This is a genomic window from Syntrophotalea acetylenica (genome assembly GCF_001888165.1).
GTDB lineage: Bacteria > Desulfobacterota > Desulfuromonadia > Desulfuromonadales > Syntrophotaleaceae > Syntrophotalea > Syntrophotalea acetylenica.
This window is the reverse complement of record NZ_CP015455.1, coordinates 2,864,721-2,980,063: the sequence shown is the minus strand read 5'-3', so window position 1 is coordinate 2,980,063 and position 115,343 is coordinate 2,864,721. Positions and strand designations below refer to the sequence as shown.

General features: G+C 59.7%; 97 protein-coding genes, 1 pseudogene and 4 riboswitches (2 of these 102 cut by a window edge). Of the genes and pseudogenes, 48 read left to right on the top strand and 50 right to left on the bottom strand.

Going from position 1 to position 115,343, the window contains the following annotated elements; all coding sequences use genetic code 11:
• Positions 1–758 carry the 3' portion of an ATP-grasp domain-containing protein gene (locus tag A6070_RS13940; RefSeq protein WP_072286333.1) on the top strand. It extends 460 nt beyond the left edge of the window, so the window shows 758 of its 1,218 coding nt (coding positions 461–1,218); the start codon falls outside the window, past its left edge; the stop codon is at positions 756–758.
• Positions 758–955, top strand: coding sequence for a hypothetical protein (locus A6070_RS13935; protein WP_072286332.1), 198 nt, complete (start codon positions 758–760; stop codon positions 953–955). Before A6070_RS13940 ends, A6070_RS13935 begins: the two co-directional genes overlap by 1 nt.
• A 215-nt stretch (positions 956–1,170) precedes the next feature.
• On the opposite strand, the gene A6070_RS13930 is transcribed toward A6070_RS13935, so the two are convergent.
• Positions 1,171–3,597, bottom strand: coding sequence for an autotransporter family protein (locus A6070_RS13930; RefSeq protein ID WP_072286331.1), 2,427 nt, complete (start codon positions 3,595–3,597; stop codon positions 1,171–1,173).
• Positions 3,598–4,318: 721 nt separating this feature from the next.
• Here A6070_RS13930 and A6070_RS13925 point away from each other — a divergent pair.
• Positions 4,319–6,256, top strand: coding sequence for a hypothetical protein (locus A6070_RS13925; protein WP_072286330.1), 1,938 nt, complete (start codon positions 4,319–4,321; stop codon positions 6,254–6,256).
• 499 nt (positions 6,257–6,755) lie between these two features.
• Here the strand turns inward: A6070_RS13925 and A6070_RS13920 are convergent, their stop codons facing one another.
• On the bottom strand, positions 6,756–8,243 hold the full coding sequence (locus A6070_RS13920; RefSeq protein WP_072286329.1) for an autotransporter outer membrane beta-barrel domain-containing protein: 1,488 nt from the start codon (positions 8,241–8,243) through the stop codon (positions 6,756–6,758).
• A gap of 624 nt (positions 8,244–8,867) precedes the next feature.
• Between A6070_RS13920 and A6070_RS15200 the strand changes: the two genes are divergently transcribed.
• The 6 genes from A6070_RS15200 to A6070_RS13890 all read left to right on the top strand — a co-directional run bounded on the left by A6070_RS15200 (position 8,868) and on the right by A6070_RS13890 (position 18,469).
• Positions 8,868–9,443 carry a hypothetical protein gene (locus tag A6070_RS15200; protein WP_145926373.1) on the top strand — a complete coding sequence of 192 codons (576 nt, stop codon included), beginning with the start codon at positions 8,868–8,870 and terminating at the stop codon, positions 9,441–9,443.
• Positions 9,444–9,684: 241 nt separating this feature from the next.
• Positions 9,685–10,491 carry a sulfotransferase domain-containing protein gene (locus A6070_RS13910; RefSeq protein WP_083558522.1) on the top strand — a complete coding sequence of 269 codons (807 nt, stop codon included), beginning with the start codon at positions 9,685–9,687 and terminating at the stop codon, positions 10,489–10,491.
• A gap of 61 nt (positions 10,492–10,552) precedes the next feature.
• On the top strand, positions 10,553–11,929 hold the full coding sequence (locus A6070_RS13905; protein WP_072286328.1) for an MATE family efflux transporter: 1,377 nt from the start codon (positions 10,553–10,555) through the stop codon (positions 11,927–11,929).
• A gap of 361 nt (positions 11,930–12,290) precedes the next feature.
• Positions 12,291–14,516: a methyl-accepting chemotaxis protein gene (locus A6070_RS13900; RefSeq protein WP_072502106.1), complete on the top strand. Its 2,226-nt coding sequence runs from the start codon at positions 12,291–12,293 to the stop codon at positions 14,514–14,516.
• A 433-nt stretch (positions 14,517–14,949) separates the two neighbouring features.
• Positions 14,950–18,159 carry a carbamoyl-phosphate synthase large subunit gene (carB, locus tag A6070_RS13895; RefSeq protein ID WP_072286326.1) on the top strand — a complete coding sequence of 1,070 codons (3,210 nt, stop codon included), beginning with the start codon at positions 14,950–14,952 and terminating at the stop codon, positions 18,157–18,159.
• A gap of 127 nt (positions 18,160–18,286) precedes the next feature.
• Complete coding sequence (locus A6070_RS13890; RefSeq protein ID WP_072286325.1) at positions 18,287–18,469, top strand: hypothetical protein; 183 nt, start codon at positions 18,287–18,289, stop codon at positions 18,467–18,469.
• Positions 18,470–18,494: 25 nt separating this feature from the next.
• Here A6070_RS13890 and metX read toward each other — a convergent pair whose 3' ends face one another.
• Positions 18,495–19,616 (bottom strand): homoserine O-acetyltransferase MetX, encoded by a 1,122-nt coding sequence (gene metX / locus A6070_RS13885; protein ID WP_072288027.1) that lies wholly within the window; start codon positions 19,614–19,616, stop codon positions 18,495–18,497.
• Positions 19,617–19,709: 93 nt separating this feature from the next.
• A riboswitch (SAM riboswitch) is annotated at positions 19,710–19,819 on the bottom strand.
• A gap of 44 nt (positions 19,820–19,863) precedes the next feature.
• Positions 19,864–20,376 (bottom strand): RrF2 family transcriptional regulator, encoded by a 513-nt coding sequence (locus tag A6070_RS13880; protein ID WP_083558519.1) that lies wholly within the window; start codon positions 20,374–20,376, stop codon positions 19,864–19,866.
• A 219-nt stretch (positions 20,377–20,595) separates the two neighbouring features.
• Between A6070_RS13880 and A6070_RS13875 the strand changes: the two genes are divergently transcribed.
• From A6070_RS13875 to A6070_RS13865, 3 genes are all read left to right on the top strand, one after another.
• The gene (locus tag A6070_RS13875; protein ID WP_072286324.1) at positions 20,596–21,864 is read left to right on the top strand and encodes a B12-binding domain-containing radical SAM protein; all 1,269 of its coding nucleotides are present in this window, start codon (positions 20,596–20,598) and stop codon (positions 21,862–21,864) included.
• Between the two features lie 52 nt (positions 21,865–21,916).
• Positions 21,917–22,975, top strand: coding sequence for an HAD family hydrolase (locus A6070_RS13870; RefSeq protein ID WP_072286323.1), 1,059 nt, complete (start codon positions 21,917–21,919; stop codon positions 22,973–22,975).
• Positions 22,976–23,109: 134 nt separating this feature from the next.
• On the top strand, positions 23,110–23,769 hold the full coding sequence (locus tag A6070_RS13865; RefSeq protein ID WP_072286322.1) for a 4Fe-4S binding protein: 660 nt from the start codon (positions 23,110–23,112) through the stop codon (positions 23,767–23,769).
• Positions 23,770–23,870: 101 nt separating this feature from the next.
• Here the strand turns inward: A6070_RS13865 and A6070_RS13860 are convergent, their stop codons facing one another.
• On the bottom strand, positions 23,871–24,404 hold the full coding sequence (locus tag A6070_RS13860; protein ID WP_201787905.1) for a GDSL-type esterase/lipase family protein: 534 nt from the start codon (positions 24,402–24,404) through the stop codon (positions 23,871–23,873).
• 209 nt (positions 24,405–24,613) lie between these two features.
• Here A6070_RS13860 and A6070_RS13855 point away from each other — a divergent pair, with 209 nt between their 5' ends.
• The 5 genes from A6070_RS13855 to A6070_RS13835 all read left to right on the top strand — a co-directional run bounded on the left by A6070_RS13855 (position 24,614) and on the right by A6070_RS13835 (position 31,870).
• Positions 24,614–26,491: an ATP-binding cassette domain-containing protein gene (locus A6070_RS13855; protein ID WP_072286320.1), complete on the top strand. Its 1,878-nt coding sequence runs from the start codon at positions 24,614–24,616 to the stop codon at positions 26,489–26,491.
• 59 nt (positions 26,492–26,550) lie between these two features.
• Positions 26,551–27,171, top strand: coding sequence for a DUF2238 domain-containing protein (locus A6070_RS13850; protein WP_072286319.1), 621 nt, complete (start codon positions 26,551–26,553; stop codon positions 27,169–27,171).
• Between the two features lie 102 nt (positions 27,172–27,273).
• Positions 27,274–28,116, top strand: coding sequence for an AAA family ATPase (locus A6070_RS13845; RefSeq protein WP_072286318.1), 843 nt, complete (start codon positions 27,274–27,276; stop codon positions 28,114–28,116).
• Between the two features lie 11 nt (positions 28,117–28,127).
• A complete protein-coding gene (locus A6070_RS13840) occupies positions 28,128–29,318 on the top strand; it encodes a hypothetical protein (RefSeq protein WP_072286317.1) in 1,191 nt (396 codons plus the stop codon).
• A 329-nt stretch (positions 29,319–29,647) separates the two neighbouring features.
• Complete coding sequence (locus tag A6070_RS13835) at positions 29,648–31,870, top strand: methyl-accepting chemotaxis protein (protein WP_072286316.1); 2,223 nt, start codon at positions 29,648–29,650, stop codon at positions 31,868–31,870.
• 187 nt (positions 31,871–32,057) lie between these two features.
• Here the strand turns inward: A6070_RS13835 and A6070_RS13830 are convergent, their stop codons facing one another.
• From A6070_RS13830 to A6070_RS13820, 3 genes are read right to left on the bottom strand one after another with little or no spacing between them, the layout of a single operon-like run.
• Positions 32,058–32,816 carry a succinate dehydrogenase/fumarate reductase iron-sulfur subunit gene (locus A6070_RS13830; protein ID WP_072286315.1) on the bottom strand — a complete coding sequence of 253 codons (759 nt, stop codon included), beginning with the start codon at positions 32,814–32,816 and terminating at the stop codon, positions 32,058–32,060.
• Positions 32,816–34,729: a fumarate reductase/succinate dehydrogenase flavoprotein subunit gene (locus A6070_RS13825; protein WP_072286314.1), complete on the bottom strand. Its 1,914-nt coding sequence runs from the start codon at positions 34,727–34,729 to the stop codon at positions 32,816–32,818. Before A6070_RS13825 ends, A6070_RS13830 begins: the two co-directional genes overlap by 1 nt.
• 10 nt (positions 34,730–34,739) lie before the next feature.
• A complete protein-coding gene (locus A6070_RS13820; RefSeq protein WP_083558516.1) occupies positions 34,740–35,411 on the bottom strand; it encodes a succinate dehydrogenase cytochrome b subunit in 672 nt (223 codons plus the stop codon).
• A 412-nt stretch (positions 35,412–35,823) separates the two neighbouring features.
• On the opposite strand from A6070_RS13820, the gene A6070_RS13815 reads away from it, so the two are divergent.
• From A6070_RS13815 to A6070_RS13790, 6 genes are all read left to right on the top strand, one after another.
• Complete coding sequence (locus A6070_RS13815; RefSeq protein ID WP_201257968.1) at positions 35,824–36,633, top strand: MlaE family ABC transporter permease; 810 nt, start codon at positions 35,824–35,826, stop codon at positions 36,631–36,633.
• An 84-nt stretch (positions 36,634–36,717) separates the two neighbouring features.
• A complete protein-coding gene (locus tag A6070_RS13810; RefSeq protein ID WP_072286313.1) occupies positions 36,718–37,518 on the top strand; it encodes an ABC transporter ATP-binding protein in 801 nt (266 codons plus the stop codon).
• Positions 37,505–37,951, top strand: coding sequence for an outer membrane lipid asymmetry maintenance protein MlaD (gene mlaD / locus A6070_RS13805; protein WP_072286312.1), 447 nt, complete (start codon positions 37,505–37,507; stop codon positions 37,949–37,951). Before A6070_RS13810 ends, mlaD begins: the two co-directional genes overlap by 14 nt.
• A gap of 17 nt (positions 37,952–37,968) precedes the next feature.
• Positions 37,969–38,826 (top strand): MlaA family lipoprotein, encoded by an 858-nt coding sequence (locus A6070_RS13800; RefSeq protein WP_072286311.1) that lies wholly within the window; start codon positions 37,969–37,971, stop codon positions 38,824–38,826.
• 26 nt (positions 38,827–38,852) lie between these two features.
• Positions 38,853–39,491, top strand: a complete 639-nt coding sequence (locus A6070_RS13795; protein WP_072286310.1) for an MlaC/ttg2D family ABC transporter substrate-binding protein — start codon at positions 38,853–38,855, stop codon at positions 39,489–39,491.
• A 5-nt stretch (positions 39,492–39,496) separates the two neighbouring features.
• Positions 39,497–39,979 carry a Crp/Fnr family transcriptional regulator gene (locus A6070_RS13790; RefSeq protein ID WP_072286309.1) on the top strand — a complete coding sequence of 161 codons (483 nt, stop codon included), beginning with the start codon at positions 39,497–39,499 and terminating at the stop codon, positions 39,977–39,979.
• A gap of 59 nt (positions 39,980–40,038) precedes the next feature.
• On the opposite strand, the gene A6070_RS13785 is transcribed toward A6070_RS13790, so the two are convergent.
• The 24 genes and pseudogenes from A6070_RS13785 to A6070_RS13675 form a co-directional block, all read right to left on the bottom strand.
• Positions 40,039–40,860 (bottom strand): energy transducer TonB, encoded by an 822-nt coding sequence (locus tag A6070_RS13785; RefSeq protein ID WP_072286308.1) that lies wholly within the window; start codon positions 40,858–40,860, stop codon positions 40,039–40,041.
• 135 nt (positions 40,861–40,995) lie between these two features.
• A complete protein-coding gene (locus tag A6070_RS13780; protein ID WP_072286307.1) occupies positions 40,996–42,930 on the bottom strand; it encodes a TonB-dependent receptor plug domain-containing protein in 1,935 nt (644 codons plus the stop codon).
• Positions 42,931–43,066: 136 nt separating this feature from the next.
• Positions 43,067–43,243: riboswitch (cobalamin riboswitch) on the bottom strand.
• 58 nt (positions 43,244–43,301) lie between these two features.
• Entirely contained in the window at positions 43,302–43,526 is a 225-nt protein-coding gene (locus tag A6070_RS13775; protein ID WP_072286306.1) for a MoaD/ThiS family protein, read from the bottom strand.
• A gap of 109 nt (positions 43,527–43,635) precedes the next feature.
• A pseudogene (locus tag A6070_RS13770) lies at positions 43,636–45,341 on the bottom strand (aldehyde ferredoxin oxidoreductase C-terminal domain-containing protein).
• Between the two features lie 59 nt (positions 45,342–45,400).
• Positions 45,401–45,520: riboswitch (molybdenum cofactor riboswitch) on the bottom strand.
• A 224-nt stretch (positions 45,521–45,744) separates the two neighbouring features.
• Positions 45,745–46,770 carry a vWA domain-containing protein gene (locus A6070_RS13765; protein WP_072286304.1) on the bottom strand — a complete coding sequence of 342 codons (1,026 nt, stop codon included), beginning with the start codon at positions 46,768–46,770 and terminating at the stop codon, positions 45,745–45,747.
• Between the two features lie 9 nt (positions 46,771–46,779).
• Positions 46,780–47,580, bottom strand: a complete 801-nt coding sequence (locus A6070_RS13760) for a hypothetical protein (RefSeq protein WP_072286303.1) — start codon at positions 47,578–47,580, stop codon at positions 46,780–46,782.
• 86 nt (positions 47,581–47,666) lie between these two features.
• Positions 47,667–48,779 carry a vWA domain-containing protein gene (locus A6070_RS13755; protein ID WP_072286302.1) on the bottom strand — a complete coding sequence of 371 codons (1,113 nt, stop codon included), beginning with the start codon at positions 48,777–48,779 and terminating at the stop codon, positions 47,667–47,669.
• Positions 48,772–50,649 (bottom strand): hypothetical protein, encoded by a 1,878-nt coding sequence (locus A6070_RS13750; RefSeq protein ID WP_072286301.1) that lies wholly within the window; start codon positions 50,647–50,649, stop codon positions 48,772–48,774. The genes A6070_RS13755 and A6070_RS13750 overlap by 8 nt, the downstream gene beginning before the upstream one ends.
• Positions 50,650–50,677: 28 nt before the next feature.
• A complete protein-coding gene (locus A6070_RS13745; RefSeq protein WP_072286300.1) occupies positions 50,678–51,541 on the bottom strand; it encodes a DUF58 domain-containing protein in 864 nt (287 codons plus the stop codon).
• Between the two features lie 15 nt (positions 51,542–51,556).
• Positions 51,557–51,913 (bottom strand): AAA family ATPase, encoded by a 357-nt coding sequence (locus A6070_RS15195; RefSeq protein WP_083568969.1) that lies wholly within the window; start codon positions 51,911–51,913, stop codon positions 51,557–51,559.
• A 5-nt stretch (positions 51,914–51,918) separates the two neighbouring features.
• Positions 51,919–52,584: an AAA family ATPase gene (locus A6070_RS15190; protein WP_083568968.1), complete on the bottom strand. Its 666-nt coding sequence runs from the start codon at positions 52,582–52,584 to the stop codon at positions 51,919–51,921.
• A gap of 58 nt (positions 52,585–52,642) precedes the next feature.
• Positions 52,643–53,698: a FecCD family ABC transporter permease gene (locus A6070_RS13735; protein ID WP_072286298.1), complete on the bottom strand. Its 1,056-nt coding sequence runs from the start codon at positions 53,696–53,698 to the stop codon at positions 52,643–52,645.
• Entirely contained in the window at positions 53,682–54,788 is a 1,107-nt protein-coding gene (locus tag A6070_RS13730; protein WP_083558514.1) for an ABC transporter substrate-binding protein, read from the bottom strand. Before A6070_RS13730 ends, A6070_RS13735 begins: the two co-directional genes overlap by 17 nt.
• Positions 54,730–55,506, bottom strand: coding sequence for an ABC transporter ATP-binding protein (locus A6070_RS13725; protein WP_072286296.1), 777 nt, complete (start codon positions 55,504–55,506; stop codon positions 54,730–54,732). Before A6070_RS13725 ends, A6070_RS13730 begins: the two co-directional genes overlap by 59 nt.
• Positions 55,503–56,324: a hypothetical protein gene (locus A6070_RS13720; RefSeq protein ID WP_235605471.1), complete on the bottom strand. Its 822-nt coding sequence runs from the start codon at positions 56,322–56,324 to the stop codon at positions 55,503–55,505. Before A6070_RS13720 ends, A6070_RS13725 begins: the two co-directional genes overlap by 4 nt.
• 172 nt (positions 56,325–56,496) lie before the next feature.
• On the bottom strand, positions 56,497–58,764 hold the full coding sequence (locus A6070_RS13715; RefSeq protein WP_072286294.1) for an ethanolamine ammonia-lyase: 2,268 nt from the start codon (positions 58,762–58,764) through the stop codon (positions 56,497–56,499).
• Between the two features lie 105 nt (positions 58,765–58,869).
• Entirely contained in the window at positions 58,870–59,994 is a 1,125-nt protein-coding gene (locus tag A6070_RS13710; RefSeq protein WP_072286293.1) for an ABC transporter substrate-binding protein, read from the bottom strand.
• Between the two features lie 160 nt (positions 59,995–60,154).
• The gene (locus A6070_RS13705) at positions 60,155–60,892 is read right to left on the bottom strand and encodes a TorF family putative porin (RefSeq protein ID WP_072286292.1); all 738 of its coding nucleotides are present in this window, start codon (positions 60,890–60,892) and stop codon (positions 60,155–60,157) included.
• A gap of 410 nt (positions 60,893–61,302) precedes the next feature.
• Positions 61,303–63,903 carry a cobyric acid synthase gene (locus A6070_RS13700; RefSeq protein WP_072286291.1) on the bottom strand — a complete coding sequence of 867 codons (2,601 nt, stop codon included), beginning with the start codon at positions 63,901–63,903 and terminating at the stop codon, positions 61,303–61,305.
• A 121-nt stretch (positions 63,904–64,024) separates the two neighbouring features.
• A riboswitch (cobalamin riboswitch) is annotated at positions 64,025–64,207 on the bottom strand.
• A gap of 114 nt (positions 64,208–64,321) precedes the next feature.
• Complete coding sequence (locus tag A6070_RS13695; RefSeq protein ID WP_072286290.1) at positions 64,322–65,161, bottom strand: hypothetical protein; 840 nt, start codon at positions 65,159–65,161, stop codon at positions 64,322–64,324.
• A 163-nt stretch (positions 65,162–65,324) separates the two neighbouring features.
• Positions 65,325–67,586, bottom strand: a complete 2,262-nt coding sequence (locus A6070_RS13690; protein WP_072286289.1) for an ethanolamine ammonia-lyase — start codon at positions 67,584–67,586, stop codon at positions 65,325–65,327.
• Between the two features lie 111 nt (positions 67,587–67,697).
• The gene (locus A6070_RS13685; protein WP_072286288.1) at positions 67,698–68,807 is read right to left on the bottom strand and encodes an ABC transporter substrate-binding protein; all 1,110 of its coding nucleotides are present in this window, start codon (positions 68,805–68,807) and stop codon (positions 67,698–67,700) included.
• A gap of 148 nt (positions 68,808–68,955) precedes the next feature.
• Positions 68,956–69,693: a TorF family putative porin gene (locus A6070_RS13680; RefSeq protein WP_072288024.1), complete on the bottom strand. Its 738-nt coding sequence runs from the start codon at positions 69,691–69,693 to the stop codon at positions 68,956–68,958.
• Positions 69,694–70,056: 363 nt separating this feature from the next.
• A complete protein-coding gene (locus A6070_RS13675; protein ID WP_235605470.1) occupies positions 70,057–71,778 on the bottom strand; it encodes a B12-binding domain-containing radical SAM protein in 1,722 nt (573 codons plus the stop codon).
• Positions 71,779–71,923: 145 nt separating this feature from the next.
• Here A6070_RS13675 and A6070_RS13670 point away from each other — a divergent pair, with 145 nt between their 5' ends.
• The 5 genes from A6070_RS13670 to A6070_RS13650 all read left to right on the top strand — a co-directional run bounded on the left by A6070_RS13670 (position 71,924) and on the right by A6070_RS13650 (position 77,835).
• Complete coding sequence (locus A6070_RS13670; RefSeq protein ID WP_072286287.1) at positions 71,924–73,252, top strand: radical SAM protein; 1,329 nt, start codon at positions 71,924–71,926, stop codon at positions 73,250–73,252.
• 32 nt (positions 73,253–73,284) lie between these two features.
• Complete coding sequence (locus A6070_RS13665) at positions 73,285–74,730, top strand: HAMP domain-containing sensor histidine kinase (RefSeq protein WP_072286286.1); 1,446 nt, start codon at positions 73,285–73,287, stop codon at positions 74,728–74,730.
• Positions 74,727–75,281 (top strand): hypothetical protein, encoded by a 555-nt coding sequence (locus tag A6070_RS15475; protein ID WP_072286285.1) that lies wholly within the window; start codon positions 74,727–74,729, stop codon positions 75,279–75,281. Before A6070_RS13665 ends, A6070_RS15475 begins: the two co-directional genes overlap by 4 nt.
• Before the next feature lie 29 nt (positions 75,282–75,310).
• The gene (locus A6070_RS13655; RefSeq protein ID WP_072286284.1) at positions 75,311–76,666 is read left to right on the top strand and encodes a sigma 54-interacting transcriptional regulator; all 1,356 of its coding nucleotides are present in this window, start codon (positions 75,311–75,313) and stop codon (positions 76,664–76,666) included.
• A gap of 332 nt (positions 76,667–76,998) precedes the next feature.
• Positions 76,999–77,835, top strand: coding sequence for a nitroreductase family protein (locus tag A6070_RS13650; protein ID WP_072288022.1), 837 nt, complete (start codon positions 76,999–77,001; stop codon positions 77,833–77,835).
• A 61-nt stretch (positions 77,836–77,896) separates the two neighbouring features.
• On the opposite strand, the gene A6070_RS13645 is transcribed toward A6070_RS13650, so the two are convergent.
• From A6070_RS13645 to A6070_RS13620, 5 genes are all read right to left on the bottom strand, one after another.
• Complete coding sequence (locus tag A6070_RS13645; RefSeq protein WP_072286283.1) at positions 77,897–78,346, bottom strand: hypothetical protein; 450 nt, start codon at positions 78,344–78,346, stop codon at positions 77,897–77,899.
• 20 nt (positions 78,347–78,366) lie between these two features.
• A complete protein-coding gene (locus A6070_RS13640) occupies positions 78,367–79,410 on the bottom strand; it encodes a type IV pilus twitching motility protein PilT (RefSeq protein WP_072286282.1) in 1,044 nt (347 codons plus the stop codon).
• Between the two features lie 450 nt (positions 79,411–79,860).
• The gene (gloA, locus tag A6070_RS13630) at positions 79,861–80,241 is read right to left on the bottom strand and encodes a lactoylglutathione lyase (RefSeq protein WP_072286280.1); all 381 of its coding nucleotides are present in this window, start codon (positions 80,239–80,241) and stop codon (positions 79,861–79,863) included.
• Between the two features lie 323 nt (positions 80,242–80,564).
• Complete coding sequence (locus tag A6070_RS13625; protein WP_072286279.1) at positions 80,565–81,110, bottom strand: nitroreductase family protein; 546 nt, start codon at positions 81,108–81,110, stop codon at positions 80,565–80,567.
• A 25-nt stretch (positions 81,111–81,135) separates the two neighbouring features.
• Positions 81,136–81,435 carry a J domain-containing protein gene (locus tag A6070_RS13620; RefSeq protein ID WP_072286278.1) on the bottom strand — a complete coding sequence of 100 codons (300 nt, stop codon included), beginning with the start codon at positions 81,433–81,435 and terminating at the stop codon, positions 81,136–81,138.
• 211 nt (positions 81,436–81,646) lie between these two features.
• On the opposite strand from A6070_RS13620, the gene A6070_RS13615 reads away from it, so the two are divergent.
• The 4 genes from A6070_RS13615 to A6070_RS13600 all read left to right on the top strand — a co-directional run bounded on the left by A6070_RS13615 (position 81,647) and on the right by A6070_RS13600 (position 86,406).
• A complete protein-coding gene (locus A6070_RS13615) occupies positions 81,647–82,888 on the top strand; it encodes an FprA family A-type flavoprotein (RefSeq protein ID WP_072286277.1) in 1,242 nt (413 codons plus the stop codon).
• 166 nt (positions 82,889–83,054) lie between these two features.
• Positions 83,055–84,251: a phosphoserine phosphatase SerB gene (gene serB / locus A6070_RS13610; protein WP_072286276.1), complete on the top strand. Its 1,197-nt coding sequence runs from the start codon at positions 83,055–83,057 to the stop codon at positions 84,249–84,251.
• On the top strand, positions 84,248–84,943 hold the full coding sequence (gene sfsA / locus A6070_RS13605; protein ID WP_072286275.1) for a DNA/RNA nuclease SfsA: 696 nt from the start codon (positions 84,248–84,250) through the stop codon (positions 84,941–84,943). Before serB ends, sfsA begins: the two co-directional genes overlap by 4 nt.
• A 200-nt stretch (positions 84,944–85,143) precedes the next feature.
• Complete coding sequence (locus A6070_RS13600) at positions 85,144–86,406, top strand: nucleotidyltransferase (protein WP_072286274.1); 1,263 nt, start codon at positions 85,144–85,146, stop codon at positions 86,404–86,406.
• A 3-nt stretch (positions 86,407–86,409) separates the two neighbouring features.
• On the opposite strand, the gene A6070_RS13595 is transcribed toward A6070_RS13600, so the two are convergent.
• The 3 genes from A6070_RS13595 to A6070_RS13585 are packed head-to-tail and all read right to left on the bottom strand — an operon-like array spanning position 86,410 to position 88,341.
• Positions 86,410–87,042, bottom strand: coding sequence for a TPM domain-containing protein (locus A6070_RS13595; RefSeq protein WP_072286273.1), 633 nt, complete (start codon positions 87,040–87,042; stop codon positions 86,410–86,412).
• A gap of 8 nt (positions 87,043–87,050) precedes the next feature.
• Positions 87,051–87,755 carry a TPM domain-containing protein gene (locus A6070_RS13590; protein WP_072286272.1) on the bottom strand — a complete coding sequence of 235 codons (705 nt, stop codon included), beginning with the start codon at positions 87,753–87,755 and terminating at the stop codon, positions 87,051–87,053.
• A gap of 1 nt (position 87,756) precedes the next feature.
• On the bottom strand, positions 87,757–88,341 hold the full coding sequence (locus A6070_RS13585) for a LemA family protein (RefSeq protein WP_072286271.1): 585 nt from the start codon (positions 88,339–88,341) through the stop codon (positions 87,757–87,759).
• A gap of 171 nt (positions 88,342–88,512) precedes the next feature.
• Here A6070_RS13585 and A6070_RS13580 point away from each other — a divergent pair, with 171 nt between their 5' ends.
• From A6070_RS13580 to A6070_RS13555, 6 genes are all read left to right on the top strand, one after another.
• Positions 88,513–89,658 carry an NAD(P)/FAD-dependent oxidoreductase gene (locus A6070_RS13580; protein WP_072286270.1) on the top strand — a complete coding sequence of 382 codons (1,146 nt, stop codon included), beginning with the start codon at positions 88,513–88,515 and terminating at the stop codon, positions 89,656–89,658.
• A gap of 341 nt (positions 89,659–89,999) precedes the next feature.
• Positions 90,000–90,398, top strand: coding sequence for a hypothetical protein (locus A6070_RS13575; RefSeq protein WP_072286269.1), 399 nt, complete (start codon positions 90,000–90,002; stop codon positions 90,396–90,398).
• A gap of 248 nt (positions 90,399–90,646) precedes the next feature.
• Positions 90,647–92,086, top strand: coding sequence for a radical SAM/SPASM domain-containing protein (locus A6070_RS13570; protein ID WP_072286268.1), 1,440 nt, complete (start codon positions 90,647–90,649; stop codon positions 92,084–92,086).
• Between the two features lie 11 nt (positions 92,087–92,097).
• Positions 92,098–93,111, top strand: coding sequence for a radical SAM protein (locus A6070_RS13565; protein WP_072286267.1), 1,014 nt, complete (start codon positions 92,098–92,100; stop codon positions 93,109–93,111).
• A 30-nt stretch (positions 93,112–93,141) separates the two neighbouring features.
• Entirely contained in the window at positions 93,142–93,573 is a 432-nt protein-coding gene (locus A6070_RS13560) for a radical SAM protein (protein ID WP_072286266.1), read from the top strand.
• A gap of 60 nt (positions 93,574–93,633) precedes the next feature.
• The gene (locus A6070_RS13555) at positions 93,634–94,161 is read left to right on the top strand and encodes a hypothetical protein (RefSeq protein ID WP_072286265.1); all 528 of its coding nucleotides are present in this window, start codon (positions 93,634–93,636) and stop codon (positions 94,159–94,161) included.
• Between the two features lie 168 nt (positions 94,162–94,329).
• On the opposite strand, the gene A6070_RS13550 is transcribed toward A6070_RS13555, so the two are convergent.
• The 4 genes from A6070_RS13550 to A6070_RS13535 form a co-directional block, all read right to left on the bottom strand.
• Complete coding sequence (locus A6070_RS13550) at positions 94,330–95,541, bottom strand: hypothetical protein (protein WP_072286264.1); 1,212 nt, start codon at positions 95,539–95,541, stop codon at positions 94,330–94,332.
• Between the two features lie 55 nt (positions 95,542–95,596).
• Complete coding sequence (locus tag A6070_RS13545) at positions 95,597–96,145, bottom strand: hypothetical protein (protein ID WP_145926371.1); 549 nt, start codon at positions 96,143–96,145, stop codon at positions 95,597–95,599.
• Positions 96,146–96,216: 71 nt separating this feature from the next.
• Complete coding sequence (locus tag A6070_RS13540) at positions 96,217–97,611, bottom strand: helicase HerA-like domain-containing protein (RefSeq protein ID WP_201257981.1); 1,395 nt, start codon at positions 97,609–97,611, stop codon at positions 96,217–96,219.
• Between the two features lie 333 nt (positions 97,612–97,944).
• The gene (locus A6070_RS13535) at positions 97,945–98,364 is read right to left on the bottom strand and encodes a hypothetical protein (RefSeq protein ID WP_072286262.1); all 420 of its coding nucleotides are present in this window, start codon (positions 98,362–98,364) and stop codon (positions 97,945–97,947) included.
• A gap of 245 nt (positions 98,365–98,609) precedes the next feature.
• On the opposite strand from A6070_RS13535, the gene A6070_RS13530 reads away from it, so the two are divergent.
• From A6070_RS13530 to A6070_RS13520, 3 genes are all read left to right on the top strand, one after another.
• Positions 98,610–99,821: a multidrug effflux MFS transporter gene (locus A6070_RS13530; RefSeq protein WP_083558849.1), complete on the top strand. Its 1,212-nt coding sequence runs from the start codon at positions 98,610–98,612 to the stop codon at positions 99,819–99,821.
• 95 nt (positions 99,822–99,916) lie between these two features.
• Complete coding sequence (gap, locus tag A6070_RS13525; protein ID WP_072286261.1) at positions 99,917–100,984, top strand: type I glyceraldehyde-3-phosphate dehydrogenase; 1,068 nt, start codon at positions 99,917–99,919, stop codon at positions 100,982–100,984.
• A 241-nt stretch (positions 100,985–101,225) separates the two neighbouring features.
• Positions 101,226–102,077, top strand: a complete 852-nt coding sequence (locus tag A6070_RS13520) for an MYG1 family protein (protein ID WP_072288019.1) — start codon at positions 101,226–101,228, stop codon at positions 102,075–102,077.
• A 44-nt stretch (positions 102,078–102,121) separates the two neighbouring features.
• On the opposite strand, the gene A6070_RS13515 is transcribed toward A6070_RS13520, so the two are convergent.
• The 3 genes from A6070_RS13515 to A6070_RS13505 are packed head-to-tail and all read right to left on the bottom strand — an operon-like array spanning position 102,122 to position 104,233.
• On the bottom strand, positions 102,122–102,898 hold the full coding sequence (locus tag A6070_RS13515) for an acyl-CoA dehydratase activase (protein ID WP_072286260.1): 777 nt from the start codon (positions 102,896–102,898) through the stop codon (positions 102,122–102,124).
• Positions 102,895–103,878, bottom strand: a complete 984-nt coding sequence (locus A6070_RS13510) for a 2-hydroxyacyl-CoA dehydratase family protein (RefSeq protein WP_072286259.1) — start codon at positions 103,876–103,878, stop codon at positions 102,895–102,897. The genes A6070_RS13515 and A6070_RS13510 overlap by 4 nt, the downstream gene beginning before the upstream one ends.
• 22 nt (positions 103,879–103,900) lie before the next feature.
• The gene (locus A6070_RS13505) at positions 103,901–104,233 is read right to left on the bottom strand and encodes a hypothetical protein (RefSeq protein ID WP_072286258.1); all 333 of its coding nucleotides are present in this window, start codon (positions 104,231–104,233) and stop codon (positions 103,901–103,903) included.
• Between the two features lie 179 nt (positions 104,234–104,412).
• On the opposite strand from A6070_RS13505, the gene murI reads away from it, so the two are divergent.
• The 7 genes from murI (at position 104,413) to A6070_RS13470 (ending at position 112,119) form a co-directional block, all read left to right on the top strand.
• Positions 104,413–105,213, top strand: coding sequence for a glutamate racemase (murI, locus tag A6070_RS13500; protein ID WP_072286257.1), 801 nt, complete (start codon positions 104,413–104,415; stop codon positions 105,211–105,213).
• A gap of 47 nt (positions 105,214–105,260) precedes the next feature.
• Complete coding sequence (locus A6070_RS13495; protein ID WP_072286256.1) at positions 105,261–105,854, top strand: GerMN domain-containing protein; 594 nt, start codon at positions 105,261–105,263, stop codon at positions 105,852–105,854.
• Position 105,855: 1 nt separating this feature from the next.
• A complete protein-coding gene (locus A6070_RS13490; RefSeq protein ID WP_072286255.1) occupies positions 105,856–108,261 on the top strand; it encodes a homocysteine S-methyltransferase family protein in 2,406 nt (801 codons plus the stop codon).
• A 44-nt stretch (positions 108,262–108,305) separates the two neighbouring features.
• A complete protein-coding gene (locus tag A6070_RS13485; protein ID WP_235605469.1) occupies positions 108,306–108,788 on the top strand; it encodes a hypothetical protein in 483 nt (160 codons plus the stop codon).
• An 88-nt stretch (positions 108,789–108,876) separates the two neighbouring features.
• Positions 108,877–109,704 (top strand): transketolase, encoded by an 828-nt coding sequence (locus A6070_RS13480; protein ID WP_072286254.1) that lies wholly within the window; start codon positions 108,877–108,879, stop codon positions 109,702–109,704.
• Between the two features lie 82 nt (positions 109,705–109,786).
• Positions 109,787–110,728 (top strand): transketolase family protein, encoded by a 942-nt coding sequence (locus tag A6070_RS13475; RefSeq protein WP_072286253.1) that lies wholly within the window; start codon positions 109,787–109,789, stop codon positions 110,726–110,728.
• A gap of 17 nt (positions 110,729–110,745) precedes the next feature.
• Entirely contained in the window at positions 110,746–112,119 is a 1,374-nt protein-coding gene (locus tag A6070_RS13470; protein WP_072286252.1) for a sigma-54-dependent transcriptional regulator, read from the top strand.
• Positions 112,120–112,273: 154 nt separating this feature from the next.
• Here the strand turns inward: A6070_RS13470 and A6070_RS13465 are convergent, their stop codons facing one another.
• The 3 genes from A6070_RS13465 to A6070_RS13455 all read right to left on the bottom strand — a co-directional run.
• Entirely contained in the window at positions 112,274–113,743 is a 1,470-nt protein-coding gene (locus A6070_RS13465; protein ID WP_072286251.1) for a cryptochrome/DNA photolyase family protein, read from the bottom strand.
• Positions 113,744–113,920: 177 nt separating this feature from the next.
• The gene (locus A6070_RS13460) at positions 113,921–114,781 is read right to left on the bottom strand and encodes a mechanosensitive ion channel family protein (RefSeq protein ID WP_072286250.1); all 861 of its coding nucleotides are present in this window, start codon (positions 114,779–114,781) and stop codon (positions 113,921–113,923) included.
• 16 nt (positions 114,782–114,797) lie between these two features.
• Positions 114,798–115,343, bottom strand: partial view of an ATP-binding protein gene (locus A6070_RS13455; RefSeq protein WP_072286249.1) — the 3' portion only. It continues 1,803 nt past the right edge of the window; the window shows 546 of its 2,349 coding nt (coding positions 1,804–2,349); its start codon lies off the right edge, out of view; the stop codon is at positions 114,798–114,800.

Sequence of the window (115,343 nt, the reverse complement as noted above, 5' to 3'; positions counted from 1 at the left end):
TCCGGTCCGAGATCGACCGCACCCGCGGCCTGTATCCCGAGGAGGTGCTGGACAGTCGCGCGTTTATCGTCGAAGAGTGCATCGACGGCGAGGAATTCGCCGTGGACGCTTATTTCGATGCTGCCGGGGCGCCCGTGGTGCTGGGGATTTTTCAGCATGTCTTTGCTTCGGGATATGACGTGAGCGACCGGGTCTACATCACGTCGAAGGCCATTATCGAAGAAAACCTTGCCGCGTTCAGCGAGCTTCTGGGGCAAATCGGTAAGGTGGCCGGGGTGAGGAATTTCCCTGTGCATGCCGAACTCCGACGCACCGCGGCCGGCCGGGTGGTGCCCATCGAAGTGAATCCCATGCGGTTCGGCGGCTGGTGTACCACCGCGGATCTGACCTTTCGCGCCTACGGTCTCAATCCCTATCTGTGTTATTTCTCCCGGCAAAGGCCGGATTGGCCGCGTCTTCTGGAAGGGAAGGCCGGCAAGCTGTTTGCCATTGTCGTGTTGGACAATGGCTCCGGCATCGAGGCGAAGCATATCCGGAGCTTCGATTACGACATGCTGCTTGCCCGGTTTGAGAAGCCTCTTGAATTGCGCAAGGTCGATTATCACGAGTACCCGGTGTTCGGCTTCCTGTTCACGGAAACCGCGGCGGACAATTTCGCCGAACTGGAATGGATTCTGCGATCGGATTTGCGACCGTTCATAAAAACAGGCCCGACCGATGCCCACAGCAACCTGAAAGGAAACGAGGAGCCAACATAATGGAGAAAAAATTCAAGGCTACGGATATCCAGATCGGTTTTCATCCCGACGGCTATCGTATAGACAAGACCGCCTCGCCCATGGATTTTTATACAAAATGGCAGATTACCGCGGAAGGCAAATGGATAAACCCGAAGCCGACATGCTTTGATTCCATGCCGCAGGAAGGTTGGTACAAAGAGACCGGGAACCCCTGACTTGTTTCCACCCGGAAACGGCCCTTTTTCGCCGTGGCAGCGTCAATCCGCAGTCTTGCTTGTGCGGTCTCGGGTTTGATTTGCTGCCATTTCAACCGCTTGGTGCAAGTCCCTGATGCGTCAGCGTTTTCCCCGGCCCGGGCAAGGACAGCTGCGAAGCTTGGTGGGATGGATGCTAAGCACAAAAAGTCAGGACACCAAGGTTCAGAAAAAATTTACCACAGGAGGTGAAGGGTTGCGGCAATCTTCTGGTGCTGGTCGCTATTGGCGGCATCCAGGCGGTAACCGAGGGACATGGCGAAACGCGTGTTGAAGCGTGCATCGAGGCCCACGCCGATCTGGAGCCTGTCGCGGTCGAGCTTTGGTCCTTCGATATCGAAGCTGACTGTTGCGCTGCCGGCAAACCTGGCGTCGATGCGTGCGAGTTCATCGGCAAATTCGTGAACCCAGGCGGATTCAAGGGATGGCGCGATTACCATGCCGCGGATAACGTACTCTTTGTCCAACCGAACTCCCAGCCGTGAGCGCAGAGACATCTGCTTTTCGGTTTTCACGTCCAGAGCGGCGGTATCGGTGCCACTTTCGATGAAGGATTCGCGTCGGAGATGGGCGTATTCGAGGCCGGCGAAAGGCGCTATGTTCAGCCCCAGGTCAAAGGCACGTCCTCCTTCAATATCGGCTCCCCAGGTGACGCTGTCGTAGCTGGCCGATGCGGTCTGGTCGAAGGAGCCGAAGGCTACCTGGCGCTTGGCTCCGATCCGGTGCAGTCCGGCACTGGCCATGCCACGAAGATAGTATGGGCCGGGTATCCACCCTGAGTAGAGCGCAAGCTGCCAGGAGTCGATATCAAGCCCGCCGTCGGCGGTATCTGCATCGGTGTTGACGTAGCCGAAGGCCGCGCCGAGGGTGAGATCGTTGGCCAACATGCGATCGACGCCCAGAGCAGCCCCGGACGTATGATAATCCGCACCGGAAGCTTCGGAGGATCGGTCGATATCGCCGTAGCCACCCAACCCCCGCACCCACAGATGACTCCCCTTGTCCGTTCCCTCAGGGCCGGCAGATACGGATTGGCTGCGGCTCGTCGTTGTGGCCAGCAGCCCCCGGTCGCTGCTGGCATCAGCCAGAAGAACCTGCCGGGTATCGGCATTGACAGCCCCGCCGGCAGACAGTCGCTCGTTCAAAAGGTTTCGGAACTGCCGGCCCGCTTCCAGGGCAAGAGTCTGGGCGTGGGCATGCTGGATGCCGGAAAGAGCATCGTAGGCGAACAATGCGCCGGTCTCGGATTCCAGGGCGAGCAAAGCTGCGAACAGTCCGTCCATACCTGATGCGCCGGTTGTTTCCAGCGAGTTCAGTGCCGCACCCACAGCCCGCTGGTTCGGGGTTCCGCCAATGGCGTCGAAGGGCCGGCGCATCAGGGAGAGGGTGGCTTCGGTGGCGGTGTATGCCAGGGCAAAATCGCAAAAGGCCAAACTCGGCGAGGCGAGAGCCAAGGTGCCATCAATGCTGTCTGCTGTCAAAATCGTGTATTCGGTATTGCCGGAATAAACTCCCGGCAAAGGCATCACGCGCAGGGTGCCGCCGTCAAGCGTCGCCGCGCCTGTGGCTGAGATCCGGTCCGCGTCGCCGGCGGCATCAACCTCCACCGCATAGGTGCCGCCGCCGGAGAAATCCACGCTACCGGAGACGTTAAGCGTGCCGATGGAGCTTCCGGGCGCGACCGTGCCACCATTGACGAGGACGCTTCCAACCCAGCCGCTGCCCGCCAGAGTGCCGCCGGTGTTGACGTAGGTGGTGAAGTTTCTGAAGACCCCGTCGATTCGCAGGACCCCGGAGCTGATGGTGGTATCGACGGCATACCAATCGTCGTAATTGCCATCAAGAATCGTGGTGCCGGGTCCAAGGTGATTGATCTCCGTGACATAAAAGGGTACGACATCTCCCCACATTGACCATCTGTCGTCTTGCGCGAAATAAAACGCCTCTTCGTTGTGATTGAAGTTGATTGCAATATTTGTATTGCTGTCCCTGTTTGACGATATCATTGAATTTATCTGGAGGGTTCCCGCGGGACCGCCATTGCCGATATTCAGCGTAACATTGCCGTACCCAAAGAGAAACTCGTCGACAACAACGCTGGCGCCATTGGCCACGGTGAGCGTGCCGGTGCCCAGGTAGCCGAGTTCCAGGCGGTGGGTTTGCAATTGCGACCCTGGGCCATCCACGATAAGGGTGCCGTCTCCTGAATTAACACCGACTTGAACCAGGGAAGTGGCCGTCAGGGTGCCACCGTTCAGAATTTCGACCTGTCCCTGTCCGTTTGTGCCGACATGGACCGTTTCGTGAGCCACCACGGCATCAGGTCCCATCAACCTGGCAATGCCGGCATTGTTCACATTCGCCTGGTCGGCGGGGTCTGATGAAATTGTCCAGTTGTCCGGATCGAGCCAGTCTCCCTCCAGCGCGTTCCAATCCCGGATATCCGCAAATGCCGGTGTCGCGGCAAGAAAAAGAGCTAACGTGAAAAGGACTATCAGGTTCCGCGTCTCAAGGCAGTAGATAAAGACGTTGATGCCGGAGGGGTTTTTTACACGGGGGCGGGGAGATGGGGATGTGCCCTTGTGTCCGCATTTGCTAGGCATGGTGTTTCTCCCGGGAAACGTGTTCGAGGTCGTAGTCATGGTGCCGATAAGCATGAAAGCAAGGTTTTGCCGCCGGTTGCCTTTCGGTCAAGGAAATAAGTTAATCGGTATCCATTCGGAAACTTGACACTACCTATATGGGAAGCCAATAAGCTTATTTTAAATAATATATACCATGAAAAACGTCGATATTGAGTCCTTTTTTCCGAATACGAGCGATAGATTCAGCCCGGAGGGTATTTTCGTCAACCAGTAAGCATCGCATCAAATGCGCATTGGTGTAAAATCAAAGCATAGGGAATCTCTCATTTGGCTGTGCTCGGTTTTTGCACTGCCAGCGTGGCCTAAGGTAGTGTCCACATGGGAAACGAGACATTTTCCGTTGTGGCAAGGGAACCCTGGGGGTGCGCGAAGGTGTTTAGCGGTACGCCACATAACGCGAAGGCTGGCAAAGTGGAAAGTCTTCGGCTGCCTGAAGGGCAAGGGCCAGGGCCTGGCCCGAGACACAAGAAGGCCTGCACATTGACGCCGCCACAGCGCAGAAGCGCCGTTCCCGGATGAAAACAGGATGCGGCAACGTAATTTTTTAGTGCTATGCTGCAGAAACAGAGGAAAACTGTGGCAGCCCCGGCAGGTGGCATCCGTGGCAGGCAGGGCTCGTCGGCTTGGCAAGGATCAGGGTTATCGATGGATCAGGATCGGTTTAGAGAAGGAGACAGCCGTGGAACGAAAAAGCTGGATACGCCTATCCGTTGGCTTGCTGGCCGTTGTAGCGTTGGCAGGGCTGTTTTTCGCGCGCGCTTCGTTCAACAGGCCTGAAAGAAGCATGTATCAGGAAGATTTCGCCGATGGCAAGGATCCTGCCGCCATGCTCGGCGGCCATCTGTTGCTGGGGAAAGATGACGGATGGTCCGGCACGGTTTCACAGGGGCGCTATGTTCTCGAGAACCGCGGCGATCCTCGGGCTATTCGTTATTGTTATCTGATTCCGAAAGAAGTCAATTGTTTTACCGAAGGCGCTCGTGCCATGGTTGCCGTGGCCCTGGATTCCCCGGGAAAAGAGGAACTCTCCGGTGCCGGCCTTCTGTTCGGGTTCGATCCGCGAACACAGCATTATATCGGCTTGATACTCACCGGCCGTCAGGGCTATGCGGTTTTGCAACGTGACGCGGAGGGTGCGCGGATCAGCATGAGCGGTACGCATGATGCGATCCGCACCGAGGGCTTCAACCGGTTGGAAATCCTCGTCGCTGAATCCATGCTGATTCTGCGCGCCAATGGCTATGACATCGGCAGCATCGGTCGCGGTGCGGTTACCGGCGAAGGGGTGGGTTTGCTGGCTGTGGGCAGCGGGCGCTTCCAATTTGACGCGCTGCATCTGGAAGGGGCGGGCAGGGATTACTCCGAGATCGAGGCGCAGCGTGATTTTCTGGTCCGGGATGACGACACTCCTGCCGACTCCGCGTTTCTGCAGCCCCCGCCGGGATACAGCAGGGTTCGGCACGGGGCTGACAGCGGTGAACTGTGGCTGTGCGACGAGGTGGGTAAGCGATCCTCGCGTCAGGCGCTGATGGACGCCGTCGAGCGTCTAGAGCCGGCATTTGGGGAACGCCCGATATTGGCGGCGGTCATTGGCGATGACCAGGACCGGGAAACGCGGGCCTTGTTCAGGGTTCACACTGTCGCCGGTGAAAAGCGTGGATTGCTGGTTGCCGTCAGAAAGGATGACGCTATGGCAGCGGCCTGCCTGTTCGATGCGCCAGCCAATCTGTCAGTAAGTTTCCCCTCCATGATTCGGACGATCGCACGGCATCTGCCTGCCTCCGTGCCAGCGAATCAGCCAGCGTCGCGGCCGGTTGATTGGCGGCAGGTGCCCTTGCCCGATGGCAGTGGCAGCATGATGCTGCCGACGGATTGGCGAATAGCTGCGGCCAGTCAAGGCATGGTGGACGCTTTGGGCATCGACGGCAGTCATGTCGCTCTGGGCATTCACGGCCCGGTGCTGACACCGGAAATGGGGGCGGCTTATCAGCAGATGCCGGGCGCCACGGTACCCGTGCCGGTGGCTCCCTACAGTGATCCGGTCACGGCACTGCAAAATCTGTTTCCCCAGTTTGGGTTGCAGTCACCGCAACGGATTTTGCGCATCCACGACAGCGCGCCAACGCCCTGGCCTCACGGTGGTCAGGCAGCTTTCGTGCATTTCGACTGGCAGCAGGGGACGGGTGCACAGGCCCGGGAGTTCACCAGCCTGGCATTGTTCGGAGTCATGCCGGGATACAACCAGTGGACCTTTTACCTGTCCATCGTTTCTGCTCCGACCCAGGTTTTCGCCCGCAATCTGCCCATGCTAATGGAAATCTGGAACAACTGGAAGGTGGCCGATCATGTGCACCGGCAGAGGCTCGACAAAGCGGCCAGCGACATGCGGGAGATCGGCGCCATTATCGAGCAGACTCATGACCGTCGGCAGCAGGCCCAGGATCGTATGGCCGCAGATTGGACGGAGGTGCTTCGCGACCAGACCTTTCTTGGCGATACCCAACTGGGTGAACGCCATGAGGTGCCTTTGACCCAGGTGCAGGATTGGGCCAGCGAGTTGAACAGACTCGCCGGCTACGAACGGTTTCGGCATATTCCCCTGCGGGATTTGCGGTGATACTTCTGCGCCGGCAGGATCAGTTTTGTCTTGCCAGCAGCGAGAAAGATAATGCTTATGTTGATTCGGACTGTGCTTCTGTCGTTGGGAGGCTTGCTGCTGGTTTCCGGCGCGCGAATGCGTATAGCCGGCGATTCGGTCTCGCAAGTTCATGCTGCCTCCAAAGTAATACCTTTTTTCTTACTCTAGGAGTCTGTCGAACTATCCATGCGCCGGCTGCAAATTCGGCTGTTTGGCCCATATTTCAGCTCCTTTTCAGCCCACAGCTACGGCTATGAACCTTCAAACGAACTAGTATCCATCCGGAAACTCCGGATGGATACAGCGTAGTTTTCATATGGGAAACGAGCTGAAATCTGTTCTCAAACATCCAAATTTTCGCTTCGACCCGGATAGTCCGACAGACTCCTGGGTTTTTGAGGGCTGCAAGCCAAGAGGACCATGGCCGGTGACCCGCCATCTGCTGATTCCGATGGTAGACCCCGGGCCTGCTATTGTTTTAGAACATCCAACGGAGATTCATGGATGCGGTTTGATTGAAAAAGTGCTCGCGATAATCCACGTCGTAGCGCGCATTGATATCAAGGCGGTCCTTTATTCTATAGATAGCACCGAGGCCGGCATGACCCACCCACGGTTCTGGATCGATTCCGTCTGTGATAAAGGGGGCATCAGAAATGCCTGCAAAAACCGTGGTGACACTTTCTCGATGGCTCAGTGTGTCGTAGCCGACACCCAGGTCACCAACAAGGGACATCCGGGGATTCAACTGGTGCACCAACTTGCCATCAATCCCGACAATCAAGGCCTCTGCCCGATTGCTTCTGACGGTCATATTTAAGGAACCGGCGCCGGTCTCATGGTAGCCATCATTCTCAATCCAGAGGTAATCGGCGCGGATGGACGGCACGAAACGGGTCTGGCTCGACAACGGGAAAACTCTCCCCAGGGCGGCTCCCAAATGGTAGGAACGGCCATCGTAATCCGACGCAGCGAAGTCAGGGAAAAATACGACCTGCCGATACCCCTTGTTTTTATGTTGGCCTGCGCCAACCTGGAAATCGATGAAGGAACGATCGTCGAATAAATAGCTGCCGTATACCACAGCCTGATACAGATCGACATCCACGCCTTGCTTTGCCATGCTGTCATCGCTGTCGATGTCACTCCTGGCGTACATGAAAGCGCCACCGATATTCAGCGATGTGGCCACGTCGCCCTCCACGCCGATAGCGAGGCCCGTTGTGTCGGCGCTGTAACCAGCCACGCCATTCCGGTCGCCCTGATCGGCCCACGAGCCAAAGGGTTTCATCCAGAGGTGGCCATTGCCGAGAAACTCATCGCCGGAAGCCAGACCTCTGTTCAGGTCCTGCCTTTGACCAATCAGGCGAACATTGGTCGTCAGGATATCGCGGACGGCCGGAAGCAGGTGGGTGAGAAATCTGGCCTCATCCGAACCTGGAACGTGAATATCCCCCAGCCCCGATAAAGTGAATGCAAATGACGCTGAAAGAGACCCGTTATAAACCAAAATGTATGAATACAGGGTTCCAGCTTGCAGGTCGATATTTGAAAGCGTCGTGTTGTTTCCGTTCTGGATGAAATACATGACATCGGACAGCGGGGTGGAAGGGGCGCTCGTGGCGGAGGGGACAAAGGGGCCAAGGGAAATATAGATGCCATTGGCAATGGTAGATCGCAGGTTGGCCGTATAGTCTGCAGCTTGCGATACATAGAAAACCCCCGTGACACAGGGAAAGGTGGCCGCGGAATAGTTCGTGAAGTTGGTTATAACCGTACCCATGGGGGAAATCGGCTCTGGGATCCTCGATCTTGGATAGGCGAAGGTGTCGCTGCCCGTTACCAAAAGATCGCCTCCGCTCACCAGCCCTGCATGCGATAAAAGCAATAGGAATACTGAAGCAAACAGCAACCATTTGTTTTTTTTGAAAAGCCGGATTTTCCCTTTTTTTAGAACGTTTCGCATGCCCACCTCGCTGATAAGAAACAGTCTTCCGGAACTTCGCTTCCTCCACTTTTGAAGAACTTCTCTTCCCATGTTCCTGTAAGGTTTGACGGCTGCGTATTTCTGGCACGGTCTCCGGGAAGGGTGCCGTTCGCCGGTCGGTAAAATACCGACAGCATTTCAGGAATTTTCGTGATCATGAGTTATTCCATGGAAAAATATTATTAGTATCCTTTGTAGGCCTTTGATTCCTCCCCGTCAATTTTTTTCTACAGGGTGTGTGAGGGGTGGGCGATGCAGCGTTCGGTTACGGTCAGGCACGAGGCAACGTAGGCTCTCCCTGCGGAACGTCGCATCTGACAACTGGCCCTCTCCGAAAAAAATTTCGAGCCGCCGGTAGGCCCATCAATCGATCGGTATTCCACCGCATGAGCATTGGTGTAAAATAAGGCTATCGTGCAATTTCGGTTTGCCGGTGGTGGGATGCTCCCCGCCCGTGGCGCTCCTGGCGGGTTTCTGTCAACCGATGCTGCCATGGATGATGAACGCAGTGTGGTCTGCCGGTTTGGCTATGTCCGGTTTTTTGGCTCTACCATTTATGTGCAAAGCGGGGATCCGCTATCGCCAGAAAGGAGCATGATGCGCGTGCCTATGAGAAGGGTGGTTCTGTCGTTGGGAGTCTTGCTGGTTTTTTTCGGTGGGGGAACCGCGCACGGTGAGGCGGACTGGTCCCTCGGCTTTTACGGCGGCAGGGCGGTGTACGATACGCTCCGGGAGGTTTTGTCCGACCGCGAATACGCCGATTCCTACGCCGCGGCCCTGCTTGTCGGCCGGGAACTGACCGGCTACCGACACTATCTGCGTCTGGAGGCCGAGGGGCAGCTCGTCAAACACTTCGACCTGATGAATCATTTCGAAGTCAACGCCCTGGTGGTGCTTCGCTGGCTGCCTTTCCCCTGGGACCGCTACCTGGATACCAGTTTCGCCGTCGGTGAAGGGCTGTCCTATGCCACGCGCGACCCGGCCATCGAGGTTGAAAAACATGGCCGGACCTCGCAATTATTGAACTACCTGCTGTTCGAGCTGGCTTTTTGCCTGCCGCAACATCCTCGTTGGGACTATTTTCTGAGGGTGCATCACCGTTCCGGGGTGTTCGGTCTGTTTGACGGCGTGTCCGGCGGCTCCAATCTGGTCGGCGCGGGTTTCAGATACCGGTTTTAGAGAGAGCGAATCGCCAAATCTCTCAACAATATCAGTGCTCCCGGGCCGGTCTGCAATGATTGAGGACCGGCCAGCGGGCAGCCAGTTTTCGATTGCCGCCGGTGGCAAAGGATGATAAAGGCTTCAGGTGTTTGTTACCCTCGTCGTGAATTCGCCGGTCCCGATGGTTGTTGACGGGCCGGGCTTTGCTGTTGATGCGCTGCGCTGCAAATGATGCATCGCAGGGTTTTGGGGTTGATGGATGCGCTATTCAATCGAGCGACTGAAGGCCGGACGGTGGTTTCCCTGGGGGAAAAACACCGTCCGGCTTGTGGATTTTATTGTATGTGGCACCCAGAAGGGTGGTACCACGGCGTTGGATGCCTGCCTGCGGGAACATCCAGAAATCTGCATGGCCCGGAAAAAAGAGGTGCACTTTTTCGACAACGAGGATTTTTTTCGAAAAAACAGGCCCGACTACGCTCGTTATCATGCCGCTTTCGATCCCTGTGCACCCCATAAAATTGTCGGCGAAGCGACGCCGAGCTATATGTATTGGCGCGATGCGCCCAGGCGGATCTGGGAATACAACGCGCAGATGAAAATGATCGTGCTTCTGCGCAATCCCATCGAGAGGGCTTATTCCCACTGGAATATGCAGCGCCAGAAGCAGCTCGAACCTTTGTCCTTTTGGGATGCGCTCCACAGGGAACAGGAACGGTGCCGGTCCTCCCTGCCTTACCAGAACCGCCGTTATTCCTACGTTGACAGGGGTTTTTATCTGGAGCAGTTGCGCAGGCTCTGGGAGTTTTTTCCGAAAGATCAGATTCTGATCCTTAAAAATGAGGATCTGAAACACGACCCGCGGGAGACGATGCGGAAGGTGTGCGCATTTCTGGGCGTGAGCGTTTCAGCAGAAGGCAAAATCAAAAGGGTGCATGCGCGGGCATATGCCTCTGGAATGGCGGAGCGGGAGCGGCAATACCTGCAATCCATATATGAATTTGAGATACGGCAGCTTGAACGTGTTCTGGACTGGGACTGCCAGGATTGGTTGACCGGCGGCTGACGCCGGATTGGCGGGTTCCGCAGACTGCCGGGACCCGAATCAGAACAGGATTTAGAACGACATGCAGACCCACGTAACCGATCCCTCGGGCCAGGGCGGCCTGCGGGAGATGATCACCCTGGCGTTGCCGATGGTCATCTCCCATGGTTGTGAAACGGCGCTTATTTTTACCGATCGGGTGTTTTTGTCGCGCCTTGGTCCGGTGCCGATGAGCGCGGCCATGTCCGGTGGCCTGACCGCCTTCATGATGATGACCTTTTTTATCGGTCTGACCGGCTATGTGACGGCGCTGGCGGCCCAGTACCTTGGTGCCGGGCGCAGGGACCATTGCGCTCTGGTGGTCAGCCAGGCGGCACTGATTTCGCTGTTGGCCGCCCCCCTGATTCTGGCGGCGCGGCCGCTGGCCCACGCGTTTTTCCGTTTCGCCGATCTGCCGGTGGAGCAGGCGCTGCAGCAGCGCGTATATTTTGACATCCTGCTCTACGGGGCTGTTCTGGTGTTGCTGCGCAGCTGCCTGAGCAGCTTTTTTTCCGGTATTGGCCATACGCGGGTGGTGATGTTCTCCGCCATGACCGCCATGCTGGTCAATGTCGGTGCCAACTATGTGCTGATTTTCGGCAGGCTCGGCGTGCCACCTCTGGGGCTGCGGGGCGCTGCCTACGGCACCCTGATGGGCAGCTTCTGTGCCTTGCTGGTGCTGCTGGCCACCTATCTGGGGCGCCGGAACCGCCGTGAATACGCTGTGCTGGCGGCGCTGCGTTTCGATCGCGCGGTGATGCTCAAGCTGCTGCGCTTCGGCTCCCCGGCCGGGGTGGAGATGTTTCTCAACCTGCTGGCCTTCACCTCCATGATCATGCTGTTTCACGCTCACGGCCTGGTGACCGCGGCGGCAGTGACCATTGTCTTCAACTGGGACCTGGTCTCCTTCGTGCCGCTGCTGGGTATCCAGATCGGGGTGGTCAGTCTGGTTGGCCGCTATCTGGGTGCCGGGCGCCCGGATATCGCCGCGCGCGCCACCCGCTCCGGGCTGAAAATGGCCTGCAGTTATTCGCTGGTGATCCTGGTGCTGTTCGTATCCCTGCCGGCGGAACTGGTGGCGGTGTTCGAGCCGCACCAGGCCGACGCTATTTTCAGCCAGGCCGCGCCGCTGGCCACCGGCATGCTGCGCCTGGCCGCGTTTTACGTGCTGGCCGATGCGGTGATGCTGGTTTTCAGCGGCGCCCTGCGCGGCGCGGGCGATACCTTCTGGGCCATGTGCGCCTCGGTGGCCCTGCACTGGCTGCTGGTGCCGGTGCTGGCGCTGTTCCTGCGGGTGCTGGCGTTGCCGCCCCAGGCGGCGTGGCTGGCGCTGATCGCCTTCCTTCTGATTTTCAGCGGGGTGTTTTATCTGCGTTATCGCAGTGGCAAATGGAAGACCCTGGCCATGGCAGGACCATGAGAAAAATCGCAAAACCCTCCGTGCGGTTCCAGCTAGTATCCATCCGGAAACTCCGGATGGATACAGCGTAGTTTTCATATGGGAAACGAGCAATTTTTCGTTGTGGCAAGGAAATCAAGGGGTTGCGCGGAGGCGTACATCGGTACGCCGCACAAGCAAGCCTGCGGATTGACGCCGCCACGGCGGAAAAGGGCCGTTTCCGGATGGAAACCAGCTAGAAGTGAATAATTTTAAGTAGTTGCTCCTGTTTGCCGGATTTGATACCATGCGTCGGCAAATAACTGAATATTCGATTTTACCGTTGTGGCGACACCTTTTCGCAGACTTGCATGTGGTTTTCTTTTCAGGAGGGTAACGCATCGTGAAAATTCAGGGGAAAATAACCTTTGGCGGCGTTTTGCTGATTTTTTTGACCGCCGTGAGCATTGTCTGTGTGGCACTGTACCAGAAGGGTGTCCTTCAGGAACGCATCGACGGTGAAATTGAAACCCTGGCAGCGCAGGAGGGCGAAAAGGTCGCCCAGAACATTTATCTGATGTCCCAGGCCATGGCGGAATCCGTCACCAAGCAGGTGCATGCGAACCTGAACGTTGCCCAGGAAGTTCTGGACAGTGCCGGCGGCATTGCTCTGGCCGGCGAGACCGTAGCCTGGGATGCCGTCAACCAGTTCACCGGCCAGCAGATTGCCGTGGAACTTCCGAAAATGCATATGGGTGGCGAGTGGCTCGGCATAAATACCGAGGCCCAGGTGAAAACGCCGCTGGTGGACAAAGTCTTCGAACTGGTCGGCGGCACCGCCACCGTGTTCCAGCGCATGAACGAGGAAGGCGATATGCTGCGGGTCGCCACGAACGTGCTCAAGGAGGATGGCCGTCGTGCCATAGGGACCTTCATCCCGGCGCTGCGTGACGGCAGATCCAACCCCATAACGGAGGCCGTGCTGGCCGGAAAAACCTACGTGGGGCGGGCCTTTGTGGTGAACGACTGGTACATTACCGCCTACAAGCCGATCTGGGACAAACAGAAAAGTCGCGTGATCGGGATGCTGTATTTCGGGGAAAAGCAGGAAAACGTCGAAAGCCTGCGCAAGGGGATTCTCGATATCGTCGTCGGCCGCTCCGGGCAGGTTTACGTGGTGGGCGCGGCCGCTGATCAGAAGGGCCGTGTTCTGCTGGCCAGGGATAAGGCTGTCGAAGGCCAGAACCTGTTGTCGGCTGAGGACGCGAACGGTTCTGCCTACATTCGCAACATCGTTGAAAAGGCAGCTTCACTGAACAGCGCTTCCGGCAGCATTCCAACCTTTGTGGAAAAATACGTTCTCAAGGACGATACAGGCAAGACAGCCACCAAAATAGGTGTCGTATCCTACTACAAACCTTGGGACTGGGCGATTGTGGCTGAATACGACGCCAGGGATATCGAGGCTTTGATCGCCGGTGTCAACGGCAATCTCAACACCATGGCCCGATGGATCGTCGTGATTGCCCTGGTCGCCGGCGGCTGCACGGTGATTGGCGCGGTTTGCGGCGGGCGCGCCATCAGCAAGCCTCTGGGGGAGGCGGTAGAGATGCTGCGCGATCTGGAATCGGGCCGGCTGGATCGGCGGCTTACCATCCGCGGCAGGGATGAAATCGGCGAACTGGCAGCCACCATGAACAAGTTTGCCGACAATCTGGGCAATGAGATTCTGGAGGCGTTCCAGCGTCTGTCCGAGGGGGATTTCACTTTTGAAGCGGCAGGTCTGATCCGCGAGCCTCTGGCGAACACCAACCGGGCATTGAACGCCCTCATGGCGCAGATTCAGCAGGCCAGCAATCAGATCGCTTCGGGCTCCGGCCAGGTTGCCGACAGCAGTCAGGCGCTCTCCCAGGGGGCCACGGAATCGGCCAGCTCCATGGAGCAGATCACCGCTTCCATGCACGATCTTGAATCCAAGACCCGCAGCAACGCCGACCATGCCGTTCAGGCCAACAGCCTGGCCGACAATGCCCGCGGTGTGGCGGAAACGGGCAAGGTCCAGATGATGGAGATGGTCTCCGCGATGCGGGATATCAACGCCTCCAGTATGGATATTTCCAAAATCATCAAGGTTATCGACGAGATAGCCTTTCAGACCAATCTGCTGGCCCTGAACGCCGCGGTCGAAGCGGCCCGTGCCGGCCAGCACGGCAAGGGGTTTGCCGTCGTTGCCGAAGAGGTGCGTAATCTGGCAGCGCGCAGCGCGGTGGCGGCCAAGGAGACCGCCGAGCTTATTGAGGGATCGGTGAAAAAGACCGAGCACGGCACCGAGATCGCCGGCACGGCTGCGGCCGCCCTCGAGAAAATCGTGGCGGAAATCACCCGGGTAACCGATCTGATCGGAGATATGGCCATGTCTTCACAGGAGCAGGCCGAGGGCATTATTCAGGTCAACCAGGGGCTGGCGCAAATCGATTCCGTGACCCAGCAGAACACGGCAACCTCCGAGGAAAACGCGGCCGTGGCCGAGGAACTGTCCAGCCAGGCCGCCGGTCTGCAGGCGCTTATTGCCCAGTTCAAGCTCAAACAGGACAAGTCGTCCGCACGGCGGGCCATAACTGCCGGATAAATCGGATATCAATCTTGCAGTCTCGAACTTTCAGGGCCGCTCTGCCGGGAAAATTTCGCAGAGCGGCCTTTTCGTCAGGACGATTCATGGTGCGGAATTTGAAACAGCACCATTAAAACAAGTTTCTTGACATGAAAAATGCGAGGGACTACAAAGGGAAGCCACCGACAGGGCATGACCGTGTCCGGTAGAAGCGCGGCTTTTTCTTCAGGCAGGTTGTTTCACTTTTGTACTTGAGTGACATCCGGGTTTTGAAATAGTGCATACATTCACTGGACCGGCCGGGTTGACCGGCTGATTCAGGGACAAGGGGGCTGCCTGCCGGCAAAGACGAGGTTAACCAGATCGTGGTTAGCTTTTTTTATGCTGTTTTTTGACGCAAATATTTTCCGAGGCGATCTTTTCACCTGCAGGGTATTGAAGGGAGGCACCTATGCCCAAACGCGAGGACATCCACAAGATTCTGATCATCGGTTCCGGGCCGATCATTATCGGTCAGGCCTGTGAATTCGATTATTCCGGCACCCAGGCCTGCAAAGCCCTGAGGGGACTTGGTTACGAAATCGTGCTGGTTAATTCCAATCCCGCCACCATCATGACCGATCCGGTGATGGCGGATGTGACCTACATCGAGCCGCTCAATGTGGACGCCATCACCGAGATCATCGCCAAGGAGCGTCCCGACGCCCTGTTGCCCAACCTGGGCGGCCAGTCGGCACTCAACCTCTCCCTGGAGTTGAGCCGCAAGGGGGTGCTGGAGAATTACGGAGTCAAGGTTATCGGGGTCAATGTGGATGCCATCGAGCGTGGCGAGGATCGCCAGGCGTTCAAGGATACCATGGCTCGCCTGGGAATCGAGGTCGCGCGCAGCGAAATCGCCACCAGTGTCGAACAGGCGGAGCAGATCGCTTCCCGCATGGGGCTGCCGGTGGTGTTGCGTCCGGCCTACACCATGGGGGGCACCGGCGGCGGTATCGTCTACAACATGGAAGAACTGCAGGCCATGGTGGCCCGCGGCCTGGCGGCCAGCCTGGTCGGGCAGGTTCTGGTCGAAGAGTCGGTGCTCGGCTGGGAAGAGCTGGAACTGGAAGTGGTGCGCGACGCCAGAAACCAGAAGATCACCGTGTGCTTCATCGAGAACGTCGATCCCATGGGGGTGCATACCGGTGATTCCTTCTGCACCGCGCCGATGCTGACCATCTCCGAAGAGTTGCAGCAGCGCCTGCAGAAGTATGCCTACGATATCGTCGAGGCCATCGAGGTGATCGGCGGCACCAACGTGCAGTTCGCTCACGATCCGGCGACCGGACGGGTGGTGGTGATCGAAATCAACCCGCGCACCTCGCGCTCCTCGGCTCTGGCCTCCAAGGCGACAGGATTTCCGATCGCCATGGTATCGGCGCTGCTGGCGGCCGGGCTGACGCTTGATGAAATTCCCTACTGGCGCGAAGGGACCCTGGAAAAATACACGCCGGGCGGCGATTACGTGGTGGTTAAATTCGCCCGCTGGGCTTTCGAGAAGTTTCGTGGTGTACAGGACAAGCTCGGCACCCAGATGCGTGCCGTGGGCGAGGTGATGAGCATCGGCAAGAACTACAAGGAAGCCCTGCAGAAGGCCATCCGCTCCCTGGAAACCGGCCGTTACGGGCTGGGCTTCGCCAGGGATTTCAACCGGCGCCCATTGCAGGAGTTGCTCGATGCGCTGAGCGAGCCGACCAGCGAGCGGCAGTTTCTCATGTACGAGGCTTTGCGCAAGGGGGCCGATATCGACGAACTGCACCGGCTGACGCGCATCAAGCGCTGGTTTATCGAGCAGATGCAGGAGCTGGTGGAGCTGGAACAGCAGCTGCTGGCGTGCAAGGGCGGCCTGCTGCCTGACGCGCTGCTGATCCGCGCCAAAAAGGATGGTTTCGCCGACCGTTACCTGGCGAAAATTCTTGGTATTCCCGAGGCGCAGGTGCGCACCCGGCGCATCGCTCTGGGGCTGGCGGAAGCCTGGGAGCCGGTGCCGGTGAGCGGGGTCGAGGACGCCGCCTACTATTATTCGACCTACAATGCACCCGATCAGGTCGGTGTGAGCGGCGGTCGCAAGATCATGGTGCTGGGCGGCGGTCCGAATCGCATCGGACAGGGGATCGAGTTCGACTATTGCTGCGTACATGCGGCCTTTGCCCTGCGTGAGCTCGGTTTTTCGTCGATCATGATCAACTGCAACCCGGAGACGGTTTCCACCGACTACGACACATCCGACAAACTCTATTTCGAGCCGCTGACGGTAGAGGATGTACTGTCCATCTACAGCAAGGAGCAGCCCGAGGGGGTGATCGTGCAGTTCGGCGGCCAGACGCCCCTGAACCTCGCGGCGGAGCTCGAGGCCAACGGCATCAGGGTGATCGGCACCTCGCCCGCCACCATCGATCTGGCCGAGGACCGCGACCAGTTCAACCGCGTCATGCAGAAGCTGAACATCCCCCAGCCGCGCTCGGGGATGGCCAGTACCGTCGAGCAGGCACTGGAGATTGCCGCGCGTATCGGCTATCCGCTTATCGTGCGGCCCTCCTACGTGCTTGGCGGCAGGGCCATGGAGGTGGTGCATGACGAGGCGATGCTGTGTGAGTACATGGACAAGGCGGTGGATGTCTCGCCCGAACGCCCGATTCTCATCGACCAGTTTCTGGAGAACGCCATCGAGGCGGAGGCGGACGCCATTGCCGACGGCACGGACGCCTTTGTGCCGGCGGTGATGGAGCATATCGAACTGGCGGGGATTCATTCCGGCGATTCGGCCTGCGTGATTCCGCCGGTCAGCATCCCGCCGAAACATATCGATACCATCGAGGAATATACGCGCAAGATCGCGGTGGAGATGGGCGTGGTCGGCCTGATGAACATTCAGTACGCTATTGCCGATGACCGGGTCTATATTCTCGAAGCCAACCCCCGCGCCAGCCGCACCGTGCCGCTGGTGAGCAAGGTATGCAATATTCCCATGGCGCGGTTGGCCACCCAGGTGATGCTCGGTGCGAAGCTGAAGGATCTCGATCTGCAGCGGCGTCCGATTCCGCATTTCGGGGTCAAGGAGGCGGTGTTCCCCTTCAGCATGTTCCCTGAGGTCGATCCGGTACTCGGTCCGGAGATGCGTTCTACCGGCGAGGTGCTGGGGATGGCGGAAAACGCCGGGCTGGCTTATTTCAAGGCCCAGGAAGCGGCCAGCGCCCGCCTGCCGCTAATCGGCACGGTATTGATCAGCGTGTCGGAGCGCGAGCGGGCAGGGGGGTTGGAGGCGGCGCGGCGTTTCGCCGAACTGGGCTTCGCCGTCAAGGCCACGGAAGGTACCTGCCGTTACCTGGTGGAAAACGGCGTAGCGGCTGGCGCGATTCTCAAAGAGCATGAAGGCCGGCCGAACATCACCGACGCCATCAAGAACGGCGAAATTCAGCTGGTGGTGAATACCCCGGTCGGCAAGCTCGGCGCGCACGACGATTCCTACATCCGCAAGACCGCCATCCGCTACAAGGTGCCGTACATCACCACCACGGCGGCCGCCATCGCCGCTGCCAAGGGGATTGCGGCCAAGCGGGCGGGGCGCGACGTTTTGCACAGCCTGCAGGAATACCATCGGAATATTGACGGGTTGGCATGATAGATAAAGGGGGGCGGCCCGATGCGGTCCGCTCCCCCCTTTTTTGGTTTCATCGATTTTGTCTGGTTGCCGCCACGCCGGGCTGCTGGTAGAATGGAGCGGTGAATCAACGTCAAAGGAACCATCCGTGCGCAATTCATCTTCCCGACAAAATCCTCCCAATCCTCTGTGTGCCCGCTGCCTGCGCGACTGCCGGCAGTCGCAAGGCACCCTCGTCATCAGCTGCCCCCGTTTTTTGCCGCGACCCTTCAAAGTCAAGGACTATCGGTTCGATCAGCTCGACCTTTTCAGCCCGCCACGCAAGAAATAATCAGCGGGGCACTGGCGGTTTCGGTTCAGACGCCGAGGCGCTGGAGGAATCCGGTGATGAAATGGGTGAACTTTTCCGGTTCCACCAGGAAGGAATCGTGACCGTAGTCGGACTGTATCAGGTGATACTCCACCGGCTTGCCGAGTCCTCGCAGGATATCGATCACCTCTTCCGCTTCATGGGGCGGGTACAGCCAGTCGGAGGAAAAGGCGAACCACAGGGAGGGGCACCGGATTCTTTCCAGGGCCTGCTGCCGACTTTCAAAATTCCAGGCAACGTCGTACAGGTCAAGGGCCTTGGCCAGGTACAGAAAAGCGTTGGTATCGAAGCGGTCGATAAAGGCCCGGCCGTTGTACTCGAGATAGCGCTCGACTTCGAACTGGCCAAAAAAATCGAACATGCCGTCCCGGGCCGAAAACCGCCGGCCGAATTTCAGGTGCATGGAGGCGTTGGAAAGAAACGAGATGTGGCCGATGGCGCGTCCCAGCGCCAGGCCATCCGCGGGCGGGTGTTCGGGGCGGTAATTGCCTTTTTTCCACAGAGGATCGTTGAAGATCGCCTGGCGCGCCAGCGCGTTCAGGGCGATGGCCATGGGCGAGGTGCGCCCGGTGCCGGCTATGGGAATGACGGAACGCACCACCTCGGGATACAGCACTCCCCATTCGAGGGCCTGCATGGCGCCCATGCTGCCGCCGATGACCGTGACCAGGGTGCGCAGACCGAGATGGTCGATGAGGCATTTCTGGGCGCGCACCATGTCGCGTACCATGATCACCGGGAAACTCAGGTTGTAGGGTCGGCCGGTGCGGGGATTTTTGCTGGTCGGACCGGTGGATCCGCCGCAGGACCCGATCACATTGCTGCAGATCACATAGTAACGGCTGGTGTCGAGCACCTTGCCGGGGCCGATCATATCGTCCCACCAACCGGCCTTGCGGTCATCGTCCGCATGTCTGCCGGCGGCATGGGCATTGCCGGTCCAGGCATGGGTGACGAGGATGGCGTTGGAGCGCTCGGCGTTGAGTTGCCCGTAGGTTTCGTAGGCCAGCGTGATGGGTGCGGCGAGCAGCCGGCCGCTTTCCAGACGCAGATCGCCGTCGAAATCGACGGTTCGGGTTTTGACGATGCCTACAGAAGAATTATCCAAGATCAACAAGCCTTCCCGGAATGCAAAACGGCCCCTCCCCGGTGATGGGAAGGGGCCGTAACGATCGAATGCGTGCTGTTGCTGACGGCTCCATCCTCATCGTTCCCCTTTATCAGGGGCAGGAATTAGCACCTGGCATCCGTACTGTCGGATCGGTTGCTGTGGTTTCGCAGGGCCCTTCCCTCCACCACTCTTGATAAAGACAGCTTTTATGTAGCGCAAACTCTAAAGGACTGGCCGGGAAATGTCAATCGTTTCTCCCGGGGCGGCTGTCCAGGCCGGTGGCGGAGCCGTGGGGCCCGTGTGAAAAGTGTCCGGTTTTGCCTGTCTCCGAAGCTCCGCTGTTTTCACGGGAAGGTTCCATTTCGAGCAGTTGCGCAAAGCTGTAACTGCCCAGGACATCGACCAGGCCGGCCCGCGCTTTCTGCCAGACGCGGTTGACGGGGCAGGTTGATTCGCGCTCGCAACTGGTTTTATCGGCAAGGCAGAGATTGAGATAGATCGGGCCTTCCTCGGCCCTGATGACGTCGAGCAGGGTAATGTCGGTTGGATTCTTCGCCAGGAAAAACCCGCCGCCGACGCCGCGATGGGAGCCGACGATGCCTTCCTTGATCAGGGGCTGCAGGACTTTGGTCAGAAAGGCGGGAGTGATGTCCTGCTCCCGGCAGATGTCCTTTTTCAGGACGATTTCCTCCCGGGGTTTTGCCGCCATGAAAAGCACGGCACGGATCGCGTATTCGGTTGCTCGGGTAATGATCACGGCGCGTATTCCTGAAATATTACTTTAAAGGTTATAAATAACCCCTGGCCGCCCCTTTTGTCAACGGTCAAAAAATGTTTTTATTGCCATGTGCCAGGATTAATTTCCTGAGGGTAAACAGCTGGCAACCCAATGGCATCTGGTTTATGATGTAGCCGCTTATTGTCCGCTCCGCCCGTGCGAAATGGCAGGGGGACGGAGTTGCGCGAGGGAAGCGAAATGAAAATTTTGCTGATGCACATCCAGGATGCGGCGCCCGGGCCTTTGGTGCCGCCGTTGGGGATGGCCTGTGTGGCGGCTGCCGTGCGTCGCGCCGGTTACGCGGTGTGGCAGGTCAGTCTGCGGTCCGGCGAGCTGGGATTGCGTCTTCCCGCCCTGCTGTCCCGCCTGAAACCCGACGCCATTGGTCTGTCGGTGCGCAATGTCGATAACCAGAGCCTTGAACGGCCGGTTTTCTTTCTGGAGAGCGCCCGGCAGGCCGTCGCGCTCTGCCATCGTTACAGCCGGGCTCCCGTCATTGTTGGCGGAGCCGGTTTCAGTGTCTTCGGTCAGCGCGCCCTCGATTATTTGCGTGCCGATTATGGTATCTGCGGGGAGGGGGAGGCTTCCTTCGTGGAACTTCTTCAGCGCCTGCAGCCTCGGCAAAGCCCTTCCGGGCTGCGCGGAAGACTGCCGGCGCGTGAGGTTTTGATTTCCGACACATCCCCGGATTTGTCCACAAGGCAGATACCGCGTCCGGGGAAGGATCTGCTGTTGCCTCCGCCAGGCCTGTCCGCCGATTTGTGGGTGCCGTTTCAGACCCGGCGCGGCTGCGCCATGGACTGCAGCTACTGCGCCACCGCTGCCATCGAGGGACGCGCCTTGCGTCGCCGTCCGGTCGCGCAGGTCGTCAGTAGTCTGCATGAGTATCTGGATCGCGGCTATCGACGGATTTTTTTTGTCGACAATACCTTCAATCTGCCGGAGAGTTACGCTTTGGCGTTGTGCGAGGCTTTTCAGGCATCCGGTCTGCGCTTCGAATGGAAGGCCATCGTCTATCCCTGGCGTGTCAGCACAAAGCTGGTGCGGTCCATGGCCGCAGCCGGCTGCACGGAGGTCAGTCTCGGTTTCGAGAGCGGCTCCCGTGCGGTTCTGGAGGCCATGCACAAACGCTTTTGCCCCGAGGATGTCGATACGGTCTCGCGCCGACTGCGGGGCCATGGTATCAGACGCCTGGGATTTCTGTTGCTGGGGGGGCCCGCGGAGACCCGGGAGACCGTCATGGAAAGCCTGCGCTTTGCCGACCACCTGGATTGTGATGCGCTCAAGATGACCGTCGGCCTGCGTATCTACCCCGGCACCCAGCTGGCGGCCATGGCCCTGCGGGACGGCATCATAACCGCCGCCAGCGATCTGCTGCGTCCTGCTTTTTATCTGGCTCCCGGGTTGGCGACATGGCTGCCGGAAATTGTCGCCGAATGGATGGCGGACCGGCCGCACTGGTCCTGATGAAACAGCACCAAAGCGGCGAGAATTCTTTGCGATCATGCTCTGCGGAGGAATGGTGAACGGTAAATTTTTTGTGTGGATATGGCTGGCAGGGCTGATCATTTTGCAGCCCGCCCTGGGTTGTGCCAGGCAGGTCGTGAGCTGCGATAGCCTGTTTTTGTGGCGTGACGGTACGGCCAGGCAGGCCATCACCGGGTTTGTGCGCAAGGTAACCGATCCGGAGGATGCTGCGTATGTGCCGCCGCAGGACCGTATTGTCACCATCGATTTGGACGGGACACTGGTGTGCGAGCGACCGCTGCCGCTGGGCATGCTGATTGCTGAGACCCTGCTCAGGGAGGCTGCCGCCGCGCCGCAGCTGCAGGGCCGTCAGCCTTTCGATGCCGCCCGCCAGGACGGATTGAAGCGCATGCGGCGTGATCATTTCGAACTGTTCTTCGGTCTGTCCGGTGCCGGATTCGAGGAACAGGCATTTCGCGCCAGGCTTCAGACACTGGTGCGGGACCAGCGCCATCCCCGGTTTGATCTTCCCTATCGCGAGCTTTTCTACCGTCCCATGCTGCAGCTGGTCGACTATCTTTTGCGCCACGATTTTATTGTCTACGTGCTTTCCGGCTCGGATCAGACCCTGGTGCGCCTGTTGTGTGCCGAACAGCCGGAACTGGCGGCACTGCCGCCGGTCCGCTTCATCGGTACCCTGGTGGCCCTGGATGTCGATTTTGCATCCGGCAAGCCGGTTTACTATCGCCTGGCACGGGAACTGGAGCCTGTCAACCTGCGTCGCGGCAAGGCTCTTAACATTGTCTACCGCATCGGTCAGTATCCGATCCTGGCCATCGGCAACAGCGACGGCGATTGCGCCATGCTTGCCGCCACCCATGCCGCACCCTATCCAGCGACCTTGCGACTGCTGTTGCATCATGACGATGCCGAACGCGAATACGCCTATGGCGCGGCAGGCAAGACGATATCATGCCAGGGCAACGGGGAGGCCGGCCTATGCCGGGATCTGGCAGGAGACGATATCGTGGACATCAGCATGAAACGGGACTTTTTGCAGGTTTTCGCTACCGGCGAAGCCGGCGCTGCCTATTGGGAGCCAGAAAAATAGCGGTCGCCACCGGCAATGCGAAGCTCCAAATCAGAGGGCGGCTCGGGGGCCTTGTCTGGCCGAGGAATTTTTGGGCTTGACGACATATTTAAATCCGAATATCATGATTTAAAAATATTAAAAGGAGTGTCCTGATGCGTAACGCCGCTTCATCCGCCCTGCGAGCCCCTTATAAATGGGCTCTGGGTCTTGTCGTGCCCCTGGTTCTGGCTTTGGGGTGGAAATATCCGTTATTGGGATTTATCGTGCCGGCAGTCATGGTTTCCGCCATTGTCACGGGGTTTTTCCGTGGCCGCTGGTTCTGCGGTCATCTTTGCCCGCGGGGGGCTTTTTTCGACAGCTGGCTGCGGCTGATCGGCGGCCGGCGTCCGATTCCGCCGTTTCTGCGCAGCATCAAATGGCGGCCTCTGGTTTCGGTCACCATGATCGGCTACATGGTCTGGCGCATCGGTGCCGCGGCCGGCGACCCGCTGCACTGGGGACATGTTTTCTGGGAGATGTGCCTGTTGACGACCCTCATCGGCGTGCCGCTTGCCCTGGTGTTCAGGCCGCGTGCCTGGTGTGCCATGTGCCCCATCGGAACCCTGCAGATGGCGGTCGGCGGTCACCGCGAACGGTGGCGTCTGGATGCGGCGGCCTGTGTCGGGTGCGGGGCCTGCCAAAAGTCCTGCCCGTTGTCCTTGCCCGTCGTCAGGGACAAGGCTCGTGGCATTATCGGTGACCGCGATTGCCTGAAGTGCGGCGAATGCGCGCGTGTCTGCCCCACCCGGGCGATTGCGCCTCCGGGGCCGTGATCAGGCACCGCTGGTCGCAAGCAGGGTGGCGACCGCTTCGGCAAGCCGTCGGTAGCCCTCGGCATTGGGGTGAATGGGGTCGCTTTTAAGGGTGTTGTCGCTCAGAATTGCGGGCAACGCCTCCTCTTCCAGCGGTATCCGGTAACGTTCTGCGATATTGCGATAAAAGTCGGGGGGCGCAGGCGGATGCCCGGTTGCGGCACGGCGAGCATCACTACCTGGGCTCCGCTGCGGCGGATCATGTCGATCATGGCGGCAAGATGGCCGGAGGTTGTCTGTTTGGCGATGCGGCGCAACAGGTCGTTGCCGCCGTGGCACAGCACTACCAGGTCGGGACGGTGGCGCCGCAGCAGGCCGGGCAGGCGCTTTGCCCCTTCGGCACTGATTTCCCCCGGAACACCGGCGTTGACCGTGCGCCAGCCGGTCAGTTCCTGTAGCCTTGAGGGATAGCTTGCCTGCCTCGGGGCACCGTTGCCGGCTGTCAGGCTGTCGCCGAAGGCGAGAATCAACGCATCGGCCGGCAACGGTTGCAGACGGGGCGTCCGGTCGCGGCAAGCCGTATTTGCTGCCATGATACACAGTACCGTCGTCAGTAAAAGGATCGTACCAAGGGTTTTGCGGTTGCGGTGCGGCATCTCTTTCTCCCTCTTCGGCCCGGGCGGCCTGCCCGGCATCACGGTCTTCTCTCAAGTTTATCGGGTGCACGGCGTATTTTGTCAAGCTGGCTGCGCCGCTGCTCGCCTGTGGGGCTTTTCTAAACCCGCCGGATCTGCCATAATCGCCCTGGCTGAAAAATTGATGCATAAGCGGAGCGCAATAGTTCCGGATAGAAGAGAGTGTTTGCATGGCTTTGTTGAGTTTGCAGAATGTGTGTCTCGCTTTTGGCGGGCCGGCACTGTTCGAGGATGTCAATCTACACATCGAGAGCGGTGACCGCATCGGTCTGCTGGGCCGCAACGGCTGCGGCAAATCGACCCTGTTGCGGCTGATTGCAGGAGAACTGCAACCGGACAGCGGCGGCGTGATCTGTCGCCAGGGCGTGCGGATTGCCACACTGCCGCAGGATGTTCCCGCCGATTTGACCGGAACCGTTTATGAGGAAGTGCTGTGCGGACTTGGCGCCGCGGGACGGGAGCTGCTGAACTATCACCGCCTGGCCCGGCAGGTGCGTGACGGGGACGAGAGCCGACTGGCGGATCTGCTTCATTCCCAGCAGGCTCTGGAGACATCGGGCGCCTGGCCGCTGGAACAGCTGGTGGGGCAGGTTCTGTCGCATCTGCATCTCGATGGCGAAGTGCCTGTTGCCGAACTTTCCGGCGGTGTCAAACGGCGCGTGCTGCTGGCGCGCGCGCTGGTGGGGGAGCCGGATATGCTGCTGCTGGATGAACCGACCAACCACCTGGACATCGATACCATCGACTGGCTTGAAAGCTTTTTGAAGCGGTCCTCCCTGACGCTTGTGTTTGTAACGCATGATCGCGAGTTTCTCAAGGCGCTGGCGACCCGCACCGTCGAGCTCGATCGCGGAAGGCTGTTTGATTTCGCCTGCGATTACGAGACCTTTTTGCGCCGTCGGGAAGAGGCTCTGCATGCCGAAGATCAACAGTGGCAGCGTTTCGACCGCAAGCTGGCACAGGAAGAGGTGTGGATCCGCCAGGGAATCAAGGCACGACGCACCCGCAATATGGGGCGTGTGCGCGATCTGCAGCGTATGCGCGAGGAGCGCCGGCAGCGGCGCGACCGTACCGGCAAGGCGCGGTTGCAGCTGCAGGAAGCCGCGCGCAGCGGCAAACTGGTGGCCGAGCTGGAAGGGGTCTGTTTCGGCTACGGTGACAACCCGGTGATCCGGGATCTGACCACGACCATCCTGCGGGGTGATCGCATCGGCATCATCGGTCCCAACGGCGCCGGCAAGTCGACCCTGCTGAAACTGATTCTCGGCCAGATGGAGCCCCAGCAGGGGCAGGTACGCCTTGGCACCAATCTGGAAATTCTCTATTTCGATCAGTTGCGCGAGCAGCTCGATCCCGATGCCACGGTGCAGCAGAATCTGTCCGGCGACCAGGATACGGTGCTGGTGGGCGGCAAACCCCGGCATGTCTACGGCTATCTGCAGGATTTTCTTTTTACCCCGGATCGCGCCCGCACACCGGTGCGCATTCTCTCCGGCGGCGAGCGCCATCGCCTGCTGCTGGCCAAGCTGTTCACCCGCGAGGCCAATGTGCTGGTACTCGACGAGCCGACCAACGATCTCGATCTGGAAACCCTGGAGCTGCTGGAGGAGTTGCTGGCCGACTTCGCCGGTACGGTACTGCTGGTCAGCCATGACCGGGCGTTTCTCGACAGGGTGGTGACCGGCACCCTGGTTTGGGAAGGCGAAGGCCGGTTTGTCGATTATGTCGGCGGCTACCAGGACTGGTTGCGGCAAAGACCGCTGCCGGACCCGGAGCCGGTGCCGGCGAAAGTGGCCAAAGGTAAGCCGGAACGCTGCCGTCCCCGCAAACTGAGTTTCAAGGAGCGGCACGAGTTGGAGGCTTTGCCGGCGCGCATCGAAGCGCTTGAGACCGAACAGGCAGGCCTGCATGAGAAACTCGCCGATCCAGCTTTCTACAAGGAGCAGGGCGATGCGGTGCCGCTGCTGCGAGAACGCATGACGCGGCTCGATGCCGAACTGACGGCCTGTTTTGCCCGCTGGGAAGAGTTGGAGTCGCTGGCGGAATGAGGCCGACGGCATCGCGCAGGGGAAACGGGCGTGACCGGATATTGTCAAGGGAGAAAGTGATGGTGCCTGCGGTTTTGCTGGGTTTGTACCTGCTGCTGTTTGCGGTGCTGGGGATTGCGCCTTATGATCGCGGCGTCTGGCTGGCCGAGAACCTCCCGATCGTGGCTATTGTAGTGTTGCTGGCGGCGACCTTCCGGAAATACCGGTTTTCCGATCTCGCATACCTGCTGATGGCGTGCCTTATCTTTCTGCACACCATCGGCGGGCATTTCACCTTTGAGCGTGTGCCTTTCGACTGGGTGACGCAATGGTTCGGCTTTCAGCGCAACCATTACGACCGCATGGCCCATTTCACCGTCGGATTTTATGCCTATCCCTGCGCCGAACTGCTGTTGCGCCGGCGTCTGGTGGCCTCGCGCGGGGTTCTGCTGCTGTTCCCGGTTTTTTTTATCGTGACGGTGGCAGCCGGCTATGAACTGTTCGAGTGGCAATACGCGGTGCATGCCGACCCGGACGCCGGCATTGCGGTGCTTGGATCCCAGGGGGATATCTGGGACGCGCAGAAGGACATGCTGGCTGATACCCTGGGAGCGGTTGCCGCCATCGGCCTGTTTGCGATCCGGCACTGGCGGCAACTGGCGCGGCTGCGTTTTGACCGGCGCGCGGATGAAACCCCCTGAGTCATCGCTACGGGTCACTGTCCATGTGCTGACAGTCAGGGCTCTGCCACCTGTTACGATGCCAGCAGCGAGTCGCGATCGTTTTCACCAAGGAGTCTGCAGATGAATACAACCCCTTCTCTGAACGCTTTCAATGGCGCTTCGCATTATGTGCTCGACGATGAACTGGCCAAAATCGTCAACGTGTCGATAGCTCTCGAATTGCCGCTGTTGCTCAAGGGCGAGCCCGGGACCGGCAAGACCCGCCTGGCCCACGCCATCGCCGAGAGCCTGGATATGCCGCTGATCGTGCTCAACGTCAAATCGAGCATGAAGTTGGTCGAGGCGCTGTATCAGTACGATACCCTGACGCGCCTTAACGACAGCCGTTTCTCCGATTCCAGCCGCGATGTCAGCTGCATCGAGGATTACATCCGCATGGGCAAGATCGGCCAGGCCTTCACCGCCGAGCGGCGGGTGGTGCTGCTTATCGACGAAATCGACAAGGCCGATACCGATTTCCAGGATGACATGCTCGATGTGCTGGACCAGATGCAGTTCGATATCATGGAGATCGACAAGACTGTCACGGCCCGTCACCGGCCGGTGGTGATCATTACCTCCAATTCCAAGAAGGATCTTTCGGACCCGTTTCTCGGCCGTTGCAATTTTCATCACATCGCCTTTCCCGACGCAGAGATGATGAAGCGCATCGTCGCGGTGCATTTCCCCGATCTCGACCGGAGTCTGCTGGAAAGCTGCCTTGCCGCATTCTACCGCCTGCGCGATGTCGAGGGGGTGGAGAAAAAACCGGCCACCCGCGAATTGCTGAACTGGCTGCGTGCCATGCTGGCGGATCCTGACATCGATGCTTCGTCCCTGGACAGGGGGGCGCTGCCCTATCTCGGCATCCTGTTTAAAAAGAGTGCCGATTTGCGTGCGGCGCAGACGCTGGTTTCGGCCTGACAGGGGGACTGGTGTTCAGACCGTTTTTCCATGCCCTGCACGATGCCGGCATTCCGGTGACTCCGACCGCATTTCTGCGCCTGCAGCGCGCTCTGAACATGGGACTGATCGCTTCGCTGGATGATTTGTATGTGGTGGCCAGAACCCTGCTAATCAAAAGCGAACGGGATTTTGATACTTACGACAGGATGTTTGCGGCATATTTCGGGGGTGCAGACCAGAGTGACGCGTCACCCGCCGACATCGACGAGCAGATCCGCCTGCGTATTGAAAAGTGGCTGAAGAACCCCAAAAAGCCTGATCAGGTGGCGCAACCGGGCGCCGAACAGGCGGAGCGTCTCAGCCCCGAGGCGTTGGAACAGTACCTGCGCGACCGCCTCGAAGATCAGAAAGATGAACACCATGGCGGCCGCAAATGGATTGGCACCGGCGGCGTGTCGCCAGTGGGTCATTCGGGGCAACGTCCCGGCGGCATGCGTATCGGCGGCATCTCCCGCAATCGATCCGCCATGCAGGTGGCTCTGGAACGCCGCTATCGGGACTATTCGCGAGGCGCTCCCCTGACCCGGGCACAGGTTGGCGAAGCGCTGCAGCGCCTGCGGCACCTGATGCCGGAGGGGCCTCGCGATGCCCTGAGCATCGACAAAACCATCTATGAGACCATGCGCAACGGCGGCGAAATCGAGCTGGTTTTCGATCGGCGGCTTGCCGACCGCCTGAAGGTGATCCTGCTTATCGACAATGGCGGCTGGTCCATGGAAACCCACGTGCCGACGGTGCAGATTCTTTTTAACCATGCGCGGGATCAGTTCCGGCATCTTGATATCCATTACTTTCACAATACGATCCACGAACGGGTCTGGAACGATCCCGGGCGGATGCACGCGCCGGTTCCCTTCGAGCAGCTTCTGGCCCGCGATCCCCAGAGCCGTGTGATCATTGTCGGCGATGCCAGCATGGCCCCCGAGGAACTGTTGCATGCCGGTCCTGGCCTGACGGTGCGCCGCATCAGCCGCCAGGCCGGCATCGAGCGACTGCGGTTGCTTGCCAAAACCTACCGCCACGCCGTATGGCTGAATCCCTTGAGTCCGTCCCTGTGGCCCTACGGGCAGACCATAGGCCTGATCCGACAGATTTTTCCCATGTTCAGCCTGAGCCTGGACGGCCTGGAGAAGGCTGTTTCCCACCTGATGTGCCTCTGATTTCCCGACCCGCCGGCGTTGCGTCGACCTCATAAAAAAGTGCGGCCCGCCACCCGCCACAAGAGTGTGGCGCCGGTCAGGGAATGTCACACTCCTGACGCGAGATCCGCTGTTCCGGCACGGCGCCAGCGCCTGCGGGATGGATGCTGTCGCCTTTTTTTTAATGAAATTCCTGATCTTTGCACGGTTCAGAAAGAAAAAGTCCCGGATAAACCGTATACGGCACCGGGCTTGCGTATGTCCGACCGTGGGCCCCAAATACGCCCGTCTGTTTTTATCGCAGGTCATCATGCATCGCAGTCTGGGAAACAAGGAAAGGGACAGTTTTTATGCAATTCAAGTCGGTACAGTTGAAAATTGCCATGATTGCCGGCCTCTGCCTGTTGTCGGCTGTCGTGGTGCTGGTGGTGTATGGACTGTTCGCCGCCAGAAACACGCAGAACATGGTTTCCACGCAGGTCTCCAGCCTGCTCAAGGAAACCAGCATGCAGAACATGCAGAATCTCGCCGGGGAGCAGGCCGGTGAGATCCGGGGCCAGCTGGAACTGGCGCTGGATGCCGCCCGCACCATGGCCAATACCTTCGAGGTCAGCAAGCAAGGCTCGGGCAATCTGCAGATCGGCCGTGACCAGCTCAACGCCGTACTGCTGCACGTGCTGAAGGCCAACAAGGGTTTCAATGGCACCTATTCCTGCTGGGAGCCGAACGCCATTGATGGGCGCGACGGCGATTTTCGCGTCGACCGGGACGGCAACAATCCGGTGACGGGCCGATTCACCCCGTATTGGACCCGGGACGACAAAGGCAACATCGCCGTGCAGCCCCTGGTGGAATACGATACCTATGACAAGCACCCCAATGGTGTGCTCAAAGGCGGCTGGTACATCATCCCGCGGGAGAAAAACCTGGAAAGCGTGCTTGGTCCTCTGCCCTACATCGTTCAGGGCAAACAGGTGTGGCTGGCCACCATGTCGGTGCCCATCATGGTCGACGGCAGGTTTATCGGCGTCGCCGGGGCTGACTACAATCTGGATTTTGTGCAGAGAATCGCTACCGAGGTGGACAAGGAACTGTTCGGCGGCGAGGGGCAGGTGTCCATTATCGCCGATAATGGTCTGCTGGTTGCGCAGAGCGAAAACCCCGATATGATCGGCGGCCACTTCAATCAGGTTATGGCCGAGGGCTGGGAAGCTGTCTTCAAATCCATTCAGGGCGGTGAAGCCATGGTGCGCAGCAATGCCGACAACGGCATGATCGAGGCGATTTCACCGATTGTCCTGGGCAACACCGGCAAGCCCTGGTCGGTGATGATTCAGGTGCCGGAGAAAATCGTGCTGGCCGAGGCCATGGCGCTCAACAACCAGCTCAGCGATCGTGGCCGCAGCAGCGCTTTCTGGCAGGTGATCGTCGGGGCAGGCGTGGTGGGCCTGGCGGTGTTCCTGCTGTGGCTGGCTGCCGGTGGCATCGCGCGTCCCATCCGCCGCGCGGCGGAACTGGCCGATACCATCCGTGCCGGGGATTTCTCCCAGCGTCTCAGCCTCAATCAGCAGGACGAGGTCGGCCAGCTGGCCGTTGCGCTGAATGGAATGGCCGACAGTCTCGAAGGGGCGGCCAAGATCGCCGAGGAAATCGCTGCAGGCAATCTCGATGTCGAGGTCAAGCTGGCTTCCGACAGGGATCAGCTCGGTCGCGCCCTGCGCACCATGACCGATAACCTCAACGATGTTCTGACACAGGTGCAGGCGGCCGGCGAGCAGATCGCCTCGGGTTCCGGTCAGGTGGCCGACGCCAGCCAGTCCCTGTCGCAGAGCGCTACCGAAGCCGCTGCCTCCATGGAGGAAATCAATGCCTCCATGACGCAGATGGCGTCGCAGACCAAGCTCAATGCCGACAACGCCGAACAGGCCAACAGCCTGGCCAACAACGCCCGCCAGGGCGCCGCGGACGGCGCGCGGCTGATGGAGGAAATGCTTGCAGCCATGCGGGAAATCAACGCGTCCAGCGAAGATATCTCCAAGATCATCAAGGTTATCGACGAGATCGCTTTCCAGACCAACCTGCTGGCTCTGAACGCTGCCGTCGAGGCCGCCCGCGCCGGACAGCACGGTAAAGGTTTCGCGGTGGTCGCCGAGGAGGTCCGGACCCTGGCGGCACGCAGCGCCACCGCCGCCAAGGAGACCGCCGAACTGATCGAGAACTCGGTGGGCAAGACCCGCAACGGTACCGACATCGCGGACAAGACCGCCGGCGCTCTCAAGGAGATCGTTGGCGGGGCGACCAAGGTGTCCGACCTGGTTGGTGAAATTGCCATGGCTTCCAACGAACAGGCCCAGGGCTTTGCCCAGGTCAATCAGGGACTGAACCAGATCGATGGTGTGACCCAGCAGAATACCGCAAATGCCGAGGAAAGCGCCGCCGCTGCCGAGGAACTTTCCGGCCAGGCCATGCAGCTGCAGCAATTGCTGCACCGCTTCAGCCTCAAGGGCCGCAGCTCGTCGACTTCCCGGCGCCTGGCGGCGGAACGCTCCCAGCTGGCGCTCCCCGAAGCCTGATTCAAAAGCTCTATGCTCGAAGCGGACAGGCCCGGCCGGGCCTGTCCGCAGACATGCAGCAATGCCCGCCTTGTCCAGCGACTCCGGTTGCCATGCGAGGCGGGATTTTTTGTTTTTTTTGCATAACAAAAGCCGCTTCGATCGAAAGCGGCTTTTGTTATGTCTCTTATCTGCGGAAAGGCCCCGGTTATTTTTCTTCCTTGCGCAGCCGGGGCAGAGCCAGGGCGTATTCCCGGTTGAGCTGGGCGATGAATTTGACGCTGATGCCCTTGGGGCAGGCGGCCTCGCAGTCGTAATGGTTGCTGCAGTTGCCGAATCCTTCCTTGAGCATGGCCTCGGTCATGCCACATACGCGGTGGGCCGCTTCGGCCCTGCCTTGGGGAAGCCTGGCCAGTTGCCCGACCTTGGCGGCTACGAACAGCATCGCCGAACCGTTGGGGCAGGCAGCCACGCAGGCACCGCAGCCGATGCATTCGGCGGCATCCATGGCCGTATCGGCGTCTTGTTTGGGGATCAGTATGGCGTTGGCGTCGGGCACGCCGCCGGTGCTTACCGAAACGTAACCTCCGGCCTGCATCAGGCGGTCCATGGCGCTGCGGTCGACAACCAGGTCTCTGATGATCGGAAAGGCCCGTGACCGCCAGGGCTCGATGTAGATTTCGTCACCATCCTTGAATTGGCGCATGTGCAGCTGGCAGACGGTGGTTCTGGCCTGGGGGCCATGGGCGTCGCCATTGATGACCTGGGAACAGGTGCCACAGATGCCTTCCCGGCAATCGTGGTCAAAAGCGATCGGTTCGATGCCCTGTTTGATCAGCCCTTCGTTGACCACATCCAGCATCTCCAGAAAGGACATGTCCGCGCTGACGTCGGTGGCCTTGTAGGTGGCCAGATATCCTTTGTCCTCGGGGCCTTTCTGCCGCCATACGTGCAGTGTCAGGTCCATTATTTATAACTCCTTACAGCCAGTTCCACGTTTTCAAACGTCAGCGTTTCCTTGTGCAGTTCGGGGATGCGGCCTTCTCCCTGGTACTGCCAGGCGGCCACATAGGCGAAATCGGTATCGTTGCGCAGTGCTTCGCCGTCACTGGTCTGGTGCTCGACGCGGAAATGACCGCCACAGGACTCTTCCCGATGCAGGGCGTCCCGGGCCAGCAGTTCGCCGAATTCGAGGAAGTCCGCGACGCGGCCCGCTTTTTCGAGTTCCTGGTTGAGTTGCTGACCGCTGCCGGGGATGCGGACATCCTGCCAGAATTCCTCGCGCAGTTCGGGAATGGCCTGCAGGGCGTCCTTCAGGCTGGCGGCGCTGCGTGCCATGCCGACGTTCTCCCACATGATATGACCAAGTTCGCGGTGGAATGCGCCGACCGTTCGGCTGCCGCCGATGGCAAGCAGCTTTTCGGTCAGTTGGGTCGTTTCCTCGTGGGACTGTCGGAACGCTTTATGGGACGTGTCGGCCTGGTTGGGATCCGTACGCGCCAGATAGTCGGCGATGGTATAGGGGACAATGAAGTAGCCATCGGCCAGACCCTGCATCAGGGCGCTGGCGCCAAGGCGGTTGGCGCCATGGTCGGAGAAGTTGGCCTCGCCGAGGACGAACAGTCCCTCGATATTGCTCTGCAGGTTGTAGTCGACCCACAGTCCTCCCATGCTGTAGTGCGGCGCGGGATAGATGCGCATCGGTTGCTGGTAGGCATTCTCGTCGGTGATGCGCTCATACATGTCGAACAGGTTCCCGTAGCGTGCACGAATGGTGTCCTCGTCAAGGCGTGCGATGGCGTCGCCAAAATCAAGATAGACGCCGCGCCTGCCCGGACCGACCCCGAAGCCGGCGTCACAGACTTCCTTGGCGGCCCGCGACGCGATGTCGCGCGGCGCAAGGTTGCCGAAGCTTGGATACTTGCGTTCCAGATAGTAATCGCGCTCGCTTTCGGGGATGTCCCGGGGCTGGCGCTCGTCCCCGGCCTTTTTCGGTACCCAGATACGCCCGTCGTTGCGCAGTGATTCGGACATCAGGGTCAGTTTGGACTGGTGGTCGCCGGTGACCGGTATGCAGGTCGGATGGATCTGGGTAAAACAGGGGTTGGCGAAAAACGCTCCCTTTTTGTAGGCGCGCCAGGTGGCGGTGACGCTGCATCCCATAGCGTTGGTCGACAAATTGAAGACATTCACATAGCCGCCGGTGGCGAGAATGACGGCATCGGCGGCATGGCAACGGATTTCACCGGAGACCAGGTCCCGTACCGTGATGCCTTTGGCCTGGCCGTCCACCAGCACCAGGTCGAGCATTTCCGTGCGTGGAAAGATCCTGACCGTGCCGGCGGCCACTTGCCGTGACAGGGCCTGATAGGCGCCGAGCAGCAACTGCTGGCCGGTCTGGCCGCGGGCGAAGAAGGTGCGGGATACCTGCGCGCCGCCGAAGGAGCGGTTCTCCAGATAGCCGGCATAATCGCGGGCGAAGGGCACGCCCTGGGCCACACATTGGTCGATGATGGCGTTGCTGATCTGGGCCAGGCGGTAGACGTTCGCTTCGCGGGCGCGGAAGTCGCCCCCCTTGATGGTATCGAAAAACAGGCGAAAAATGCTGTCGCCATCGTTCTGATAGTTTTTAGCCGCGTTGATGCCGCCCTGGGCAGCGATGGAGTGGGCGCGGCGGGGGCTGTCCTGATAGCAGAACGCGTCGACGCGGTAGCCGAGTTCACCGAGGGTGGCGGCGGCGGAGGCCCCGGCGAGGCCGGTGCCGACGACGATAACCCTGTATTTGCGTTTGTTGGCCGGATTGACCAGTTTAAGGTCCTGGCGGTGCTTGTCCCATTTGTTCGCCAGGGGCCCGGTTGGACATTTGCCGTCGAGTATCACAGTAAACTCCCTACTTTATGACGAGGCCTGAATAAATCAGGACCGGAATGGACGCGAAGCCGGCTGCAATCAAGGCCGCCACGACATAGCTCAGTCGCTGCAGCCAGGGCAGGGTCGCGTCGTTGTTGAGGCCGGCGGTCTGAAACAGACTGGCGAAGCCATGACTGAGATGGAAGAAAAGGGCTGCCATGGCGATGATATAGGCAAGGGCGAAGCCGAAATGGCGGAAGTTTTCCACGATCATGAGAAATACGTTCGGCAGGCCGCTGTTGAGCACTTCAATGGGTGGACCGATGGCGTGAAAGGTGAAATGCAGCAGGTGGAAGCCGACAAAGATCCCCAGCAGCGCGCCGCTGTAAATCATGGTCCGTCCTGCCATGCTGCTGCGCTGATGATTTTTCCGCTTGTAGGTGATCGGCCTGGCTCGCCGGTTCTCCAGGGTGAGAACGATTCCGAAAGCGACATGCAGGCCGAAAGCGATCAGCAGACCGGCGCGGAATACCCATAAAAGCATGCCGACCGCGTGAAGGTGCTCGGCGTATGTATTGATTCCTTCCGGGCCGAGATAGATGGTAAGGTTGCCAAGCAGGTGGGCCGCCACGAAGCCAAGCAGGGCTACGCCGGTGGCGGCCATGAACAATTTGCGCCCTACGGCACTACGAATCATGTCGTTCAAAGGCATGGTGCGGATATTCCTCTGGATGCTGGTTCAATGGAGTGATTCAGCGGTTTAAGGGTTCTGGTTTCGGGTTCGGATGGTCTTGTCTGACCGCCTCGATCACATTCCCCGGATGCGACGCGGCACAGCTAAGGCAGCGTGTATACTACTCAGCGTGGGGGGAAATTGCAAAAAAAATATCCGTGTGCGGGTTGCCGGACCTGCTGCCGGCTGATCGATCCGCACGCCGTCACCAGGCGGCGGTTTTCTAAAGATCATGTATTTTTTGAGAAAGTTATGCTACCATGTCGAGCTTAAAGAAAAAATAACCAGATATAATGAAAAAAAACTGGTTCGGAGGAGCGCCCTTGCGCAGGCCAGGCGCCGTTTTTCGGTTTGGGTGTCCGGACCGTTGTTTTAAGGAGATGTTGCCGGTATGATGTGGATAGTCCATATTGCTGGACGATTTTTTCAAAAACTGGGCGGCGACTTTCTTTCCTGTCTTGAGCAGGCCGGTCGCATGGGGATTTTCCTCGGCGCCTGCCTGGCAAGCGCGGTGCGGCCTCCATACAAGCTCAACCCCGTCGTTCGGCAAATGCATTTTATCGGCTCCCGGTCCACCTTCGTCATTCTTTTTACCGGGGCTTTTACCGGCATGGTGCTGGCTTTGCAGGGCTATTACACGCTGCGCAAGTTCGGTTCCGAAGGACTGCTCGGCGCCGCGGTGGCTCTGAGCCTGATTCGTGAGCTCGGTCCGGTTGTCGCGGCGCTCATGGTGGTCGGCCGCGCCGGGTCGGCAATCTGCGCCGAGGTCGGGATCATGCGCAATTCGGAGCAGATCGATGCTCTCGAATGCATGGCCATCGATCCCTACAAGTACCTGATGGCGCCCAAGTTTATCGCGGGCATTCTGTCCATGCCGCTGCTCACGGCTATTTTCGACATGGCCGGCATCGTCGGTGGCTATCTGGTCGGCGTCACCATGTTGGGGGTCAACAAGGGCGCGTATTTTCAGCAGATGTATGCCAGCGTGGTCTGGAACGATGTCGAAATGGGGCTGGTCAAGTCCCTGGTTTTCGGACTGCTGATTATATGGATCGGGGCCGCCAAGGGATATTTCCTCCATCTGGAGCGTTCCGGCGGCTTCGGTGCCGAAGGGGTAAGCCGGGTTACGACCGATGCGGTTGTCCTGTCTTCGGTCGCTATCCTGGTCTGGGATTATCTTCTCAGCGCCATCATGCTGTAATCCTTCCGGCACGGATTTCCGTCAAAGACCAGATGCGAGCTTGTTCAGCGTGCCGGTTTGTCCATAAATAGCAGGGACGGCTTCATGACTCAGGAAAAAACCAGAATCGCCATCGAACTGATCGATGTGGAACGCGCCTTTGGCCGCCAGCAGGTTCTCAGAAAAGTAAATCTGACGGTGCGCGAAGGGACCACAACGGTCATCGTCGGTCCCAGCGGGCAGGGCAAAAGCGTCATTCTTAAGCACATGCTGGGGCTGCTCCGGCCGGACAGGGGCAAGGTTCTGGTGTACGGCCAGAACCTCGCGGACATGTCCAAGAGGCAGATGAAAGTGGTTCGCAAGGATTTCGGCGTCCTGTTTCAGAACGTGGCGCTGTTCGATTCCATGACGGTGTACGACAATGTGGCGCTGCCGTTGCGGGAACGCACCGACTTGTCCGAAGACGCGATTCGAGACAACGTTGAAGAAAAGCTTGCGCTTATGGATCTGGCGGATATGGGTCCCAAGTTTCCCGCCCAGCTCAGCGGGGGCATGAAAAAACGCGTTGGTCTGGCGCGGGCCCTGGTCATGCAGCCGCGCATCGTGTTTTTTGACGAACCCACCACTGGTCTGGATGTCAGCAAAAGCAACGAAATCTACAGGCTGTTCCACAAAACCCAGGCAAAGCTGAAATATACGGCCGTAATCGTCAGCCATGATGTTCCGAAAATTTTCAAGTTGGCTGATTATGTCGCCCTGATTCACGAAGGCCAGATTCTCGGCAACATGTCGCCGGAGCAGTTTCAGCTTTCCGACCACCCCGTCATCAAGGCCTTTGTCGAGGAAACCATGGGGCCGATTTATTCCAGTGAAAGGGAGGAAAGGTTTTTTTATGAAGAGGTTTAACGTTGAGATGGCTGTCGGCGTTTTCCTGGTGGCCGGGTTCATCTGTTTTGCCTATCTTTCCGTAAAGCTGGGCGATGTCGCGCTTTTCAGTGAAAAGACCTACCCGGTCAGTGCCCGGTTCGGATCGGTTTCCGGACTCAAGGAGGGCGCGATTGTCGAGTTGGCCGGCGTCAAGATCGGCACCGTCACCGATATTGCCCTTGATCCTGAAAGTTACGAGGCGCTGATCAGCCTGGCTATCGATGCCGATGTAAAGCTTCAGGAGGACGCCATTGCCTCCATTCGCACCACCGGCATCATCGGGGACAAGTATGTCGAGGTGTCGCCGGGAGGGCTCGATGATTATATTCAGCCCGGCGGGGAGATTGTCGAAACCGAGTCCGCCGTCAGTATCGAAAAACTGGTAAGTAAGTATATTTTCGAGAAAAAATAGCGCGGGGAGGCAATATCATGCGACACTATGTGATTCTGGTGCTGTTCGCCACGCTCGTGGGTGTATTTCCTGCCGGTAAGGTTGGAGCCGCCGAAGATCGGGCCGCCGCGGTTGTCGAATCCCCTGCCGTGGCAGAGGCTGTTGTGTCTGCAGCCGATGCCGGTGCAGCGGAGACTGTTCCCGGTCAGACTGCGGGGGAACCGCAGGGAGAGGCAGCCGATGAGGATTTTGTGGATGAAGAGGACTTCACCAACGGCGATATCGAAACACTGCACATTGCCGATCCTATCGAGCCTTTCAACCGCGGCATGTTCTGGCTGAACGACAAGCTGTATTTCTACCTGTTCAAGCCGATCGCCCGCGGCTACCGCGTGGTTCCCGAACCGGCGCGCAAGTCGGTCTCCAATTTTTTTTCCAATCTCGGCACGCCGGTGCGTTTCGCCAATGCGCTGTTGCAGTTCAAGTTGGCCGATGCCGGTTCCGAACTGGGACGCCTGGTGATCAATTCAACCCTGGGCATCGGCGGGCTGTTCGATCCGGCCAAGGCGTGGTTCGATCTGGATCGCAAGGACGAGGATCTGGGGCAGACGTTCGGCCGTTATGGTGTCGGTTCCGGATTCTACATCGTCTGGCCGGTTCTGGGGCCTTCCAATGCCCGGGATACGGTAGGCATGGTCGGAGACTTTTTCATGGATCCTTTGCATTATGTCGAAATGAAACCTGCCGAACGCCTCGGTTTGACAGGGCTTGAGAAAGAAACAGATCTTTCGCTCGACAAGGATACCTACGAGAGCGTCAAGCAGGAGGCTTTGGATACCTATCTGTACGTCCGCAACGCTTACGAGCAGTACCGTGACGGCAAAATCAAAAAATAAAGCGCAATGAAACAAGGAGAACGGTTATGAAAACCAGGCTTGGCACGCTGTGTGCGCTGATGCTTGCAATGTGTGTGTGGGTGACGCCGATCCTGGCTGTCCCCGGGCCGACGGAACAGCTACGGGCCACCCTCGACCAGATTATTTCAGTGCTGCGCAACAAGGAACTGTCCCAGGAGGCCATTCTCGACCGGGTGGAAGTTCTGGTGCGCTCCAAGTTCGATTTCGAAGCCATGTCCCAGCGGACCCTGGGTATCCACTGGAGAAACGCGAGCCCCAGGCAGCGGGCGCGTTTTATCGAGCTGTTTTCCCAGTTGCTTGAAGATACCTATCGCGGACGGATCCGCAATTACACCTATCAGGACGAGCGGGTCGAATACGTCGGTGAGCAGGTGCGCGGGACGCGGGGGCAGGTGGATACCCTCGTTATATCCAGCAAGGAGATACCGGTCAGCTATCGCGTGCGACTCAAAGGCGGCCAATGGCTGGTATACGATGTGATCGTCGAGGAAGTGAGCCTGGTCAGCAACTATCGCAGCAGCTATAACGAAATTATCCGCCAGGAAGGGTTTGACGCCCTGCTCAAACGGCTTGAAAATAAAGTCCGTGAATTGCAGGCGGGCAATACTGCCCAAAAGGTCCCTTCCCCGAAACAGGGAGCGTAACCGGCGTGAACGTTGATGCGGACGCCAGCATGGCGGAAGGCTTGTCGGAAGACGTGCGTGGGAGCCTGAAGGACCTGCATATTTTTTCCGAAGAGGAGATAGGCTGCCTGCTTCCTTTTGTCAAGGAGCGCAGGCTCTCCGCAGGTGAGACTTTATGGGTGGAGGGACAGCCGGGAAATTACCTGGTGCTGGTTCTTTCCGGTCATCTCGAAGCCAAGAAAGATACCGAGTTTCCGGGCAAGCAGGTGGTTGTCGCCGTATTTGGACCGGAGGCGGTTGTCGGGGAATTGTCTTTCATGAATCAGAGCCCGAGGGCCGTCAGTGTTGTCGCTCTTGAAGATGTCCGTCTGGCGCAGATTGCCAACGATGCCTTCGAAAGACTCCTTGCCGAGTGCCCCGGCCTGGGGATGAAACTATACCGCGTCATCCTGCTGGCCCTCGCCAGTCGCCTGAAAAAATCCTATGAACGTCTGGCCTCCATCTTTTGAGTTCGTGAGTCTTTTTGCAAAAAAGCCGGGCCTGAGGTCCGGCTTTTTTGCGTCCGCTATCAGGGAGCGTGCAGCTGGAAGTGGACGGGGACGATCACTGTATCCTGCCGTGGTATGCCATTGCGCTGGGCGGGGCGAAACCGCCAGTTGGATACCTGCTGCAGGGCCGTGTCGTCGAGGATTCCGTATCCCGAGGATTTTTCGACCCTCGCCGACAGTACCTGCCCGTTTTCCGATACGGAGACGCGCAGCAGCACCTCACCCTGCCAGCCCCGGCGGCGAGCGGTGCGCGGGTAGGGCATGGCGGGGTTGTCGCCGTAGCCCAGCGGCGTGGCGCGGGTGACACCTTTTTTTGCCTTGACGCCGGCTTCGCCATGACCGTTGCTGCCAACACCAAAGCCGCCTGCCTGGCCCGGCTCTCCCCCCACTAAAGACGATCCGGCGGCACCTGCGTCCTGTTCGCTTGATGCATTGCTGCCGGTATCCGCGTTTGCACCGGCTGCGGATGCTGCCGGGATTGCGGAAGCCATGGATGAGGAGGATGGGGTGGTAACAGCCGAAGGCGCTGGAGCTTGTCGGCGGGATACAGCCTTTTTGGCGGGAGCGGCGACTGGTTTGATGACTCGTGTTTTTTCGCTTTGGATGGGAGCTTTCGGCGCGGCAGGCGACATTCTGGGCGAAGGCTTATCGGCGGCGGGCAATTCACTGCTCCCTGCCTGCCCGTGCAAGGTGCCGGATCCCGACGAGCGAAGATCAACGACCAGATGGGTGTTGTGACCAACTTTCCAGGATGGCGGCATGGGCCAGAGAGTCAAGGTCGCGGCGTGAATGCCCATGGACAGGATGAGCCACAGTATGAAGGATTCATGCGATGCAGGCATGATTGTCCGGCTCCTCCCTTTTCGATGTTTCCGGGCTTTATCACGGCCTCCCGGCAGGTGGTTTTGCCGGAAGGCCGTTGCTTCAAACCCGGCCTGTTTTCGTGGTTCCAAGGCCTTAATTCTCTCGCTTACAGTTTAAAACGTAATGCTGGCACCGGCATAGCCGGCTATGCCGGGTGATCCGAATCCGTTTGTTTCCTCATAATCCTCGTCAAAGAGATTTTCCACCCGGCCATGAATGCGCAGGTGCGGGTTGACCTCATAGGAAAGAGCGAGGTTGACCACCGTGTACCCGGCAAGTGTTTTGGTCTGACTCCAGTTGTACAGGTCAAGATCGTCCCGCTCACCGAAATAGAATATATCGAGATTGGCATTGCCGCGATCAAGGAAACGATAGTTGACGTTGAGGTTGTATTTATGCCTTGGGCGACGGAGAAGTTGCTCGCCTGTGTTGCGGTTTTCCGTATCGGTGTAGGTGTAGCTGGCGGAAAGCGTCAGGTCGTCGACGGGACGCACCGATGCCGTCAATTCGAGCCCCTTGGTTTGGGCTTCATCGATGTTTTCATATTCATATTTGAAACTCGTCATGCTGTAAAAGGTGTTGATGAGGTCCTCGAAGTGGTTTTCAAAATAGGTTGCGCTCAAAAGGACCCTGTCGTTCCACAGTTGCTGCTCAAGGCCAATATCCCAGCCCCGACTCTTTTCCGGGGCCAGATCGGGGTTGCCCAGAACGTAGGTGGAGTTTTCATAAAGCTGGGCAAGAGTCGGAGCCTTGAAGGCGGTACCGAAAGTGCCTTTGATGCGGGTTCCGGTCGGACGAAACAGGTAGCTGCTGGTGATTCGGTAGGTCATGCGTGCGCCGAATTCTTCGTGATCATCGACACGCAGTCCTGCGGTGGTGATGAAATCCCGCCAGAGCCTGATTTCATCCTGGATATAGTAGCCGTAGGTTTCGGCGGTGGCTTTGTCGAATCTGTCGTTGGTATTCCAGAGAGGATCGGCATAGATGTAAACGGATGTGCCGCTGGCCTCTTCCTTTTCATACTCGAGTCCAACGGTCAAGGTGTTGGTCGGGTGCAGATAAAGGTTGTGCTGCCAGTCACCTTTGTAGAGTCGGCTGTCATAGGTCGTCATGCTGCTGTCGAAGGGGTGAGCCGGGTCGGTGTCATCGCGGTTTTCACGATCGTAATCGCTCAAGGAAAAGCCGAGTTTTTGCTCCCATCGGTCGTTCAGCAGCATCAAGCGCCCCTGCAGTCGCAGAAAAAGCGATTCAGAATCAAAGGTATTGTTGGGGTCATCTCCAAAGGGGCCGGCAAAGGTGTCGAGGTCTGCTTCCGCGTCGATGTATCTCAGAAAAAAGTCCACATCGAAATTATCGGTCGGAGTAAGGCCGATCCGGGATGAAACCGAAGTTCGATCGTACCCGTCTCTTTCCTGGTTTCCGTAACGTTTGGCGGCCGCGGAAATGCCGTTGGATTCGAGGAAGGAGGCCACCAGCGAGTAGTTGACGAGTTCGTTGCCGCCGGAAACCGAGAGCTTCTCCTCGTGGGTTTCAAAACTGCCGTACTCGGCAAACAGGTTGACTTTGGGTTTCCCGGAGCCTTTGCGGGTGATGATGTTGATGACACCGCCAAGGGCATCCGATCCGTACAGGGTGCTTCCTGGCCCGCGCACGATTTCTATACGTTCGATATTATCGGTGCCGAGGGTTGAAAAATCGAAGGACCGGCCGGGATTGGCAGGGTCGTTCATTTCTATGCCGTCGACCAGCACCAGGGTATGCATGGAGTTGCTTCCCCTGAGGAAGATTGAGGTCTGCTGTCCCAGCCCGCCCTGACGTATGACATCGAGGCCGGGAACACTGCGCAGGACATCGAGGACAGTGTTGGGCTGTTTGTTTTCGATTTCCTCGGCAGAGATAACGGTGACGGAGCTGGCGACTTCACGCAGTGGTGTTTCGAGCTTGGTGGCGGTGACTACAACCGGTTCGAGGGTGGTCAGGTCGGAGGCGGATGCAATTACGGGTTGCATCAGTACACCGACCAGGGCCAAAGACAGGATTTTGCGCATAAGAAAACTCCTCTTTGTGCCCAGGCTGGAGTGAGCACGAAGAGGAGCATGGCCTCTGAAATCAGCACGGAACAGATGGAATGTGCCTATCAGCGACGGCCGCTTCAGCCCACCTTCCCAGGGCCCGGGGAAGATGATGTGGGTGTCCGAAACGGCAGGTATACTGGCTCGCGAATCGTTCTCAAGACCGCCTTCCCAGCAAAGGTTGCCAGTGGCTTATTGGTCTTTCGTCCTCGCTTACAGTGGCGGGTCCGCGGGGGATTTGCACCCCTCTTCCCTGTTAGGCCCGAAGGCGCCGTCAGACGTATACTCATGAAAGATAGCGTGATTGAACCGAATTGTAAAGGAAGATCAGGCGGTTATAGAAAAAATTAACCTCCTCCGACTTTCGGGAACAGCGACAGGGTCTGGCCGTCTTCCATGACATGTTCGGGAAGAACGTGGCGGCCGTTGATGAGGGCAACGCCCAGTTCGGGAAGGGCGATGTTCAAGGCCCCGAGAATATCGCCGACCGTCGCGCCGTCGGGATAATCCTGGTCGGCTACCTTGAAGCGGTCGTTGCGAAAGCCGGCGAAGAGTTTGACGGTAATTTTCATGGTGCACCTTTTCATGGTCGAAATAAAGGGTTTGTCTTCAGAAAAAGGCGGTTAAAAAAAGTGGGCACCCCATCGAGGTGCCCACTGGCATTGCATAAAAAGGCGAATGTTAGAAGTTCCAGAGCTCGTCGATTTCAGCCGGGGTGAAATCCCAAACCGCGTTGTGGGGCGGGATCGGCTCGTATTCGAAAAACTCGGGCAGGCGGTCGTCTTCTTTGGTGAAACCGGCCTTGGTATTGAACTCCTTCTCCATTTTCAGGATCCTGGCGCCCATGCCGACGAAGTCGTCAACGCTCATTTCGACGCCGAAGCGGGCGGCGCACATATCGACCAGTGCGGGCAGAACTTCGGGGATGTCCAGAGCGGGGAAGGCCACGAAGATGCACATACCGGTGCTGTCAATGGAGGTGGTGGCGATCTGCAGGTTGCGGGACAACTCAACCTGGCCGTCCTTCTTCAGGGGATCGACAAAACCGCCGACCTTGAGGATGTTGGTGGCGATGGAGTAACCGGCGGTATGGTCGGCACCCATGGTCGTGGTTGCATAAGTGATACCGATACCCTTGACCGAGCGGGATCGTAAGCCGGGATACCCTGGCCCTTGACGACCGGAACGCGGGTCAGGCCATAGGCCTGGCCGACGGAGGCGGTGCCGTTGCCGAGGATGCGGCCCAGCGGGGTGCATTTGCCGATTTCCTCGTTCATGATGCGCAGGGCTTCCTTGCCATCGCCCCAGGGCAATACGCCGGCGTCCATGGCGACGGCGAGCAATACGGCGCCTTCGATGGAGTCGATGCCGATGTTGTCCATGGCGTTATCGATGCGGGCGCAGTCGTCGAGGCTCTGGATCAGGCAGTTGATGCCCAGACCCCAGACGGTCTCGTATTCGAAACCGGAGGTGATGTACGCGCCGGCTTCGTCAACATAAACCTGGGAGCACTGGATGATGCAACCGGCGTGGCAGCCATGCTTGTGGTGGCCACCGCGCTTGACGATGGTGTCGTACATGGTTTCACCGGACACCAGGTCATGGTGTTCACAGGTACCGTACCTGAAGTTCTTGGTCGGCAGGCCGCCGGCTTCGTTCAGGATGTTGATCAGAACGTTGGTGCCGTAGGTGGGCAGACCCTCGCCGCTTACGGGGTGATCGAGCATGCCTTTGGCGAAAACCTTGGCGGCGGCGCGGAATTTTTCGGGATTCGCAATTTCAACCTTGCCGGCGCCGGTGGCGTCAATGGTGATACACTTGATTTTCTTGGAGCCCATAACGGCGCCGAGACCGCCGCGGCCATGGGAGCGGATCTTCTGGTCGGGGTCCTTCACCGAGATGTTGGCGGCGGCCAGGCGGTTTTCGCCGGGGATGCCGATGGTCATGACGCCGATTTTGGTATCGTATTTGGCGTTCATGGCGTCAATGACGTCGAAGTTCTGCTTGCCGACCAGCTCGGAGGCGTCCTCGAAGGTCACGCCGTCCATGGTGACATGCAGGCGGTACCATTTGTCATCCTTGGGCTGGCCTTCGATGATCATGGCCTTGATGCCCATTTTGGCGAACTGCTGAGCGCTGGTGCCGCCGGAGTTCGATTCCTTGATGGTGCCGGTCAGCGGGCTCTTGGCGCCGGCAGACATGCGGCCGGAGTTGGCGGCCGGGGTGCCGGACAGCATGCCGGGAGCAAAAATCAGTTTGTTGTTGGGGCCGAGGGGATGGCACTGCGGGGGAACTTCCTTGGCCACGATGGTGGAAGTCAGCGCACGGCCACCCAGGGTGGCGTATTCGGCGGGGACTTCCTCGACCTTGCAGGTAAGGTCGTTCATGTTTACGCGCAAAATTTTGTTCATTGTCTTGCTTCCTCCCAATTTTGCTTTTCTTGGAATGGTTCCGGGTGAAATCTCCTTTCCAGAGAGGGAGGCGCCACTGTTTCCAGCGGAACCCTTCGGCCTGTCGCCATAAGGACCTTCCCAGTAGGCAGCGAGGCTCGGAGATCGGAATTTTGCGTCAGGTGCTGATGCTGTTGTCAAAGACTTTTTCCAATTTGTTGACTTATAACACAAAATAGAACGAAAGTTCAATAAGGTATGCTGTATACATTTCCAAAATGGTCATAAATTCTCTCCAGAATTTCAAAACACATTGAAAACATTATTGAAAAAAGTTTTTGGGAGGAATTGAAACGGCGTGGTTTTTTGGCTTGTTTCCAAGGGTTGACAGGGTTTTTGACTAGAGCAGCAAAAACAGGATGTAGCATAGCAGGCCCGTTGCCAGAAACAGAGGCGCAAGGTCGAAAGGCGCGGGGCGCGGGGGCAGATCGGCGGGGGTTGCCGCCGTGGTGCCGATATTGCGCAACAGTTGCGAAGCGACGTCATCGAGCGATTCGCCGGTCAGCTGGATATAGGAGCCTCCGGTGGTTTCGGCGATGGCCCGCAGGGTCCGGGCATCGAGTCGGGTTTTGAGGGGGATATCCTCGCTGTCCGTGAAAAAACCGTCGATATCGGCGGCGCCTTTGCGTCGTATGGGGATGAAGACATCCCGTTCGCGGCCGATGCCGATCGTAAACACGGGGGGCGGGGGCGCGTCACGCGAGGTGATGCTTTGCAGGATTTCTGCCTGGTTGTTTTCGGTATCTTCGCCATCTGTCAGCAGAATCACTGCACGGGCGGGGGTGCCGGTCTGGCTGGCAGCCATCAGTATGCCGCTGTCGAGTGCGGCTATCAGGTTGCTGCCCGATTCGGTCAGATCGCCGAGATCGGTATGCGTCGCCATATAGCGCAGAAATCCGTGATCGCGGGTCGGTGAGACGACTTCGATGCCGTTGCGCGCAAAAAAGAACAGACCGACCTTTTCTCCCTCCAGTCGGCTCAGCAGCGTCAGAACCAGTTGCCGGGCGGCATTCAGGCGGTTGGATACGGAGGTCACCGCCGGTTGGCCCGATAGCCGTCCGACAGCCATGTCTTCGGCGAGCATCGATTTGCTGACATCGATGCCGATCGCCAGCACCAGATTGTCGCTGATGTTTCCCTGCCGCAGGACGGTGATGGCGGGGCCGGCCAGTGCGGCTACCATTCCAGCCAGCCCGAGCAGAGGCAGCAGGCAGCGACCATAAAGCCTCCAGGCTCCCCTGCCGTTACGATCGAATCGAAACCGATGCCGCAACCGCTCCAGAAACCGCTCCGTGGACCAGATGCGCCACGCAACGGGGACAAGCAGCAGTAACAGCCAGAAACAGTGCGGATGACTAAAGCGCATGGCGTTGGCCTATTTCTCCACCCTGGTGTCCAGGGGCACGCCGGGCGCGAAGCCGGCCACATCCGGGATGAACGCCTCGAGTTGTTCCTGCACCTCGGACATGTTTTCCTGGGGGATTTCACTCAGGCCGATGCGCCTGTATTCACCGAGCCCGACGATAAGTTCCAGGTTCCAGCGTGGTATTGCCCTTTGCAGTGACGTGCTGCGAAGACCGTCGACGAGATCGATGGCGGTTTTGTAATCGTCAACGGCGTCGGACAGAAATTTTGCCGCCTTGCGCCCATCCTGTTCGAAGGCCAGTACGCTGTAGGCCAGCATGACCGAAACGTTCCCCTTGAGATTGTGCAACTTCCATTGCATGGGGGCAAAAAGGGCTTCGGGGTTTTCCAGAGCTGCTGTGCAGCTGTCGCGTAAAGCGAGCAGCTGTTCGTGAAAAGTTTTCAGATCCTGCTGCTGGGAGACGGCCAGATAACGATTGTTGAGGGCGGCGGTGATCTGTTTGAAGTCGTCGACACGGGCTCGCCATGTGCGCGCCAGCAGGGCATACTCGGCTTGCGGCAGGGACAGTCCGGATTTTTCGGCATCGGCAGTGATTTTTTCAAGTTCGGCCGCGGCGGCGGCGTGTTCTTTGATGCCGGACACGCTTGCCAGGCGCGTGTTGAGCCTTTCCAGAGCCGTGTGATGCTGGACCTTGCGCCACAGGCCGACGCCGCCAATGGTCACCAGCAGCAAACCGGTGAGGCCGATGGTGGCCAGGATGAAGGGGATCGCGGGTTGATAACGCCGAAGAATATTCGAAAAAAGAGCCATGATGCATTCCTCGCAGTGGTCGGCGGAAAATTTTCCCTGGGAGACGCGCCGGCAACGGTCGGCGTGTCATGGGTCCAAAGTGCCATTTACAGTTTGCGCAACCCCGGTACGCTGCGCAGCAGCAGATGCAGGATGGCAAGTCCAAGCCCCAGAAGGGTCAGTGGCTGCCGCAGCCAGCGGGGTTGCAGGGTAATTCGCGTCAGGTTGCGGTTGGTCTCCAGAATATCGATTTCCCGGTAGACCTCCTCGATCTGTGTCTGGTCCAGTCCCCTGGAGGTGACGAAAATGCGCCCGACGGTGGCTTCGCCCGCCGCCGGTTGCATGGCTTCCTCCACCGCCTGATCGACTTCGCCGCCAACGGAAATAATGTAAAACCGCACGCCGACCGCTTTCATCAACGTGATGAGGTTGACCAGGTTCGGCAGGCCGCCGTGGCGCACATGGGCACGCTGGGTCGGCTCGATGCGCCCGTCGGTGAAAAGGATGACGGCCATGCCCCTGCCGAGCGCGGCGTCGCGGATTTTCCGCGGGATATCGAGCAAGGATCCCGGTTTTCCGAGCAGGAATTCCCGCATGCCGGCAATCTGCTCGACGGTCAAGCGGTTTTCCTCGGGCAGCATGGAAAAAAACGCGGACAAAGACAGCCATACCGCTTCCGAGGCGTTGGTGCCGCCCCCCGCACCGAGTTCACGGTAAATCCGCGAATGGTTTCTGCTGCGCACCAGATCGAGTTTGGCCTTGAGCAGTTGCTTGTCGAAGGTCAGCGGCGCCAGCAGTTTGGCATAGCTGGAAAAGGCGATCAAACCGATGTAGTCGTCGTCGCGGCGCATATCGACAAACGAAGCGATGCCATCCAGGGCAAGGTCTCCCAGGGTCTGGTCGGAGTAGCGGCTGACCGGACGTTTCATGGAGCCGGACAGGTCAAGGGCCAGGAATATCCATTTCGATTCGATGAATTCTTCCATCGTTTCGCGAGAGTAGCCGGGATTGGCCAGGCTTGCGACCAGGCATGTATACACCAGGGCGAACAGGATGCCGTTGTAGTTGCGTTTCCAGAATCCGGGCCGCAGTTGCGCCATTTCCGGGGGCACCGCGGGAAATGGCAGCTTGCGTCGCGTGCGCCGGCGCAGCCACAGGAATCCGGGCGCCAGAAAAAGCAGCAGCAGCGCCAGAGGGTACTGGAGTTGCAAATCAGCCATGGTGTTCTGGCTCCGGCTCGTCCGATGGCTGAGCAGGGCTGGCCAATCCCTGCAGGGTCTCGATAAGCCATCCCGCCCGTGCCGTCAGATCTTCCGGGATACCAGCGGTTTCCTGAGCCAAGCTATGGTCGATACAGGCAAGCACCTCGGAGGCGGCTTGCCGGGCAGATGCTGGAAGGGTGGCTTCGATGCGGCGCAGGAATGACACGTGACTGCCCCCCTGGCGGTCCATGGCGATTCCGGAAAATTCAGCCAGGTATGCCTTGAGGGCCACGCCGAGCCCGGCCAGCGCATCCCGGCTTCCATGTTGACGAACGGCGGCAATCGCGTTGTCCACATCGGTTTGCAGCTGATTTAAAACATGGTTTTCGGGCTGTATGTCCGCTTCTTTCATATTTTTACGCCACCACCATGTTGCAACGGCGGCCAGCCCGGACAAAAGAAGGCCAACGGCCAGCAGCGTTATCTGGAGAGTGAGGGAGCTTGTTGCCCGGCGGGGTCCGGGCACTGTCAGGGGGCCCGCGGCAGCGACCTGCAGATCGAACCCTTCGGTGCTTTCCGGGATCATGGCGGCGATGCGCACCGGTTCTTCGACGGTTTTGATCAGCTGCACCTGGCTTTGAGGCGCGCGGCTGTCGATGTAATAGACGGGGATGCCGGGGATGCTGTATTCGCCGGTGGCGTAGATTCTGAGTTTTCCGGTGATGCGGATGGGGCTGTGATTCAGGTCTATGGCGCTTAACGGCGCGTCATAGCTGATGTCGTACAGATTGTGGAAGATCCCCGATGGCTTGAGATTGAGGTTGGCGATGGTGCTCGATTCGATTTTAATGCGTTCGGTGAAGCGGATTTCCAGGACGAACGGAATCGGGGTGCCTGGAGTGGCGCCGTTCATGCCGAGGGAAAAACGGACGCCTACCGGCGGAACCAACGGCATCAGCAGCGGCCGGGCCTGCTCCACCAGAATGTCTTCGGCAAGCAGGTTGGCGCTTTCCCAGACGCTTTGCCGACAGGGATCGATGGTGACCTGCTGCCGGCTGGAAACCGGGCCGTCACCGTCGGCCGTTGCGGCGACAGCTTGTAGCAGTGCCTGTCGACGGCGCGCGTCGCTGGCGGTTTTCCAGATGATTTCGATCTGTTCCAGAGGGGCGAAGAGGCGGTCGCCGATGTTCCAGGCCGGATGCGCGTAACGTACCATCCGGTCCTGTTGCAGGCGGGTCAGCAGACTCTGATAGGCTTCCTGGGACAGGTCGCGCCTTAATCGGTAGGCGGCCGTGGACGGAGCCCGCAAGGGATCGTACAGGATATGGCTGAAATATTCGCCGTACCGTTCATTGAGGGTGTCAAACGAAGGGGGCTCGACGGTCGGGCTATCGATGGCCTGAGCCTCGCCGGCGATGTCGGGACCGCTGTCCGTGGTTTCCGGTGCCGTGTTTTCCGGTGCGGCAGGTGTGATGCTTGTATCGGCGGGGACAGGGGCCGGAGATTCGACCGCGCTTCCGGCCGGGGCCGGGCCGCCATCGGCGAGCCGCACCACCAGCCATTTCAGGTCCGGTCGGGGTAGCACGCGCCGGCCATCTTCGCCATAGAACCACACATCGTTCTGGTAATCGGACCAGACACGTTCAAAACAGGCACGCCGTGCTGTCTCGGCAGGATCCGCCGCGCTTTCCGGCATGACGCCGGTTTCGGGTGATGCCTCGGCGGCAGGTTGGCGTTGTGCGTCTTCCGTGACGGGCAACGGTTGCGCCGCGGCCAGGGGCAAGGTTCCCGCCAGCAGCAAAAGGCTCAGCAGGACGAGGTGTTTGGCGGATCTTGAAAAGATCGTGCGTAAGCAGGTTTGGCGACAGGCGCAGGGATCATTCATCATCGTGTTTCCTCGACTTAAGCAGTGCGTATCAGAGTCTGGCAGCAAGCCGCCTGGCAAACAGGGTGTTGACACGGGCCTGGAGGTCGTTGGCCCCCACCGGCAGCAATGCCGAATCGATGCGGGCCCTGGCCAGGGCCCGCACGATGCGTTCCCGGTTCTGGCGGAGCAGGGTATTGAACTGGCGCTTATGGCTCAGGTCCAGAGGCATCTGGCGTCCGGACTCCATGTCCTGCAGGGTCAGCAACCCGTCCCCGATGCCCCTCAGCCGATACTCGGCTTCTTCAAGCACGTGCAGCGCCACCATTTCATGCGCCGGAAGGCGACTGTCGGCGGCATCCAGCAGCCCCCCGAGGCCACCCAGATCGGTATGGAAATCGGAAATGATGACCCCCAGGCAGGAGCTCAGTCGCTTCATGACGAATTCCAGAGCAGGTGCCAGGCGCGTCTGGCGGCTTTTGGGTTGCGGCGTCTGCCGCAGTGCGGTAACCAGGCGATGAAACTGCCGCGGCGCGGCGCTCGGCGGATGCCAGGCCACCACCTGATCGGCAAACAACAGCAGCCCGCAGGGATTGTTGCCGCGCAGGGCGGCGTGAGCCAGGGATATGGCCAGATCGCAGGCCAGGGCGTATTTGCCGCCGAAGTGCATGGAGGGACTCACGTCGCAGATCAGCAGCAGGTTATAGGCGCTGTCCCTGAGGAACTCCCGAACGTAAAGTTCGCCGCTGCGGGCGCGCGCCTTCCAGTCGATGCGGCTCCAGCTGTCGCCGGGCATATATTTGCGCAGGCCCCAGAATTCATAGCCGGTGCCCTTGTCGTATCCTGCCCAGTCTCCGGCCATCTCGCTGCGCGGCGGATGCTTGAGCTGGATGGTAAAGTGGAAGCGTGGTTTCATGGTGTGAACCGTTCCTTATGGTTTCACCAGCGCGTAAGGCGCAACCGAGGCAACGATGTTCTGCAGCAGATCCTGCGCGCGGATGCCTTCCAGAATGGCGGCGTCGCTGAGAATCATGCGGTGTGCCAGCACCTGCATGACACAGGCATCGACATCCTCGAAGGATACGTAATCCCGGCCCCGTAAAAAGGCGAAGCCTTTGCAGTAGGCGATAAGATGTTCGCCGGCACGGGGCGACACCCCCACGGCAACAAAGTCGCGGATCGCCTCGGGCGCCTGTTGCGACTCGGGGCGGGTACGCAGGCAGAGCTCCAGGATGTAGGAGATCACTAACGGCGAGACCATGACGCGTTTGGCAACGTGGTGTTGCATGGCTACTACTTCATCCGGTTGCAACAGGCACGGAACGGCTTTTTGCAGTTCGTCGAAGTCAGTGCTTTTTTTCCTGAGCAGCTGTTCCTCGAATTCCCGGGGGGGTAGCTCAGCGTGACCTTGGCAATAAACCGGTCCAGCTGGGCTTCCGACAGGGGGTAGGTGCCGAGCTGTTCCACCGGGTTCATGGTCGCCAGCACCATGAACAGCTCCGGCAGCCGGTACTGGTCGCGGTCGATGCTGACACGTTTTTCCTGCATCGCTTCGAGCAGTGCCGACTGGACCTTGGGCGCGGCGCGGTTGATTTCATCGGCCAGCAGAATGTTGCAGAATACCGGACCCTGGTGGAAGGTGAAAGTGCCAGTAGCCTGGTTGAAGATGGTGGTGCCGGTGATATCGCTGGGCAGTTTGTCCGGCGTGAACTGGATACGTTTGAACTCGCCGCCGATGGTGCGGGCGAAGGTGGCGACAGCGAGGCTTTTGGCCAGGCCCGGAACGCCTTCCAGCAGAATGTGCCCTTGTGCCAGCAGGGTGCAGATGATGGACTCGATCATGCGGTCCTGGCCAATGATGACTTTGCCGATTTCGGTCTCGACCTGCTGGATCCTGTGACGGAATTCCTCCGCGACGGACGGGTCGGCATGGCGGGGATCCCTGACTGTCTGGTTCATGGCGTTGCGGCCTCCGGTAAAAAAAGAATTTCATTCGGCACATGCCCGGTGAAAGGGGTCAGAAAAACACGAACTTGCGCCGGTCGCGAATGATCAGGTAAAGAAAAAACGGTCCGCCGAGCAGGGCCGTCAGCACCCCGATACGCAGCCCCCCGCCGCCCCACACCCGCACCGCGCAGTCCGAGTAGACGACCAGCGCACCGCCCAGTATCCCGGCGGCCGGGATCAGCAGGCGATTGTCGGAACCGACGAAGCTGCGCATGATATGCGGCGCGATCAGGCCGACGAACCCGATGGCGCCGGAGACGGCGATGGCGCCGCCGGTCAGCAGCGCGGCGACAAACAGCAGCATGTTGCGCGACAGGGTCACGTTGACGCCGAGGTTGGCGGCCATCTCTTCGCTGAGCATGATGATGTTCAGATCCCGCGCGTACAGCAGCGACCACAGGGTGCCCACAAGGGTGATGATCAGCACGATGTAGACGTGCTGCCAGCTGCGGTTGGTCAGGTCTCCCATCAGCCAGCCGACGATCTGGCGGGCCATTTCGAACTGATCCGTCGACAGGACGATCACCAGCGAGGTAAGCGCGCCGAAAATGGCGTTGAAGGCGATGCCGCCCAGCAGCAGGGTATAACGGGAGGTCAAGCCGCCGCTGGTGGCAATGCCCAGTACCACCAGCATCGACACGAAGGCGAACAGGATGGCGAAGGATGGTACCGCGTAGATGCTGGTGGCCGCCAGACCGATATAAATGGCGGTTACCGCTCCGAGGGCCGCGCCTGAACTGGTGCCGATAACCCCGGGGCTGGCCATGGGGTTTTTAAAGATGCCCTGCATGATGGTGCCGGCGGCGCCCAGGGCAAAGCCGACCATGACCCCGGTCAGGGTGCGGGGCACCCTGCCGAGCCAGACAATGGCTTCCAGCGCGGGATCGGTCGGCAGGTTCATATGCAGCATCCTGGACGCCAGGATGCGGGCGGTATCCTGCAGGCTGATGGCCCAGGGCCCGATACGGATCGACAGGAACATGCCCGTCAGCAGCAGTCCCATCGCGGCGATCGAGGCGGCGAAGCCTGTCAGGGAAAAACGGCGGTGCTCAGAAGGACGATTCATAAAGCAGTCCCGCCAGGTAGTTGATGCTGGCCACCAGATATTGGGAGGAACTCAGCAGGTAGACGGTTGGCATCTTGCGGATGTTCCCGCGGCGTATGGCGTTGGCGCCAGCCAGGATTTCCTGGCTGTAGAGCTGCCGGTCGAAACTGCTTTCCTCCGGCACGATGATCACATCCGGGTTCCACTGCAGAAGGGTTTCGTAGTCCACCTGTTTGAAGTTGCGAATCCCTTTGGCGGCGGCGATGTTGGTTACACCAAGGGCCTTGCACATGCTGTCGAAGGTGGTACCCGCCCCCGCCACGTAGGCCATGTTGTCATAATACAGTACCGAAGGCGGCCTGACGGTGCCGCTGCGCCGCCTGTTAACCGCCAGCTGGATGTCGCGCAGTTTTTCGTGCATGACGGCGACCAGCCTGCGGGCGGAAGCTTCCTCGCCGGTCAGCCGCCCCGCCAGCAGGATCTGCTCTTCGATGGCATCGAGATCGTCGAAGAAACCGAACTGCGCCATGGGAATGCGGGCGGTGCGCAGTTGATGGAGAAAGTTCTCGTTGGAAAAAAAGGAGGTCATGACCAGGTCGGGGCGGTAGCCGATGACGATTTCGGCGTCGTCGGTGCCGTAAGTCGGCAGGTTTTCGGGCAGCAATGTCGCCAGAAAGGAAAACTGCCGGTCCTTGCAGCTTTCATGCACCGCCACCAGGCGTTCATGGGGCAGAATAGCCCAGAGAATTTCGGTCAGCCCCGTGGCGTGAGGGATGATGCGCTTCGGCTGATGCTTCAGGATCACGGAACGCCGTTCTTCATGTATTTTATCCGTTGCGAAATCGTAACGGGTGAAGCGGTAGCTGACGTTGCGTGGGAAACCTTTTCCGGTCGCAAGCGCCGGCACACGGGTATCGCTCAACGCTCCCATCAGGGCATCCATCTCCAGAGGGAACCTGCGTGCGCTGCGGGCGGTCTCCGCGGCGGCGGCGCCGGCCGGCAGTGTTGCAAGGCAGGCCATGGCTAACACCATCACCGAGCCCAGGATGCGTCTAACGGTAGAACAGCAGCGAAACGCCATGCTCGGTTGCGATTTCCTCGACGCCGACATGGAAAACCTCCTTGATGCGTTGCTTGGCGAAGCCTTTCGCGGCCAGGCCGTGATAGTGGATCCGGCCCTGCTGCAGCAGGGTTACGGTGTCACAGTAACGTCGCGCAAGATCGAGATCATGGATGCTGATGAGGATGGTTTTGCCGGCATCGCGCAGGCCGGTCAGCAGATCCATGATCTCGAGCTTGTGCCGAATGTCCAGGGCGCTGGTGGGCTCATCCAGCAGAATGATCGGTGCTTCGGTGGCCAGCGCCCGGGCCAGGCTGACCAGTTGCGCTTCGCCGCCGGACAGTTCGTTGATCGGCCTGTTGCGGAATACCGTGGTGCCGGTGACCTGGAGAGCCTGTTCGATGATGTCCATGTCCCGCTGCCGCAGCCACTGCAGGCGTTTCAGGTGCGGGTGGCGGCCCATGGCGACAAAATCGGAAACCAGGATGGAAAAATCGAGGCGTGTATCCTGCTGCACCAGCGTCACCATCTGACTCAGGGTTTTGCGGGACAGGCGTCGGTAGTCGCGCCCTTCGATAAGTACCTGTCCCTGTTGCGGCTCCCAGATGCGGCAGAGATTGCGCAGCAGGGTGCTTTTACCGGAACCGTTGGGCCCGATCAGGCCGTGGATGGCGCCGGTTTCGAAACCGCAGCTGATGTCCGCCAGGATTTGATGGTCTCCAATGGCGAATCCGAGGTTTTCGACTTGCAAAATCGGTTGTGCCGTCATTCTTCCTCTTGCATCCGGTGGCGCAGGGTGAGTTGCCAGGCCAGCGGCAGGCTGAATTTGGACAGGGCGGTAAGCAGGGTTCCGCTCAGCACGATGCCCCACATCACGGCATGGCCGAGGCAATCCTGAAACAGGCCGGTGGTCAGGGTCGTTCCCCACAGCAGGACAAGTCCGGCGATCAACTGGATGTTCTGACTCATGGCGTGAATGCCCCAGAAATTTTCCGAAATGCGGCTCAGACGCCCGTGGCGCAGCTTGATCTCGATCAGCTTGAACCAGATGCGTCCCTCGGCGACCTGGGCCGAACCGTCGCAGATATGGTGCAGCAGGTACAAAACGATAAGCACGTAGCGCCCGCCCGCCATGGATCCGAACAGGGTGTTGAACAGAGGCGGGTAGCACAGCAGCAGGAGTATCGCACCCAGCGCCTGCCCGCCGCCCACCAGCGCCATGGCGCCGATCAGCCGCCGCACCTGGAGGCGGAGGTCGGCAAAACGCTCCAGACAGTCGACGAAGGCGGAAACCTTGACGTTGCTGATAAAAGTGATGCCCGGATAAAAGTATTTCGTCAACACGCCGAGAATCGCCGCGACCTTGAATTCGGTCTGGGCCATGGAAAACATGGTGTAGAGCACCGCCCCTTCCAGAATGCTTTTACCGAAAGTGTACAACAGGTTGCCGATCTCGCCATAGCGATAATAGGGACTTGATGCCAGGGCCTGCATCCAGAGAGCGGTTTTGTGCATGACTTCCCGCCACAGGGAGCGGGATCGGGGATGGGGCGCCGGCATGGAAGTGTTCAGAGCTGTTTCGGGCATAGACATATCCTGACGGCGGTCACCGGAAAGCCGGGCCGCGGGGATGCGGCCCGGTGATTTACGTTACAGAATCCGCATTCCGGCCGGAAGCAGGGGGCGGAACGTCGGGCAGAGGGAGGAAAAGCTGGCCCGGGCAACACCGCCCGGGCCGATTTCAGGGATAGGAGGCCTGTTACATTTCCATCAGCAGCTTGACCGTCTGGCGGGCGGCTTCGGCGGGAAGCAGACCCGTGTCGGAAATGCCGGACAGAACCTTGGACTGGTCGTGGTCGACCGCGCCGGCCTTGGCCCAGGTGCCAGGCTGCACCTTGACCAGATAGGCGGAGAAGGCATGATGGCCGCTGCCGGGGCGTTCGCCGATGATGTGAACGATGGCTTTGGGCTTGCTGCCGGCCTTGCCGTACAGGACTTCGCCGGCCTTGTATCCAGCGCGCACCCGGCCGCCGGTCACGACGATGTTTTTGTCCGACAGGGACATGCCGGCTTTTTTACACTGTTTCTTCAGCTCATTGAGGTAAGGCATCAGATGCCCGTCATCCATGATGGCCCTGGCGTTCAGACCATCGGAAATCACTACCTGCACGTCGGGAGCTTTGCCGCCCCAGGTGGCTGACAGCTTCTGCAGGGTGGCCACGGCGGCTTTGGACAACTCTTCGCCGGTGGAAGGCGCGGCGATGTAGTTTTCGCGGTCGTGGGACTGGCTCTTGATGCTCACTGCGTTGGGGATGGAGTTGATGAATTCGGGGGTGAATTCGGCCCACAGGCTGACTTTGGCGTCGTCATACAGGTCGTGGATACGCTTGTTGGTGACCGGTTCCAGGTCCCAGATGTTTTTCCCGTAACCCACGGCCATGTCGACGCCGCGGCCGCGAACATTGGCAATCGACTTTTGACCTTCAGCGTAGATCTCTTTGAAGGACCGCTTGTCGCCCTTGGCCTGGCGGAATTTGTAGTAGACCCAGGCCGGGTCGCCGAAGTGTTTGGTCGGTTTGCCCTTGGCGTCGATGACTTCGATTTTCTGGAAAAATTTCCACATGGCGTCGTTGACCTTGAAGCCGAACTTTTCGCGCAGGCGGACATGGTCCTGGAAGCCGGTGGTCAGGTAGCTGAGCATCGGGTCATTGCGGGTAGGAAGGGCCATCAGATAGGCCGGGTTGGCCGGAGCGATCTGGTCCTGGCACCACTCCAGGTCGTCGAGGGTGACGGGCATGTGCAGGGTCGAGCAGATGTCAAGACCCAGCACCAGGCCGTGCAGTTTGCCCATGACGATATCTTCCAGACAGCAGCGCACCAGCTGTTCGCGGGTTTTGAACACCTCGGGACCGATGAAACCGGCAACGTCATTGAGGTGCAGCCAGACCTGGTCGGCGGGCACGCCCTTGGTTCTGGCGATTTCCTGCTGCAGGGCGCGGGCGAAGCCGTATTTGCGGGATTCATGCACCACCATGTCGAAGCCGTGGCCGTGGCCGTTGGTGTAGTCGGCCCCCTGGCCGGTTTCGAAATAGAGACCGTACGGACCTTTACGCATTTTCGCGTAGTCGATCATCTTCTGGATGGTCAGATCGAAGGTCTTGTTGGCGCTCTCGGTACCGGCCAGGCTCTGGAACCAGATGGCGGTGGAGCCGGGCACTTCCTTTTCGGCGGCGGCCTGGCCGTCGATGTGGGCCAGAACGCACCAGGGTACCGTCTTTTCGAGTTTGAAGGCCGTGACGATTTCCTTCAGGGCGTTTTCGACCCGCAAGGTGGCTTCAAGCTGGCTGTCGACCGGGTTGGTGCCGATAACGATATCGCCCACCGCGTAGGCGAAGCCGTTCAGAACCTGCAGCTGAATGTCTTCCTTGTTGTCGGTCGGCGAGTTGGGCTGGATGCGGGCGCTCAGATAGCCCTTGGCGCCGATTTTGGAACCGGGCAGGGTATTGAAGATTTTCTGGCCGACGCGAATCAGTTCGTCGTTGGACATGAGTTTGACCACCGAGCCGATCACATCGCTGTGCAGGCCGCCCATGATGGACTTGATGTCGGCTTCCGGTCTGGTGAGCAAAAAGTGCTTCAGCTCGCCCATGGTCATACTCTTGATCTTGTTGTATTTGGCCTTGTCGGTGGTTTTGCGGATCAGTTTTTCCTGCCCGTCCACAAACAGCGGGTTGTCATAAATGTCCTTGATTCTGGTGTTCGCCAGCAGCTTGCGGGCGTTTTGACGGGACATTTCGCTATCCGCGGCAACACCGAGCCCCTCGTCGCCTTCCTTGAAAGCGTTGGCGGCGCCGATGACCTGTTGATAAAGGCTCAGATCGAACTTGCCCTTGCTGCGATTGACATACTGAAACACATCCTCACCGGGCTTGATGCTGCCGATGGTGACGGCCCCGGCCATCCCGGCCAGGAAGGTCATTACCAGGGCGCCGGTAATGCCTGCTGCGAGTTTTCCCTTTTTTAACATTCGGTTACCTCCGTCTTGTCTGATGGGGCGATCCCGCCCGCCGCATAACGCGGGCGCGGGCAAAATCGGGTTATGCGGACGGCGGCGTGCGTCGCCCGCGACCGGTTATTGACGCTGCTGCCTGGCTTCTTCCCACATGGCGTTGAAAGCCTGTTCCGTTTCTTCGCTGAGAACCCGCCACAGGGCCACGGTTTTGAAATAGGCTTCGTCTCCCACATGGAACATGGCTTTTTCCTCGGCATTGAGGAGGTCGCCGGTATCGGCCATGACAGGTGAGACGCCCTGGGACTTGACCACATCGGCCTGCCTTTCGGGATCCAGGGAGAAATTGATCCACTCTTCGGCCAGGGTTTTGGTCATGTCCCTGGCGCCGGCGCCGAGATACCAGCAATCGATCCAGGCGGTGCCGCCCTCAGCCGGGGTCGCCAGGCGCCAGTTGCCGCCTTTAAGGTTGGCGGCCTGGGCGGCAAATCCCCAGGTGGTGGCCAGGGCCAGTTCCGGGAATTCGTCCGGGTTGGCGGCGCCGTCCCACAGGCTTCTGGCGTTTTTGGCCAAGGCGTTGAGCTTTTCCTGAACTTTCGCACGGTCGAGTTTGTTGATATCGAAGATGTCCTCATAGCCGTAGCCGAGGGCCAGGGCCGCGATCCAGACGTTGACCTTGGGGAAGTTGTTGTTGATGGTGTACTGCCCGGCGTACTGAGGATCCCACAGCACGTTCCAGCTGGCGGGTGCTTCGACGACCTTGTCGCGGTTGTAGGCCAGACCGTAGGGGCCGCAGTTATAGGGCACGCCGTAGCGCACGCCATTGTGGAAGGGGGTCTGATCGTCGCGGAACACCGGCATCATTCTGGCCAGGTTCGGGATGTTGTTCACGTCCACCGGCTGCAGGTACTGGCTGCCTTCCTGGTAGGAAAAGAAACGTGGGATTTTGGGCAGCTCGATGGGCGGTGAGATCAGGTCCGCCGTGTTGTTTTTCACCGCCTGGAAAAATTCGTCCTGATCTGTGGGATTATGGATCTGCACGTCGACATCGACATTGTACTTTTCCCTGACCAGTTTCTGAAAATCTTCCACATAGGGTTTGGCATAGCCGGCCCAGCAGGTAATGCGCAGGGTTTCCTTGGCGGGCCGGGTGTTTTCCTGTTTGGTGCAGGCGGGGGTCAGCAGCAGACTGCCGGCGGCCACCATGGCCGCCGTGGCGGAGACGGCTCCCCACAAGGTTCTTTTCATGACGTTCCTCCTGACGCGTGCGGGTTTCAGAAAAACGGCGTTGATATTTACCCGTCGCAGAGTTCCCGGGCTTCGGGCATGGCGCCGGCATCATGGCGGGGGCCGCATCGCGGCCCCGCCCATGATTTGTTACGGGGACTTCCGTCCGGCTGTCGCCTGCCTAGAAAGCGAAGGTCAGGTTGAGGGCCGCGGCCGTCTCGGTGTCGATGAGGTCCTTGGCGGCCGAGCTGATCGGCGACGAGAAAATGAAGATCGGGCTGATGGTCATCTGGTCGTTCAGGGCATAGTCGATGCTGGCGCTCAGCTCGTAGTTATGCCAGCCGGCATAGTCGGCCACGGTGCCGTCGGCATGCTGGTTGTAGGAGACCAGGGCCCCAAGGTTCAGGGCCGTGTTGGGAACCCATTGCCCGAGGTCGAAGGTGTGGCTGATGTCGAAGCTGTAGAACAGCCCGTCTTCCTCGGCGCGGTCCCAGTCGTAGGAGATTTTCAGGTTCGGGGAGAGCAGGGTGTTGAGGGTGAAGGTGACGAACAGTTCGTTGGTGTCTTCGCCCTCGATCATGTACCAGATGTCGCCCACCGACATGGAAATCATGTCGCCCAGGTCGAAGGCATAGGTGAGGATGACGTCGGTTTCGTTAAGTTCGCCGGCATTCCAGTTGGGGCCGCTGGTGAGCTGCCAGTTGTGCCAGGTGCTGAGGGTCCAGCCGCTGCCGAGGGTCAGGTCGATACCGGCCTGGATGGTGGGGCGGGAGTCGCTGAGATTGAAACCACGCCACATGTACTTGTCCCAGATGCCTGCGTAGACATCGCCTTCAACCTCGATCTTGGCCTGGGCCTGGCTGGCGAAGCCAACGGCCAGCATGAAGACGGAAACCAGTAACACACTCCACTTTTTCATACGATACACCTCCATGGGGATGAAAAAGGGGCAATGAATTTTCCGGGAAATCCGGAAAACAAACCGCCCGCGAACGCGGTGATTGGAAAAACGCGGTTTTACAGGGGGCAGGATAAAACCTGCCGATATCCGAGAAATAAAATACCTCAGGAAAGGCAGGCGGGAGTATCCCCCAACGGAGGGGAATTTTACTCCCCAATCGGGGGATGAAGCACGGTGGGGTACAGGAAATCTTGAAGGGAGGTGCGTTTCGGGATTGCCGGGGCGAGACGCCCGCACGGGAGTTTGCAAATGCCGTTTGTCCAGGACGCCGCCGGCATGCCACTTTTACGCGAATGGCCTGCCAAAGGTTCCGTGCCACTAGTCGGATGCTGCCGCTGCCGGCCCGTTCCGGTGCGGTGATTCGAGGGTCAGCGCAGCCCCATGAGTCGATAGATGGCGGAAATATCGAGGCTCTGCCTTACCGCGTCGGCGAGTCGCTCGAAAGCCGGTTCCAGGTCGTAACAGGCCTGTACGGTGCCGAGGGGTCTGAGCCCCTTGCGTTGGCGCAACCGATCGATGAACCAGCGGCGGAAACCGTCCGAATCGAACAGGCCGTGGAGGTAACTGCCCCACACCAGGCCGTCGCCACGGCAGGCGCCCAGCGCCTGGCCGTTGTTGTCGATCAGTGCAGGCGGTGCCGGGCCGCTGCGGTTCTGGTCATGATGGATGGCATAACCGCCAACCTTCAGGCCCGAAATGCGGTGGCGTGCTTCGGTCCGCACAAGGGCCTTTTCCGGGTGCAGGACCGTGTCGATGGGCAGCAGGTCGAGGCCGACCAGATTGGTTCCCGGCGATTCGAGGCCATGAACGTCGCAGATGGAGCGGCCGAGGATCTGATATCCGCCGCAGAGGCCGATAATTTCGCAACCGCCTTCCTGTGCCCTTTGCTGCAGAATCCGGTCGAGGCCGACGGCGCGTAAAAAGGTGAGGTCGCCGATGACATTTCTGCTCCCCGGCAGGATGATGGCATCGGGCCGGCCCAGGTCCTGTCCGCGTCGCACCGTCCGCAGGCGCACATCCGGTTCGATACGCAGCGGCTCGAGGTCGGTGAAACCGGAAATGTGCGGCAGATCGAGCACGGCGATATCGACGCTATCCCCGGCGCATTCGCCGTCATGGAACAGGCCGCCTTTGATCCCGACGGAATCCTCCCCGAAAAGCCCAAGGTTTTCCAGGTAAGGAACCACGCCGAGCACCGGACGGCCGGTGTGTCGCAGCGTGTAGTCGAGGGCATCCTTGAGCAGGTCGGTGCGGCCGCGGAAGCGGTTGATGACAAAACCGGCTACCTGGCTCCGCTCGCGTTCCGACAAAACTTCCATGGAGCCGACGAAGGAGGCGAATACGCCGCCGAGGTCGATATCACCGACCATCAGCACCGGTGCGCTGGCATGCAGGGCCATTTTCATGTTGACGATGTCATGCGCCTTGAGATTGACTTCGGCGGGACTGCCGGCACCCTCCAGTAGCATGGCATCGTATTCGCCGGCCAGCGCATCATAGCACTCCCTGGCCTGCTCGAACGCCTCGGTCCTGTAACGGAAAAAATCCATCAGCCGCATAGTGCCGACCGGCTTGCCGCACAACACGACCTGACTGCCCTGATCGCTGTCCGGTTTGAGCAGGATCGGATTCATGCGCACATCCGGATCGAGACGGGCGGCCTGGGCCTGCACCGCCTGGGTGTGCCCCATCTGCCCGCCATCGGGCGTGCTGAAGGAATTGATGGCCATGTTCTGGGCTTTGAAGGGTGCTACCCGGTAGCCGTCCTGCAGCATGATGCGGCACAGGGCGGCGGTCAGGACACTTTTGCCGACGCTGGAGCCGGTGCCCTGGAACATGATGGCCGGGGTACGCCGCCGGGCCGTGACCAGCGGCGCCATGAACAGCTCCTGGCGCAAGGCCCCCACCAGTTGGCGATTTTCCGCTTCGTTGCGCACCGCAACCCGGAAATAGCGCCCGTCGAGCCCCTCGAAGTTGTCGCAGACACGGATAGCCAAACCCCGTTTGATGAGGCGCGAGGCCAGGGCGCGGGCATCCATCGATCGATGATCGCAGCGGATCAGCAGGAACGTCGCTTCACCCGGATATACGGTGAGGTAGGGGATCTGTTCGAGCTGCCGGCGCAGGGTGCTGCGCAGGGAGGCCACGGCAGTGCGGGATGTTTGCAGGTATGCGGTGTCGCGCAGGGCGTCGACGCCGACTTTCTGGGCAAGGGTGTTGACCGACCAGGGCGGTTGCAGCGCTTCGATCTTCTGCACTATGGAAGGGGAAGCGACGGCGAGTCCGAGACGCAGGCCGGGGATGGCAAAAACCCTGGTCAGGGACAGCATGACCACCACATTGGCGGGCCGGCTGGCGGTAAGGCTGTCGAAATCCTCCACAAAATCGCCAAAGGCTTCGTCGACGACGAAGGTGGTTGCCGGAAACCGGCCGGCCAGATACCGTATTCGCAGGGCGTCGAAGATGGTGCCGGCGGGATTGTTCGGTTGCCCCAGAAACACCACTCGTGGCCCCTCGCCGGATTGCTGCAGGGCGGTTTCGAGGCGGTCGAAATCCAGGGCGAAACCGTCTTCGGCGGCAAGGGGCATAAGATGCACCGCCAGCCCCGCGACTTTCGCCGCGGTGGCGTAAACAGGATGGCTCGGTACGGGAATCAGCGCGTGCCGCGCCCGGAGGGCACGGGGGAGCAGGTAAATCAGTTCGGTGGATCCGTTGCCGGCGATGATTTGGTAGGCGGTAACGCCGTAGCGCTGGCAGGCGGCTTCGATCAGCGCCTGGTTGCCGGGCTCGGGGTAGTGTGGCAGGGCGCTGATGCTGGCGCTGATACGCGCCCGCAGCCATTCGGGCGGACCCAGGGGGTTGGTGCTGGCCGAAAAGTCGAGCAGCTTATCGGGGTCCACTCCGGCAGTCATGGCCAGCTGCCGAAGGTGGGTCGCGTGGTGCACCCGAAAGCTTTGCGTGTCGTTCATGCTTTGCCCCCAAAAGCAAAAATCCCGGAGCCAGAAGCTCCGGGGATACCGTTTTTATCCGCCAGAAAAATCCATGCACACGGCCCTGAATTGTCAGGCTTCAATCCGCGAAGGCCGCGACAGCACCTGTGCGGGACAGGCAGGTCTTCTGGCTTCCGGATCATCCTGCCGGCCACGCCTTCCCTTTCACGCGCGAAAAGTGGCATTGTGTGGCCATCGTCACCGGTTACAGCGGCGGGACCGCGACGGATTTACACCGTCTTCCCTGTCAGGCTTGTATGGCACCTGTCCCTGGTCGAATTGTACGGCGGGAAGGCCGCCATCATAAGGTTGCCGCGCTGACCTTCCCGCCTGCTTCTGTTTTTAGCCGATAGGCGCGTAAAAGGCCATCCCCCAAAAGGGGGGATTTGCTTATGGCTCAGTCGGGGGAGTCGGATTGCGGCTGATGGCGCAGGCGCAGAAACCAGGCCAGGGGCAGGCAGAATTTGGCAAAGCCGGTCAGCAGGGTGCCGCTCAGAACGACGCCCCACATGATTGCGGCATCGAGACGCTGGCGATGCAGCCCCGTAATTAAAGTGGCTCCCCATAGCAGGATCAGGCCGAGTATCAGCTGGATGTTCTGACTCATGGCATGGATGCCCCAGAAATTTCCGGAGATGCGGGCCAGTTTACCGTGGCGCAGCTTGATTTCGATGAGTTTGAACCAGATGCGTCCTTCGGCAACCTGGGCCGAACCGTCGAAGATGTGATGCAGCAGATACAGGGCGATGAGCAGATAGCGGCTGATGCCCCAACCGTCGAAGCAGGCGCTGAAAAACGGCGGATAACACAATACCAGCATCAAAGCGCCGAGAGTCTGTCCAACGCCGATAATCATCAGCCCGTCGATGAGCTTTTGCATCTGGTATTGTTTGTTGTCATGACGTTCCAGGTGATCGACGAAGGAGGAAACCTTGACGCTGCTGACGAAGGTGATGGCCGGGTAGATGTATTTGGTCAACACCCCCAGGATCGCGGCGACCTGGTATTCGGTCTGCGCCATGCTGAACATGGTGTAAAGCACCGCTCCTTCCAGGATGCCTTTACCGACCGTGTACATGAGATTTCCCGCTTCGCCGAAGCGGTAAAATGGGCTGATTGCCAGGGCGTGACCCCAAAGTTGCGTTTTATGCAAAACTTCGCGCACCAGGCCCGGGCGCCGGTGGTCCACAAGGGGCGGTTCGTCCTGCGGCGGTATGGGTGGGATGTCAGGGTCCATGCAATGGTGTCTTTATACCTCGGGGTTGCCAGCACAGGCCGGAAGGCCGGCATGCACAATCAAATAAAGGCGTAACGGCGAAAAGATGACCGTTACGCCTTTGCTGATCGAAACAACAGGAACTGTCAGGTCACCGGCAGCAGCGCCGGTGACCCGGCAGGTGCTACATTTCCTGCAGGAGTTTTACAACCTGTCCCGCAGCTTTTTTCGGTTCGAGGCCGGTATCGGAGATGCCGGAGATAACCTTGGTTTTGTCATGGTCGGCGCCTTTTGCCACCCAGGTCGCCGGAGCCAGACGGGTCAGATAGGCCGAATAGGCGTGATGCCCGCTGCCCGGGCGTTCGCCGATGATGTGGATGATGGCCTTCGGTTTGGCGCCGGGGTCGGTGTACAGGATTTCACCGGCGCGATAACCGGCGCGTACGCGGCCGCTGGTGACCACGATGTTTTCTTTGGCGAGGGTCCAGCCCATTTTGGCCAGTTGCGCCTGCAGTTCTTCAAGGAAGGGCATGAGGTGATTCTCATCCATGAGGGCTTTGGCGTTCAGGCCATCGGAAATGATCACCTGTACGTCCGGCGCTTTGCCACCCCAGGCCGCCCGCAGTTTGTTGAGGGTTGCCACGGCGGCGTCGTTGAATTCCTCGCCGGTGCTCGGGTGCGCCACATAGTCTTCCCGGTCGGCCGATTTGGTCTGCACCGTTACGGCATTGGGGATGGAGGCGATGAACTCGGGCGTGAATTCGGCCCACAGGCTGACCTTGGCGTCGTCATAAAGGGCACGAATTTTCTTGTCGAGTTCCGGTTCGAGGTCCCAGATGTTCTTGCCGTAGCCGATGGCCAGAGGCACGCCGCGGCCCTGCACCCGGTCGACGGCTTTTTGGCCTTCGGCGTAGATTTCCTTCATGGCGCGCTTGTCGCCCTTGGCCAGGCGGTACTGATAGTAGACCCAGATCGGATCGCCAAAATGTTCCGTGGGCCTGCCGTTGGCGTCGATGACTTTGATTTTCTTGAAGAAGTTCCACATGTCGTCGTTGATTTTGTAACCGAACTTTTCACGCATGCGGACATGGTCCTGATAGGCGGTGGTCAGGTAGCTGAGCATCGGGTCGTTCTTGGTCGGCAGGGCCATCATGTACCCGGGGTTGGCCGGTGCGATCTGGTCCTGGCACCAGTCGAGATCGTTGAGGGTGACGGGCATGTGCAGCGTCGAACAGATGTCAAGGCCAATGATCAGACCATGCAGCTTGCCCATGGCGATGTCTTCCAGGCAGCAGCGCACCAGCTGCTCGCGGGTTTTGAAAATTTCCGGTCCGATGAATCCGGCCACATCGTTGACATGGCACCAGGCACCCTGGCCGGTGGTCTGGGCGGCGGCCACCTGCTGCTTGAGGGCGCGCGCAAAGCCATATTTGCGCGATTCATGCACCACCATGTCGAACCCCTTGCCATGACCGTTGGTGAAGTCGGCGCCCTGTCCGGTTTCATGATAGAGACCGTACTTGCCGGTGCGCATTTTGGCGTAATCCATCATTTTTTCCAGAGTCAGGTCGAAGGTCTTGTTGGCATCGACCACGCCGGCCAGGCTCTGGAACCAGATGGCGGTGCTGCCGGGGTTGTTTTTTTCCACCGCGGCCTGCACGTCGATATGCGCCAGAACGCACCAGGGGTTGTATTTGTCCACGTCAAAGGTCTGCATGACGTCACGCAGCGCCAGTTCGATAGCCTCCACGCTGCTCTCCTGGCTGTCGACCGGGTTGGTGCCCACTACCAGGTCGCCGACGGCGAAGGAATAGGCATCGAAGACCTGCCAGACGATGTCTTCGGGGTTGTCGGTCGGTGAGTTGGGCTGAATGCGGGCGCTGAAATAACCCTTGGCTCCGATTTTGGAACCGGGCAGGGGATTGAAGACCGTCTGCCCGACCTTGGTCAGTTCCTGGTTGGACATCAGCTTCACCACGTTGCCGATGATGTCGCTGTGCAACCCGTACATGATGCCCTTGATTTCTTTTTCGGACTTGGTCAGGATGAAATTCTTGAGTTCGCCAAGGGTCCAGTTTTTGACCTTGTTGTACTGGGCCTTGTCGGTGGTGTCGGTGATCAGGTCGTACTGGGCGTCCACGAACAGGGGCTTGGCCAGCAGATCCTTGATCTTGGTGTTGGCCAGCAGTTTTCGGGCGTTTTCGCGGCTGACGTCGTTATCGGCCGCCACGCCTATTGCCTCGTCCCCTTCCTTGAAGGAGTTGGCGGCGCCGACCACCTGCTGGTAAAGGGTCTGATCGAACTGACCCTTGACGCGTGTCACGTAGGCGAAGACATCTTCACCTGGCTTGACGTCGCTGACGGTGACGGCTCCGGTCAGGCTGGCCACGAAGCACAGCGCCAGGCCAAAAGTGATGCCGTACAAAAGTTTTCTGCTGCGTTGCATGTGACACCTCCGTTTCTCGGGTGAGCCACGGGAATTTTCCCGCCCTTGCTGGCGGGGTCCCATGTATCAGGTTCGTTTACACGCATACCAAAGTGGAGATGTTGCGGTTTTCTATTTCCGGTGTTTTTTCGCCTCCTCCCACATGTCGTTGAATGCTTTTTCGGTTTCCTCGGTCATGACCCGCCACAGGGCGACGGTTTTGAAGTAATTTTCATCGCCGACGTGGAACATGGCTTTTTCCTCGGCATTGAGGAGGTCGCCGGTATCGGCCACGACGGGTGAGACGCCCTGGGATTTCACCACATCGGCCTGCCGGGCCGGGTCAAGCATGAAGTTGATCCATTCCTCGGCCAGGGTTTTGGTCACGCCTTTGGCGCCGGCGCCAAGATACCAGGCATCGATCCAGGCGGTTCCGCCTTCTTTGGGAGCCGCGATCCGCCAGTTGCCGCCTTTGAGGTTGGCCTGCTGGGCTGCGAAGCCCCAGGTGGTGGCCAGCGAAAGCTCGGGGAACTCATCCGGATTGGCGGCGCCGTCCCACAGACTTTTGGCGTTTTGGGCCAGAATATTGAGCTGTTGCTGGATCTTTTCACGGTCAAGTCGCTCGATGTCGAAGATATCCGCATAGCCGTAGCCAAGGGCCAGCGCGGTGATCCAGACGTTAACCTTGGGGAAGTTGTTGTTGATGGTGTACTTGCCGGCGAAACGCGGTTCCCACAGAACGTTCCAGGTGTCCGGCGCGGTGTCGATGACGCCCGCGTTATAAGCCAGTCCATAGGGACCGCAGTTGTAGGGGACGCCGTAGCGGTTGCCTGCATTTATGGGCGTAATGTCGTCGCGAAACACGGCCATCATGTTTTTCAGGTTGGGGATGTTGTTGACATCCACCGGCTGCAGGTATTCACTGCCCGCGGTGTAACAATAGAAACGCGGGGTTTTGGGCAGCTCGATGGGCGGTGAGATCAGATCAGCGGTGTTGTCCTTTACCGCCTGAAAAAATTCGTCCTGATCGGTGGGGTTGGAAATCTGCACCTCCACGTCGATGCCGTGCTTTTCCTTGACCAGTTTCTGGAACTCGGCCACATAGGGTTTGGCGTAGCCGGCCCAGCAGGTGATGCGCAAGGTCTCCTTTTTGGTTTTGCTGCAGCCCGGGGCCAGTGCCAGGCCGATGGCGACCAGGCCCAGGATGCCGACAAACGGTACGCTCCAGAATGCCTTTCTCATCGTGGTCCTCCTGCTGTTTTGGTGTGCGGGGTTGGTGGGTTGCCTTGAGTTGCTGCCTGGCCGGAATGGAAACAAGCCGGTCAAACGGTGCCGGCGGGGAACTTGGTCCCCCGCCGGTTTCCGGTTTTGTGGATCCTTTGTCGCCTGCCTAGAAAGCGAAGGTCAGGTTGAGGGCCGCGGCCGTCTCGGTGTCGATGAGGTCCTTGGCGGCCGAGCTGATCGGCGACGAGAAAATGAAGATCGGGCTGATGGTCATCTGGTCGTTCAGGGCATAGTCGATGCTGGCGCTCAGCTCGTAGTTATGCCAGCCGGCATAGTCGGCCACGGTGCCGTCGGCATGCTGGTTGTAGGAGACCAGGGCCCCAAGGTTCAGGGCCGTGTTGGGAACCCATTGCCCGAGGTCGAAGGTGTGGCTGATGTCGAAGCTGTAGAACAGCCCGTCTTCCTCGGCGCGGTCCCAGTCGTAGGAGATTTTCAGGTTCGGGGAGAGCAGGGTGTTGAGGGTGAAGGTGACGAACAGTTCGTTGGTGTCTTCGCCCTCGATCATGTACCAGATGTCGCCCACCGACATGGAAATCATGTCGCCCAGGTCGAAGGCATAGGTGAGGATGACGTCGGTTTCGTTAAGTTCGCCGGCATTCCAGTTGGGGCCGCTGGTGAGCTGCCAGTTGTGCCAGGTGCTGAGGGTCCAGCCGCTGCCGAGGGTCAGGTCGATACCGGCCTGGATGGTGGGGCGGGAGTCGCTGAGATTGAAACCACGCCACATGTACTTGTCCCAGATGCCTGCGTAGACATCGCCTTCAACCTCGATCTTGGCCTGGGCGGTGGTGGTCAGCCCGGCGCACAGCACGAACATTGCGAGAAACAACACGCTCCGTCTTTTCATGTTTTTTACCTCCATGTTCAGCATGAAAGGTTGCCGACTGCCCGGGCACCTTCCCGGTAGCCGCGCAACCGTCTGGAAACAGGGTCCCCTCCCTTTTGCCGACAGGTCGTCGGTGCTATCGTCAAAACATGAAATGGAAACCGCCGGGGTCTGGACGATGCCATGTCCTCCCCTGCGATTTTTGGTGTGCGCCGTCGGGAACATGTCAGGCGCAAACACCGGCCTCCCCCGAACGGCGGGGGCTGGCCGGCAGTTTCTCTACAGTTCAAAAAGTAACACAGAGTCGCTGTCTTGCAAGGATGGTGTGCCGGTAACAGGTGGAAAAAACGGGAAATAATGCAAAAACCGGGCTGGTGGAAGGCGTCAGGTTGGTTGTTGAAGATATATTTCCCGGGTCTGCATGGGTTTTCCGGGGCAGGTCAGATAAAGAGCCAGCAGCACCGTGCGGCGCAAGGGGCGGCCGGGCAGGCAGCGGAAGACGCAGGCCAGGTGCTGCAGCTTGATCCCCTGTCCTCTGATGGCTTCGGATTGCAGGCGAACCTGTTCCTTTACCTGTTCCTGCTCTTCGCTGGTCAGGTCCAGATCCAGAAAAGCTGGAGCCTGGGCGGGCGCAACCCGCTCGACGCGCAAAAAGTCCCGGGCCAAAGCTTCCCGCGGTTCGGTGCCTGCGGTGGCCCCGGCGCCGCTTTGCAGAAACTCCCAGCAGGCCTCGAACAGACCCCGCTGGGACAGGGGATGGCGGAACAGATTGCGTCGTCGCCAGAAGGCCTCCAGTGCGCCCAGCCCGGCGGAAAGGCTGCCGTAAAGCACGGCAAGCTGCTCCAGGAACAGCTGCAGCCGCCCGGCGTTCCAGGTCAGATCGAGCAGCCGGCTGATGCCCCGCAGCCGCTCCAGTTCCTCGAAGGACAGCTGGGGCGTGCCCAGCACGGTGTAGGGTGGGTGCGGATCGAAACGCAAACCCAGGGCCCGGGCGTCCCGGCGCAGGGGTGCGCCGGGCAGCAGCTTGACCGGTTCAAGCTGCAGGTGATGGGGGCGCAATGCCATGATGCGGTCGACGGATTGCAGAAAGGAGGCGCTGCCTTCTTCCGGAAGGCCGGCGATCAGGTCAAGGTGCAGATGGATGTTGCCGGCGCGGCGCAGCCTGCGGACGTTGGTTTCCAGCCGCTCCAGCGAGGTTTCACGGCGGATGGCGGCCAGGGTTCGCGGCAGGGTCGATTGTACCCCGATCTCGAATTGAAAGGTGTCGGCGGGAACCTGCTCCAGCAGGGTCAGCGTCGCTTCGTCCAGCAGGTGCGCGCCGATTTCGAAATGGAACCGGCTGTCACGGTTGTTTTCCAAAATGAAGCGGAAGATCTCGCGGGCTCTTTCGATATCGTAATTGAAGGTGCGGTCGACCAGCTTGATGCAGGGGACGTTGCGTTCCATCAGCCATTGCAGGTCGGCACGGATGCGGGGCATCGAATAGGAGCGTACCCGCTCGTCGAGGGCGCTCATGCAAAAAGCACAGCGGTAAGGGCAGCCGCGGCTGGTTTCGAGATAGACCAGACCCCGCGACAGATCGACCAGCCCCAGGGGGTAGGGCGAAGGGATGGCGTCCAGATTATCGAGCAGCGGCCCGTCCGGTCCTGTCTGAACATTCGCGCCGTCGCGCCAGTTCAGACGCGCAATTCCTTCCGGAGAGGCGTTGTGCTGCCAGGCGTCGAGCAGGGCCCGCAGCGGCAGCTCGCCCTCGCCGCGTACCACGGCGCTGATGCCGGGATGGCGCGTAAACAGCTCCGGTCCGTCGAAAGAGACCTCGGGGCCGCCGAGCACCACCCGCAGCCCGGGGCGTGCCGTAACCAGGGCGTCGGCCAGGTCCAGGGTGGCGGTGCGGTTCCAGAGATATACGGAAAAGGCCACCACGTCCGGCTGTTCCGCCAGCAGCGCGGCCAGCACCGTTTCCTTAGGCTCGTGCACCGTGTATTCACGGATCAGCAGGGTCCGCTGTGCATGGCGGCAATAGGCGGCCAGCAGCGGCAGGGCCAGGCTGGCATGGATGAATTTGCTGTGAAGAGTGGTCAGGACAATGCGCATGGCGGCCAGCATAGCCGAGGATCATGGCCGAGAAAAGGGGAAAATCGATGTACGACGGGCCGGGATTGTGCCGGCACGCTATTCCCTCGCGCAATTGCCTGTGCTATGCTGTGCGGTCTAAGTGGTTATCGTATCGAAAAAAAGAGGATTCTGCCGCATGAAAAGCAACAAGACCATCCTTGCCGTGGTGGCCGACGCCAACGGCGAAGTATTTGAATATCCTGATCTGCTTATGGCCGGTATGAACGGCGGAAACACCCGGCTGCCCCGCCCCGGGGAGCTTGTTCCGCTGCCTGCCGGCAGCCGCCTTTTTACGATTCCCGGTACCCCGCCGGTCGGATGCGACGGGCGCAACGGGCGCGCCGTCACTCTGCGCAAACTGCCGCGTCATTACGGCGGTGGCAAAGCTCAGGCGGTATCGGCCTTTCTGACCCCGGGCTATACCCGCACCCTGCTGCCGGCCGCCGCCTATGGCGACAAGCAGGTGCAGTTGCCCCTGTGGTCCTACACGGCTGTCGGCTGGTGTGTCGAGGAACAGCGGTTCTACGCCGCCGCGGTGCGGGTTGACCGCAATACCCAGTGGGAGCCGGAGCATTTCGACGATCGCAAGCTCGATCCGCTGGTCCAAAAAATGCTGCGCGCCCATCCCGAAAACCGCCTGCTCGAACAACTGGCCCGCTGTGCTCTGGATTATCACTGTTTCGCTGCCAAGAACCTGTTTTTCCGGCGCTGGGAGGCGCCATTGCCGACCTCGCCGGTGTGCAACGCCCGCTGCCTGGGGTGCATTTCCCTGCAGGAAGCCGATTGCTGCCCCTCCAGCCAGGAACGCATCACCTTCGTGCCGACGGTTGAAGAACTTTGCCAAATAGCCGTGCCGCATCTGGAACAGGCGGAAAATGCCATCGTTTCTTTCGGCCAGGGCTGCGAGGGCGATCCTATTCTGCAGGCGGATACCATCTGCGAGGCGGTGCGCGAGATGCGGCGGCGCACCGCGCGCGGCACCATCCATTTCAACTCCAACGCTTCCGACCCCGATGCCGTCGAACGACTGGCGGAAGCCGGCATCGACTCCATCCGGGTGTCGATGAATTCGGTGCAGGAACATTTTTACACGGCCTATCACCGCCCCTGTGGTTATTCCCTCGCCCAGGTTTGCGAATCATTGCGGAGGGCCAAAAGTCATGGCCTGTTCACCATGATCAACTATCTGGTTTTCCCCGGTCTTAACGATCTCTCCGAGGAGGTCGCGGCTCTCGGGGATCTGGTGGAGGACGCCGGCGTCGATCTGATCCAGATGCGCAACCTGAGCATCGACCCGGACTTTTATTGCCGGGCCATGGGGCTGGCGGGAGAGGGTCTGGGAATGGTCGAGATGCTGCGTCTTCTCAAACAGCGCATTCCGCGTTTGCAATACGGCTATTTCAATCGCACGCGGGAGCAGTTCTTTCCCGAAGGATATGAGACCGACTGGCCGCTGCCGGCCTGATTGCGGCGACAGGAGAATGTGAACGGCGAATCATGCACCCGCTGCGTCCCAAATCGTTTCTATCTCTGGTATTGATCGGTTTCGCCATGGTGGCCCTGCCCTTTAACCTGGCCATGATCAATGCCGAATTTTTTCTGGATCGCCTGGCGCGACGCGGATCGCAGGCCGTATACCGTTCGGTGTCGGTGGTGCAGGAGAGCCGCAATCTGGTTGAACAGTTGCTGGCCCTGGAACGGCGTGTGCGCCAGTATCAGGTGTTGCGTGCCGCCGAGCTGCTGGCCGGCATCGAGGAAAAGCACAAGGAATTTGCGGTTTCCATCGAGAACCTCAGGGCGCTGCCGTTGCAGCCCGATCAACAGCAGCGCCTGCGGCAACTGGCAGACGCTGAACGGCAGCTGTATCTCGCGTTGCAGGGAAACGGTCAGGCTCTCACTCACGATCAGGCCTTTCTGGAGGGGTTTGACGAACTCAATCGTCTGGCCCGGGGTCTGCACGATGAAAGTCAGCAGCTGGTTGTCCGTGAAGTCGACGCGCTGCGGTCCTCGACCACCCGTGCACGGCGCATGCTGCTTTGGCTGGCCGTACTGCTGGTACCGGTTACCGGGCTGTTCACGGCTTTTTTTGCGCGGCGCATTACCGGTCCCATCCGCCAGATAAACCGGGGCATTTCCCGTCTCGGCGAGGGCGATTTTGCCTCGCCCGTCGAAGTCGGCGGACCGGACGACCTGCGGTTTCTGGGCACCCGTCTGGATTGGCTGCGGCAGCGCCTCGATGCGGTGGAAAAAGATAAGAGAAAATTTATTTCCCATGTTTCCCACGAACTGAAAACGCCGTTGGCTTCGATTCGCGAAGGGACGGAATTGCTGGCCGAAGAAGAGGTCGGCCCTCTCAACGACCAGCAACGGGAGATTGCCTTGATTCTGCGGAAAAACGGTCGCCAGCTGCACAAGCTGATCGACGATCTGCTTGGTTTCAGCCGCATGCAGGCCAGGATATCGCCGTTTCGTGGCGGCGCCGTCCCAATGGTGCCGCTTATCAAAGGCATTGCCGCATCCCAGAGGCCGGCGATACTCAAGAAAAATCTCGATCTGAAACTGGATATGGAGGATTTGACGCTGTTCGGGGATCGGGAACGCCTGCGCAACCTGGTGGATAATCTGTTGACCAATGCCGTCAAGTATACTCCCGTCGACGGGGTTGTCCGGATCATGCTTTGCAGGGAAGGTGACAAGGCCTTGCTGGAGGTGTCCGATTCGGGGCCGGGCATTCCCGCGGAGGAGCGGAAGAACATTTTCAAGCCGTTTTACCAGGGGAGCTCCCCCGTGCTCGGGCCTGTTCAGGGTACCGGTATTGGCCTGTCCATCGTGCAGGAATACGCGCGCGATCACGGGGCCAGTATCGAGGTTCTGGACAGCCCTTTGGGGGGCGCCTGTTTCAGGGTGAAACTGCCACTTGCGGAACAAGAGGGAGAATCATGAAGCCAACGGGTACGACCGGCTGTGTGCGAAGCATTGTCGCACTGCTGCTGCTGGCGTCGACGGCCGGCTGCGGCGTCTTTCCCCGCGTGACCTGGCCACAGTTGCCGAACGGGAGCATGACCGTCGAGACCGCGCTGGACGACTACCAAAAAGCCCAAACCCTGAGCCCCGCAAAGGCCGCCAGGGAGATGACGCGGTTGCGCCAGACCTACCGCCGCCACCCCGATGACGAAACCCTTTTCCAGCTGGTGGCCCTGGCGGTGCAGCCGGGGCGTTCTCAGGCGGATCGCCAGCTGGCACTTGAATTGCTGAGGGATTATCGCCGGCGGGAGCCGGGCGATCAGCGGCTGCTGGTTCTAGCCTCGATGCTGGAAGGCCGGCTTGCGGAACAGCTGCAGCTGACCTCAGAGCGCGACAGGGCCCGCCAGCAGGCCCAGGATCTGGAAACCCGCGGTCGGGAGCTGGAGATCAAAAATCGCGAACTCCAGGAAAAACTCCGGGCTCTGGAAAATATCGAAAAAATTCTGCGCCAGCGCGAATCCGAGCGTTAGCTTTTCGCCGGCGACCTTCGAGGATACCAATGAAAGAAGACAAGCAACGTCTGTTGTTGGTGGATGACGACACCGATTTGCTGCGCCTGTTGTCGATTCGCCTGCGAGGCGCCGATTACGAGGTGCACATTGCAGAAAGCGGCGAGGAGGCTCTGGCCAAAATACCGGTATTGCGTCCCGATCTGGTGATTACCGATTTGCGCATGGCGGGGATGGACGGCATGTCCCTGTTTGACGCCATTCGCGGCCGCCAGGCGTCCTTGCCGGTGATCATCCTGACCGCGCACGGCTCCATTCCCGATGCGGTCGATGCGACCCGACGCGGCGTGTTCAGCTTTCTTACCAAGCCTTTGGACAGCAAGGTGCTGCTGGAGGAAATCCGGCGCGCCCTGCGCATTTCGGGAGCCCCTCCGGAAGCGCAAGGGGCACACGGAGAGTCCTGGCGTAGCGAAATCATTACCAAAAGTCCGCTCATGGAAGACCTTCTGAGCAAGGCGAGACTGGCCGCGCAAAGCGAAGCGGCTGTGCTGGTCCGAGGCGAGAGCGGTACCGGCAAGGAGTTGATCGCCCGCGCCATTCACAAGGCCAGCGTCCGGGCCGCAAAGCCTTTTGTCGCCGTCAATTGCGGGGCCATTCCCGATACCCTGCTCGAATCGGAACTGTTCGGTCACACCAAAGGAGCCTTTACTGGCGCCATGAAGGATTATCCGGGGCTGTTCCGCTCGGCGGAAGGTGGCACCCTGTTCCTCGATGAGATCGGGGACATGCCCCTGTCATTGCAGGTCAAGCTGCTGCGGGTGCTGCAGGAAAAACAGATGCGGCCGGTCGGTTCGGTGGCCACCACCTCCGTCGACGTCCGGATCATCAGTGCGACCCACCGCAATCTCGAAGAAGAAATAGCCAGCGAGCGTTTTCGCGAGGACCTTTACTACCGTCTCAATGTGGTTTCCCTCGAATTGCCCAACCTTGCCGAACGGCGTGAGGACATACCGCTTCTGGCCAATCATTTTCTGCAAAAATTCGCTGTTCGCAGTGGAAAAAAAGTTACCGGTTTCGCGCCGGAGGCGATGGAGGCGCTGATTTCGGCGTCCTGGCCGGGCAATGTGCGGCAATTGATCAACGTGGTCGAGCAGGGGTTGGCTCTGAGTACCACTTCGCTGATTTCGGCTTCGCTGGTGGCTGATGCCATCCATGAAAATATCGAAAAAATTCCTGCCTTCAGTGAAGCCCGCCGCCAGTTCGAGCAGGACTACCTGGTCAGGCTCATGCAATTCACCCGTGGCAATGTCGCTCACGCGGCACGGTTGGCCGGCCGCAATCGCACCGAATTTTATAAATTGCTGGGACGACATCATGTCGTGCCGAGTCTTTTCAAGAACCAGTGATCTTTTCCTGTTTCCTTCCGGCGACATGATCCGCCCGACGGCTTCGGCACGTTGCTATCCCGGCGCACTTCATTCCACCGCGAAAATCCCGAGGATTTCCCTGCCAATCGTGTCGTCAAAGGACGACGATTTAGCCCCCGCGCCCCGCCTGCCTGGTCCGCCGCCTAACCCCGCCAAAAGATCATTCAAGTTTGCGGGATGTCAAAGGGGGGGCGGCTGGCATCGTTGCTTCATGAATGCTTTTTCCGTCCTTGTCCTTGCTCCGTTGCCATGTTAAAAAAACAGCAAAGGACAACGCCGCACCGCGGCATCTTTCCGGCATGGAGGACGGTATGCTCGACTTGAGGATAGACAGCGACAAGTGCACCCGCTGCGAACAGTGTGTTCGCGATTGCCCGTTGAATGTTTTGGCCATGGGGGAGGGGGTACCCTGCGTTGGTGAAGACAAAGAGGAGAAATGCATCGAATGTCAGCACTGTCTGGCGGTCTGTCCGACCGGCGCTCTGGGGATATTGGGCCTGAAGCCGGAAGCCAGCCTGCCGCTGGCCGGGAATTTCCCCTCGGCAGCGCAGATGGAAACCCTTATCAAGGGGCGGCGCTCCATCCGGCGCTTCAAACATGAGCCGGTCGATGCACAAACTGTCGACGAGCTGCTCCGAATCGCCACCCACGCACCCACCGGCGTCAATTCCCGCAAGGTTCTGTTTACGGTGATCGAGGACCAGCAGACCATGGAGCAGGTCAAGCACGCGACCATGGAAGGCATCCGGACACTGGTCGCGGAAGAGCGGCTGCCCAAGGGCAAGGAATTCTACGGTGGCATTCTGCGGGCCTGGGACAAAGGCGCGGATATCCTTTTCCGCAAGGCTCCCCACCTGTTGATCGTGTCCGTCGACGCCAAGGCGCCGACACCGATGGCGGATGGTTTCATCGCCATGACCACCTTCGAAATGATGGCAGCGACCATGGGTCTGGGCACCCTTTGGGACGGCCTGGCCAAGTGGGCCATGGTCGATATGCTTCCGGATCTCGGCATCCGGCTCGGCATTCCCGAATCTCACCAGATTGTGTATGTCATGTTGTTCGGCAAGCCGGCGGTGACCTACCATCGTACCGTGCAGCGTGACGCGGATCTCAAGGTCAACCGTGTGATCTGGGACAAACAGTAGCGCATAACACGATCAATTGCCCGTTTGACAAAAGGCCCCGTCTACCGACGGGGCCTTGCTGCTAATCCCGCACCGAGAGAATAAATTTGCGCGCCACATAGACAACGCTGCCCGGCATGACAACCGGAATGAACCGGTTCGGCCTGTTGAGGTAATCGCTTACCCGGCTGCGGTGCTGCGGGAGATCGACGAAAATGTCGCCGGTGATTTCCTGTCCGCAAAGGGTGGTGATCCCGACGTGGTACCTTTTCCCCAAAGTCATCAGTTCGTGCAGTTCTTCCGCTGAAGGTGTCGTGGCCCGGACAATGTTGGCGACATTCAGGTGGAGAGTCCCGGCGGCGGTTTTTACCGGCAGAAAAGTTTCTCTTCCGTTCAGCAGTTCGCCGACGCGCTGCGGGCCAGGCCGGCGGGCTTCGTAAAGACTGAGAAAAACCTCTCCCTCCAATCCGGAACCGTTGGCCAGGGTAAAGAACACCGGCCTGCGGTTCTTGGCGATTTTTTGATCGTCCATGCCTGCTCCTGTTGGGTTTGCTACTGAAACAAAGCCTTGTTGGCCGCGAACTTCTGCGCCTCTTCCCGGGTGATTTTTCCCGCGTTCAGCAGGTCCTGGATGGCCTGATCCATGAGCTGCATGCCCTGATTTTTGCCGGTCTGGATCACCGAGGGTATCTGGAAGGTCTTGCCTTCGCGAATCAGGTTGGAGACCGCAGGGGTCACCGAAAGGATTTCGAGGGCGGCGCAGCGTTTGCCGTCCACCGTCCGCAGCAGTTGCTGGGCGATGACCCCCTTGAGAGACTCGCCGAGCATGGTGCGGACCTGTTCCTGCTGGTTGGTGGGGAACACGTTGATGATGCGATCCACGGTTTTGGCGGCGCTGCTGGTATGCAGGGTGCCGAACACCAGATGCCCGGTCTCGGCGGCGGTGATGGCCAGCTCGATGGTTTCCAGATCGCGCATCTCCCCGACCAGAATCAAATCGGGATCTTCCCTCAGTGCCGCCTTGAGGGCTGCTGCGAAGGAGCGGGTGTGCCGGCCCACTTCGCGCTGATTGATCAGGCTCTGCTGGCTGAGATGCACGAACTCGATGGGGTCCTCCACAGTCAGGATGTGATCCTTGCGGGTTTTGTTGACGTGGTCGATCATGGCTGCCAGCGTGGTTGACTTGCCGCTGCCGGTCGGCCCGGTGACCAGCACCAAACCTTTTTTGAAGCGGGTCAGATTGAGCACGGTCGGCGGCAAACCGAGTTGTTCGGCGCTGAGGATTTCCGCAGGGATGAGGCGGAACACTGCGCTGATGCCGAGCCGCCCCATGAAGATATTGGCGCGAAAACGCGATTTCAGCTCCGCGACCTCATAGGCGAAGTCAAGATCGCGGGTATTCTCATAGGTTTTGCGTTGTGTTTCGCTCATGATCTCGTACAGCAGGGCCTTGTTCTGCTCGTGACCGAGGGCCTGGCTCATGATCGGCTCCAAATCACCCGATCGGCGTATGAGCGGCGGATTTCCTGCTGAAAGATGCAGGTCGGAGCCTCCCTTGTCTTTCAAAATTTTGAACAGAGAATCGATTTTTGCCATGATTTTGTCCCCAGTGGCCCTGTTTCGTCAGGGCAGCTCGTGTTCATCCGGTAACCGCGGATGGATACAGCGCAGGTTTTGTATGGGAAAAGAGTTGTTTCCGGGTGAAACCCAGCTGAAAAGTGTTGATCCAGATCCCGGCAACATTGCATGTTGCGTGCCTCTGCGGCCGGATATGGCGCTTGCCTGTTTTTTTTCGCGCGGGGTGGGATGGTGCGGGTGCACAGGGGTAATGGACAAAAAAAAGCGCGTTGTCCTGGAGGTGGAGGCAACGCGCAAAAGATGGAGGTTTTAAACCGTGTGTTGTATCGCTCTGCGGAGCGTTTTGTCTATGGTTGGACTATACCTGCCCGGCCTCGAATCCACCACGTGGCTTTCCGTAAAAATGGCGGGACGTTTACCCCTTTTTGACTGTTCAAATGCACAGTCGGAAAGGGTGGTCGATGGGCATCAGATTCTGACGACCTCCACCATGTAACCGTCCGGATCCTTTAGAAAGTAGAATTTGGGTTCGCCACCTGCCAGTCCTTTGAGGGGCCCGGGGGTAAAGCCCAGCGCCTCATGCTGCCTGTGAGATGCCAGCAGGTCCTTGACCCCTACCGCCAGGTGGGAATAGCCGTCGCCGGCCTGATAGGGGCTGGTGCGGTCGTGATTCCAGGTCAGTTCCAGTTCAAAGCTGCCTCCTGAGCTGCGCAGATAGGAAAGGGTAAACTTCTGTTCCGGGAAATCGAGTCGCCGGGAAATTTCGAAGCCGAAGGCCTGCTGGTAGAAATGTTCGGATTTTTTCAGGTCGAGGACCCGGATGCAGCTGTGAATCATCTCGTATTTCATGTCTGTCGCGCTCCCATGATGGTTGTCTCGGACCGAAGTCACCTGTAGTGGCTTAAAGTTTCTGCTGATTGCCGGGTGTGAGTCAGCACCCTGTCTCTCATACTATAAATGTTTTACGCACGCTTTGCAGGCGATGGCAGGATTCGGAGGGGACGATATTGCTGCCCAGCACAGAAAGTCCGCCGCGGTGCGGCTTCGTCCTTTCGGATCGGTAGCGCTGCTGCGGTATGGATAAGGAAGATCAAGCGTTTCGCGGGCCAGGGTGTCGGCATTGCCGGCAGCCAATGCGGGATTTTTTTGCTGTGGAGCAATTGGCGGATGGTTCAATAACGGTTGTGCCGGCATGCGGTTTGCCTGTCTTTACGGATTTTCGGGCGCAGCGGTTCGTTCGGCAAAGCGTAGCCAAGGCTGATGATCAAAACGACGCGCCTGTTTCTGGGGATATGCAGCAATTTTTTGACGGTCTTTTCATCGAACCAGCCCATCATGCAGGTGCCCAGGCCCAGGTCGGCGGCCTGCAGACAGAAGTGGGCGGCGGCGATGCCGAGATCGAGAAGAGGGAAGTCGCGTCGCTTGACCATCGCTCCCATCCGCACGGTCCACTTCGGTTTTTCCCGCACCAGCACGGCCAGCACCGGTGCCTGCGCGGCAAAACGATTGAGGTTGAAGGCTTTGCTGTGGGCAGCGCGGGCGACTTTGTCTTTAAGCAGCGGCTTGTCCACCAGGATCAGCGTCCACGGTTGGGCGTTGCAGGCGGATGGCGCCAGGCGTACCGCTTCGGCGAGTTGCCGAAGTTTCTCCGGTTCCACCTGGCGATTGCTATAGTTTCGTAGGCTCTGGCGGCGTTGGAGCAATTCCGAAAAATCCACAGGGCCATCCTCTCCAGGCGCGGGGTCAGGATTGCGGCTTGCCGCCCCAAACCGGGTCGTCTTCATACTGCCGCCGCAGTCGCTCTTCGGGGCATTGTTCGTAAAAGGTCTGCTCGTCGAAGCCGAAACGGTAGTGGCGGATATACTCAAGCAGCAGCCTGTAGGCCGCATTCAGCTCCCGGATGGCGTCGCCGTCGGTCCGGTTGCCGCCATCCGGGTGATAAGCCTTGGCAAGCTGGCGGTGGCGGGCTTTGAGTTCCTGCAGGGAAGCCGTTTCGCCGAGGCCGAAGATTTGAAGCGCTTTTTGCAGTTCTTCGTAAGTCATGGGCATCCATCTTTGGTTGTGGCGGGCTTTATACGATGTCATCAACTATAGATAAACAAGGTCATTAAAACAACCGGCGGCGGTGGCCGATTGTCATTCCGGGTCGAAAAACGTGCTGATTTTGCTGTCCGGCATTGCTTCCCGTCGCCAAAAGCGATAGGTTTTTTCTTGAGGTTTCTCACCCATTTCTATTCAAACGTGGGAGGATGACATGAGAGCAAACGAAGTTGCCGACGGAATCTACCGTCTTTGCGCCAATATCGGTTCCGAGGTGCTTTTCGAAGGGATCTGGCCCCTGCCGAAGGGTGCTTCGATGAATTCCTATCTGGTCAAGGGAAAGGATGTGGCCATCATCGACGGGGTCGGCGATTGGGACGGCGTGCCGGAAACGCTTTATGCCCAACTCGATCAACTGGGCGTGAAGGCGGAGGACATACGCTATGTGATCATCAATCATACCGAGCCGGATCACACCGGCTGGCTGCGGTCGTTTTCGTCCATGAACCATGATTTCGAGGTGCTGGCCACGGCCCGCGGGGTGGAACTGGCCAAAGCCTTTTTCGGACTGGATGTGGCTTTCCGGGCGGTCAAGTCCGGGGACAGCGTCGACCTGGGCAACGGCAAGCGGCTGGTATTCGAGGAAATCCCCAACGTGCACTGGCCGGATACCATGGCCACCTTCGAGACGTCTACCGGCACCCTGCTCTGCTGCGATGCTTTCGGTACTTTTGGCGCCATTGGCGAGGCGTTCTGTGACGATCAGCTCGATGCGGCGCAGCTTGAAATTTTCGAGCGGGAGGCGTTGCGCTATTACGCCAACATCGTGGGGCGTTTTTCGCAACAGGTGATCAATGCCATCGACAAGGTGAGCAAGCTCGATGTCCGCATTGTCGCTCCCGGGCACGGTCCGATCTGGCGTCGAAACCCCGAACGCATCATCCGACTCTATCAACGCCTCGCATCCTATGCCAAAGGACCGGCCAGACCTCTGGTCACGGTGCTGTGGGGCAGCATGTACGGCAATACCCGCAAGACGCTGGAGCCTCTGCTCGATGGCATTGCCGAGGAGGGCGTGGACGCCGTCGTTTATCAGGTGCCGCAGAGCCATATCGGCGATATTCTGGCCTCGGCCTGGGAATCGACCGGCATTGCGCTGGCCATGCCGACCTACGAGTATCAGATGTTTCCTCCCATGGCCGTCATTCTCGATGAACTCGGTCGCAAGTCCGTCAAAGGCAAGCTGGCGATGCGCACCGGCAGCTTCGGCTGGTCCGGCGGGGCGCAGAAGGAACTCGATGAAATCCTCGAACGGCGCCATATGGGCTGGCATTTTGTCGACCCGGTGGAATTCAGGGGGGCGCCGACCGTTGATACCCTCGAACAGGTGCGTCGTTGCGCCCGGCAGCTGGCTCGGCAGGTGCGGGAATCGGCCCTGCCTGACAGTGTTTTCTGAGTGTGGGGAGGTCTTGCAGGATGGGCTTGCCGCATGAGGCATTTGAGGGTAGAATACCACCCTTTTTCTTACCTGGTTTCCATCCGGGAAAGGCTCTTTTCCCATATGAAAACCATGCTGTATCCATCCGCGGTTTGAGGATGGATACTCTCTGAGAGGTTTGCCCATGGAAGATAAACTGGTGCTGGTCACCATGACCGGGCCGGACCGGGCCGGGATTATCGCCGCGGTGGCCGGTTGCATTGCCGAGGCCGGCGCACGCATCCGCGATATAGAACAGAGCGTGGCCCATACCACGGCTTCCCTGTCGGTGCTCATCGAACTGCCCGACGGTATGCGCGACAACAAGCCGCTGCTCAAGGAGCTGCTGTTCCGGGCCAAGGAACTGGGCCTCGATCTCGATTTCGAAGCGGTTGATCCGGCATCTTACCGGCTGCGACAGCCGGGCTGCACCTATGTGCTGACCATGCTCGGCACCGAGGTCAACGCCGAGGCGCTGACGCGGGTCGGCGCCACGCTGGCTGCCGACCGGGTAAATATTCAGCGCATCAACAAGCTTACCCGCGGCCAGTTGCGCTGCGTCGAGTTTGCCATCAATGTCCCCGAGGGGCTCGACATCAAGGAGCTGACCCGCAAGCTGCTCAACGCCGGCGTTGGCCTGGGTATCGATATCGCCCTGCAGAAGGAAAACCTCTACCGCCGCGCCAAGCGTCTGGTGGTGCTCGACATGGATTCGACCCTGATCCAGGTCGAGGTTATCGACGAGCTGGCGCGGCTGGCGGGTATTGGTGAGCAGGTGGCGCAGATTACCCATCGGGCCATGAACGGCGAGCTCGACTTTCAGCAGGCCCTGCGCGAGCGGGTAGCCTTGCTCAAGGGACTCTCCAGCGATGCGCTGGAAGCGGTCTACCGTGCCCTGCCGTTTACTCCCGGCGCCAAGAACCTGGTGCGGGTTTTGCGCCAGCTCGGATTCAAGACAGCTGTTATCTCAGGGGGATTCAATTTTTTCACCGATCGGCTCAAGCAGGAACTGGGACTCGACTATGCCTACGCCAACGAGTTGGTGATCGAAGACGGCAAGGTGACCGGCGAGGTGCGCGGTACCATTGTCGATGGCCAGCGCAAGGCCGAACTGCTGGAGGAAATCGCCCGGCGCGAGGGCATAGCCCTGAGCCAGGCCATCGCCATTGGCGATGGCGCCAACGATCTGCCAATGATCGGCAGAGCCGGTCTCGGTATCGCCTTCAACGCCAAGGCCCGGGTGCGCGAGCAGGCCCAGTATCGGATCAATCAGCCGAGTCTCGATTCCATTCTCTACCTGCTTGGCATTGCCGAGTGGGAAATGGCGGAACTGGAAGGGTGAAGCTCCCCGCGCCACTGATCGAAGGGCATTTGCTGCGGCGTTACAAACGCTTTCTGGCGGAGGTGGAACTTGCCGATGGAACGCTGGTGACGGCGCATACGCCCAACACCGGCAGCATGCGTCAGTGCGCGGTGCCGGGACACCGGGTGCTGGTCTCCCGCAGCGACAATCCGAAACGCAAGCTGGCTTATACCCTGGAGTTGATAGAGGTCGAAGGGTACTGGGTCGATACTCATACCCATCGCACCAACCGGGTGGTGGAAGAGGCGTTGCGCGGCGGGGCGATTGCCGAGTTGCGTGACTGGCGGGTCACACCGGAGCATGTTTACGGTAACAGCCGTATCGATTTTCTGCTGGAAAAGGGTGAGCGCAAGGCCCTGGTCGAGGTTAAAAACGTAACTCTCATCTGCCGTCCCGGAGTAGCCTGTTTTCCGGACGCGGTGACCGCGCGGGGGCAGAAACATCTGATTGAACTGATGCGGGCCGCTGGCCAGGGCTATCGCGCGGTTATCTTCTTTCTGGTGCAGCGTGGCGAAGCACAGGCCTTCTGCCCCGCCGACTCCATCGATCCGCGCTATGGCGAGTTGCTGCGCCAGGCGCAGGACTGTGGGGTGGAGATTCTGGCGTACCGCAGCCGGGTGAGTGTCGCGGAGAACCGTGTCGATGTTAGGTTGCCGGTTATTCTCGATTGAGGACTTCTCTGAAAACTCCCCCCCAGGTTCCCATCACGCAGCCCTCGGTAACTGGAAAAAAACGCGGGGTTGCGTCCCCGCGTCGTCACAAGTGGCAGACCTGTCAATGGCCCTTTGTCCTTTGTCATTGGCTCCATGAAAAGGATGATTTTCCTTGACCCTTGACCCTTGACCCTTGACCCTTCAAAAGGATTCCCGCCATGCGCGCGGTCGGCCTGATCACCGAATACAATCCTTTCCATAACGGGCATCGGCAACATCTGCGGGCCAGCCTTGAGGCGGCCGGGGCGGAGGTGGCGGTGGCGGTGATGAGCGGGCATTTTCTGCAGCGCGGTGAGCCGGCGTTGGTGGACAAGTGGTTGCGGGCCGAAATGGCACTGCGCTGCGGCATCGACCTGGTCATAGAGTTGCCGTTCCCCTTTGCCTGTGGCAGCGCGCCGCATTTTGCCCTCGGAGCGGTTCGATGTCTGGATGCCCTTGGTGTCAGCAGTCTGTGTTTCGGCAGCGAATCAGGGGCGTTGGAAAACCTGGAGCGCGTGGCCCGGCTGCTTGACCAACATCGCGTGCAGGTGGCCGACGAAACCGCTGCCCTGCTGCGCCAGGGGGTGCATTTTGCCGCCGCCCGCGGCCGTGCATATGCCGGATTGTCCGGTGACGATGCCGCTTGCCTGGTACTGGCGCAGCCCAACAATATCCTCGGCATCGAATACCTGCGCGCCCTGTGGGCGATCGGCAGCTCCATCCGGCCGCTGACCATTTCGCGTATCGGAGCCGGTTATCATGATGAAACGGTGGGGGAGGGCAATGTCGCCAGCGCTACCGGCATCCGGCAACGCCTGTCGGCGGGCAAAAAGGTGGATGGGTTGTTGCCGCGGGCGTCGGCCGATATCCTGCGTCGGGCTCTCGGGAAGGGGCTGAGCCCTGATGACGATCTGCTGCACCGGCTGTTGCTGGCGCAGATCTTCCGTGGACGCGATTATCTGCGGACGCTCTATCAGGTCGAAAACGGCCTCGATGCCCGCCTGGCGGAAGCCGCCGTCAGCAGCGCCGATATGCAGGCGTTGGTCGAAGTGGTGAAGGTGCGTCAGTTTACCCGCACCCGGATTCAACGCATCCTGATGTACGTTCTCAACGATGTGCGGGCCGACCTCATGGAGGGGATGCTGGCCGCCGGCCCTTTTTACCTGCGCCTGCTCGGGTCCAGCTCACGGGGCCGGGCGTTTCTCGGCGCTGCCCGCAAGCGCCGCAAGCTGCCGCTGCTTACCAATCTGTCACGCGTTTTTGCGCAGCTGAGACGTGCCTACGGCGTGGATGCGGAGCGGTATCGTCTGGCGCGCGCCATGTTCGATCTGGATGTGCGGGCCACCTGCAACTACAGCCTGTTGCTGCCGGGGTGGTCCAGGGCAAACCGCAACCGCGATTTTTATGAAGCCCCGCTGGCGGTGGACGCAAAAATCCGGTGACGGTTACTCGAGGACCAGGTTGGGCAGTTCATCCTCGTCGTCGCTGCGTGCCGGGAATTGACCAGCCAACAGCTCGCCGCATTTCTGGATGGCCAGACACAGTGCGTCGCAGGCGTGTTGCTGCCGGATCCCGGCGGTCAGCTCCGCGACGATGTGTTCCCAGGTCCGGGGCGGTACCACGGCATTGATACCGCGATCCGCCAGGATCTGCACGCGATGCTCGAACAGGCAGATGAGGATCAGAATTCCGGTATTGTCCCGGGTGTGATGCAATTCCCTCTCGACGAAGGACACCAGGGCTTTTTCCGCGACTTCCTCGGTCATTTCCCGATCGCTGATGAGGGAGCGCTTGAGGGGCGGGCAGAAACGGATGAGCCATTTGCACGGAAGATAGAGCAGCACAAACAAGGCCAGAAAAACCCACAGGGATTCCTGGAAAAAGCCCCAGCTCAAGGTGGTGGCCGCGGCCAGGGCGAAAAAACCGCCGCCAAGAATCTCGGCGCGGGGATAGTCGTAGGCGCAGGACGCCACCATCGGCACGATTTCGCCGCTGGTGGCCTTTTCCGCGTTTTCCACGGTGCGCCTGATGCGCTGCTGCTCTTCCGCTGAAAAAAAATTACGCGCTGTGCTTTTCATTTTTTCTCCTACCAGCTGCCTGAGGAACCGCCGCCGCCAAAGCCTCCGCCACCGCCGGAGAAGCCGCCACCGCCGCCAAAACCTCCGCCACCGCCGAATCCTCCTCCGCCAAACCAGATGCCGCCGCGCCGGTGGGAAGTGCGCCGCGGCCCGGCCAGTAGCAGCCAGGGACCAAGGAACAGCAGCAGAGTCCAGAAGCCGCTTGAACGGCGCTTTTGGGCTGGTTCGGCGCGATAGGCGCCACGCACCGCCTGGGCCATGGCCTGCACGCCGGCTACCACGCCGCCGTCGAAATCGCCGCGACGGAAGCGTGGCGTGATTTCCCGGTCGATGATACGTCCGGTCAGAAGGTCGGTCAGGCGGTCCTCCAGGCCATAGCCGACTTCGATGCGCACCTTGCGTTCGTCGCGGGCGATCAGCAGCAGGGCGCCATTGTCCTTGCCACGCTGGCCGATGCCCCAGGTTTCAGCTACCCTGAGACTGTATTCTTCCAGCACCTCACCTTCCAGAGAAGGGATGGTCAGCACCACCAGCTGGGTCGAATCACTGCGGTCGAAGTTGCGCAGATCCTCCTCCAGCTGCCGTTCGATGGCAGGCGACAGCATGTCCGCACGGTCATTGACGTAGGCTGTGGCTGGTGGCACGTCCAGGGCGTGCAGCCCGGAAGACGAAAACAGCAGCAAGCCAAGAATGAAAAGGACTGTCCGCCGCATCTCAGAAATTGACCGCAGGCGCTTTTGCGGCTTCGGTATCGGCCTGGAAGGGGGTCTTGCGTTCCAGGTGCAAAAGAAACTTGTTGGTCAGGTTGTTGGGAAAGGTACGGATCGAGCTGTTGAACACCTGAACCGCCTGATTGTAACGCTGCCGTGCGACATTGATGCGGTTTTCCGTACCTTCGAGCTGATGTTGCAGATCCATGAAGTTCTGATTGGCCTTGAGATCCGGGTAGTTTTCAGCTACCAGCAACAGCCGCGAAAGGGCGCCGGACATCCGGGACTGGGCCTGTTGGAATCCGGCCATGGCCTGCGGGTCGTTCAATTGTTCGGCGCTGACCCTGACCTGCCCCACCTGGGCGCGCGCTTCGGTCACGGCCTGCAGCGTCTCCCGTTCGTGGGCCGCATATGCCTTGACCGTCGATACCAGATTGGGAATCAGGTCGGCGCGCCGCTGGTAGGTTGCCTCTACATCCGCCCAGGCGGCAATGACCGCTTCTTCATTCTGCTGGATCTGGTTGTAGCCGCAGCCGGACAGGGGTCCGACCAGCATCGCGGCGATCAGCAACAAAATCAGACGCTTCATGGTGTTTCCTTTCGCGGAAAAAAGTTTGCAATGGGGTTCGATTTATAATGCTTTCATGGTAAATGGGGGAACGGTTTTTGTAAAGGCTTTGTCCCAGGGGATTGTGGATCATGCTTCTCAGGGATTTGCCGTGCCGGTAATTCCGCGTTGCTCACAACCGGAGGCGTATTCATGAAAAAACATCTGGTGCTGGTCGGGGGCGGGCATGCCCACCTGACTGTCATGCAGCGTCTTGACGATTTCGTCAGCCGGGGGCATCGCGTCACTCTGGTCAGTTCCGCTCCCTGTCATTATTTTGCATGCATGGGGCCGGGGCTGCTCGGTGGTATCTATCTTCCCGCACAAAGCCGGTTCAATCTGCGCCGTATGGTCGAGGATCGCGGTGGCGCATTTCTCGAAGGGGAGGTGGCGCATATCGATGCCGGGCAGCGCCGACTGACCCTGCGTGACGGTCGGCAGTTGGGCTACACAGTGGTTTCGTTCAATACCGGCAGCAATGTGCCGCTAAAAGGAATCAGCGCAACCCGCGATAATGTGCTGCCGGTCAAGCCGATTCAAAATCTTCTGCTGGCGCAACGTCAGATCCTCGCGTGCCGCTCTCGCCGGCCTCTCCAGGTGCTGGTGATCGGCGGCGGGCCGGCCGCCGTCGAAGTTGCCGGTAACCTGTGTTGCCTGGCTGCGCGGATCCATGGTCGGCTTGCGGTCGGCCTGGTGGCTGGTGACCGTTTGCTCGCACGTTTCTCCGACAAGGCCCGCCGTCTGTGCCGGGCTTCCCTCGAAAGACGCGGCGTCCGCATTCGCGAGGGCGTTCGTGTGGTTGCGGCGGCGCAGGGCCGCGCCCGCCTGGATGATGGCAGTGAGCTTCCCTTCGACCTGGCCTTGTGTGCCACGGGGGTTCGGCCGTCCGGGCCATTTTGTTCCTCGCCTTTACCGGTGGGCAAGGATGGCGGCCTGCTGGTCAACGCCTGCCTGCAGTCGGTGCATTATCCGGAAATATTCGGTGGCGGAGACTGCATAACCTTCCGGGACCATCCCCTGGACAAGGCCTGCGTGCATGCTATCCGGCAAAGTCCGGTTCTTTATCGGAATCTCATGGCATACCTTGAGGATCAGCCCCTGCTGCGGTTTTCTCCCCGGGACAAGCATCTGCTGCTTCTCAATCTGGGAGACGGCCGGGGCCTTCTGGGCCGGGGAAGGTTCGCCCTCCAGGGAAGGGGGGTATTTTACCTCAAGGACTGGATCGACCGGCGCTTCATGCATCACTTTCAGGTGTCCGGCGAGCTGCGGGACAGCGAGCCAGCTGCGCCCGACGCCTGAGGCCCCTCATCCTCATCGGCATATTCCGGCTTTTTTGCTTCCCTTGGAAAACAAGGCCTTTAGCGGGCAGCTTCATCTTTTCCTGCACCGCCTGTCCCTGGCCGCGACAGCGTGGTTTTTGTTTCCTTGAATAAATTAGAAAATTTATATTTATTTTCTTGATTTTTTTAAATATAAAATTAAACTCAAACAATACTCGTTTTTCCAGGATGGCGACACCTTATTGCTGGACCTTTGGCGGAAGGGGGGTGAGATGGATGGGGATTGCGATAACCGAAGCCGCCGGCTGAAATCGGCCAGAGCGAAAGCGTAAACAGCAGCGTTTCAAAAGGAGGATTACGATGGGCAAGGAAAAGAGCGCGGGCAAGCCAATATTGACGGTGCAGAAGTTTCTCTATTTTTCCGCCACTGATGCCGCTTTTCGTGAAAAATATCTGCGCGCTCCCGAGCAGATCGAGAAGGATTTCCATGTCACGGGAGCGGATATCGAACTGATCCGCCGCCTCGATTTCGCGAATTTGAGCAAGGAACTGGATGCGTTGAATGTCCTGGAAGTGGAGAAGCTGGGCAGCGGTTTTGCCGCCTCCCATTGCAAGGACAGTCATGTGAACCACTGGAAGGATGATCACAATAACAACAGCCATTCCAACGGTTGCAGCGACATGTTCCAGGATGTCATGCATGACATGCTGGTTGGCGACATGCTTCGCCTCAAGAAGGAATTCCGCGGCACTAAATAGTTTTCATCCGGAAACGGTCCTTTTCCGCTGTGGCGGCGTCAATCCGCAGGCTTGCTTGTGCGGCGTACCGATGTACGCCTCCGCGCAATCCCTTGATTTCCTCGCCACAACGAAAAATTGCTCGTTTCCCGCATGAAACCTACGCTGCATCCATCCGGAAACTATGGATGGAACCCAACTGAGGCGGGTCGTAGACGGTGCCGGGGCAGATGTGTTCCCCGGCACCGATCACAAGGAAGGAACCTCGGATGTCGATCGACGGCAAGGTGGCAGTGAGCAGTCATGACTGGCGCGCCAATTTCAGGGCCAGGGCTCTGTCGGACCGAGTGGTGCTTGTATCCGATCACGGCAGCTGGATGTTCGTGTCACGGCAGGAGCTTGCTGCCCTGCATGCCTGTCGTGCGGACGCGGAACTGCTGGCACGGCTTGAGCGGAGGGGTCTGCTCCGCACACCAGACAATCAACAGGATCTTGAACAGGCGTTGGAACGTTGGCGCGCACCCCATCTGCGCGGAGCGGCCCTGCATATTGTCGTTACCACGCGCCGGTGCAATCTGGCCTGCCGCTATTGCCACGCCTCGTCAACCCCGGAAAATGGCCCGTTGCAGGATCTGGATGCGCCGACCGCGGAAAAAATCGTGGATTTTGCGTTTCACAGTCCGGTGCCATCGTTGGCCATCGAGTTTCAGGGCGGCGAGTCGCTGCTCAATCTGGATGCCGTCAGGCATACGGTCATTGTTGCCAGGGAGAGAGCCCGGCAGACCGGAAAAAAAGTGCGTTTTTCCCTGGTGAGCAACCTGACATTGCTGACCCCCTCTACACTCGACTACCTGAAGGAGAATCAGATCGGACTTTCCACGTCCGTGGACGGACCGCCAGCCATTCATGATCGCAACCGCCCTTTCTGTTCCGGGTGCGGTTCCTACCGGCAAGTCATGGCGGCGGTGCAACAGGTGCGGCAGGCGGGCTGCCACGCCGGCTTTCTGATGGTGCTTACCCCCGCGTCCCTGCCGCATTACAAGGAGATTGTGGATCATCACCTGTCTCTGGGGATCGATATCCTCTGTCTGAATCCGGCTCAGGCGCTGGGACGGGGGCGTGACGACAGCCACATCTCCGATTTCGACGCTTATCTGGATTGTTACCGGAAAATTCTGGATTACACCTTTGCCCTGCTCTACGAGGGAGTGGTGGTCACGGAGCGCTTTTTGCTGCTGGCGCTGCAAAAGGTGGTGGATTGTTCGGATGTCGGCTTTGCCGATTTTCGCAACCCCTGCGGCGCGGTTTTCAGTCAGTTGGCCTATGATGTCAACGGCGACATTTACCCGTGCGACGAGGCCCGCTCGTTTCCCGAGTTCCGGCTGGGCAATGTTGCCCTGGACACCTATGAAAAGATCGTGCATTTGCAAAAGGCGCGGGACCTGGTGCGTGCTTCCATCCCCTCCGCTCCACTATGTCGCGACTGCGCCTATGAACCCTATTGCGGACTGTGCCCGGTCATGAGCTATGCGGAAGGGCGGGGGCTCACGCCGGTGCCGCCGGATGATTTCCGTTGCCGGCTGACCAGGTTTCTGTTTGATTTCGTGTTCGAGAAAATGGCCAGCGACCCCGAGCAGCTCAATGCCCTGATGCGCTATCAGGCGCTGCGTGGCGGTCTGCAAAAAGCCCGGGCGGAATTGCGCGGCTAGACAGGATCATCATGCATGTTTTACGTCTGACCGGCGCATGCAACAATCGATGTCGTTTCTGCATGGTATCTCACGAGATTGCGCGGGGGGTCCAGCCGGGCCTCGATTCTCTCAAAAGAACCCTGGCAGCTGTTCCCGCAGGGGAGTGGGTCGATCTGTTTGGTGGCGAGCCGACGTTGTATCCGGATTTCTGGGCGTTGCTGGAATATGCGGCGATGCGGGGACATCGCATAAGCCTCGCTACCAACGGCCGTTTGTTTCATCGGCGGGAGAACGCCGAACGTCTCGCCGGATATCCGGTGGTGGTCCGTTCTTCGTTGCATGGCGATACGGCCGCTCTGCATGATGGCCTGACGCGGGTACCGGGAAGTTTCGAGGAAACCTGTGCCGGTCTGAAAAACCTGGTGGACTGCCGTTGCCGGTTGCTGGTCAATATCGTCATGCTGCGGGACAACATGCCACGCCTTGCCTCCATTACCCGTTTGCTGGCCGAACTGGGTGTGAAGCGCGTGAAATATTCCATGCTGATTGATGGCTGCAAACACTCCGAATTGGTTGCGCCTGTCGATGATCTGCGCAACGCACTGTGGGAGGCGGTCGACGTCGCGCTTGAAAACGGGATCTATTTCGTGCTGGAAAAAAGCCCGCTTTGTCTGTTGCCCATTTTTATTACGCAATGTCATCCGGAGTCGGATCCCCTGATTATCGACTCCTGCCCGGAGCTTTATATCAGGCCGCAAATCTGTTCCGACTGTCTTGCCGCGGCGAGTTGTCCGGGGGTGGAAAAGGGATATTCCGACCGATATGGCAGCAGAGGGCTTGAGCCTTTCGCGGACTGGCCGGGGCAATTGATCCAGACAGTGGATATATCGGTGATGGATGCTTATCGGCCCCGTTGTCCCACCAATCTGATTCGCATTGTATCGTCAGCCGCCGCGGGCAAGGGTTGTCCCCCGAACCCTGACGAGCTATGGGAGCAACTGCGCAAAAAATTTCCGGACCACCGGTTGATAAGGGTTTTTTGACCCTGTCAGCCGATTTTCATGGAGGAGGCGATGACCGCAAGGGGCATGGCGGAAACGGGTCAATTGATCTGCGATTTGAAGCTGGGCTATTCCTGCAACAACGATTGTCTGCATTGCGTGATTGCCGGCAACCGGGATGCGTTGCTGGCACGGTCGATGGCCATCGATCTGACAACGGAGCAAGCCATGAATCTGCTGCGGGAATATCATCGGCAGGGCGCCGCGCGGGTGGTGCTTACCGGCGGCGAGCCGACCATCCGCGAAGATTTTGTCGACCTTGTGCGGCAGGCGCAGTCCTGGGGTTTTGCCGTGGGCATTCAGACCAATGGCCGCGCCTTGGCATGCGAGGCGCTGTGTGACGCCATCCGCGGCTTCGACCGCCTCTGTTTCACGATTCCCCTGCACGGTGACAGTGCGGATTTCCACGATGCCGTAACGCAACGCCAGGGCAGCTTTGAGTAGACCCTCGCCGGCATTCGCAATCTTGGCCGCCGCGGCTGCCGGGTCGAGGGGAAAGTGGTGATGTCACGCGGCAATCTGTCCCGGCTGGGCGGCATGTTGAAAATTTATGCGGAGTCCGGGGTCAAAAGAGTGAATTTCGCCTATCCTCACGCTTTGGGCAATGCCCGAAAAAACCGGCATTTGCTGCTGCCTCGCTACACGGAACTCGGCGGTTGTCTGGAGGCGCTGATCGGGGCTGCCCAGGAATTTGAAGTGGCCATCGATTTTGAAGCGGTGCCGTTTTGCGTTATCCCGGCGTTTCCCGAACTGGTGGGCGAACTGCACGAACTGCGGGGCAGCGAAAAGCGATTTACCCCGGTCCACGACAAAACGCGGGACTGGAACCATGCGCGCCGGGCGATCAAGGCGAAGGGTCCGGGTTGCAGCCGTTGTGTCTATGACATGATCTGCGAAGGCTCCTGGTCGGAATATCTGGCCTGGTTTGGGGATGTGGACCTGAAGCCTGTCGAGCAGGATTCCCCTGGCGTGCAGAAGGCGCTGGAAATGATCGTTCGTCTGTGCCGCAAAGGCAGTGTCCCGTGCGGTTAGTCGTGTCAAGAAAATCTGAGACATTTTGGTTGCTGGCAAGGCGCGCCGACGCAGGCCTAGCCTGAGTCAAGCCGAGAAGGCGCAACGCAGACAGCGACCCAAAGGGCCGGAATTTGAAGGCAGGATTAACCGCACCGGGCACTAGGAGGCTGTCTTTTCGTATCCCGCTCAGTTTGCCGGTATCGCGGAGATTTTTTCCAGCCACTCCTCGCGCCAGAAAAACAGGCAGCAACAGTCACAACCTTCGGGGAGCTGGCTGCCCTGGCACCTCACATCCTTCAGCAGGTAGATTCCCTGGCATTGCCTGACCTTGTAGTCGTTTTCGTCGAGATATCTCAGCACAGGCTTGAATATGCGCTGCACGGTACCGCAATACGACCCCATTTCGTCCATGAACAGGCAGCCGTGCCGTTCTCTTTCCGGACTCAGCGTCTTTTCGATTTCTTCACGCGACCGTACCCGGATCGTTTCGCCGGCCTCAAAGGCCGGAAGGCCGGGCTGAACAGGGCAGCAGGCACGGTCGAGAACCTCTTCGATCCGGTTGCGGCATTCGCAGCTCAATACGCAGGGACCGATGGTGGCAATGGCGCGCCGTATTTCCCGCCGGTGCAGGATGCGGCTGGCCAGCGGGCGCAGTCTGGGGATGAAGGCGATCGGTTCGGCCACGAAGCCCAGGCGTTGTTTGAAGCGATCCAGTCCTGCGCCGGAACCGTACCATTCGGGACCGTTGTAAACGGCTTCGACCCCCGTCCTCTGCATCATGGTCTGCACGACCGAGAAGAAAAGTGCCGGGCAGGGATGGCAATTGAGCAGGCTGTTGCGCGAGGAACTGTATAACAGGCTCACCACCGGACCCAGCCGAATCAGGATCAGGTAGGCTCCGAGTTCTTCACCGACAAAGGCGCCCCATGCCTCGACCTCCTCCACTTGTTCCCCGGCCTGGCAAAGGCGCCGCCACTGGGCATCGTTGGTGAACATCGGATCGGAGCGCCCCTGGCGGGCCAGGGATTCCTGATTCAGCGGCATGCCCAGGCGCTGCAGTTCGTCGAAATCCATCGGCCGGACGCGGCAGTGTTCAAGCCCTTTTTTGACGCTCCAGCGACCTTTTTTGTCGAGGCTGTCCAGCCCGTAGTTTCTGTCGCGGATAAAGTAATTGTGGCTGGGGTTGGCGGTTGCCGCCGGCGGCGCCGCATAGTTGAGGCCGACGATGGGATGGCGTTTGAACAGGGAATCCATCTCTTTTCTGGAGGGTGGCGTCGTTTCGTACAGCGGCATCCGGTTGAAAAAGCCGCAACTCGGACCGATCCAGATGCCGCTCGGGGTTTCCATGACCTTGTATCCGATAAGCCTGCAGAATTGCGCATAACCCGCGTAGTCCATGTATTTCCCGCCTTTTTTTGATTAAAAAAACAGGTGCCGGCCTGTTTGCCGCGCATCAGGGCTTTTGCAGCCATTCAATCCGCCAGAAATAGTAACAGCAGCGGTCGCAGGGGCCGAAGCGCCGGGTCCCCTCACAGATGGCGTCTTCCAGCAGTACGATGCCTTTGATTTTTTTGAGCTTGTGGTCGCGCTCGTCCACGGCGTTGGTTACCGGCCGCAGGATTTTCCGCATGGTGCCGCAATAGGGTTTCATTTCCTCCATGAAGGTACAGCCTTTGAGCTGCCTACGGACACAGAGGGTGGCTTCGATCTCCTCGATGCTGCGGACCCGGACAAGATCGCCGGCGCGCGGATCGATGACCGGGCTGGCAGGAGTTTGACCTGGCGTCGTCGTCTCCTTCCCCCGGGACAGGCGGGCAAGCCTGGCGAGGATGTCTATTTTCTGCAGGATCCGGCGCTTGTGACGGGGATGCATGCGTCGCGTGATGGCGAGCCTGAGTCGCAGTAAAAACGGCGGCTGCAGCACGGCTCCGTCCGGATCCGCCATGGTCTTCAGACAATCCTTCTGGCACCCTGGCCGCTGTGGGGATGCATGAGGTTTCACCGTATTCTCCATAAGGTGGAAAATTTCCCTGGTTGTCCCGTTTGCCAAAGGTTATGTGCTTTGCGTGTGTTTCAGCGCCGGCCGCCAAACAGGGAGCCGAGAATGCCGCGTATGATCTGGCGTCCGAGCTGACTGCCGATGGTGCGCGCCGCGCTTTTGATCATGGCCTCGCCGACACTCTGGCGTTTCGGTCTGGCGCGGGTCGCTTGCGGCGGTTTGCCTGCAGGGCCCGTATCGGAGACACTGGCGGCGCGTTGCTGCAGCATTTCGTAGGCGCTGTGGCGATCCGTGGCCTGTTCATAGCGTCCTCCAAGTGGGGAACGGGCGATGATTTCGCGGCGCTCATCTGTCGACAGGGGGCCGATGCGGGATTCCGGCGGACGGATCAGGGTCTGCTGGACAGGCAGGGGCCGCCCCTGGGCATCGAGGGTTGAGACCAGAGCCTCGCCAATGCCGAGGGCGGTGATGACGGCCGCCGTATCCAGCCGGGGATTGGGGCGGAAGGTGCGCGCCACGGTGGCGACGGCCTGCTGGTCCTTGGGAGTAAAGGCGCGCAGGGCATGCTGGATTTTGAGGCCCAGCTGGCCCAGGACACTTTCCGGAATGTCCAGGGGGCTTTGGGTGACGAAGAATATCCCCACCCCCTTGGAGCGGATCAGGCGCACCACCTGCTCGATTTTTTCCAGCAGGGCCTTGGGCGCCTGGGAAAAAAGCAGGTGCGCTTCATCGAAAAAAAACACCAGCCTCGGCCGGTCCGCGTCCCCGGCTTCGGGGAGCTGCTCGAAAAGCTCGGCCAGCAGCCATAACAGGAAGGTGGCGTAGATGCGGGGCGATTGCGCCGCCAGTCGGGTAGCGTCGAGGATGCTGATGACCCCTCGCCCGGAAAAATCGACATGCAGGAGGTCGTTGAGCTGCAACGCCGGTTCCCCGAAAAAATGATCGCCTCCCTGCTCTTCCAGGACCAGCAGCTGCCGCTGGATGGCGCCGATGCTGCTCGCGGAGATGTTGCCGTAGGTCGGCCGCAGCTGGCGGGCGTGCTCGCTCATCCAGGCCAGCATGGCGCGCAGATCCTTCAGATCGAGCAGCAGCAGTCCCTGGTCGTCAGCGATGCGGAAACAGGCAAACAGCAGGCCACTCTGGGTTTCGTTGAGATCGAGCAGGTTGGTCAGCAGCAGCGGGCCCAGTTCCGAAATGGTGGTGCGGATGGGATGGCCGTTTTCACCATGGATATCCCAGAACACTACCGGGCAGGGATGCGGCGCATAGTCCGGCAGGGGGATTTGGGCCAGTCGTTGTTCGATTTTGGCGCTGGGTGTCGCGGCTGCCGCCAGCCCGGAGAGATCACCTTTGATGTCCGCGGCGAAGACGGGCACTCCGAGTCGTGAAAAACCCTCGGCCAAAATCTGCAGGGTTACGGTTTTGCCGGTGCCGGTGGCGCCGGCGACCAGCCCGTGGCGATTGCTCATGCTGCCCAGTTGCTCGATGCTCAGGCCGTCGGCAGCGCCTATGATCAGGTTCGGATTGCTGTTCACGTCCAAATCTTGCCCTCCATGCGGTTCGGTTCCGTGCCGTGTGGCGGTGTTTTTGCCCGGGTTTTCGCTGGCCGTTTTTCGGTTCGACTTCAAGGTAATCGTCGGCTAAATAGGTAAAAAAGGCAATGATTTTGCCAGCCTGGTGAAAAAGATGTATCCTGCGCGCCGTGCAGTTCCCGCGCCGGCGGCCTGGCTGATGTTTTCTGACTCTTCATGCCGCATGGGTTTTTTTGTTGCCGGTTCTCACGCAGGCATGGCCAGGCATTCCTATGGATAGATGTTTTGAACGATGTCCAGCACCATATGGGTTTTTTCATGGAATAAAACGATATCCGTGCCGATTCTGGCCCGCAGGTAGCCGTCCGGCAGACGCCGCAGGTGCCGGTCGAGGTCAGCGGGCAGGCGATAGGCCGCCAGCCCGGGCGGCAGTTGGCCGTTCCGTGCAATATGCTTGCGCAGGCCGGGCGGCAAGCGTTCCCGCCGGGCCAGGCCGGGTGGCAGGCGCCGGCGGTAATAATCGTGGATGATGCCCCTTTCCCGCTCGGAAAAGATCAGGTCGCCACGGATATCCCGCCCCTGCAGGGAAACCCGGCCATAATCGGGGTTCGCAATACATCCGGTTATTTGCGTTGCGCCGGCAAACAGTATCGCCAGCAGTAAGATGAAAGGATAAAAAAGGGCTTTCATGACATCCTCCTGGAATCACTATTGATTGCTATTTTAACAGAGAATCGGAAAACTGAGTCGCGAGGCAGGGTTTTTCCGTACCGTTTATGGGCGCGGTTTCCTGTCCGTTTCCGGCGACGCTTTCAAAAGGCCTGCCTGCCGGCGCATCTTCGGGCAGACAATTGTTGTTTCAAGGTGTATACTGCGACCTTTTTGGAGGCTTTTGCCATGATCCCTTTTCTCTGGCCCCTCATCGGAATCGCGTCATGACGACACTTATGCACAATGGCCCCCGGCTACGCCTGATCATACTTCTGCTGGGCGCTTTGACGGCCATCGGTCCGCTGACCATCGATACCTACCTGCCGGCTTTTACCGCCATTGCCGCGGACCTGTGCACGGATGTGGCCACGGTCGGCCTGTCCATGAGCAGTTATTTTATCGGCATCGCCTTCGGCCAGTTGATTTACGGGCCATTGCTCGATGTTTTTGGCCGCAAGCGGCCACTGGTTTTTGGTTTGCTGCTGTATGGGGTGGCTTCCTTCGGCTGCGCCCTGAGCTGGAACGTGCAGTGGCTCATCGGCCTGCGTCTGGTTCTGGCTTTGGGTGCCTGTGCCGGAATGGTCGCGGCGCGTGCGGTAGTGCGGGATCTTTTCCCGCTGCACGAAACGGCACGGGTGTTCTCCTTGCTGATGCTGGTCATGGGGCTGGCACCCATCGTGGCGCCGACCTTGGGCGGTATCATCGTCGGCAGCCTGGGGTGGCGTTATATCTTTATCCTGCTCGGCGCGGTCGCCGGGCTGATGCTGCTCGGTGTGCTGCTGATACTGCCCGCTACCGCCGGTCACGGCCGCCGCGAGGCGCTGCGCCCCGGCCGGGCGTTGCGCGATTATCTTGCGGTGCTGTCGGTACCGGGATTCACGCCGCGCATGTTGACCGGCAGCTTTTATATCGCCGGTTTGTTCGCGTATCTGACGGCTTCGCCGCTGGTGTTCATGGACCTGTTCGGCATGTCCGGTCCCCGCTACGGCTGGACCATGGGATGCAACGCCCTGGCGCTGATTGTCGGCAGTCAGGTCAATGCCAGGCTGCTGAAACGTTCTTCCCTGGAAAGCGTGATGTGGGGCAGCAACCTGCTGCAGCTCGCTGCCAGTGCGCTGTTTGTGGCCGGGATGCTGGCAGGTGCCGTTTCCCTCGGGCTGGTGCTGGCCTTTGCCGCCTTGTACATGTTCTGCCTCGGTTTTCTACTGCCGGATGTGACGGCTTTGATCATGGAGCCTTTCGGCAGGGAACAAGCCGGCAGCGCCTCGGCGCTGTTGGGTGCGGTGCAGATGCTGGCCGGCGCCGTGGCCGCCGCCCTGGTGAGCTGGGGTTACGACGGCACGCTGGCGGTCATGGCCATCGGCATGCCGCTGTGCGCCCTTGCCAGCGTGGCGCTTCTGTGGCGGGAGCGCCGCGGAGGCCTGGCGCGCGTCTGACGCTACCCTTTTTTGTCCGAACCGGGCGGGGTTGAATTTTGCTCGCCAGCTGCTATGTTAAGCCAGTGCCAACATCACACGTCGGGGAGGAAACCATGGCCACCAAAATCGCGATCAACGGCTACGGGCGGATCGGCAGGCTGGCCCTGGCCGCCATGTACGAGCAGGGGCTTATCGGCACGGATCTGGACATCGTGGCGCTGGTCGATCTGAATCCGGATGCCCGTTATTTCGCTTACCGCACCCGCTACGATTCGGTGCACGGACGGTTCCCCGGAGAGGTTGCGACCGCCAGAAGCCGCGCCGAACTGGAGGTCGACGATACCCTGATCGTCAACGGCGACGAGATCCTGTGCCTGGCCGCCCCGGCCAGTCCCGACCGGTTGCCCTGGAAGGCCCTCGGGGTCGAATATGTCATCGAGGCCACCGGGCGATTCAACAGCATGGACAAAGCCGGCCTGCATCTGGCAGCGGGAGCCCGTAAGGTGATTCTGACGGCGCCGGGCAAAGGCGCGATGAAGAGCATCGTCATCGGCGTCAACCAGGACACCTATGATCCGCGCACCGACCATGTCATATCCACCGCTTCCTGTACCACCAACTGCCTGGCGCCGCTGGTGCATGTGCTGCTGAAGGAGGGCGTCGGCCTGGAGCAGGGGCTGATGAGCACCATCCATGCCTATACAGCCACCCAGGAGACCGTCGACAGCCCCTCTAAAAAAGACTGGCGCGGCGGACGGGCGGCGGCCATCAATATCATACCTTCCACCACCGGGGCGGCTCGCGCCGTGGGGGAGGTGATTCCCGAGGTCAGGGGCAAGCTCACCGGCATGGCTTTTCGCGTGCCCACGCCCGATGTGTCGGTGGTCGATCTGACCTTCCGCACCGCGCGGGCTACCTCCATCGAGGAAATCGACGGCTTGATGAAAAAGGCTTCGGAAACCTACCTCAAGAACATTCTGGAGTACATGACCGAGCAACTGGTGTCTTCCGATTTTCTCAATTCCACCAGTTCCTCCATCTACGACTCGCCCGCCACCCTGCAGAACAACCTGCCAGGAGAGTCGCGTTTTTTCAAACTGATCTCCTGGTACGACAATGAGGTCGGCTATGCCAACCGGGTGGTTGACATGCTGCGCCTGATGATCGCCTCTCAGAAGTAGGCCGCAGGGCATTTATCCGGGCCTGCTTCCACCCCCGACAGGGCCGGCGATCGCCGGCCCTGTCCGTTTTTACGGGTTTTTTGTGGAACGGGATGCTGCAAAAAATCTTTTGGGGAAAGGTGGCGGGCAGTTTTATACTGTGGCCGGATCTGTCTGTTCTGATTTCCATTCCGGCCAAAGGGCAAGGACGCTGTTCGATGGCGGGTCTGTCTTTTCCCGAAAACAATTCGGAGCCGAGTACATGCACAGAATCGTGGTACATGGGGGCAATGCGCACCGGGATGATTTCCTGGCGGTCAGCGTTCTGCTGGCTACGCTGGAAGAGGCGGAAGTTTTGCGTTGCGATCCTTCCTCCGAGCATCTCGCCGATCATAAAACCTACGTTGTGGATGTCGGCATGGAGTACGATCCGGCGCGGCTGAATTTTGACCACCACCAGGACAAATCCCTGCCATGTGCCTTCCACCTGGTCATGCAGCACCTCGGTCACCACCAGGACGCCCAGGCGGTATTCGGCTGGTATCCCTTCATGAGCATGATGGACGTCAGGGGGCCGCACAGGACCGCGGAGCATTTTGGCGTCGATGCCAGCGTACTGCTGGCGTCCTCTTCCCCAATCGACGGTTATATTCTTTCCAGGTTTGCCAGGCTCGAGGTGCTGTGTCCGGAAGATCTGCTTTACCGGTTCATGCGGGAAATGGGGAAGGACATGCTCGCTTTGATCCGGCTCAAGAAAGAGCGGCTGGGAAGGCTGAAGCGGGAGGCGCGCATCGTTGCGGTGAAGCAGTTCAAGGCGGTGGTGTGCTGCATCGAGGATAACCCGAAGCTGTCCATGGAGCTTTATCTGAAATCCCTGGCCGATGAGAGCGTCGTGATCTGCATCACGCCGTCGGTGCGGGGTGCGGGGTGGGAGTTGCTGCGCCTCGGCGACAGCAGGCTGGTCGATTTCCGTGCCATTGCCGATTGCCCGGAAGTCCTGTTCGTGCATGCCAACGGCTATATCGCTACCACGCGCAGCCTGATTCCTCTCGAACAGGCGGTGCAACTGGCTTCGCGGGCGGTGGTGGAGCCTGCCTTCGAATCAGATAAGTAGCCTCGCTTCCTGACGACAGTTCGCCTTTGCCTGCCTGCTGTGCGCTATCTGCGGCCGGCCAGCCAGGCGCAGCCGATGGCGCCATTGTGCTGGGGATGGGCCGGGATGAGGATCTCGGCGGAGCTGAAGCGACGCAGCAGTTCGACGAAGGCGCCGTTTTTAGCTACGCCGCCGGTCAATACGAGGGTATCCTGGGCGAAGCGCGCCAGCATTGGTGCCACCCGCTTGATAAGTGTCTGATTGACACCGGCGCACAGGGCTTCGAGGGAGTGACCCTCGATGATCTTGCCGATCAGCTCGCTCTCGCCGAAAATGCCGCAGGTCGCATCGAGTGAAACCGGATGCTCGAAATGGCTGGCCAGCTCCTCCAGGGAAACATCAAGCACCTTGGCCATGTTTTCCAGGTAGCGCCCCGATGAGGCAGCGCATTTGTCATTCATCAGGAAATCGACCAGAATACCATCTTCGAGGCGGGCGACCTTGCTGTCCTGTCCACCCAGATCGAGCAGGGTAAAGGTTTCCCGGCCGGTCTGAAAGCGTGCGCCGGCGATGTGGGCCTGAATTTCAGGGACCACGGTGGCGCCGGCCAGATTGATGGTGTTGCGTCCGTAGCCGGTGGCGGTCAAGGGCGTGGTTTGCCATTCCTCGGGCGACAGAAGACCCAGATCCTGGTAGGCGAGCAGCAGCCGGTCGTCGCGACGGCAGGCGTAACGCTTGTAAAAGGGGATGGTATCGTAGCTGTGCAGCCAGGCGATGGCCTCACCGTCAAGGGCCGCGAATTTGACCTGGCGGCTGCCCAGGTCGATGCCGATGCCGGTCATGAATGCCTCGCCTTGATCATTTCGATGAATCCCTCCAGCCGGATCCGCGTGCGCGCATCGAGGGGCCCGGGACGGTCGCCTTCGAGGGTCAGGATCGGCAGTTGCCGCAGGCGGCGTCGCACGATGAGGTCCTCGATCTGGCGAAAACAGAAAGACTGCACATAATGGATGACGCCGTCGATGCGGCGGCGCGCGATTTCCTTTTCGATGTCATCCAGCCGCACGAACACGTCGTAGGGATAGGTGTAGCTGCGGTATTGTTCGACCAGCGATGTGGCGTGGTACGGCATGGAGAACTGGCGCTGGGTTTCGTTGAACACCACCCGGCCGCCGAGTTCTTCGGTGACAGCATACAGATCGGTGAAAATCGGCGGTACGCCGATGTAGGCCAGGCGCAGACCGTCCGGAAGGGGATCGCGACGCCGGGCCTCTTCCAGGAAGGCATCCGCCTGCTGTTCAAAGACGGCCGGCTCGCCGTTCATGTCGGAGGTGCAGACCTGCCAGAGATGGTTTTCCGTGCCGGTGACCCGGTTTTCCTCCCAGGTGAGCCGATCGATTTCGTGAACCCGGGCGCGGATGGCATTGAGGTAGCGCCAGGCTTCCTCGGTTTTTTGTGGAGTGACGCCGAAGTGCTCCGCCAGCTTGCGCATCTCATGTTCCAGGGTAATGCCGGAGCGATCGTAGGGGTAGGCAAAGGGGATGGTGGTTATCCCCTGCAGCTGCAGCACCTCCATCAGCGCCTTGGTGTTGGAACAGTCCCCTTCGGTCACGGCGATGATCTCGCGGATGCCGTGATGCAGGGCGGCGCTGTAGAGTCCCTTGATCCAGCCGCAGCAATTGCGGGGGAAGCCGGCCATTTCCGCCTCGTCGATGAGGGACTGGCAGGCGGGGTCTTCAATGAAGATATTATTCAGATCGACGGGCCGCCGGCCTGCGGCGATGACGATTTCCAGGGGGATGGTAGTGGTAAATCCGACCATAGTGCTGATATCTGTATGAACCTCAGTCCTGTCTTATGAACAGGTAGTAGATGAAAACGAAGACCAGAATGGCGCCGCCGCCAGCGAAAACCAGAACCGGCGAACTGCCGGCGCTGTCGATGGCTGGTTTCTGCTGCAGGGTATAATCGACGACGCAGGCGTAGCCCACCGTGGTCAGCATTATGAAAAGCAGCGCCTGCCGTTTCAGAATGATGGCGATCAGACAAATGGCCCCGACGATCGTCAGAAACCAGGGGTTGTAAATCAGGTCGCCAAGATTTGCCTCGCGCAGCATGGTCATGACATGCTCGGTGCGCAGTTTTTCGAGAAAATCCCTGGCTGTCGAAAGGTCCATCAGCGATCATCCTTTCCTGGGGCAACCACGAACCTGTATAACTTTTTTATCGAAAGAATCGCTAATATATCAGAGAGGCCGGCCAATCCCAAGCGCAAAATAGCGATGCATCTTGACTTTGCGTCTGGGTTGAACCTAGTATACCCCTTTTAAAGCTGCCACGTAGAGGGAGAAAAGGGTTGCCGGACCGGGCTATTGGAGTATTCGACTCAGGGGTTGGGGGACTGACGGTCCTCAAGGAGATTCAGCGGTTGCTGCCGGGGGAAGACCTGCTCTACCTGGGGGACACGGCCCGCGTTCCCTATGGCACCAAAAGCCCCGCGACGGTGAGGCGCTACGCGATGGAGGCGGCCGCCTTTCTGACCCGCCGCCGGGTCAAGATGCTTGTCGTGGCGTGCAATACCGCCTCGTCCGTGGCACTGGCCGATCTCGAAAACCAATACAAGCTGCCGGTTATCGGTGTGATCGAGCCCGGCGCGAAACGGGCTGTGTCGGTAACCCGCAGCGGTCGCATCGGCGTGATCGGCACCGAGGGCACCATCAAGAGCGGCGCCTACACTGTAGCCATCAAACGGCTTGCCCCCGATGCCGACGTGGTGTCCATTGCCTGTCCGCTGTTCGTTCCACTGGTGGAGGAAGGCTGGCTGAACCATCCCGTAACCCATCTGACGGCGCGGGCTTATCTCGACAACCTGCGCCATCTCGGGATTGACACACTGGTCCTCGGTTGTACCCATTATCCCTTGCTCAAGCCGGTGTTGCAGGAGGTTCTCGGCCCGGAGGTCATTCTGATCGATTCCGCCGAAGAGACCGCTTTCACCGTTGCCGCCATGTTGGGGCATTGCCATCGCCTCCGGCCCTCGGGGGAGATCTGTACCGCGCAGTTTTTCGTCACCGATGTTCCCGAGCGGTTTCAACGGGTCGGCAGTGAGTTCCTTGGCTGTCCCCTCGCGACCGTGGAACAGGTTGCCCTCGACTGACATGGCTGGCAAGCCCCTGTTGAGCCTGCCGGTCAAGGAAAAATGCCATGGAGCCCGCTTCCCGTCGTTATCTGATTCCCCTGCTGATGCTGTTGCTACTGGCCGCCGGATTGTTTGCCTACCAGGCCACACGCAGGGCCAAGCAGCATTCGCCTCCTTCAGCCGTAAGCGTCGAGCCGTTGCCGCAGCGCGAAGTCATTCTGTATTTCGCCAGCCGTAATGGCATGGGCCTGGTCGCTGAAGCCCGCGACGTTGCGGATGCCGGGGAAAATCGCCTGGCAGAGGAAATCATCCGGGAACTGGGCGACGGACCGGACGGCGATCTGGTTCCGGTTCTGCCAGCGGGTGCCGTGCTGCGTGGCTACAGTGAACTGGACGGGGTTGCAACCCTCGACTTCAGCCGCGAGCTGGTTTCCGCGCATCCGGGCGGCAGCATGTCAGAACTGCTGACGGTTTACGGTCTGGCCAACAGCCTGGCCGTAAACGTTCCGCACATCCGGAAAGTACGCATTCTGGTGGAGGGGCAGGCCGTGGAAACCCTCAAGGGCCACGTCGATCTGCGCCAGCCGGTTGCCGCCGATTTCCGTTTTACCGACCCGGCCGCCGAGAACGCGGCAGCCACCCCACAGGAGAACTTGTAACATGGCCGATTTTGTCAACGCCATCAAGCAGCGCGTTCTGATCCTGGATGGTGCCATGGGTACCATGCTGCAGGAGCGCGGCCTCAAGGCCGGCGGCTGCCCGGAAGAGATGAACCTGAGTGCTCCGCATGTTGTGGAAGCGGTGCATCGGGAGTACGCCGAGGCTGGCGCCGATATCATTGTCTCCAACAGCTTCGGCGGCAGCCGTTTGAAACTGGCTCATTACGGGCTGGAACACCGGGTGCGCGAGATCAACGCCGGCGCTGTGGAACTGGCGCGTCGTGCTGCCGGCGAGGGGCGCTTCGTGGCTGCGTCCATGGGACCGACGGGGCGCTTTTTGCAGCCGGTGGGGGATGCCGGCTTCGATGAAATGGTCGAGGTGTTTGGCGAGCAGGTGCGCGCTTTTGCCGAGGCCGGCGCTGACCTGATCACCCTGGAGACGTTTCTGGACATCGCCGAATTGCGCGCAGCGGTGATCGCCTGCCATGAATTCTCCGATCTGCCGGTCATGGCCCTGATGACCTTTGAGGACGCGGGCCGCAGCGTGCTTGGCACCTCGCCGGAAGCCGCCGCCGTGACCCTCGAAGGTCTGGGCGTGACGGTGGTCGGTTCCAATTGCGGGCTGGGTGTGGAAGGTATCCATGATGTGCTGGCCCGCATGCGCAAGGTCTGCGCGACGCCCCTGATCGCCCAGCCAAATGCCGGATTGCCGCAGCTGATCGACGGGCGTACGGTGTTCAATGCCACCCCGCAGGACATGGTGGCCTATCACCAGCGGTTGCTCGACATTGGCGTGCGGGTCATCGGCGGCTGCTGCGGCACCACTCCCGCCCATATTTCCGCCATGCGCCAGGCATTGCAGGGCCTGACACAGGACTGGACCCCGCCGCCGCGGCGCTGCCTGCTGTCGAGCCGCACCTCGGTGGCTGAAATCGGCGGACAGGCCGCCTGTGCCATAATCGGTGAACGCATCAACCCCACCGGGCGCAAAGCCTATGCCCAGGAACTGCGCGAGGGGAAAACCGCCTATGTCCGGCGCGAGGCCCAGGTTCAGGTGGCCGCCGGCGCCCATTTGCTGGATGTCAATTGCGGAGCTCCCGGTGTCGACGAGCCTGCCGCCCTGGAACGGGCGGTGCTGGCGATCGAAGGGGTGACGCAGGTGCCGCTGGTGCTCGATTCCTCCGATCCGGCGGCGCTGGAGCGGGGGCTTAAGGTCGCCGATGGCAAGGTGCTGATCAATTCCGTGTCGGGGGAAGCAAAGAGCCTGCAAGGGATTCTGCCCTTGGCCAGAAAGTACGGCGCGGCGGTGATTGCTCTGGCGCTCGACGGTTCAGGCATCCCCGAAACCGCCGAGGAACGCCTGTCGGTGGCTCGGCGCATTCGCGACGCGGCCCTGCAGTCTGGCATAGCGCCGCAGGATATCGTGGTGGATTGCCTGACTCTGACCGTGTCGGCGGAGCAGAAGCGGGCCATGGAGACCATCCGCACCCTGCGCCTGGTTCGTGACGAGCTGGGCATGGCGACGGCGCTGGGAGTCAGCAATATTTCCTTCGGGCTGCCGTGTCGCCCGGTACTGTCTTCGGTGTTTTTCGCCATGGCCCTTGAGGCCGGACTTTCGGCGGCGATCATCAATCCCCGCGACGAACGCATGATGGATGCCTACCGTGCCGCCATGGTGCTGCTCGGCAAGGATCTTCGGGCCGAGCGATATATCGCCGCGTACGCCGATGTCGCTTCCGCGCCACCGGCATCCGCCACCCCCGATATCGCCGTCGGGATCCGCGAACGTCTTTCTGCGGCGATTATCGAAGGCGACAAGGATGGCGTTGTGACCCTGGTCGAACAGGCCCTTGGCGAAGGCCTCGATACGGCGGCCATCAGCAACGAGGGTCTGCTTCCCGGCCTGGAGGAGGTCGGCCGGCGGTTTGGCGAAAACCGCATTTTCCTGCCTCAGGTCATGCAGTCGGCGGAAACCATGCAGGCGGCCTTCGCGCGCCTCAAGCAGGAAATGCACGGTTCGGCCGTCGCATCCCTGGGGCGTATTCTGATGGCGACCGTTGAAGGGGATATCCACGATATCGGCAAGAATATCGTTTGTACCCTGCTGGAGAATCACGGTTTCGAAGTGATCGACCTGGGCAAGAACGTGCCGGCCGAGCGTATTCTGCAAAAGGCTCTGGAGCTGCAAGTCGATGCCGTGGGCCTGTCGGCCCTGATGACCACCACCATCGAACAGATGCGGGTGACGATCGCACGCCTGCGGGAAGCGGGCGTCAAGGTCCTGACCATGGTTGGCGGTGCGGTGGTGACCCAGGAATACGCCGATGAGATCGGCGCCGACATGTATGCTGCCGATGCCCTGGAGGCCGTGGCCAAAGCGAAGCAGCTGTTGGCTGACAGACGCTGAGTCAGGCGCGATTTTGTTGCGCCGCACGATAGGCTGTGATAACTATGGGCGGCCTCTTTTCCGTCCTGGTAAACCGCGAGGGACCCATGGTTGGTGGCTTCAATCATAACTTTCGATACAAGGGCCGCGTGTTTCACGTGCAGACCGAGGATGGAGGCTCCCGGCATCCCCACATCGTCACCCTGTTGTACGAGGGGGGAACCATCCTGGCCTCCAGCAGGACTTCCTATGCCGACCTGCTTGGCGCGGACGACCTGCGGCCTCTGGTCGAAGAACGCATGAAATGCCAGCACCAGGACATGTTGAAGCGTCTGCGGTCCGGGGAGTTCGATGCCAGGGCCGGATGCACCGAAGGCTCTGTTGCGTTGTCCGACGCCCTTCCCCGTTCCTGCGGCGGCGTTTCGGGCGTATCAATTCAGGATCAGCCCAAAGAGGCCGCAACGAACCCGGCTGCCTCGCCAGGTTCGCTGGACGAACTGGTGTTCGCCTATCTGGCCGGCAACGATCCCCGCTACACGAAATCGTAATCGTCTGCCCGCCGGCCGCGCCGGTCGAAGTCGCGACCTTCGCTGTGGGGCGGGCCCGGTTTTTTTGAGGAAAGGAAACGTAGGTACGATGTTGAGCCAACAAACCGTCCAGAAGCTTGAGCAGACCGCCAGGGAATTGCGCGTCGATATCCTGAAAATGCTGCATCAGTCCCAGTCCGGACATACCGGTGGCAGCCTTTCGGCCATCGATATCATGACCGTGCTGTTTTTCCACCAGATGAAGCATGACGCCGCTCGCCGGGACTGGGCCGAACGCGATCGTTTCGTGTTGTCCAAGGGCCATGCGGCACCAGCCCTGTATGCCTGTCTGTCTCGCGCCGGATATTTTCCACAGGAAGACCTTGCGACCCTGCGTCAGCTTGGCAGCCATCTGCAGGGACACCCCGATATGCGCAAGACGCCCGGCGTCGAAGTCTGTACCGGATCTCTGGGGCAGGGCCTTTCCCAGGCCGTCGGTCTGGCGCTGGCGAACCGCGTCGCCGGACGCGATTCCCGCGTTTATGCCCTGCTGGGAGATGGCGAACTGCAGGAGGGGCAGATCTGGGAGGCGGTGATGAGCGCCGCCCATTACAAGCTCTCCAATCTGTGCATCCTGGTTGATTGCAACGGCCTGCAGATCGATGGATTCACCGAAGACGTCATGAATGTCGGCCCGGTGGCCGCCAAGTTTGCCGCCTTCAACCTGCATGTCATCGAAACCGATGGTCACGATGTCGCTGCCGTGGCCCAGGCCCTGGCCGCGGCGCAAGCCTCCGATCGCCCGAGCGTTATCGTTGCCCGCACTGTCAAGGGCAAGGGGGTGTCGATTTTCGAAAACAAGGCCAAATATCACGGCGTGGCCCCCAGCGATGAAGAGTTGAAGCTCGCCCTGGAAGGCCTGGGCGCCGCGAGTTGACGTTCATGCCAGGAGTTTTTTTCGTTACGCTGTTGACGACATTCGTGCTTGAAGAAAGCCTATACAAGGAAGTGAAAAACCCATGATTGCAACCAGAGACGCATACGGCCAGGCTTTGCTGGAGCTTGGCCGCCAGAATCCGAAAATCGTGGCCCTGGACGCCGATCTGTCCGGTTCGACCAAGACCGCCCAGTTCGCCAGAGAATTTCCGGAGCGCTTTTTTAATGCCGGCATCGCCGAGGCCAACATGGTCGGCATGGCTGCCGGACTGGCCGCCGGCGGTCTGATCCCCTTTGCCTCGACCTTCGCGGTATTTGCCGCCGGCCGGGCCTTTGAGCAGATTCGCCAGTCTCTGGCCTATCCCCGAATGAACGTCAAAGTGGTTGCCACCCATGGTGGCATCACCGTCGGCGAAGACGGCGGTTCCCACCAGTCGGTAGAGGACCTTGCGATCATGCGCAGCCTGCCCAACATGACCGTGCTGTGTCCCGCCGACGGCCCGGAAACCGCAGCCGCCATCCGTGCCGTGGCGGCATACGACGGGCCGGTTTATGTTCGCCTGGGGCGCGGCAAGGTGCCGGTGGTTTTCCCCTCCGATTGCAATTTTGAAATCGGCCGCGGCGTCACTCTGCGCGATGGCGATGCTGTGACCCTCATCGGCACCGGACTGCTCACCGCCATGGCTCTGGACGCGGCCGAAATACTGGCCGCCAGGGGGATCCAGGCCCGGGTTCTGCATATGGGCAGCATCAAACCCCTCGATACGGAGCTGCTGCTGAAAGCGGCACGGGAGACCGGCGCCATCGTCACCGCAGAGGAACATTCGGTCATTGGCGGGCTTGGCGGCGCGGTATGCGAGGCGCTCGCCGAAGGGGCCCCGGCGCCGGTGGAAAGAGTCGGCATGCGCGACGTTTTCGGCCAGTCCGGTCCGGCCGGAAAACTGCTGGAACACTACGGATTGACCCCTGCCAGCCTGGTTGCAGCCGCCGAACGTGTTGTGGCGCGCAAGCGCCCGTCGGCTTGAAACAGCGGGACGACCCAGTGGAACAGCGTGCCAACATTCTGATAGTGGATGCCGATCAGGCCCTTGGAGTTGCGCTGGAGCAGCTGCTCGGCAGCCAGGGGCATCTGGTGCAATGGTGCGGAACCGGCCAGGACGCTCTGCAGCGATTGGCGAATTGCACGCCGGATTTGATGATCCTCGATCTGCAGCTCCCCGATCTCGACGGTTGGCACGTTTACGAACAGGTCGGCGATCTTGGTGACGCCTGCCCGGTGGTCGTCGCCACAGGCCGTGATCTGCCGGAACACGCCGTGACCACGCTGCTCAACGGTCCCGGTGATTATCTGCGCAAGCCGGCTCCCGTGGAGGACCTCGCAACAGTGGCGCAGCGTACTCTGGAAAACAGCCGCCTGCGCAAGGAACTGGCCTGCCTGCGTTGCCAGAAGGGGGAACGCTTTAACCAGTCGGCCATCATCGCCTGCAGCCGGGAAATGCACCAGGTTCTGGAAATGGTGCAGAAGGTTGCCGACAGCGATGCTTCCACGGTCTTCATCCATGGTGAAAGTGGCACCGGCAAGGAACTGGTGGCGCGGGCCATTCACTATCAGAGCGCCCGAGCTGACCAGCCCTTCATGGCTATCAACTGTGCCGCCGTGCCTTCGACCCTGCTCGAAAGCGAGCTGCTGGGGCATGAGAAGGGGGCCTTTACCGACGCGAAAAATCTTAAAAAGGGCCTGTTCGAGCTGGCCGATGGCGGTACCGTATTCCTCGATGAAATCGGAGACATGGATCCGGCCATGCAGGCCAAACTGCTGCGGGTGCTGGAAGAGCGCAGCTTTCGCAGGGTTGGCGGAACCCGGGATGTCTGTGTCGATGTGCGCATCGTGTCCGCCACCAATCGCGATCTGCGCAAGGCGATGGAAGACAAATCCTTCCGGCCCGACCTCTATTACCGTATCGGTGTGATTCCCATTCATCTGCCGCCGTTGCGCGAGCGGCGCGACGATATCCTTCCGCTGGCCGAATTTTTCATTCGCCAGTTCAACCGTGAGTTCAGCAAACAGGTCCAGGGCATTTCGCGCATGGCCCAGAAAATCCTGCTCGAATATGCCTGGCCGGGCAACATCCGCGAATTGCGCAACGTTATCGAACGAGCCATCATTCTGGAGTGCGAGGATCAGCTGCTGGTGGAAAATCTGCCAAGGGAGCTGGTCTCCCAGTCGGTGGAAGATAACCGCGGGCCACTTAATTTTCAGCTGCCACCCGAAGGGGTCGATATCGAGGAAGTTGAGCGCGAACTGCTTCGTCAGGCACTCGAAATGGCCAGGGGCAATCAGACCCAGGCTGCCAAGCTGCTGCATCTGGGGATTGACGCGTTTCGCTACCGTATGAAAAAATTCGGGTTTTTATAAACATCGCTGGCGGAAGAACGCAAGCTCCACCCACTGGGTGATGAATAACTGGAAAACGGCGCCGGGACGATGGGGCGCCGTTTTTTTTTGCTGTTTCATGCCCAGCCCGGCATGCTCCCGCCACGAAATGCAGAATCGCCCTTGAGGTAGGATGTCAGGGGGTCGGCGCATAGCGTTGGATGTACCCATCCACGGTCACCTTGCGAGCGGTGTTCCGCGAACTCATGTAGCGGATTTTGCCGAATACCGGCCGCTGCGGACCCCAGGCGCGGTCGAAGCGGCCCATGACCCAGCCGATGCCGCCATAGGAGTTCGGGTCGCAGCCGTCCAGGGCGAAGCGGTCATTGAGTTCGCTCATGGCGGCCAAAGCCTGGCGGGGGCTTTCGCTCCAATGCAGGATCTTCTTGCCCCACAGCATGCGTAGATAGTTATGCAGGCGCCCCTCCCGTACCAGTTGCATCTGGGCGGCGTTCCACAGCGGATCGTGGGTTTGCGCCGTTTCCAGCTGCCGAAGGGTGTAAAGATAGGGTCGCGGGTCCTGGGAATGTGCTTCCAGGGTGGCCTGTGCCCAGTCGGGCAGCCCCTCGAAACGGTCGTAATCGTCCCGTTTGAAACAGAACAGATAGCCAAGTTCGCGCCAGGTGATCAGCTGGTCGAGAAATGCTTCGGCGGAAGCACTCAGGCCCCACCAGCCGCTTCGGCGTCCCCGGGTTTCCAGGGACAGGTCCGCGGGGTGCCAGCCTTGCATATCAAGCAGTTTCTGCACAATCTCGTGGCTCGCAAGGTGGCCGCGGCGCAGGTAGGGCGACAGGCCGCTGGTAACGTCCCGTTGCGGCTGGTTGCGGAAAGCTTCGTACAGGGCCAGATGCTCACGTAAAAACACCTCCAGCGCGGCATGGGCGGCGGCGCTGCCGCCCATGGTCGCCAGCGGCCGGGTCTCCTGGCCGATGGGCAGCTGTGCGAGGCGCTGCCGCTTTCCGTTCAACAGTGCGCGATCGGCCGCCGGCCAACCCCCGCTTATGGTGTCCGGCAGGGAAGGCAATGGTGGAAGGTTCACGCCGTCGAGAGGATCGGCCAGGGGTGGCTGCTGCAGGTGTGCAAGCAGGTGTTTCTGCATAAATCGCCGCAGGCTGTGAGCCGTGGTGAATTCACGGTCGGCAGCTTTCAGGGGCAGGATACCGTTGCTGTCCACCCGCTCCAGCAGCACCGGCACACGTCGTGCCAGTTCCCGGGTTTCCCGTAACGAATCCCGTAGCGGTCGCAGGTCGCACACAATCAGACAGGCTTCTTTGGCAAGCTCCGTCAGAAGAGACGCGATCCGCCCGGGTCGATTCTCGACAAACGGGTAGTAGCTCGCCGGCTTGCCGGCCAGGCCGCGGGCGTTATCGGCCATGCCATCGAGGGCGAAGTGATGATGGCGCAGGTTGGCATACGGGCGTTCGCAGGACAGGGTTTCCACCACCAGCAGCGGTCGCTGCAGATCCACGGCATGCTCCACGGCGCGCTGCAGGGCGAAATTCCATCCGCTGCGGCGGGTGGCGTTCATCCAGTAGAGGACGTAGCGTCCGGCGGCTCGGGGAGTGGCGCCGTTGAGGGTTTCGATGCGGATGGCGGGAACCGGCATAGCAAGCCTCCGTGGTCAGGTTAAAGGCAAGTCCCCAGGCACAAGGCTTGCGCAATCGGTGTCGCGGAAAAATACCCGCAGGTCGCTGTCTCTTGACCGATCGGTGACATGGATGTGATGACAAGCAACGCCTTGGCTGAAACACTGTGGACAAGGGGCGGAGCAAAATGCAGAACCTCAGGGGTTCGATGGCGATGACGGGTTTGGCGCTTCGCAGTCGAAGCGATCGGCGAGGAAACAGATGTCTGGAACAAAGCCACGTTTAACAAGCGCGGTTTTGACCCGTTCGGAAATGTCGCTGGCCAGCACCCGCTCCAGACGGATTTCATGTACGTAGGCCTTGATCGTGAAGCGGGTCAAAAAAGCGCGGTCATAGTGGTCTTCCACCAGCACCCGTATCGGCTTGTCGAGCTGCACGTAGGGGGAGCAGACGGCCGCTTCCCAGGCGATCTGCCTGACCGGTGCGATGGGCACCGTTGCCGGAAGGTGAAATTTTACCACCACCATCTCGTTGAGCTGTCCGGTGTTGGAATTGCTCACCGATCCGGTCTGTACCATGCTGTTGGGAAACGTCACCACCGAATCATCGAAGGTGCGGATCTGCACGGCGCGCAGGCCGATATTGATGACCTCGCCGTAGTGGTCTCCGACCTCGATCATGTCGCCGACATGGAAGGGTCGCTCAAACAGGATCAGGATGCCGGCGACGATATTGCGCACCAGATCCTGGGCGCCGAGGCCGACAGCCAGGCCCGCGGAGGCGGAAATCGTCAACAGGGTGTTGAGCGGAGGGTGGATGATGACGAACAGGATATAGGCGAAGGAGGCGATCCAGGCCAGCAGCCGCAATACCGGATAGAGTCCGGAGATCAGCAGGCGATAGCGGCTGAACCGGTTGGCCAGGTATTTCATGAGGCGGCGCAGGAACAAAAGGCCGACAGCGGTTGCGGCGAGGATCAGCAGGCTTGTCACCAGCCGGTCCATGGACAGATATTTGTCTATGAACTCAGGAAGTTCAGGTATTTGAAGGTCTTTCATGGCCGCCTCGCGATCGTCACTGGATAATGTTGCGCGTCTCCAACAAGGACGCTGTCGGGGCAAAAAACAGGGGATTGAGCTGGTAAAAGGGCTCGTCTTCGGCGGCGCGGGCGGATTGCAGCAGATTCATCTGGGTCAGATAATCCAGAAGCATCCGGCTCTGCATCACGGCGGTCCCGAAAATGGCGGCATGCTCCCGCGGCGAAAGGCCGCCATGGGCGAGAATTTCGGCCAGCGCGTAGAGCTGCGGTCGTTCCAGGTTCTTCAGTGCCCCATAGTCGAGTTTATCGAAGGGGGCGACGCGCAGGGACTGCTCCTGGGCATCGAATTCCAGGTAATGCAGCCAGTAGAAAAGGGCTGCCTGCATATTGCCCCGGGTGGCGGAAAAAAGGTCGGAAAAGAAGCGGTCGCGGAGATTGGCCTGATCGTCTTTCCCTGCCGGGTTGTTGGTCTTTGGTGCCGGATTGCCGCCATTGAGGAAGCCGACCGGATAGCCGCTGGTGTGCAGGCGCAAAAGCAGGGCGTCGCGGATTTCGGCCTGGCTGTTGAACTGGGTTTGCAC

Excerpts from the sequence above, each read along its gene's own strand:
- A6070_RS13680 (WP_072288024.1), bottom strand. The coding sequence starts at position 69,693 with ATGAAAAGACGGAGCGTGTTGTTTCTCGCAATGTTCGTGCTGTGCGCC.
- A6070_RS13720 (WP_235605471.1), bottom strand. The coding sequence starts at position 56,324 with ATGCCCGAAACAGCTCTGAACACTTCCATGCCGGCGCCCCATCCCCGA.
- A6070_RS13910 (WP_083558522.1), top strand. The coding sequence starts at position 9,685 with ATGCGCTATTCAATCGAGCGACTGAAGGCCGGACGGTGGTTTCCCTGG.
- A6070_RS13810 (WP_072286313.1), top strand. The coding sequence starts at position 36,718 with ATGACTCAGGAAAAAACCAGAATCGCCATCGAACTGATCGATGTGGAA.
- A6070_RS13845 (WP_072286318.1), top strand. The coding sequence starts at position 27,274 with ATGAATACAACCCCTTCTCTGAACGCTTTCAATGGCGCTTCGCATTAT.
- A6070_RS13460 (WP_072286250.1), bottom strand. The coding sequence starts at position 114,781 with ATGAAAGACCTTCAAATACCTGAACTTCCTGAGTTCATAGACAAATAT.
- A6070_RS13615 (WP_072286277.1), top strand. The coding sequence starts at position 81,647 with ATGAGAGCAAACGAAGTTGCCGACGGAATCTACCGTCTTTGCGCCAAT.
- A6070_RS13690 (WP_072286289.1), bottom strand. The coding sequence starts at position 67,586 with ATGCAACGCAGCAGAAAACTTTTGTACGGCATCACTTTTGGCCTGGCG.
- A6070_RS13550 (WP_072286264.1), bottom strand. The coding sequence starts at position 95,541 with ATGGACTACGCGGGTTATGCGCAATTCTGCAGGCTTATCGGATACAAG.
- A6070_RS13570 (WP_072286268.1), top strand. The coding sequence starts at position 90,647 with ATGTCGATCGACGGCAAGGTGGCAGTGAGCAGTCATGACTGGCGCGCC.
- A6070_RS13480 (WP_072286254.1), top strand. The coding sequence starts at position 108,877 with ATGTTGAGCCAACAAACCGTCCAGAAGCTTGAGCAGACCGCCAGGGAA.
- A6070_RS13830 (WP_072286315.1), bottom strand. The coding sequence starts at position 32,816 with ATGGACCTGACACTGCACGTATGGCGGCAGAAAGGCCCCGAGGACAAA.
- A6070_RS15190 (WP_083568968.1), bottom strand. The coding sequence starts at position 52,584 with ATGAACCAGACAGTCAGGGATCCCCGCCATGCCGACCCGTCCGTCGCG.
- A6070_RS13560 (WP_072286266.1), top strand. The coding sequence starts at position 93,142 with ATGACCGCAAGGGGCATGGCGGAAACGGGTCAATTGATCTGCGATTTG.
- A6070_RS13655 (WP_072286284.1), top strand. The coding sequence starts at position 75,311 with ATGAAAGAAGACAAGCAACGTCTGTTGTTGGTGGATGACGACACCGAT.
- A6070_RS13675 (WP_235605470.1), bottom strand. The coding sequence starts at position 71,778 with ATGCTGGCCGCCATGCGCATTGTCCTGACCACTCTTCACAGCAAATTC.
- A6070_RS13725 (WP_072286296.1), bottom strand. The coding sequence starts at position 55,506 with ATGACGGCACAACCGATTTTGCAAGTCGAAAACCTCGGATTCGCCATT.
- A6070_RS13540 (WP_201257981.1), bottom strand. The coding sequence starts at position 97,611 with ATGAGCAATCGCCACGGGCTGGTCGCCGGCGCCACCGGCACCGGCAAA.
- A6070_RS13575 (WP_072286269.1), top strand. The coding sequence starts at position 90,000 with ATGGGCAAGGAAAAGAGCGCGGGCAAGCCAATATTGACGGTGCAGAAG.
- A6070_RS13935 (WP_072286332.1), top strand. The coding sequence starts at position 758 with ATGGAGAAAAAATTCAAGGCTACGGATATCCAGATCGGTTTTCATCCC.
- A6070_RS13700 (WP_072286291.1), bottom strand. The coding sequence starts at position 63,903 with ATGAACGACACGCAAAGCTTTCGGGTGCACCACGCGACCCACCTTCGG.
- A6070_RS13745 (WP_072286300.1), bottom strand. The coding sequence starts at position 51,541 with ATGAAACCACGCTTCCACTTTACCATCCAGCTCAAGCATCCGCCGCGC.
- A6070_RS13775 (WP_072286306.1), bottom strand. The coding sequence starts at position 43,526 with ATGAAAATTACCGTCAAACTCTTCGCCGGCTTTCGCAACGACCGCTTC.
- A6070_RS13490 (WP_072286255.1), top strand. The coding sequence starts at position 105,856 with ATGGCCGATTTTGTCAACGCCATCAAGCAGCGCGTTCTGATCCTGGAT.
- A6070_RS13800 (WP_072286311.1), top strand. The coding sequence starts at position 37,969 with ATGCGACACTATGTGATTCTGGTGCTGTTCGCCACGCTCGTGGGTGTA.
- A6070_RS13785 (WP_072286308.1), bottom strand. The coding sequence starts at position 40,860 with ATGCCTGCATCGCATGAATCCTTCATACTGTGGCTCATCCTGTCCATG.
- A6070_RS13590 (WP_072286272.1), bottom strand. The coding sequence starts at position 87,755 with ATGCGGCGGACAGTCCTTTTCATTCTTGGCTTGCTGCTGTTTTCGTCT.
- A6070_RS13870 (WP_072286323.1), top strand. The coding sequence starts at position 21,917 with ATGGTGAACGGTAAATTTTTTGTGTGGATATGGCTGGCAGGGCTGATC.
- A6070_RS13685 (WP_072286288.1), bottom strand. The coding sequence starts at position 68,807 with ATGAGAAAGGCATTCTGGAGCGTACCGTTTGTCGGCATCCTGGGCCTG.
- A6070_RS13530 (WP_083558849.1), top strand. The coding sequence starts at position 98,610 with ATGACGACACTTATGCACAATGGCCCCCGGCTACGCCTGATCATACTT.
- A6070_RS13510 (WP_072286259.1), bottom strand. The coding sequence starts at position 103,878 with ATGGTCGGATTTACCACTACCATCCCCCTGGAAATCGTCATCGCCGCA.
- A6070_RS13855 (WP_072286320.1), top strand. The coding sequence starts at position 24,614 with ATGGCTTTGTTGAGTTTGCAGAATGTGTGTCTCGCTTTTGGCGGGCCG.
- serB (WP_072286276.1), top strand. The coding sequence starts at position 83,055 with ATGGAAGATAAACTGGTGCTGGTCACCATGACCGGGCCGGACCGGGCC.
- A6070_RS13780 (WP_072286307.1), bottom strand. The coding sequence starts at position 42,930 with ATGCGCAAAATCCTGTCTTTGGCCCTGGTCGGTGTACTGATGCAACCC.
- A6070_RS13555 (WP_072286265.1), top strand. The coding sequence starts at position 93,634 with ATGTCACGCGGCAATCTGTCCCGGCTGGGCGGCATGTTGAAAATTTAT.
- mlaD (WP_072286312.1), top strand. The coding sequence starts at position 37,505 with ATGAAGAGGTTTAACGTTGAGATGGCTGTCGGCGTTTTCCTGGTGGCC.
- A6070_RS13735 (WP_072286298.1), bottom strand. The coding sequence starts at position 53,698 with ATGAATCGTCCTTCTGAGCACCGCCGTTTTTCCCTGACAGGCTTCGCC.
- A6070_RS13665 (WP_072286286.1), top strand. The coding sequence starts at position 73,285 with ATGCACCCGCTGCGTCCCAAATCGTTTCTATCTCTGGTATTGATCGGT.
- A6070_RS13595 (WP_072286273.1), bottom strand. The coding sequence starts at position 87,042 with ATGAAAAGCACAGCGCGTAATTTTTTTTCAGCGGAAGAGCAGCAGCGC.
- A6070_RS13820 (WP_083558516.1), bottom strand. The coding sequence starts at position 35,411 with ATGCCTTTGAACGACATGATTCGTAGTGCCGTAGGGCGCAAATTGTTC.
- A6070_RS13930 (WP_072286331.1), bottom strand. The coding sequence starts at position 3,597 with ATGCCTAGCAAATGCGGACACAAGGGCACATCCCCATCTCCCCGCCCC.
- A6070_RS13485 (WP_235605469.1), top strand. The coding sequence starts at position 108,306 with ATGGGCGGCCTCTTTTCCGTCCTGGTAAACCGCGAGGGACCCATGGTT.
- A6070_RS13905 (WP_072286328.1), top strand. The coding sequence starts at position 10,553 with ATGCAGACCCACGTAACCGATCCCTCGGGCCAGGGCGGCCTGCGGGAG.
- A6070_RS13835 (WP_072286316.1), top strand. The coding sequence starts at position 29,648 with ATGCAATTCAAGTCGGTACAGTTGAAAATTGCCATGATTGCCGGCCTC.
- A6070_RS13535 (WP_072286262.1), bottom strand. The coding sequence starts at position 98,364 with ATGAAAGCCCTTTTTTATCCTTTCATCTTACTGCTGGCGATACTGTTT.
- A6070_RS13565 (WP_072286267.1), top strand. The coding sequence starts at position 92,098 with ATGCATGTTTTACGTCTGACCGGCGCATGCAACAATCGATGTCGTTTC.
- A6070_RS13640 (WP_072286282.1), bottom strand. The coding sequence starts at position 79,410 with ATGGCAAAAATCGATTCTCTGTTCAAAATTTTGAAAGACAAGGGAGGC.
- A6070_RS13495 (WP_072286256.1), top strand. The coding sequence starts at position 105,261 with ATGGAGCCCGCTTCCCGTCGTTATCTGATTCCCCTGCTGATGCTGTTG.
- A6070_RS13600 (WP_072286274.1), top strand. The coding sequence starts at position 85,144 with ATGCGCGCGGTCGGCCTGATCACCGAATACAATCCTTTCCATAACGGG.
- A6070_RS13755 (WP_072286302.1), bottom strand. The coding sequence starts at position 48,779 with ATGGCTGATTTGCAACTCCAGTACCCTCTGGCGCTGCTGCTGCTTTTT.
- A6070_RS13585 (WP_072286271.1), bottom strand. The coding sequence starts at position 88,341 with ATGAAGCGTCTGATTTTGTTGCTGATCGCCGCGATGCTGGTCGGACCC.
- A6070_RS13670 (WP_072286287.1), top strand. The coding sequence starts at position 71,924 with ATGAAAAGCAACAAGACCATCCTTGCCGTGGTGGCCGACGCCAACGGC.
- A6070_RS13710 (WP_072286293.1), bottom strand. The coding sequence starts at position 59,994 with ATGAAAAGAACCTTGTGGGGAGCCGTCTCCGCCACGGCGGCCATGGTG.
- gloA (WP_072286280.1), bottom strand. The coding sequence starts at position 80,241 with ATGAAATACGAGATGATTCACAGCTGCATCCGGGTCCTCGACCTGAAA.
- A6070_RS13475 (WP_072286253.1), top strand. The coding sequence starts at position 109,787 with ATGATTGCAACCAGAGACGCATACGGCCAGGCTTTGCTGGAGCTTGGC.
- A6070_RS13515 (WP_072286260.1), bottom strand. The coding sequence starts at position 102,898 with ATGACCGGCATCGGCATCGACCTGGGCAGCCGCCAGGTCAAATTCGCG.
- A6070_RS15195 (WP_083568969.1), bottom strand. The coding sequence starts at position 51,913 with ATGCAACACCACGTTGCCAAACGCGTCATGGTCTCGCCGTTAGTGATC.
- A6070_RS13850 (WP_072286319.1), top strand. The coding sequence starts at position 26,551 with ATGGTGCCTGCGGTTTTGCTGGGTTTGTACCTGCTGCTGTTTGCGGTG.
- A6070_RS13750 (WP_072286301.1), bottom strand. The coding sequence starts at position 50,649 with ATGATGAATGATCCCTGCGCCTGTCGCCAAACCTGCTTACGCACGATC.
- A6070_RS13875 (WP_072286324.1), top strand. The coding sequence starts at position 20,596 with ATGAAAATTTTGCTGATGCACATCCAGGATGCGGCGCCCGGGCCTTTG.
- A6070_RS13645 (WP_072286283.1), bottom strand. The coding sequence starts at position 78,346 with ATGGACGATCAAAAAATCGCCAAGAACCGCAGGCCGGTGTTCTTTACC.
- A6070_RS13620 (WP_072286278.1), bottom strand. The coding sequence starts at position 81,435 with ATGACTTACGAAGAACTGCAAAAAGCGCTTCAAATCTTCGGCCTCGGC.
- A6070_RS13715 (WP_072286294.1), bottom strand. The coding sequence starts at position 58,764 with ATGTTAAAAAAGGGAAAACTCGCAGCAGGCATTACCGGCGCCCTGGTA.
- A6070_RS13815 (WP_201257968.1), top strand. The coding sequence starts at position 35,824 with ATGATGTGGATAGTCCATATTGCTGGACGATTTTTTCAAAAACTGGGC.
- A6070_RS13520 (WP_072288019.1), top strand. The coding sequence starts at position 101,226 with ATGCACAGAATCGTGGTACATGGGGGCAATGCGCACCGGGATGATTTC.
- A6070_RS13505 (WP_072286258.1), bottom strand. The coding sequence starts at position 104,233 with ATGGACCTTTCGACAGCCAGGGATTTTCTCGAAAAACTGCGCACCGAG.
- A6070_RS13695 (WP_072286290.1), bottom strand. The coding sequence starts at position 65,161 with ATGGACCCTGACATCCCACCCATACCGCCGCAGGACGAACCGCCCCTT.
- A6070_RS13795 (WP_072286310.1), top strand. The coding sequence starts at position 38,853 with ATGAAAACCAGGCTTGGCACGCTGTGTGCGCTGATGCTTGCAATGTGT.
- A6070_RS13865 (WP_072286322.1), top strand. The coding sequence starts at position 23,110 with ATGCGTAACGCCGCTTCATCCGCCCTGCGAGCCCCTTATAAATGGGCT.
- gap (WP_072286261.1), top strand. The coding sequence starts at position 99,917 with ATGGCCACCAAAATCGCGATCAACGGCTACGGGCGGATCGGCAGGCTG.
- A6070_RS13650 (WP_072288022.1), top strand. The coding sequence starts at position 76,999 with ATGCTCGACTTGAGGATAGACAGCGACAAGTGCACCCGCTGCGAACAG.
- A6070_RS13920 (WP_072286329.1), bottom strand. The coding sequence starts at position 8,243 with ATGCGAAACGTTCTAAAAAAAGGGAAAATCCGGCTTTTCAAAAAAAAC.
- A6070_RS13465 (WP_072286251.1), bottom strand. The coding sequence starts at position 113,743 with ATGCCGGTTCCCGCCATCCGCATCGAAACCCTCAACGGCGCCACTCCC.
- A6070_RS13765 (WP_072286304.1), bottom strand. The coding sequence starts at position 46,770 with ATGCGCTTTAGTCATCCGCACTGTTTCTGGCTGTTACTGCTGCTTGTC.
- A6070_RS13760 (WP_072286303.1), bottom strand. The coding sequence starts at position 47,580 with ATGGCTCTTTTTTCGAATATTCTTCGGCGTTATCAACCCGCGATCCCC.
- A6070_RS13730 (WP_083558514.1), bottom strand. The coding sequence starts at position 54,788 with ATGTCGGCGTCGAGGAAATCGCAACCGAGCATGGCGTTTCGCTGCTGT.
- A6070_RS15475 (WP_072286285.1), top strand. The coding sequence starts at position 74,727 with ATGAAGCCAACGGGTACGACCGGCTGTGTGCGAAGCATTGTCGCACTG.
- A6070_RS13860 (WP_201787905.1), bottom strand. The coding sequence starts at position 24,404 with ATGCCGCACCGCAACCGCAAAACCCTTGGTACGATCCTTTTACTGACG.
- carB (WP_072286326.1), top strand. The coding sequence starts at position 14,950 with ATGCCCAAACGCGAGGACATCCACAAGATTCTGATCATCGGTTCCGGG.
- A6070_RS13580 (WP_072286270.1), top strand. The coding sequence starts at position 88,513 with ATGAAAAAACATCTGGTGCTGGTCGGGGGCGGGCATGCCCACCTGACT.
- A6070_RS13705 (WP_072286292.1), bottom strand. The coding sequence starts at position 60,892 with ATGAAAAAGTGGAGTGTGTTACTGGTTTCCGTCTTCATGCTGGCCGTT.